Genomic DNA, 115,343 nt, shown 5'->3' with positions numbered 1-115,343 from the left:
TCGGATTAATATATCGTGTTAGCGGAAAAACTTCGTCTCCCAGTTTCAAAGCATAACCCATTACCAAAGCATCTGGATTACAAGGAACAGGAAGTAAATCATCTGAATTAAAAACTGTAGTCTGCTCCAGAATTTTTCTTCTTACTTCTGTTAAAGTCATACGATCGGTTTCTAAATTGAAATTCTCCAATCGGCCCGCAATTTGAGTTGGCTGAAATGTAACGCCTCGAACACATTTTTGCTTTAGTGCAAACTCAATAATTTTACCAATTTCATGATCATTTAATCCTTTTTGAAGCGTGACAACTAAAGTTGTAGACAAATTAACTTCATTTAGATTTTCTAAAGCCTGTTTCCGTATTTCACTTAAATCAGCTCCACGCAACTCTTGCAATACACTATCTTCAAAAGAATCAAACTGAAGATAGATTTCAAAATCTGGAGAATAGCTTTTTAGTCGCTGAACAAATTCTTTGTCTTTTGCAATTTTAATTCCATTTGTATTTAGCATTAAATGCTTTATCGGAATTGATTTTGCATAATCTAAAATTTCAAAAAATTCAGGATGTATGGTTGGTTCTCCTCCACTAATCTGCACTACGTCTGGTTCTTTTTCATTTCTAACAACCGTATCGAGCATAGCTTTTACTTCTTCGAGAGTTCTGTGTCTACCATAATTAGGTGATGAACCTGCATAACAAGTCGGGCAAGTTAGATTACAACGATCTGTAACCTCAACAACAGTCAGGCAGGAATGCTGCTCATGATCTGGACATAAACCACAGTCATACGGACAGCCATAATGCGTTTTTGTATTAAAAGTATATGGCATCTCAGATGGTTTATTGTAGTTTCGAATATTCTTGTAATACTGAATATCGTCAGCAATTAAAACCTTAGAATTTCCATGTTCTGGACATCTTTTAAGCATGTAGACATTCTCGTCTTCAAAAACAATTTTAGCATCAATTCTCTTTAAGCATTCTGGACAAAGGCTTAATGTAAAATCATAATAAGTATATTTTCTAACTGGCATTTTTTACAAATAAATTTAAAATTGTTTTGTTATAATAGAGCAGACAAATTAAACATAAGATCTGAATTGAACTTATGCCAAAAATCAGGAAATGATTTGGTTTTAAAAATTCTACAAAAAAGCGAAACGCAAAATAGGCAATCATAAAATACTGAAATAGCAAGCCGTTTTTTAGATTTTTTGTTTTCAATTCTTTCAAAAGAAAAAACACAATAATCAGAAAAATTAATTCGTATAAAGCAATTGGATGTCTTTTAATAGTATCTCCAAGATTCATCCCCATAAAAAAAGTCGTTTCTTTTCCGTACGTAAACTCATTGGTTCCAGATAAAAAACAGCCAACTCTGCCTATAAAAATTCCTAGAATAATTGGAAAAGTAAATAAATCGCCCGATGATTCTTTTTCACCAATAATCTTCTTAGCAATTTCAACTCCTAGTAATCCGCCAAACAATCCTCCCATAATTGTTTTTGCATTAAATAGTTCCAAAATTGATCTTGCATCTAGATGAAAAACAGGATTTTCTAAAAATCCCATAATTCTAGAACCCAAAAAAGCACCAATTGCTGCACCCAAAATAATCGATAACCTGTTTGTGGAAACAATAGTATCATTCGTTCTTTTTCTCAAAAAAACATAATATCGGTATCCTAAAAAAAATGCCAAATATTCTAGAACTAAATGGATATTAATTTCATAACCAAAAATAACTGGCTCAAAAGGAAGCTTCATTCGATATTTTAAAATTTAATACTATAATTCTGTAAAGATGCAAAAAAAATGTTTAAATTCATTCGCCCTATAAAGTAAAAGCTGTTTCAATTTGGAACAGGTTTTTTAATTCTCTTTAGTTTTTACATTTGTATCTTTGAATCTTTGCATCAGCAAAAAACTTAGAATCTCAGCAACTCAGAACCTTAGAATCTTTAAAAAAATGCTCGACGAAACCCCAAAACGATTTGACCGAATTGTTGCCATTCTTATTCAATTGCAATCTAAAAAGATTGTAAAAGCGCAAGAATTGGCCGATCGTTTTGAGTGCAGTTTGAGAACGATTTATAGAGATATCAGAACTTTGGAAGCGTCTGGAGTTCCTATTTATAGTGAAGCAGGTGTTGGTTATGCTTTAATGGACGGATATAGACTTCCGCCGGTTATGTTTACTCGCGAAGAAGTGAGCAGTTTTATTGCTGCCGAAAAATTAATGCAAAAGTTTACCGATCCTTCTTTGGGAACACATTATGCGTCGGCGATGTACAAACTGAAATCAGTTTTAAGGAGTACTGATAAAGATTACCTTTCGACTATCGAATCAAAAATCGTGATGCAGACCGCAGAACCGATGTTTAATGATAATTCGCCAAACACTTTGGCTGTTCTTTTTGAAGGAATTGCTGAGAAAAAGCAAATTCTTTTAACCTATAAAACTTTTGATAAAGACGAAACAACGCAGCGCAATCTTGAACCAATCGGCGTTTTTCATGATAATAACAATTGGTATTTTCTCGGATATTGCCATCTTCGAAAAGATTACAGACAATTTAGAACCGATAGGATTCAGGGAATTAAAAAAACAGATGTAGATTTTACAATTGAACACGATGCACTGGAAACCTATTTAACTAAAACTGAAACTTGTCCAACAACAAAAGTTCGCATTTTAATTGACCGCAAAATAGCGCGATATTTAGCAACCGAAAGAAAATATCATGGCTTTATTTCTCAAAAAGATGTAGGAGAAAAAATCGAAATGACTTTTATGTCCAGAGATATCAATAATGCTTTTCCGAGATGGTTTTTGATGTTTGGAGATTATGCAGAAATTCTTGAACCTGAAATATTAAAAACCAATGTCTTGGAATTATTGGAAATTAACAGAAAGAGACTTTTATAAAAAAACTCCTGAGAGTAGTATCTCAGGAGTTTTTTCATTTATTTCTGTTTTATAACATTATAGAAATTATAATCGGTGTTTGAAGCATCTGTAATTCCGATATTTCGTCCCATTGTTACAATCTGGCCTCGATGATAAGTTCCGTGATTGATTACTTGAATTAAATATTCAGAAATTGGCAATTCGCATTCAAACCACGGATTTGTAATTTTTACTTCTTTCATCAAATCTTCTTCTGACAATGAATTGATAAGATGTTTCAATCTTGTAGACGAATTTAATAATCCAGCAAATATTTCTTCTTTTGACAATTCGCTTTCTGTCTTTTTTTCTGCCATTTCATTTTCAGAAATTACCGAAAACCAATATTCTTCAGTAGACCAGATATGATCTAGCGTTTTCATGATAGTAGAAAAACTCGATTGAACTTCAGTATAAAGCAATTCATCTGCTTTTGGCGAAAGCCAGTTTACAAATTGCTGGTTTACCCATAAATTATAATCTGCAAAATTGGCCATTATCTTCTTTAAACTCATAGTCTTAATTTTAGATTTCTGATATTAAGTTAGTAAAAAATTATCAATTATCTTTCCCAGAAAAATGGCGGTTCGATATTTAATGCTCTTAAATAAACGTAAGCTTGTCCACGGTGATGCACTTCATTATCAATAAAATATAAGATATTCTGAATTACAGGAAATTCATATTGTCCAAAAAGATTAAAGGTTTCGCTAAAATCCTCAACTGATAATTGTTCCCAATATTTATTGATTTCTGCGGTAGCTTCATCCCATTTTTCAAGATATTGTGCTTTGAAAATTAGTTTTTCAGTTCCTTCTGCAAATGGTGCAGTTTCTTTCGTTACAATTCCTTTTAAACCTGGAACTGCAATAGCCAAAAGCTCATCTACCAATTTTGAGAAAGGTCTCATTCCACCAATTGAAAATTCAAAGAAATCTTTCTCTGGAAAAATCTCAATTAAACGACGTGTAAGTGCTCTATGCCCTTGCCAGTGTTTCAATAAATCTTCTGAAGTAATAACTTGTGCTTCTAATGTTTTCATGGTTTTAAAGTTTAAATATTTTTAATACTTCAAAAGTAAAATGGGCCGGTGACAACAGTTTGTCAGCAGCAAAAAATAAATTTTAAAATATTTTTTTATGCCGTAGAAACGCACTACCATAGAGATACTGTGTTAATTTGTTTTTTTGAATTACCTCCAGCTTTAGCTAGGGGAAGAAGGATTATGAAAAAAGGCTTTAGCCAAAACGTTAATGTTCGGCTAAAGCCTTTTTATGTTTGCATTAAGCTGGCCTCCAGCTAAAGCAGGAGGCAATTGATTTTTTAGACAGCAATGTAAATCTGATACAAAAAAAACTTAGAACCTTAGTATCTCAGAATCTTAGCATCTTTAAAAAAAACCTTTGTACCTTTGCTCCTTAATAACTTTGGAACTTAACAGAAATGATTGAAGATAAAAATCAGCAGAGAACTAGTATAGCTCAATTAGGCGAATTCGGTTTAATTGACCATTTAACCAAAAACTTTGACGTTACTCAGGAATCTACTTTGAAAAGTATTGGCGATGATGCGGCTGTTCTTGATTTTAAGGACAAAAAAGTAGTAGTTTCTACCGATTTACTGATTGAAGGAGTTCATTTTGATTTGGCTTACATGCCTTTAAAACATTTAGGATACAAAGCAGTTGTAGTGAATGTTTCTGATATTTGTGCGATGAATGCAAAACCAACTCAAATTACGGTTTCGGTTGCAGTTTCTAATCGTTTCCCACTTGAAGCTCTAGAAGAATTGTTTGCAGGAATTACGCACGCAGCAAAAGAATATAAAGTTGATGTTATTGGCGGAGACACAACTTCATCTCAAAAAGGATTAATTATCAGTATAACAGCAATTGGAGAAGCTGATGAAAATGAATTGGTTTACAGAAACGGAGCCAAACAAACTGATTTGCTAGTTGTAACCGGAGATTTAGGCGCTGCTTATATGGGACTGCAGGTTTTAGAACGTGAAAAACAAGTTTTCCAGGTTAACCCAAACAATCAGCCAGATTTAGATCCTTATACTTATTTGGTAGAACGCCAATTGAAACCTGAAGCACGAAAAGATGTTCGCACCTTACTTCATGCTTTAGATATAAAACCAACTTCAATGATTGATATTTCAGACGGATTATCTTCTGAGATTATCCATATCTGTAAGCAATCAAAAGTGGGTTGTAATTTATATGAAGACAAATTACCATTAGATCCGCAGTTTATTTCTACTTGCGAAGAATTTAATATCGACAGTACAACAGTTGCCATAAACGGCGGTGAAGATTATGAGCTTTTATTTACAATTGACATTAATGATTTTGACAAAATAAAAGGAAATCCGAATTTCTCTGTTATCGGTCACATGGCAGAAGAAAATGAAGGAATACATCTTGTAACACGTGCCAACACAAAAATTGCTTTAAAAGCCCGCGGATGGGATGCTTTGACTGAATAATTCTAATGAAACTCTAAGCAAAAGCCATGATACAGAACATTATTTTACCATTTGTGAGTTTCCTTATTGGTCTTGTTTACTCAAAATGGTTATATAAAGTAAATAATGGTTTTTTTAGAAAAAATGTTGATTTATTTTCCAATTCAAAAGATTTACAAGCTTGGTTTGCTGCTCTAGTATTAGTTGTTGCAGGAGTTTTATTTCTCTTAAAAGGTATTTTAAGTTATACATGATGATGCTAAAAGAATAAAAAAAATCCAAATTCCAACATGAGTATTGGAATTTGGATTTTTTTTATTTCGTTTTTTTGGAATTTCAACATTGGAATTTTACCTCTAAAAAAGCCCTTTGCTTTTTGCTTCTTTAACCAAATCATGGTCTGAACCGTTTCTTATTTTTAGCAGTTCCATTAAATGTTTTTTTCGTTTCACGATAGCGTTTAATGAAATTGGAATATTTTCCAGCATTTCATGAATTGGAGTTCCTTTATCCAAATGAATTAATATCTGTTTATCGTATTGATCTATCTCGATTGCATTGTGCGTGGATTGATTCAGCATTTTTATAACCGATTGGCTGTAATATTTCTCATTTTTCATGACTTTATCAAAAGCTAGAAGCAATTCGTCAAAAGTAAGGTCATTTTTAATGATTAATCCATTGGGCTGAATCGTTCTGATAATGGTTTTAATTTTCAGCAATTCGGTATACATCGTCAAAAGTATAATCTTGCAAGAAGGCATTTTCTTTAAAAGCAATTTTGCCAAATCTTCGCCAGAAAAAATCTCTTTTTCTTCATACGGAGGCATACTGATATCCAAAAAAGCAATATCAAAATCAGGTGTGTTATTATTTTCTATTATATCATAACCTGATCTACAATCGTGTGCTTGCGAAATTAAAAACCCATATTGCTTTGGATTATAACGAGTTATAGCATTTTTATATCCTTCAATAATAAAAGGATGATCATCTACTATTAGAATATTCTTAGTAACTAATTGTGGAACTGAAGCTGGTAAATCAAATGTCATTATGCAGGTTGTTATTTGGCTCTATTGGGATTTTTATGGTCAGAATTGTTCCTTCTCCTTTGGCAGATTTTATGGTAACTGTTCCCTTACACTCTGTTGCTCTATATTCAATATTATGCAGACCAATTCCGTTCTTAGTCTTATTGGCGTTAAATCCAATTCCGTCATCTTCGATTGTTAAAACCAGATTATTATTTACATTTTTAAACGCTACTCTAATAATATCAGCTTTCGCATATTTATTACAATTCTGGAGCCCTTCTTGAACAATTCTATACAAATTAATTTTGGCCATATTACTTATTAAATCCCATTTAATCTCAGGATCAAAAACAGTAATCAATTTCGAGCTATACGTATTTATCTGATTTTCAAATAGTTTATTTAAAATCGAAACAAAATTATTAATTAATTCCGATTTTTCTCTATTTAAGTCATGCGAAATTTCGCGAATATCCTGTTCAACATTTTTTAGTTCAGCAAGATATTTTTTTCTTTTAGAAATAGCTTCAGATTCGTCTAGTTTATCTAAGCTATCAAGGCTTATTCTAATACCAAACATCCGTCCTAAAACACCATCGTGCAATTCCTGCGCCACCTTTTTCTTTTCTTTTAATCTCGTAAGCTCAATTTCGTTTTGTTGCGAAATCATCAAATTGTAAATATCTTCATTTGCAATCTGCTGCTGCTGCTTAAAAAGAAGTTCACGGTTTTTGGCCTGTTGCGTTTTATAAACATAAAAAAACAACCCGAGCAATGTACAAATACTAAATACATAAACCAAAGTTTTATTTTTTTCCTGAAGACTGGAATTCTGATCTTTAATTTCGTTGGTTTCGTATTCAATACGGGAAAATTTTTCTCCCATTTTGCGCTCCGCTTTAAGCATTTTATCATTCAATTGAATATATTCTTTCGAATAAACAGAAGCGTTTTTTGGATCGACAATTGCGATTTGCTGGAGAGCACCTAAGGTATTAGCTAATTTATCTGTACTTCTAGAAATGTCTAATGCCTCTTTTGAAAATTGTATTGCTCGCAAGGTATCTTTTTTAAAAGCATAGTATTCGGACAGATGTATTTTATTTAATACAACTCCTGATTTGAGTCCCAAACTATCTCTAATCTTTAAAGCATCATAAAACAATTTTGGCATGCTTTCAGATTCTTTTAATTTAAATTTTGAATAAGCCAAATTATCTAAAACAATAGCATATAAAGTCGTATTTTCTTGATACAAATTTTTTTGCTCAATACTTTTTTGAAAATACAATTTTGCCTTATTATAATTATGCATTCTCAAATAAACAAACCCAATATTGTTTAATGACGTTGCCTTCAACTGATAATCTGACGGAATCGATTTGTCAGATAGAATATTCAGTGCTAATTCATGAAAATCAAGAGATTTATCAAATTCTTCTTGCTCATTGTAAAGTATCCCCAATAAATTATAACAATCATAAAGCTGATTATTTACATTTGTTTCTTTCTTTAAAATTCGGAGAGCTTTAAAAACACTAATTTCACTTTCAAAATAATCCCCCTCATTATACTGAAGGTTTCCTTTGCTTACAAAAGTTTTAGCTAAATTTAATTTATCATTAATCTTTAGATAGATCTTTTCTGCTTTAAAATAATTCAAGAAAGCACTGTCAGATATAGATTGACTTTCATAATAATCCCCTAAATAACTGTAGGCTTTTGCCATGTGTACAGAGTCTTTCGAGTTTTGTGCCCTCTCTAAAATTAATTTTGTAGTTTGTTTATAAGACTTCCAATCATTCATATTGTAATATCGATTGGCTATTTTAAAAAGATTGACTTTATTTAATGAGTCATCTTTTTGTCTCATAATTATCGCAAATGCTTTTAGATTATATCTTTGCTTATATTTATATGGGAGACTGATATCATTAGCTAATGATAAATAAGAAGATAGGCTATCTTTTGATAAATGCACATCTTTATCACTTTCGGTTTTCTTGGTACAACCAAAAAAAACAATGAATAAAAAGAATAATATTAGCAGTTTGCTTTTCAATAGCTTTTTGGAGTTTTACCAAAAATACTAAAACTATGGACGAAAAAAAAAGGCTGCCAAAAAATTGACAGCCTTTTCTTTATATTTCTAATTTTCTTATTAGTCTACTTTTACTGTAGTTCTTGTATATTGACGATCTGCATTAAAGTTGTTTGATATGTTTTTAGTTTGAGCAAAGTCATCTCCTTTACGTCTTCCGCTTGTACCATGACCAGTTCCATCTGTATCTGTATCAAAAATATCGATACCTTTTTTTGCTGATGAATTAGAAACTGTTGGGTTTGCAAAAGAAGTTGCAACTATTACTAATGAGAATAATCCGAATGTTAAAGCTGTTTTTTTCATGACCTGAGGTTTTATATGTTTTGTATTATTTTTTTGGAGATGATTCGCTGTCTGCTGCGAATCAGATTGTAAAACTAATACCGGGGTCAAAAAAAATTTATACGAAAAATTGGGTTTATGGTAAATCATACCCAATTGATAGTCAATGGATAGCAAATCCGTGTAAACATCTAGTTTTTAGACTTCTAGATAATTTCCTGCTGCAAAATCGGCAATAATCTGCTCTACATTTGCTCTGTAGGTTTTAGAAAAAGGAATTTTTTTTGTGGAGTTTTTTATGTAACAGATTGAGTTTCCGCTATGAATCCTCGAAATATAGTTTCGATTTATCACATAACTGTTATGAATGCGGATAAAAGGATACGTCAAAACACTTTCAAAATGCTTTAACGTTTTAAAGGCCGTAATCATTTCACCACTATTCAAATAAATATCGGTAGAGTTATTGTCGGCTTGAAAGTAACAGATATCTTCAGCATTTAAATACCGGTAATCTCCATACGATTTTATACAAATGGTCAATGGTCTTTCGATATTTTGAGGAATCGTTACGTTATTTACATTATCAATTACAATAGAAGTCGGCTCTTCTAGAAATTGCGGTGTTTTGCTATCTAAATTGGCTTTTTTAAGCCTTAAAACCGATTTTAGAAGCTCAATATGCGCAACAGGCTTTAAAAGATAATCAAAGACACCATATTGAATTGCATCAAAAGATTTTTCTTTTGTATTTGTAGTAATTATAATTTTGGGAATTTCCTGAAAGAAACGGTGCAATTCGCTTATAAAAGCCAAAGACAAATGACTTGACAGATTTTTGGGTTCGATTTCGAGAAAAATCAAAGCTGGTTTGTTTTCTAAAACCAAGTCTAAACCTTCTTGAAAATTTGAAGCCGAAGCCATAAAAGATAATTCTGAAAAACCTGAAGCGGTTGTTTGGGTTTTCAAAATACTCTCAGCGTCATCATCAATTATAATATACGAATACTTTTTCAATTTTGGGTTTTGTTGGTTTTCTCACGGCGCAATCATACTCAAAAAAAAGCTTTTAATTGCAATGTGGAGAAAAAAAATTGGTTTTTGCGCTAATACAAATTTAAAATTACGCATTTAAGCCTTTTAAACATTTCATTGTTAACACATTAAGTCAAAATGTTGATACATAAGGATGAAATGCAAAAAAAACCGATAAAATACCTGTTTTTTAAAATCAAAAATCCCAAACTCCTTTATGGAATTTGGGACTTCTATAATAAACTGTAAAGATTACATTCTCATTAACCAGTTTTTCATCGAAACTTCGTTTTCGATAATTCCTCTTAATTCAGTAATTTTTACTCGATCTTGTTTCATTGTATCTCTATGACGAATTGTTACTGTTTCGTCTTCAAGTGTCTGGTGATCTACTGTAATACAGAAAGGCGTTCCTAAAGCATCTTGTCTTCTGTAACGACGTCCTACAGCATCTTTTTCATCATAAGCCACATTAAAATCCCATTTCAAATCTTCGATGATTTTTCTTGAAACTTCTGGCAAACCATCTTTTTTAACTAATGGCAATACTGCCGCTTTAGTTGGCGCTAAAACTGCCGGTAATTTTAAAACTGTTCTTGTAGAACCGTCTTCTAATGTTTCTTCTTTTAATGAAGTAGCAAAAACTGCCAAGAACATACGATCTAAACCTACAGAAGTTTCTACTACATAAGGAACATAATTTTCGTTTAATTCTGGATCAAAATATTGCAATTTTCTTCCAGAATATTCTTCATGCGCTTTTAAGTCGAAATCTGTACGAGAGTGAATTCCTTCCAATTCTTTAAATCCGAATGGGAAATTAAATTCGATATCAGCTGCTGCATTTGCGTAGTGCGCTAATTTCTCGTGATCATGAAAACGGTAATTTTCTTTTCCTAATCCTAAAGATAAATGCCATTTTAGACGAGTTTCTTTCCAGTACTCGTATGATTTCATTTCTTCTCCTGGACGTACAAAAAATTGCATTTCCATTTGTTCGAACTCACGCATACGGAAAATAAATTGTCTTGCAACAATCTCATTTCTGAAAGCTTTACCTGTCTGAGCAATTCCAAAAGGAACTTTCATACGGCCTGATTTCTGAACGTTTAAGAAGTTCACAAAAATACCTTGAGCCGTTTCTGGACGCAAATATAAATCCATTGCATTCTCTGCAGATGCACCTAATTTTGTTCCGAACATTAAGTTAAATTGCTTAACCTCTGTCCAGTTTTTAGAACCAGTTTCAGGATCAGCAATTTCAAGCTCTTCAATCAATGCTTTTACATCGGCCAAATCACCTGCTCCCAAAGAACGACCTAAACGCTCTCTGATTTCTTTTTCTTTAGCTAAATATTCAATTACACGAGCATTTGTAGTTACAAATTCTTGTTCGTTGAATGCATCACCAAAACGAGCTTTTGCTTTGTCAATTTCTTTTTGTGCTTTTTGGTGAATTTTTTCAGCAAAATCTTCAACCAAAACGTCAGCTCTATATCTCTTTTTAGAATCTTTATTATCAATTAATGGATCATTGAAAGCGTCAACGTGACCAGAAGCTTTCCAAGTTGTTGGATGCATCAATATTGCAGCATCAAGGCCGACAATATTTTCATTCATTTGAACCATTGATTTCCACCAATATTCACGGATATTCTTTTTTAATTCAACACCGTTTTGTGCGTAATCGTATACAGCACTTAAACCATCGTAAACTTCGCTTGACGGAAAAATAAATCCGTACTCTTTTGCGTGCGAAACCACATTCTTAAATATATCTTCTTGTTTTGCCATAGTGATGCAAAAATATAAAAAGTGTATTAACTTTTTGTATTTAATTAAACTTTTACATCTTTAAATGTTAACTGGTTAGAAATAAAGATATTTATTGAAATTGTATTTTTGAGACATTTCATTTTCTTAAAACTGTATAATCTTAATTAGATATAAGTTAAAATAAACCAATCATTTTTTTATAAGAAAAAAGTATATATTTTTGTAAGAAAAAATAATACTATTCTTATGAAAAAAAGCATTTCCTATTATTCACCTATAAACTCAAGTTTATATAAAGAACTTAACATCTCCGCATGGAACTCTTGCGTAGATAACTATGAAAAAGAAAATCACAAAGAATCATTGGTAGATTTTCTAAATTATCTTGATCCCAATATTTACGAACAATACTCAAATCCAGAGAAAACTATTTTTACCATTCCTCATGGTTCCTCAATTATTATTTTAAAGATAGAAAACAACCATCTTTTTATAGAAGCTCCATTTATAAAATTACCTGAGGCTAAATTTATTCCAATTTTAAGAAAAAGCAGCGAAATAAACTTCTCATACATGACTCTTCCTAATATTAAACTACAGGATAATGAAATGAAGTTTGTGTATGATATGCCTTTAGAGCTATGCAATCCGTGGAAATTATATGACATTTTAAGAAATATAACCTTCAACGCTGACAAATATGACGATGAATTTGTGACAAAATTTAGTGCTGAACGTATTGTAGAACCAATGGTGGGCAACTATGATAATGAAAAATTGGCCGAATACCTAAAAGTATGCAAAGAAATTGCGATTGAAAGAGTTGAAAACATACAGCATTTTGAAACCAAAAGAAATTTAAATAATGCTATCGACAGTGTTTTTATTGGAATAAATCAAATTCGTTTATACTGCAATCCTACTGGTATTCTTTTAAATAAAATGGACGAAACCATTGACATTATATACGATCGAAGCATCAATATGATTGATAAGTTGAAGGCTGGAAGAGTATTTTTCAAATTTGTAGAAGAAATTCTAATTGAAGATTTTAATGATTATTGCAATGTAACTTTCAATTTAATCTCAAATAAAAGAACAACAAACAGAACGCAGCTTGAAAGTTGGGTAGAAGGATATCTTGAAAATTCTGAGGAAGACTATAGTGTTGAAAATTTTACAGAATCTGCTTTTAATAGCTATTATGCCTTGTATTATGCTTTGTCTTACTTTAATATTGAAAGTAAAGATGAAAAAGTAATGCTGTATGGGCTTCAAAAAGCATCTCAAAAAAGCTGGCAAGAAGCTGCTGAAATTTTAATTGAAGTCCTTGATTTCTTTTACCAGAATACAGGCGAAGATTTTATTTTTAAAAATACTCCCGAGCCAAACAATCCATTAGATGATAGCACACAAAACATTCAGGAGTGTGTAAAACAGTATAAAAATATGCTTTCAGGATTTTTGTCAGGATTTGGCAAATAAGAATAATAAAATTACATCAAAGTTTAATAAAAATGAAACAACAATCAATATTTAAAATAAGAACAGCTGCTGGTTCTGGATCGGCATTTTATTTGTCTGACATTAATGCGCTAATTACCAACCATCATGTTGTTGAAGGTCATAAAAAAGTTTGTGTAGAAACATTTGACAAAAATAGCTACGAAGGAACTGTTGTAATGATCAGCCAATCTGAAGACATTGCAATAATAAGAGTAAATGAGGATTTTTCTAATTTACCTGAGTTAATTTTATCAGACATTTCAACATTAAAATCAAGAGATGAAGTCTATGCGCTTGGATATCCTTATGGGTTGCCTTACACAGAAACTAAAGGAATTATTTCTGCACCTGATCAGCTTTTTCAAGGAAAAAAATACATTCAAACAGATGCACCAATAAATCCAGGAAATTCTGGAGGACCTTTAATTAATAGCGCAGGAGAAATTGTAGGAATCAATACTTCTAAATTTACAGATGCTGATAATATTGGTTTTACAGTTCCTGTTGATCGTCTTTTAACGATTTTAGATATCTACAAAAAAGAAAATCCCGAAAGTTTTTCGGTTGTATGCAACAGTTGCAGTTGCTGCATAGAAGAAGAAACGGAATACTGCGATAATTGCGGGGTTGAAATAGACAAAAACCTGTTTAGTGAAAACGAAATTACGGAGTTGGCCCAAAAAATCGAAAGCGGTATGATTACAAAAGGAATTAATCCGATTTTAGCAAGAGACGGATATGAGTACTGGCAATTTTACCAAGGAAGTACATTAATTAGAATCTACATTTACAATACAAATTTTGTTTGCGCAAATTCCCCAATCAATGAACTTCCATCAGGAAATCTTGAGCCAATTATGAGATACATTTTATCTAATGAAAATTTCCCTTATAATCTTGGAACCTGGGAGAAGACCATCTATATAACATATAGAACACATTATACAGATCTTTTTAATAAAAAATATGGGCAACAGGAATTAGACAAATTAATTGGACTTTCTGAAAAAGCTGATTTTATGGATAATTATTTAAATGAAACTTACGGATGTGGATTTGCAAGCACAGCCAAATTAAACAGTTAAAAAAACAAGCTTTTATCTAAAACCTAACAGAAATTTCTGTTAGGTTTTATTAACAATTCTAAGAGTCAGAAATGTTTACTTTTATTATCGATCTCTTTTTTCCGAAAGTTTGCTCCGGATGCCGTTCTCTTTTAGTGACAAATGAAATGGTTTTCTGCACCAGCTGTCGACATGAAATGCCTCTAACCCAATATCATTTAGATCTAAAAAATGAGGCTGCAAAAAAGTTTTATGGCAAGATCGATATTCAATTTGCCTCTGCATTTTTATACTTTAATAAAAAGGGAATGGTACAGGAACTCATTCATAATTTAAAATACAAAGGTCACCAGGAAATAGGAACTGTTTTAGGAAATTGGTATGCCGAAGATTTAAAAGAACTTCAACTCGAAATTCCATTTGATGTCGTGATTCCTGTTCCACTTCATAAAAGAAAATTTAAGGAACGTGGCTACAATCAAGTCACTACTTTTGGGAAAGCAATTGCCCATGGTTTTGAAGTTCCTTTTAATGAAAAACTATTGTTTCGTAAAGTATATTCTAAAACCCAATCGAAAAAAAGCCTTTTAGGCAGGTCCGAAAACATAGAAAACATTTTTGATGTCGAATTCAATGAATCCGATCATCACAAACATTTTTTAATTGTAGACGATGTTTTCACAACAGGCGCAACAATTGAAGCCTGTTCTCGGGCGTTATTAAAAATTCCAGGCGCTAAAATTAGTATGATTTGTATGGCGATGGCGCATTAAGGTTTTAAGCTTTCAAGAATTAATTAATCAGTATTTTTTTTATTTCTTTTCTGTTACCATCAGTAACTGTTACAAAATATAGACCTGAAGGAACACCTGGCAATTGAATATCTTGAATAAAATATCCTGATCCTTGAAAAGTTCTATCGTAAACATATTTTCCATTAATATCATTAACGTAAACTTTAATCTCACTTACCGAATCTCGATCAAATTGTACTGTAAAAGTTCCTTTGTTTGGATTTGGATATGCAACAAAACTAACATTCTCAAAATCATCATTCCCTAATGTATAGGTTTTAGAACAAATATTTACTGATGCAGAATTTATTGTTCCTAAAGCTCCTACAGCATCATCAAGAACTCTAAAAGTCCAATTTCCTTGTGGATTTTCTCCATTAAAAGCGCTTAAAACAGTCGAAGGAATTACAATCTGACTAGTAGTTGTGTTACAGTTTAAAGCAGTTCCGCTATCATCAAATTGCAAAGCTAAGGTTGAATTTGTATTTCCACAGTTTTTATTAAATAAAGTTACAATTGTTCCGCTAGGGCTAATAATCTGCATGGTAAGATCCGAAAATTTCTCATGTTTTACATTTACGGAAACATTTACATCTGAAATAGATCCTGTTGAAGAAGGCACAGAAACTGTTCTATTTACATACACATTGTCACCGGTTGAATATCCTCCACCAAAATTATAAGAAGAACAATCTGTTGAAACCGTATATCCTACAGCAAATGGTTTACTATTTACAGCATAATAAATATTGCCAACTGGCTCTATCAAAAGTCTGCAATTTGTAGAAGCCTCAATTTCTGGAACCAATATCGTTTCTGAGCCATCATTTGGAGTATTAGAAGCCAAAACAATTGGAAATGTTAATCCGCCATCAATTGACAACTTAATATTGACATTTGATGACCCTGGAAGTGTGTTTGTATTATTTACATTCCAAGTAATTGTTTGTGCAGACTCTTTTGCCCAACCCAAATTATCGTCTGCTTGTGAAGTCACTGCAAATGGCCCAGCGGCAGCACTTACCGTTACGATCATCGCGTCTGTATTGGTTTGCCCCTTTCCTTCTGCAGCATTGTCTCTTCCTGTAAGGGTAAAATTCATTGTTTTGGCAATAGAAGAAACAGATTCCCAACTTGTGGTCAGCTGATTATTTAATACAGAACTTAAAGCAGGCATGTATCGAACAGGTGAAGTTGTTGGCGAAAAAGACCTAAACATTGGTCCGTCTGGTTTTGTAGCATACGTCAAACTCTTATTGCCAAAAGTTGTTATAGCACTATCGTATTGCTCCCAAGTGTATGTTATGGAATTTCCCTCTGGATCAGAACCTGTTCCGGTTAAAATAAATGGTGTGCTAATTGGAATCGTATAATCTGAACCTGCATTTATGACTGGCGGATTATTATCAACTATAGATGTAGAAACCGGACAAGTTTTTCCTGCTAAATTACTCTGTATCTGACTAATACTTGCATAAGAAAAATAATCGTCTGAGTGACTTTGAACATCATAATCTGTTACTCCCGCATACCCCATAATAGTTGAACCGCTTCCTGGTTCGTAACAGGTTCCATAACCTTCATTTGCATGCGAAAAAGTATGCGTACCTCCAAGCTGATGCCCCATTTCATGCGCCACAAAGTCAATATCAAAATTATCGCCTTGGGGTCTTCCATCTGCTGGAGATGTAAATGCACTACCTTTTCCAAGAGGTTGGCTAGAAGTAGGGCTCACGCAGACACAACCAATACAGCTTGCATTTCCTCCTCCGCCTGAAGCGCCAAATAAATGGCCAATATCATAATTACCTTCACCAATTACAGTTGTTAATGTTGTCTGCACTTCTTTTGGCCAGGCAGGATTGTCATTGTTAGCACCTGCTGATGCAATAGAATAAGGATCTGTAGAAGCGTCTGTATAAATTATAGCATCATTATTTGCAATTAAAATCAACTGTACTGCAAGATCTCGATTAAAAATACCATTTACTCGAGTCAAAGTAGCATTCATTCCAGCTAAAGCTTTCGCCTTTGTTCCACCAAAATAAGTGGTGTATTCTCCTGTACAGGATAGCGCCAATCGAAGTGTTTTAAATTGTTTAGAGTTTGAAGCTGTTTTTGCAGTAGTAGAAGGTTTATTGTCAGAAAACGAATTTGGCGTTTTACAATCCAAAAGCTTTTTTGACGCTACGTTGTCTGCCGATTTATACAAAACATATTCCGATTTATTATCTGGATTTTGTTCAATATATTCTGTTGGTTTTGATGGTCTAAAAACCATCGTCTGCATTCCGATTGGAGCTACGCTAAAATGTATTTTAGCATTTTTATCATCTATTCCTCGCCCTACATAAGATCTAATTTCGGGATATTTTGCCTGTAATTCTGGATCAAAATTAGAGGATTCCCAAACCGAAAAACGTTCCAAAATTCCATCAGTATTTGGAATCGTAATTTCTGATGTTGTATTTTTCGCTGTTTTATTTGATGCCGGAGCTAGTTTAGAACTAAGAAGATTTTCATTTAATTTATAATATAATTTAGCAGAACTTACATCATCAGCTTTTCGCAAAAGCGATGAAGAAGTTACCTTCTGCCATAGAACATCTTGTGCATTGATATTTGCAGAACAAAAAATTAAAAATATATAAAGTAGTTGTTTTTTCATACTCTTAAGATATAGTATCAAAATTACTTCAATTAATTTGAAATCATATTATCTATACGACAATTATTGCTTTTTAATCGACGAGTCGTCTTATTTTTACAAAAAGATAGGTTACGCATTAAAATTCGATTTAGCATAGCATTAAATTTAAAAGAGAATAGTATAAATTTGCAGCATCTTAAATAATTTGTTTTGAAGCTCTTTCATTCTATAAACGATTTTCAGTCAACCAAGAAAACAATTCTAACTCTTGGTACCTTCGACGGTGTGCATATTGGTCATAAAAAAATTCTCGAACGAATTACGCAGCAAACTGAAAATGGAAGATATGAAAGTCTTGTTCTAACTTTTTTTCCGCATCCAAGAATGGTTCTTCAGGAAAAATCTGAGATAAGATTGTTAAACACTATTGAAGAAAAAATAAAGCTTTTGGAAGCAACTGGTATAGAAAACCTAGTTGTCCACCCTTTTAACGAAAGTTTTTCAAGACTAACTGCCGAAGAATTCGTTCGAACGATTTTAGTAGAAAAATTCCAGATTCAAAAAATTATTATTGGCCATGATCATCGTTTTGGTCGAAATAGAACTGCAAATATTGATGATCTCATTGCTTTTGGATTAGAATATGGATTTGAAGTTGAGCAGATTTCTGCCGAAGAAATTCAAGATGTTTCGGTTAGTTCGACCAAAATCAGAAAAGCTTTAAATGAAGGCAACATGGCTTTGGCCAACGAATATTTAGGCTATAGCTATTTTCTAAACGGAACGATCGTAAAAGGAAAACAACTTGGAAGAACTATTGGTTTCCCTACAGCAAATATTCAGATTGAGGAAGATTACAAACTGATTCCAAAAATTGGTGTTTATGTTGTGAAAGCCATTGTAAACGGTGAAACTGTTTTTGGAATGATGAATATTGGTTTCAACCCTACTGTTAATGGCGAAAAACAAACTATAGAAGTGCACTTGTTTAATTTTGACAAAGATATTTACGATCAAAAAATTGAAGTTTCTTTATTGCATTATATTCGCGAAGAACAAAAATTTGGTTCGATAGATGCTTTAAAAGCACAGCTTAATCAAGATCAAACCGATTCTTTGGCTTTTATAAACTCTACATTAAAAAACCAGACTGCATAGTTTTTATTGTTTTTAAATCATCGTAGTTATTTTTTTAGTAATTTTGATAGAACTCTGTTTTTCAAATATTTACTATTAACTTCTAAAAAATAACCACTATGAAATTACCTAAAGAAATTACCAACGGGTTTTTGATTTTCCTCGGAATTGGCATTTATTTTTTATTGATGAATGTACTAGGTTTAGCAGATTTGTTTTATTTGAGAACACTCAACGTTTTCTTTATATTCTATGGCGTTAATAGGACAATGCAGATGAACCTTCATGAAGGAGAAACTAATTTTGTTTCTAATGCTGTTTCTGCAATGGCAACTTCTGTAGTTGGTGTAGCACTAAGCATATTTGGTCTGTTGGTTTATAGCTACGCTCGAGGCGGAGATGCTTACGTAAGAACTTTATCTGAAACATTTATGTTTGGAGGAAATCCATCGGTGCCAACTTATTGTATCTGTCTATTATTTGAAGGAATCGCTTCTTCTGTAATCGTTACTTTAATGATGATGCTGTATTGGAATAATAAATATGCTGCAGATTGATTTTTTCAAATCGATTAGATTAAAAAAATTAGTCTAAAGAGCTCAATAATTTCAACAAAATTTTTTAAATTGCTTATAGCTCAGACTATAAGCAATTTTTTTATTTAATAAAATGAAGTTAAAACAAATAGAAAGGGTTAAAAAAATCTCCAAAGAAGATTTTGTTTCCCATTATGTAAAAAAACAAATTCCTGTTGTTATTGAACAATTGACCGAAGATTGGCCAGCTTATAACAAATGGAAATTATCTTATATAAAAGAAATCGCAGGAAATTCAATCGTTCCTTTATACGACGACAGACCTGTAAACCACGAAGACGGATTTAACGAGGCGCATACCACCATGAAAATGAGTGAGTACATCGACTTATTAGAAGAAAAACCTACCAATTACCGTATTTTTCTTTATAATCTAATGAAAGAGGTTCCTTCGTTAAAAAACGACTTTTTATGGCCCGATATTGGTTTGAAATTAGTGAAGCAAATGCCAATGCTGTTTTTTGGAGGAGAAAATTCGAGGGTTTTTATGCATTATGATATTGACTACTCGAACATTCTTCATTTCCATTTTCATGGCGAAAAGCAATGCATGATTTTTCCTCCAAATCAGTCCAAATTTATGTATAAAGTTCCTCATGCCTTAATTTCGAGAGAAGATATTGATTTTGACAATCCTGATTATGAAAAATTTCCAGCACTCAAAAATGTCGAAGGTTATATCACTAACTTAAAACATGGTGAAATGCTGTATATGCCTGAGGGATACTGGCATTATATGAAATATCTAACACCAGGTTTTTCAATGAGTCTACGCTCTTTTCCAAAAAACATTGTCAATTTATCTAAAGCAGCGTATAATGTTTTTATAATGCGCCATTTTGATATTATGATGCGAAAAATTCAGGGGCAAAAGTGGATTGACTATAAAAACGAAAAAGCTGTTAAAAATACGCATCAAAATTTGCAGCGAACCCTTTAATAAAAAAGCGGTTGAGATTTTAAAGCCTCAACCGCTTTTCATTTTATCTAAATACTATTTTCTTTGTAACCGTTTTTCCGTTATCTAAAGTCATTTTGACGAATAATACTTGAGGTCCCGATTGAAAGTTTGTTATAAGCCATTCTTTGTTTCCAATTTGTTTTTTAAGGTATAATAATGTACCCCCTGTATCATAAATAGCAGCTTCTTGAAGATTTTCCTGGTCTGAAATAGATTGCAGTTTGATGTTTTTATCTTTAACAGAAACAATTATCTGCTGATTCTGATTATCAAAATCTTCATTACCAAGCGGTTTATCATCCTTATTTGTATATCGTAATACAAAACGATTAAGAAAAGTTCCTGGTGCCGATGTAAAAGTATAACTACCCGTTTTAAGATTATGAATAGTCTTTGTTACATTGTCTTGCAGGTAAATATCCTGAGTACTTAAATTCCCATCGGTATGGTCTATCGTCATTGTAAAATTACCTTCTGGAATTGTCGATTTATATCCTAAAGGTATCGTATCGGAAACAACAAAAGGTACGGCTCTTCCTTGGATAACTAGTTTTTTACCTTCATTTATACTATAAAAATCAAGATACGGATTGGCGTTCATTGTCGTTGCATCGTAACTATTATCCCACGAGTTAGTGGCGCCAGTTATATACCCGATAAGTAATTGCTTAAACGCTCCTTGTGTATTTGTCAAATTCAACCAGACACGATGTTTTTCTACATCAGCATCAGCTTTAGATTTAAAAAACTGACTGTTAAAACTAGCAACACGCATCGAATTTGTATAGACAACGCTCTGACCCGTTAAAGTTTTAGCAAAAAAACCTTGCCCCGAAACAATATATCCTGCTGGCGGAACTTTATTTCCTGGAGACGATGCTCCTGTTCCTTCCATTTGTCCTACATCTACCTGTCCTGATAAATTGTAATAGGCAAAATCCGTGCTAGTGTAAGTAAAGGTATTACTGCCTGGTATCAGAGTAGGAAGGCTATTATGTGTCCAAAAATACAATGTCCCGTACAAACGATCTGCATTGTCATGAATAAATTGATCTGCATAAATCGCTGAAGGATATGGATTTCCTAGAAAAACTAATTTTCCAGCTACAGTGGTTGGTCCCGAAATAGTTCCATTATTTGGTACACCAACGAATTCTCCACCAAAAATTTGAGCATTATTCAAATCATAAGATTGAGGAGCTCTAATACTATAACCATTTCCCTTTACCATTTCTCCTGCTCCATTATCAATTAATATCCATCCAACAGATGAATCATATCTGTGAAATTTGTCCCACAGCGTATTCGGAGACAAATCATGTAATGTAAATGCTGGATCACGGGTTACTGGAGAAGACCAATAGGTAACATCATAACGTCTTACAGGAGTTGTATTTCTTTTATAGGTAATATTTCCAAAATTCGCCACATCTGAAACTTGCACCAAACTTGAATTATTTTCAAAGACAAAAACTCCATTACCTAACACATTCACTTCATTGGTTACCGTAATTGTATTGGTGCTTTCCACAATCAAAGAACCATTATTTTGAATCGTTAATCTGCTAGCAAAAAAACTTCCGTTTGTTCCAGAAATTATCGGATCAATACCTACATCTGGAATATCAATACAATCTGTTGCAACAGGAACTCCTGTAGGAGTCCAGTTAGCGGGGTTTGCCCAATTGGCATCAACACTTCCATTCCATGCTTTAGTCACAAAAGCATTTATTGTGACGGGTGTTGGTTGTGATTCGCATCCTGATGTATTATTTTTTATTTGCACATTATAACCTCCTGAAGATAAACCTGCAAATACTCCTGAAGTATTACTAAAATCTACTCCATCGATACTATAAGTATATCCAGTTCCTGAAGCCGGAGAAGTTACTGTTATTATCCCCGTATTGTTTACACAAGTTGGAAGTTGGGTAACAGAAGCTACGGGTGCAGTTACAACTGGATTTACCGTTAAAGAAACTGCCTGACTTACTGGGCAGCCATTAGAAGTTGTAATTGTCATGACCCCATTATAAGTTCCTGCTACGGTATTTGCTGGAACATTTATATTGACAATTTCTCCTGATCCCGAACTAAAAGGAAATGGTGTTGTGCCTTGATCGGTTAAAACAACCCAGTCAATTGCATAATTCGTTGGAGATCCTGTTGTCGAGTTATAATTTAATGTAGTAGTCTGCGCCAATGAACTCTGACAAACCGGAGTAAAGACTCCTGATGTGCTTATAGTTGGAAGACTGTTAATTGTTAGTGAAATTGCTTGTGTCGTTTGACATCCATTTGATGTGAAAATTGTCATTACTCCACTATAAGTTCCAGCTGCTGCATTGGCAGGAACACTAATATTATTTACATTTCCTCCCGCAGAATCAAAAGAAAAAGAGGTAGTCGTTTGATCATTTAAAATTGCCCAATCTATTGAATAGCTAATAGGTGAACCAGCTGTGGCAGAATATGGCAAAGATGCTGTTTGCGCTAATGCATTTTGGCAAACTGGAGTTAAATTTCCTGAAGTTGTAATTGTTGGAGACGAATTAACGGTTACTGTAAAATTACTTGGTGTCGAAATACATCCATTCGCGTTTTTTACCGTTAAGGTTCCTGTATAAGTTCCCGCTGCTGTTCCCGCTGGAACGGCAATACTTATTGGACTGGCGGTTAAAACGACATCTGTAACTGCCAAAAAATTATTCGTAGGGCTCGTGTTCCAGACAATGCTGTAAGATGCTGGCGAATTGGCGGGAGCGCTATAGCTTAAATTAGAGGTCTGAGCTGCAGCATTAAAACAAACCGCGCCAGCTGTTCCAAGCGTGATTGATGGTAATGAATTTACGTTTACTGTAAAATTACTTGGTGTCGAAGTACATCCATTCGCGTTTTTTACCGTTAAGGTTCCTGTATAAGTTCCCACTGCTGTTCCCGCTGGAACAGCAATACTTATCGGACTGGCAGTTAAAACGGCATCTGTAACTGCCAAAAAATTATTCGTAGGGCTCGTGTTCCAGACAATGCTGTAAGATGCTGGCGAATTGGCGGGAGCGCTATAGCTTAAATTAGAGGTCTGAGCTGCAGCATTAAAACAAACCGAGCTGGCTGTTCCAAGCGTGATTGATGGTAATGAATTTACGTTTACTGTAAAATTACTTGGTGTCGAAGTACATCCATTCGCATTTTTTACCGTTAAGGTTCCTGTATAAGTTCCCGCTGCTGTTCCCGCTGGAACGGCAATACTTATTGAATTTGTTGTTAAATTTGCATTTGTAATTGTCCCAAAGTTATTAGGCGGATTTGCACCCCAAGTAATACTATAGGTTGTTGGTGAATTGGCGGGAGCTGTATAAGGCAATGTTACATTTTGTAGAGCCGCACTTGTACAAACTCCAGCTATACTGCCTAATGTAATTGCTGGTAGCGGATTTACTGTAACATTAAAACTATATACTATTGATGTACAGCCTGCTGCATTTTTCACCGTTAAATTTCCTGTATAAGTACCCTGTGATGTATTGGCAGGTATTGAAATATTGATTGGACTTGCCGGTAAAGCTGCATTTACCACTGGCAAAAAACTATTTGTTGGACTTGCATTCCAAGTTATGCTATAAGTAGAAGGAGAATTGGTAGCGTTACTATACGGCAATGTGGTACTTTGCAAACTTGTACTTGCACATACTGCAGTTGTTGCACTCAATGTCAATGTTGGTTGCGCTCCAACTACAATATCTACATAATTGTTTGAAGAAAATGAAGAAACACAATCTACAGAAGTTAAAGAATTAACTGTTATTCTACTTGACCCTAAAAGATTTAAACCAGCAGCAGTGAAATTTCCTGAACCTCCTGGAGACAGAACTTCCATTGAAGCCGTTAATGTAGCCGATGGACTACTTGTACTGTAGTTTACTGTATATATACCCGCAGGCAAACTTGCTGGTGTGCCAGTAAGTTGTACCTGTGAAGTTGTCCCCGTTGCCGTGCAAACATTTGATGCTGATATTGAGGTAAAACTATACGCTTTACAAGTATAAGTAATGCTAACATAACCTTTTGCACCACTTCCTCCGTTATATAAAGTTGGTGACCCTATTAAAGGCAAAGAACTAGCCGCTCCTGAACCTCCTCCTCCATATTCCTGTCCAGGCTTCCCTGCACCATTTGCTCCTAAAAGACTAGAATAACCAACCCCTCCTTTTCCCCCTTTTTGCAGGCCAAGATTGGCTGCATCTCCACCATTTCCAGATGAAAGAGCTAAATTGAGCAAACTATTATACCCTGTTCCCGAAGCTCCTCCATTTGTCGCTGTAATACTTCCTTTAACACCTGTAGTGGCAGGCGTTGCAACAGGAGGATTATCTCCTGTAGTTGGAAGATTGGCAACACCACCAGCTCCCCCTGGCGCGTAAAAAACTCCAGAAAAACCTGTTATAAAAGATGGTCCACCACTGGCTCCATTACCTGTTCCGCCCGCACCGGGAGTACCAACAACAACATTTAAAGTTGATGTTGTTATTCCTGTAATATTTCCTAAAGCATAAGCCCCGCCGCCGCCGCCAGGAGCACCTCTTCCCCATCCTGAGCCCGCAAAAGCGGCTCCGCCTGCACCTCCACCTCCCCAAGCTTCTACAGTAACAACATCCATACCTGCTGGAAGAGGAAAAGAAGCATTACTAGAAGGAACTGCATGTACTATAGTTTGTGCTTTTGAAGAAGTATAAAAAAATGATAAAACCAAAATCATTATGATTTTAAATTTCCCACTAAATTCTAAGGGTTTTCTAATATAAGTTACTAAAGTTGAAAAGCTGAAGAAACTCAGCACAGTAAGTAAATCTTTTTTCATCTTGTGGCATTTTAGTAATTGAAAAATAAATTCAAACTCAAAAAGATTAATTGCGAAATCTGGGAGACTTAATCGTTTAAAGCATATTTTAGGCTATGATTTTTATAGAGTCACAATTAATTAAAGGCTGATAAAATGACCGTTTTAAAGCTTTCGCTTTTTAAGAAAAAAATACATTAGAAAAGGCTTATAAGGAAACTGCGCTTAATCGAATTAATTTGCATTTAATCGATTAAAACCTTAAACAAGGTACGATTTTATTTACATTAAAATCACCCTTACAATACTAACCCCTTAATTTTAACACGTTTGAGCTAGAAAATTTATAAAATAGGAAAAAACTGTTAATTTTTAATTAAATAACTCATTAACAACGAAATATAAAAAAATCCTTTGCTTTTTACACAGAGGATTTACAATAGATTATTTACTGTTTCTTTTAAAAAACTACTTTTTTAGAAACAGATTTTCCATTTTCAAAAATGACTTTTACTAACAAAACTTGGTGAGAAGAGAATAAATTTTGAATTGATATTTTTTTACTTTCAAGCTGATTCTTTTTGTATAATTCATTTCCTGAAATATCAAAAATTATAACCTCATTGATTTTTTCATCGAACGATTCAATATTTATCACATGATTTTTATTTGATATTAAAATGCTCTTAGAAATGTTTTCAAAAGTTGTAATTCCTAAATTTTTATTGGCATAAATTATTGAAAACCGATTGTTAAAAGTTCCTGCTTCAGAATCAAATTGATATGCACTTTCGGAAAGATTATGACATTTATTTAGCGTTTTATCCACTAAAAAAATACTGATTTCATCAAATAATGGATCTTGGTGGTCAATCTCTAAATTCAAAGCCGTTTTAACAGTCGTTTTATATCCCAAATTAATAAAATCACTTTCTGTCCATGGCATTGCTCTTCCTTGAATTACCAATTTTTTATTCTCTAAAATGCTGTAAAAATCAATTTCTTGACTTGAACTGAAAATTACTGCATCATAATAGTCTAGAGAATTGGAAGCTTCTTTGTCATAACCTAATAAAATTTGTTTTAGGGCATTTTTCCCATTATGGAGATTAAGCCAAAATCGAAATTTCTCATTTTCGACTTGACTTTGAGAACTAGGTCTAAAAAAGCTGCTATTATGAGCTTTGATTCTCATATTATTATTAAACTCAATAACACCTACTGTTTTACTTTGTACAAAAAAGCCTTGCCCAGAAGCTATTGTGCCATCTGGTGTTGTATTATAATTTTCTGAATTTAAAGAAGAACTTATTCCAACACCTCCTAAAAGATTATATACCACGCAGTCATCTGCTGAATATTTGCCATTGGAAGGAGGTGTGCTATGCGTCCAAAAATAAAGAGCACCGTGTATTTTTGAAGAATTGTTTTTTATAAAAAGATCTGCATTTATGGCCGAAGGATATGGGTTTCCTATCAGATAAAGGCTATTTACTACTTTAAACTCAGCATCTATTTTACCATTGTTCGGAATCCCTTTAAAAGTCCCCTCAAATATTTTGCGATCAGTAATTGAATAATTTTGCGGAGCCCTAATACAGTAACCTTGCCCAGGAATCATATCCATAGTTCCATTATAATCGATTATCCAGTTAGAAATTGGGTCATGCCAATAGTATTTATCTCCAAGAGTATCTGGTGAAAAATCTTTCATTGTTTGCTTATCAACAGGCGAAGACCAATAGGTCATATCATAACGGATTACCGGTTTTGTTTTTCTTATTAAATGAATAATTCCTGTATTTACCATATCATCATCTGACTGATATAAACTTGCTGCATCTTCTAAGACTAAAGTTCCAGAACCAGTATATGCAAACTCTACTGCGAGAGTATTTTTTTCTAACAAGGTCACGGTCTTACCTTGATCAATATTGCAACCGCAAATAGCAGTACTGGTTAGTTGCGGGAAATTCTCTTTAAAATATACATCTTTTCCTGCTGATGGCGGGCCGTTTGACCATATCTCGCCATTCCAAACTGTAGTATTTACACAAAGTTTTAAACGAGCGACTCTATGTTTTGATATACCTGCAACTGAATTAAAATTACCTCCAATAAACAATTTATAATCTGCACTAAATTTCATATCAAACAGGGTGTTATTTAAAGGCGCAGTAAAAGAATTATCAAAAACTCCAGAAGGCATCAACCTAATAAGTCTGGAAGATGCCGTATTATTGTATGTTCCCGAAAAAGCTCCTCCAACCAAAATTCGGTCATCTGGCTGTACTAAAATTGAACGGACATCTCCTTTACTAAAACCAGTTCCAGATTCAAATGCATTATCAAGACTTCCATCACTATTTAGCCGAACTATTCTTTTTTCAGGAATGCCATTAAACGTTAAAAATGTTCCTCCAACAATAATTTTTTTATTTGATTGGAGTGCCAATGCATAAACATATTTATCAAAACCATTTTGAATATTAAAGCTAGAATCAATACTGCCATCAGAATTTAGACGAACTAAACCAGAAAAAGACTGTGCATTAAAAGTTTTAAAATGCCCCCCAAGAAGAATCTTTCCATCAGATTGTATCAATATCGCTTCAATAGTTCCATCGGCGCCCAAACCAATATTAAAACTGGTGTCTTTTGAGCCATCTGGAAGAAGTCTTACAATCCTATTCAAACTTGTGCCATTGTATTTTGTGAATGCGCCTGCAACAATTATTTTTTGGTCATTCTGAATTGCCAGGGCGTAGACTTGGGAATTAAACCCGTCTCCGCTATTAAATGAATTATCGATTTCTCCATTAGATAAAATTCTAACAATCCTGTTACTGTTTATATCATTATACTTTGTAAAATTTCCTCCAATAATTGCTTTCCCATCAGTCTGTAAGGCAATTGTTTTTACTAAGTTATTTGCACCAGATTTTCCAGTATTAAAGGATGGATCAAGTGAACCGTCTTCTAACAAACAGGTTATTCTTGAAACTGGTACTCCATTGAATTTACTGAAATTACCCCCAACAATTGTTTTTTGATTTGGAAGTGGTAAAAGACTCAAAACAGAATTATCAAAACCTATTCCTGATGACAAATAACCAATATCGTGTTCGCCTTCGTTATTAATTTTAGCCAATCTGCCTTGATTGAGACCATTAAACACATAAAAAGATCCTCCAACAAACCAAGAACCTTCTTCGTCAAATTCTAGACATAAAACAGATGCAGAAGAAGGCCCAGAGCCAATATCAAAATTTGATTTTACGGTTCCATCCGGATTTAGAAAAACTAGTCTATTAACATCGTTGCTATTGTACAAACCTGTAAAAGATCCTCCTACCATTAAATCTCCGTTTAAATCTATTTTTAAGGTTTGAACTCCTTCTTTACTAAAACCTAATCCTGTTTGAAAACTTTCGTCTTTTGTACCATCTATATTTAATCGAATAAGACGATTGGCTACAGCATTATTGAATGTGGTAAAGTTTCCTCCTAATACGATTTTTCCATCAGATTGCAATGCGATGGCGTTAACATCATCATTAAACCCATCCCCACAATTAAAAGTAAAATCGAAACTGCCATTACTATTTAAGCGTACAATTCTATTTGCCGAAATTCCATTAAACGTGATAAAATTACCTGTAAGAATGACTTTTTCATCATCTGTTATCTTAACATGAGTAATATTTAAAGTTGAACCAGAACCAGTCAAAAATGAAGAATCGAGTGTTCCGTTTGAAGACAAACGAGCCACTCGATTCACTGTTGTATTTGTATATTTTGTAAAACTTCCAACAATTATTATTTTCCCATCTGACTGCATTGTAATGTCATAGACAATTCCTGTTGTCACTCCTACCGTAGTATTAAAAGTTGGGTCATAAGATCCATCAGGATTGAGGCGAATAAGTCTTCCCACATTAATTCCGTTATACATTGTAAAATTTCCTCCTAAGATAATTTTACCGTCTGGCTGTAAATATGATGCGTAAATTTTGCCATTAAGGCCTGTACCTGTATTAAAACTTTCATCAATAGATCCGTTAGGATTTAAACACGTAAGATAAGAGACTGGAAATCCGTTTAAACTAAGATAATCACCTCCAACAATCAAACTACCATTTTTTTGTAAGAGAAGAGTTCGTACAGCTCCGTCAAAACCGTCTCCGTTTTGTCCGTCATCAAATGCGTTAAAAGTATGATCGACTTTACCCTGTTGTGCAAAAAGACTTGAACCAGGAATGAGCAAAAGTGAAATTAAAGAATAAAATAAATTTTTAATCAAAACAGTATAATTAAAGTTAATTTTGTAAGAATTAAGCTAAATTTATAAAGTTAAGGTAATATGCGCAATACCAAGATTTAGGGATATTTTAAGTACAAAAAAAGCCCATCCTTTTACGAATGGGCTTTTAAATATGACGCTATATTATTTTACAGATTAGAAAAAATAACTTTTTTAGTAAAGGTATGTCCGTTTTCTAAGGTTATTTTTACCAATAATACTTGATCACTAGAATGTAAGTTTTTAATTTGCAAGTCTGAAGCATTCACTTTGTTATTGCTATATAACAACTGCGCTCCAACGTTGTAAACATGTACTTCTTTAATCGTTTCTTTAGATGATGTAATATTTACTGCTTTGTCTTTCACTGAAACTAAAACCGTATTCTCAAGATTTTCAAAATCATCTGTCCCTAAGGTTTTATTTGTATAACGAATCGAAAAACGAGTTGAATTGCTTCCTGATAAACTAAAGAAAGTATAATTCTCTTTTCGTAAATCTATTATTTTACCTAGAGCTTTATCTTCTAAGTATACAGCTTGAGTAGCAAAGAATCCGTCTGCATGATCAATAGAAATCGTGAAGTTACGATCACCTTTTTCATCAACACCACTCTTATAACCTAAAGGAACTACGTCTGTATCATCAAAAGGAAGTGCACGACCTTGAATCGTTAATTTTCTAGATTCACTGATACTATAAAAATCAATATAAGTAGTACCTCCTCTTGTCGTGGCGTCATAACTGAAATCAATACCATTAGTCGCTCCTTCAACATATCCGATTAATATCTGTTTAAAAGCGCCTTGTGAGTTTGCAATATTCAGCCAAAGACGGTTACCTTCAGTTTTACTGGCTTCACTTGGTTTATAAAATTGTGTATTCTGTGAGCTTGCTTTACGAAGATCATTACTAAATTTAATTGCCGTTGCACCTGCAGGAGATATTGTAAAAAAAGCTTGTCCTGCCCCAATAAAACCTTTAAATTCTGTAGCAGGATCATCATTTACTCTTGTCGAACCTGTTCCATTAAAAACCACAAAATCTGAACTTAGGTACTGAAAAGTAGTAGTTCCTGGAATAATTTGCGGAGGCGAATTGTGTGACCAAAAATATAATGATCCTAATTGGGTTTTATTTGCCAGCATCAACTCTTTTGCGCTTATTGGAGAAGGGTAAGGGTTACCTATAAAGTTTAATTTATTTTCTAATACAGGAACTGATACGTCTCCATTATTTGGCACTCCAACAAATATACCTTCAAATGTGCTTGGGCTAGTTAAGCTAAAATATTGTGGAGCTCTGATGCTATAACCCACTCCCTCTTCCATAACTCTTTCACCAAAGTTATCAGGGATCCATTGTCCGCTAGCAGCGTCCCAATGATGGTATTTATCCCACAAAGTGTTTGGAGAAAACTTAGCCATCGTCATATTTGCATCCGTTACTGGTGATCCCCAATAAACTACATCGTAACGGGTCAAATCAACTTTTCTTTTATAAGAAATATTACCTGAATTTACAGCATTTGCTCCTTGCAATAAACTTGAACCACTTTCAAAAACCAATTTACCGTTACTTGTTATACCGTTTGTGACGGTTAAAGTCATTTCTGATGGAATAATTACATCTCCATCTGTAGCGGTAATGGTTAAAGAACAAATTGTTAAGTTAGTTGCGGACATAGACTCAAATGGCTTATTTGGCATAACCGAAGTAATCTTAACACTTGTATTTTCATCTGGAGGACCATCTGTCCATCCATTACCATCCCACTCTGTGCTTAAACTAGTATCTATTAAGTGCACAGATGCCATACCTGAAATACATCCCGAAGAAATATCTTGAACAGTAAAATCATATGTTCCTACTGTTAGATTATTAATAGTCAGATCTGTTTCTGCATTTTGACGAGAGTATTGATGTGCTCCTGACTGATCATTTAGATAAACTTTCCAGTCTCCTGTTGGCAATCCTGTTAATTTTATACTTCCTAAACCATTACAAGATACATTGTTCTGTGAAGTTAATGGGGTTGCTGGTATTGGGTTTACAGTCATGGTTAGAGGACTTGATGTGGCTGGACTTCCTGTTACACAGGTAGCATTCGATGTCATTTGAACTGTGATCACATCTGAATTTGCCAATGAATTACTAGTATATGTAGAATTCGTCGCGCCTAATATAGCTATCCCTCCCTTAAACCATTGATAATTAGGAGACGTACCTCCATAAGTAGGCGTGGCAGTAAACGTCACTGATGTTCCTGAACAAATTGCTCCCGATGGATTGGCTGCAATATTCACAGAAGCCACAAGATTTGGATTTACAGTCATGGTAATAGGACTAGATGTAGCTGGGCTTCCAGTTGCACACGTAGCATTCGATGTCATTTGAACTGTTATTACATCTGAATTTGCCAATGCATTACTAGTATATGTTGAATTCGTCGCTCCTAAAATAGCTGTCGTCCCCTTGTACCATTGATACACAGGAGCCGCACCTCCATAAGTAGGCGTTGCCGTAAATGTCACTGGCGTGCCTGAGCATATTGCTCCTGACGGAGAAGCCACAATGCTAACAGAGGCTGGAAGATTCGGATTTACAGTCATGGTAATTGGATTAGACGTAGCTGGACTTCCTGTCAAACATGGAGAAGCATTAGAGATCATGACACATGTTACAACGTCATTATTTGCCAAAGTCGAACTTGAATAAGTTGTACCTGTACCAACATTCGTTCCGTTTTTTTTCCATTGATAGTTTGGTGCTGTTCCACCATAAGTTGGTGTTGCAGTAAATGTTACTGGTGTGCCCGAACAAATTTCTCCAGAAGAAGAAGCTGCAATACTCACAGAAGCCGAAACAATTGGATTAACGACCATTGTTATACCTGCCGATGTGGCTGGACTTCCTGTTACGCAATTTGCATTTGACGTCATAACGCACCTAACAACATCATTATTAGATAAAGCTGAACTTGAATAAGTTGCACCTGTACCAGCATTTGTTCCATTAACTGTCCACTGATAAGTTGGAGCTGTTCCGCCGTTTGTTGGTGTTGCAGTAAATGTTACTGATGTTCCAGAACAGATTGCCCCTAGCGGATTTGCTGCAATACTCACAGAAGCCGCAACAATTGGATTTACAGTTATTGTTTTGGTTGTTATAACATTAGCACATGATGCATTTGAGGCCGTTAAAGTCAATGTGATCGTTCCTGATTCTGATGCTCCTGCTGTATATGTAGCCATCGAAGGATTAGATGCATTATTCCAACTTCCTGCCCCTCCGGTCCATGTCCCGACTGTAGCTCCGCCTCCAACTGATCCGCCCATAGCTGCTGACGTCCCACTTTGGCAGATAGCGGTTAAAGGTGGTCCGGGTGTGGCAGTCGGCACATTATTAATTGTAACGGAAGTTGTAGCTGAACCTGCTGGACAACCACCCGATGCAGGATAAGCATAAGAAACTGTATATGTTCCTGCTGCACTTGTTGAAGGGGTAATTGCTCCTGTCGAAGTATTTATTGACAAACCTGTTGTTGGCGCAACACTATATGGCCCACCATTTACTCCAGTTCTGGTTACTGACTGTGCCGTTGTATTTGATTTACAAAAAGATGCAGCACTATAGCTAATAGTTGGAACCGCAGTTATAGTAACAGTTGTCGAATTATTCAATCCTGTTGTAGTGCATGCCCCAGAAGTTAGCGCAAGTCCAGTAACCCTAACTATAGATGTACCATTCGCAGGCATTCCCGTTGCAGTAAAAGTACCAGATGTACCACTTCCTGCGGCAACAACATTCATATTAGCTGTAAGTCCTGTTTGAGAACTTGTATTATAGGTAACTGTATAATTTCCTACGGGTAATCCAGTAGGAGTAGAAGATACTGTAATTGTAGCACTACCAGCACTACCACAAATAGGACCATTGTTTGACAATGAACTAATGCTAAAATTACGGCAATATGTAATTCTTATTTGGCCAGCACCTCCATTGCCACCATCACCATTATTAAATGTTCCTCCATCGCCGCCGCCGCCGCCGCCGCCAGGTAAAATTCCTGGAGAACCGTCAGACCCTATTTCTACGAAAAAATACCAAGATACACCACCAGCACCGCCGGCACCACCGCCTGCTGGAGCAATTCCTCCTGCTGATACTGTTGTTGGGCTATTACCGTCAGATCCTGTTCCTGCACTAGATCCACCACCGCCACCATTTCCATTAGAAACACTATTTCTTCCGCTTCCCCCTGAATAAGTCCCACCTGTTCCGGGTGCTCCGCCAGTACCACCACCAGAATTACCACGCGTTCCTCCAAATCCTCCAGAAGCTGAAATAGACCCAAAAGTAGTTGTTGCTCCATTTTGTCCATTTCCTGTGCCACCTGAACTTGTTGTCCCACCCGTTCCTCCATTACCAACAGAATAGTTAATAAATGCAGGAAAAACAGTAATAGTGCTTTTGGTATATGCGCCGCCGCCGCCGCCGCCGCCGGCTCCCGACGCCCCTATACCTGCACCACCAGCGCCTCCACCACCCCAACATTCAACTGTGATAGAATTTATTCCAGAAGTATTAAAACTACCATTACCAGTTAGCATCTCAGTAGTTTGAGCAAACCCAAAAGAAACCACAAAAAACATCCCAACACAAAGCAATCTTAAATTTGGAATAAACAATCTTTGGGGCACAGATTTGGTATAAATAAAAAATAAAAACGAGTAAAGTAATTTTCTCATCATATGTTAGTAGGTATTTATTTTAAATTTGTTTTTGGTTTGCTATAAAGCAAAAAATGGCATTATATTTTCAAAAAAATAAATGTTCATTTTGGTATTTTAATGGAAACTAAATGTTAAATTTTTGACTTTTACCAGAATATAAAAACTGTCAAAATTCCGTACAAAAATATTTAAATTAGCCTAATACACAAGGTTATAATTTATTTCTTTTCATAATATATTAACAAATTTTAGAATTTTTTTATAACTAATTGAGCACAAATCAATTTAAACGTTAAAATGCATGAAAAAGCCGACGAAAAGCACTTTTACTCTCAAAGAAGCTTTACAAAAATTAGAACATTTTTGTGCCTATCAAGAGCGTTGTCATGACGAGGTAACAACCAAATTATACAGCCTAAAAATGACTTCTGAAGAGATAGACAGCATTATCGTACAGCTTATAGAAGGGAATTTTTTAAACGAAACCCGTTTTGCCTGTAGCTTTGCGAGAGGCAAACACCGAATCAAACATTGGGGAAAAATTAGAATCACCAACGAACTGAAAGCAAGAAACATTTCATCAACAAATATTACGCTTGCGCTAAAAGAAATTTCTGCAGAAGAATATTTTGAGACCTTCGAAAATCTATCAGAAAGATGCTGGAATAGTATTTCGGAAACCAATCAGCTTAAAAAACGCAAAAAGTTCTGCGACTATATGCTTCGTAGAGGTTACGAAAGTAATCTGGTTTATGAAAAAGCTAAAGAACTAGAAGAAATCTAATTTATTATAACATTTTAAAAAAGCCGCTTTTTCTATTTTTCAAATCCATTTAATTTTTCTTTTAAAACATCTTAAATTACCTACACAATCCGCAATAACTTTTGGTTGTAAATTATTCTCTTTTTGAAGAATTTATACCAAATCTGACGTTTTCTAGTCTAAAATCTCAAAAAACAGTCTTAAAAAACACCAATATTTGCGATTATTCTTATAATTGTTTCTTAGGTTTTATAGGAATACTTATCGAACATTAAAATTTTTAATGCACTTCATCGACTATTTTATCAATTCATCGATTATATCGAGGTTCCAAAAACCCAAGTAAAATCAAGCTCGTAGATGTATCTATATTTGCGCGGACTCACAAGTCCTATGCCCGCATAACAAATTGATAGAAAACATTTAGCATGAAAAAAACTTTACTTTTATTCTTATTGTTACCTTTTTTAACGTTTGCTCAAGGTTTGAGTGGTGATTATATTATTAGCTCAGAAAATTTAAAAACAGAATTTCAATCTCTTTCGAGCGCCCTCAAAAAATTAGAAGAAGAGGGCTTTGCTGGTCCAGTAAAATTCTTACTTGCACAAAATCAAACAATTACTTCTCAATATATAATTAACAAATACAAAAATTCGAGCAAAGAGAACACTTTGACAATTAAGCCCTATACCGATAAAGATATTGAGATTACTATCAAGAATATAAATACCTATACAGCTCTTCCTGCAATTTTTTTATTTAACGGGGCCAGCAATGTTATTATTGATGGAAGCAACTCAACCGCTAATACAAAGAATCTAACTTTAATTAATACTGATAATATAAACAGTGTTCGCAGGTCTATCATCTGGATTGCAAGTAATGGCGGGACGGGATCAAATAACATTACAATTAAGAATACTAAATTAAAATTTTCATCTCGTAATCAACTGCTAACACTTTTAACAGGAGTTTATTCTGGAAGCAATCAATACGGAAGCAACAATTCAATTGGCACACAAACAAATACCTCTCCTAACTCAGACATTTATGTTATAAATAATGAAATGTTTAATGTAAAAGACGGGATCAACATTAATGGAAACAGCAACGGTACTTTATCCCCAACTGGTTGGATAATACAAAGAAATAAAATTGGTAATACCACTAATATTGAATCTGAAAAACCAGTTAGGGGAATCTATATGTCTAATGCCTTAAATTATGAAATTTCCGACAATACAATATCAGGAATTAGAAACACTGAAAACCAAGGAAATGATTGTGCCGGAATTGTTCTTTTAGGAACAAGCTCTGGTACTATTTCTGGCAATAAAATCAATAATATCGAAAACATTTGGTACAGTAACAGCTATTTAACTGCTGGTATATTGGTAAAATCTAGTGGAGTCAACACTATTGCAAACAATATTATAAGTAATGTTTACACCCCTGCTGAAACTTCTGAAAGTGGAAATATTCACTATAGAGGGCATAATATTTTCATAGAATCTGGAAGCACAACAAATTTATATTACAATACAATTATTAGTTCTGGCGGAAAATCAACACGCGCTTCTTGTCTTTACATAACTGGAGGCTCTGGCATTAACGTCAGAAATAATATTTTTGTTAACACGCAGTCTGGAATACAATACGGCATCTTTAAGGCTGGTGGTACTTTAGGAACAGTAAGCCACAACAATTATTATGTGACCAACAGCGCCAATGGTTTCTCAAACAGAATAGGCACTAATGAATATATTGGCACAAATCCAGGCCCCACAGGTTCGGAAGGCTGGAATAGTGCCACTTCAGATACTAATTCTACAATTATTAACCCTTCTTTTACTTCTGATTATCACTTACAAGATGTTGCTACTAACAAAAATTTGCAAGGTAAAGCTATTCTAGAAGTTACAAATGATATTGATAAAGAAGCAAGAGTTAAACCATATATGGGAGCAGATGAATTAGCTCCTTGCGCACCAACCCAAGATCCTGCCATATTTGGAGTTGACAAGTGGAATGGATATGTATATAAATGGGCTTCGACGAATGTAGTTCCTAATATTGGCTACAATGAAATCCCTAATACGTCAGTCGCGACTTATATCGGAACCGTAACCGAGAATGCAATTTTTGACAGAGATGTAAAAAAAGAAGCCATTACTGGTGTTACTGCAAACTTTCCATGCGAAGCTCCACCTATCGATTCTTTCTTGGTACGTTATAGAATGCGCACTTCGGTATCTGAAACTGGTCTTTACAATTTTGCAGTCGGCGGAGATGACGCGATCAGATTGTATATTAATGGTGAAATTGTTTTAGAAAGATGGGGCAGAGGAAATTATTCTATTAACTCTACTTTGTTTAAACTTGAAGCCAACAAAGATTATGAATTTGTTATAGATTATTTCGAAGTAGCAGAAGATGCTAGAACTTCTTTTTCTTTTGGCTTAACGAAAGGTGATCCTACACAATTTGGAGACAAAGTTTGGAATGTCTACGGATACAACGGCAGTGATTTAACATTACAAAAAACGGGATATGCAGGTTATTATGTAGATCCAAATCCGAATGCAAACTCAACAGCATTCTGGCCAACAGCCAAATCTCCATATGCAGCAAACAACTGGCAGGGTGCGCCTATGCCTAATGATTACTTCACAGTAGTTTCTAAACGTAGAGGTTTTGCATGCGGTCAATACCAAATACAAGTTGCAAATTATGATGACGATCTTCAAATTTATGTAGATGGTGAGCAGGTTTTCAATGAAACAGGAAATACAGACGACGCCGTGTTGGTTAAAGAAGGAAGGATTTTTTCTTTAAATAGCAAAACCGAAATAGAAATACGTTTAAAGGAAAATGCAGGTGGTGCAAAATCTTCTGTTATTTTTATAGATGTTCCAAATAATGGAAATGGCAGTTCTTTAATAATAACTGCAAATACAGAATTAAGTTCAGACCTTACAGTTTGTTCTTGCACAATAAATGATAAGGCTACATTAACTGTCAAAAAAGATGTTACATTGACTGTTGATGAAGATATAAATGTTCTTGGCGAAGGAAAACTACTCATTTTAGATGGAGGATCATTGCTTCAAACTTCAACAAGTAAAGATATGTTTACAGGAGGAAGTTCAAAAGCTTTTGAAATACAAAGAACGACTAATGTCGTTCGTTACGATGTAACATACTGGTCGTCGCCTGTAATTGGCCTATCAATGCATGATTTATCTCCAGAAACTTTGTATGACAAATTCCATTACTGGAATCCTTCAAATAACACATGGATACTGGATAATTTTGGAGAAAAGAAAATGGAAGCAGGAAATGGATACAGCATTAGAGCTCCACAAACATACGACCTTACTACTCCAAAAGATTTTACTGCAAAATTTACGGGAACACCAAATAACGGAAATATACCAATTCCGCTTGTAGCAGGAAACTTGAATCTACTAGGAAACCCATATCCATCTTCGATTGATGCTGAACAATTCATTAGAGATAATGGAGATGTAGGACCTTTATACTTCTGGTCACACGATACGCCACCGAAAATAATCGAGGGAACGAACACGTTTACTTATTCTAGTTCAGATTTTGCTGTTTTTTCATTAATGGGAGAAACTCAGCCATCTCCCAAAGGAAAAACTCCTAACGGCTACATTGCTGCAGGGCAAGGTTTTTTTGTTATACCAAAAGTAAACTCTGTTTTGTTTACCAACAAACAAAGAGTTAAGGCTAATAACACCTCTTTCTTTAAAACTAGTGAGAACGTTAGTAAAATAGAAAAGAATCGTTTGTGGCTAAATTTAACCAATTCAGAAGGTGCTTTCAAACAAATGCTTGTTGGATATGCAACTGAAGCAACCAATAGCTTAGATCATAATTATGATGCTACGACAAGAGGAGGCAACTCTTACATTGATTTTTATAGCATCAGTGAATCTAAAAAATTAACGATTCAAGGTCGTGCACTTCCTTTTGACAATAAAGATATTGTTCCCCTTGGATACAAAAGCACGATTGAAACCAACCTTACAATATCAATCGATCACGCAGACGGATTCTTTACTACTCAAGAAGTTTATTTAGAGGATAAAGCTCTAGGAAAAATAATAGATTTACGAAAAGAAAATTATACGTTTAAAACTGCTATCGGGACCAATACAACTCGTTTTGTTTTGCGTTACACAAATAAAACATTAGGCACAGATGATTTTGAAAATCTAACTGATGGAATACTCGTTGCTGTAAAATCAAAAGTAATAAATGTAGCGAGCGGATCTGAGAACATTAAAGAAGTAAAAATCTTTTCAATCGGCGGACAATTGCTTTACAGCAAAAATAAGATTGAGGCAAAAGAATTAGAAATAACAAACTTATATTCAAGCAATCAAATTTTACTGGTAAAAATAATTCTAGAAAATGATCATGTAGTAACAAAGAAAATCATATTCAATTAACAACAAAAACCCATCATGTAGATGGGTTTCTTGTTTTGTACTCTTTTTTTAGCGTTAACCAAAAACGAAATCTCTAACCAATTCCAAGACTTGATTAATCTCTTCCTTAGAATTATAATTATGAATGCAAAAACGAACGCGTTCCTGACCCTCAGCAACAATTGGAGAACGAATAGACTGAACATCGAACCCTTTGTCCTGAAGTTGTTGCACCAGTTTTTTAAGCTTTTCATTTCCTGGAACAATCGCAGAATGTATTGAAGATTTACTATGAACAAACATTGGTTTTAATCCCAATAAATTTTTCTGCTGATTGAAAAATACGATATTCTGACGAAGATTTTCAATAGTCTCTTTTTCTATTTCTAATTGCTGATATGCCGTAAAAATTATTGCTACATCATGAGGAGGCAAAGCAGTTGTATATACAAAACTTCGAGCAAAATTGATTAGATAATCTTTAAGTTCAACACTTCCTAAAACTGCCGATCCTTGGCAACCTAAAGCCTTTCCAAAAGTTACAATTCGCGCAAAAATTTTGTCATGCAATTGTAAATACTGAGCCAGTCCTTCTCCTTTTTCTCCAAAAACACCTAAAGCGTGAGCTTCATCAACAATCAAATAACAATTGTATTTTCCTGACAGCTGTATCAATTCTTCTAAATTAGGACTATCACCGTCCATAGAGAAAACAGTTTCGGTAACGATGTAAATTGTAGAATCTGAAAATTTAAGAATATACTTTTCTAAATCTTCAAAATCGTTATGGATAAAATGATGCGATTTAGCACTAGACATCGCAATTCCATCTTTTATAGAAGCATGGCACAATTCATCATACAAAACAATGTCATTTTCTTGCGGTACAGCGCTAAAAAATCCCAAATTGGCATTGTATCCCGAATTGAAAATTAAGGCCGATTCTGCCTCATGAAATTGCGCTATAAAACTTTCGGCAATTTGATAAAGAGCATGATTCCCTGTAGTCAATCTTGAACCTGTAGCACCGTTTTGAAAAAACTCATTTTCTAATAGATAAGCATGTGCATGCTTGTAAATACTTTCAGATTTAGAAAATCCAATGTAATCACTCGAAGAAAAATCAATCAGATTATTAAACACAGGTAATTTTCTAAACTGATTGTTCTGCTTAAGAGTCTCTATTCTTCGATTAAGTTCTTCAGGAAGCTTCATAAATACAAAGTTAGACAATTCCTATTAGAATAAAATAAACAGCGGATTCTAGAGAACCCGCTGTCTGTATAAATTTAAATAGCGCTAATAAAAGGCGACTGTCTAACATAATGTGATTCCAACATTTCTTTTATAAGAAACTTCGAAATATCCAATGCTGTAATTGTATCTCCTAAACAATCTTCAAGATTTACAGAGATTTCATGACTATCATGAGAAAACACAATTAATGGAACACGAACCTGCGTCCAATCAACCTTACTGTCCATTAAAAGATCAAACGTAAACTGGCGATCTTTCTGGATCTCAGGAAAATTAGTTTTCATCCAGTCGGTTGCCATTAATGTCTTCGGGCCTTTTTTATCGAATGGAGTATCTATATTCAGTCCAGCAAGAAGAACATACCTCCTAATTCCATATGCATCCATAGCATCGAGAACATTCTTTGTTGCCTGACTCGCCACCATTGGTTCCCCTAGTCTCTGACCAATAGTACTAATTACAGCCTGACAATCTTTGAGTAGTAACTTTATAGATTCTTCATTAATTGCATCGCCTTTAATGATTTCTAACTTTGAATTTTGAATGGCAAAATTGTCTGGATTTCTTAATAGAAGTTTTACACTAAACCCGTTTTCTAATAACTGGTTTACAAGATATTTTCCTGTTCTTCCGCCACCGCCAAGAACAGCAACTTTTGATATATTTTTCATATATATTCTTTATAAAATTTGACATAAAAAGTTATGCTCCACCATTAGATGAAACAAAGAGTAAAGGCATCCTAAGCCTTTACAGTTGATCAATATTTTATAAAGAGATTTTGATGGTTCAAAAATAATAAAATAAAAAAAGCCAGACAATACTATCTGGCTTTCAATTTATTATACCTTTTCCTTTTCTATCCATTTAAAATTTCCTTTTTCGGTAGCATCAAGCAAATCAATATTAAGCTTGTTGGAAAGATTAAGAGAAAATTGAAACGCTGATTCTTTATCTTCAAAACTGTACATTTTGTAATGCTTATTTTTAACATACCAAAGATTTGTCCCAAACTCACCATATCTATCTTCAAAAAAAGAAACATATTCAAATTCGGTTACTTTCAATTTCACATCGTATGAAAATGGACCAATAATATATCTTGAAATTAAAGTATTGGTCTGCAAATTTATTAGCATGTTTTTAGTTGCAGAAAATTTAAATCCGTAAACTAAACAGTATGTACCAAACACAAGAAATGTTGCAAACGCTCTGATCGCTATCTTAACCGAAACTTCAATAAATGCAAAATAGACAAACAAAACAATCATATAAATAAAAGCTCCAAAAAACACTGAAGCCAATAACAGCTCATACCAAGCTCTTTTTCCAGTAAAAATAGAAATTTCGTTTTCTCTCATAAATCAAAAATAAAAAAAGCCAGACAATACTGTCTGGCTTTTCAGTTTATTTTTGAAATTGTTTTAGTCAACTAATACAATTATCTTATTGTTTTTCATTTCGATTGTTCCTGACTTAATCTCTAAAGTATAAGTTTGATCATTAACTCTCGTAAACTTATCAGCAGCCTCTTTAGAAAAACTGAAGCTTGGAGCTGCAATTTTAATTGTTCCTTCTTCTAAAATAGAAACAATTGGGGCGTGATGATTTAAAATCTGAAAACTACCATTAACTCCTGGCAAAGTAACAGATGTTACCTCTCCTGAAAATAATTTCGCTTCTGGTGATACTATTTCTAAAATCATATTTTTTTTAGTTAATAGTTGATGGTTGATGGTTGATGGTTGCTTTCTAACAACTGACAACTAACAACTAACAACCAATATTATTACGCTTCAGCTAACATTTTCTCTCCAGCTTCGATTGCATCTTGAATAGAACCTTTCAAGTTGAAAGCAGCCTCTGGAAGGTGATCTAACTCACCATCGATGATCATGTTGAAACCTTTGATAGTATCTTTAATATCAACTAATACACCTGGAATACCTGTAAATTGCTCTGCTACGTGGAATGGCTGAGACAAGAAACGTTGTACACGACGTGCTCTAGATACTGCAAGTTTATCATCTTCTGATAACTCTTCCATACCTAAGATAGCGATGATATCCTGTAATTGTTTGTATTTTTGAAGAATCTCTTTTACTCTTTGTGCACAGTTGTAGTGCTCATCTCCTAAGATGTGTGGAGTTAAGATTCTAGAAGTAGAATCTAACGGATCTACCGCAGGATAGATACCTAACTCAGCAATTTTACGAGACAATACAGTTGTAGCATCTAAGTGCGCGAAAGTTGTAGCTGGCGCAGGGTCAGTTAAGTCATCCGCAGGAACGTAAACCGCTTGTACAGATGTAATAGATCCTTTGTTTGTAGATGTAATACGCTCTTGCATAGCACCCATCTCTGTTGCCAAAGTTGGTTGGTAACCTACTGCAGATGGCATACGACCTAAAAGTGCCGATACCTCAGAACCTGCTTGAGTAAAACGGAAGATATTATCAACGAAGAATAATACATCTTTTCCTTGGTCAGATCCAGCTCCATCACGGAAATACTCAGCGATAGATAATCCTGAAAGTGCCACACGTGCACGAGCTCCAGGTGGCTCATTCATTTGTCCGAAAACGAAAGTAGCTTTAGACTCTCTCATTCCTGGCACATCTACTTTAGATAAATCCCATCCTCCATTTTCCATAGAGTGCATGAAATCATCACCGTATTTAATAATTCCTGACTCTAACATCTCACGAAGTAAGTCATTTCCTTCACGTGTTCTTTCACCTACTCCAGCGAATACAGAAAGTCCACCGTGACCTTTTGCGATATTGTTGATCAACTCCTGAATCAATACTGTTTTACCAACACCAGCACCACCAAACAATCCAATTTTACCTCCTTTTGCGTAAGGCTCGATCAAATCGATTACTTTAATACCTGTGAATAAAACTTCAGATGAAGTTGACAAATCTTCAAATTTTGGTGCAGGTCTGTGAATTGGCAGACCATTTTCTCCAGTTTTTGGCAAATCACCTAAACCGTCAATTGCATCTCCAACAACATTAAATAAACGTCCATATACGTCTGGACCGATTGGCATTTGGATTGGATTTCCAGTTCCAACTACTTCATATCCTCTGCTTAAACCATCTGTTGAATCCATAGAAATGGTACGAACAGTGTTTTCACCAATATGAGATTGTACTTCTAGAACTAAAATAGTTCCATCTTTTTTAGTGACTTCTAGTGAATCATAAATTTTTGGAAGTTCAACATCTTTACCGTTGAAAACTACGTCTACTACTGGTCCAATGATTTGAGCAACTTTTCCTATTACTTTTGACATTACTTATGTATTTATTAAATAGCTATTTAGGTTTATCGAAAATACCTCTTTTTTCAGAGCGCAAAGATAATTTTTTAAAATATAAAATCAATTTTTTTTTCATAAAAAATAGCATCATTTTGTTTGATTCATAAAACTTGCCCAAAAAACAACAAAAACAGCATTTTTTTAATAAAAGAAAAAAGCCGCTTCATTAATATAAATGAGCGGCTTTTTGAAATTGAAAATAGCTATATGATTATAATTTTGAAGGAAACAAAACTGGATAATTACCAATATCTACCCCTTTTAAATTTGAACCATATTTAGCATTTATAGCTTGAATAAATTTATTCGCAATAAAAGCGTATCCTCTTGGCGAAGGGTGGACTCCATCTAAAGAAAACATTCCTCCTGTAACAAATGTCGCTTTCAATGTAAAATTATTCATTGTAATACCACTTGACTTGTTTAAATCGTCCATAATTGCTTTTGCATCAACAATTGCCAAACCATTTGCCTCTGCAGCCGCATTGATCACTGTATTATAAGCATTAGTCGCTACTTCTATTTCTGCCACTTCAGAAGGAAGCAGAACATATCTGTCAGGCAAAGGAAAAGTAACCCCTAATTGAGACAATGAAGGAGAAGGAGAAGCAACTCCGTCAAGTGCAACACTTGGAACCTTTCCGATTCTTGAAGAAGCTCCTAAAACAATTAAGTCTGTCGGAAGCGCTTGTCTAGCTCGTCCAAAAATTTGCCCCATTACTGTAGCAGTAGTAGCATCTAACCCTCCACCCATCAAAACAGCTTTCAAATTTGCCGAAAGATCTGGTAACGTTTCATCTACAATCAACAGAGGATTTTTCCCTGTTGTAGACAAAAGTTTAATTCTGCTTCCCTGCCCCAGAAAAGCAAGAGCATTACTCAAAGGCCCATACAATTGAGCATTTAAAGTATTAACCAGACTAACTCCATTAGAACTTAAATTAGCCTGGGTTAACTGATTATATGCTATCACATGAAAATGAGGAAGAGTTGTAATATTTGGAAGATTCGCAATAACTCCTTTTCTTCCGCCAGCAACCAATTGAGCAACCAAACCTTTGTAAGCCGCCTCAAAAGTTGCAGGAGGCGTTAAAGGATTCACCGTTGGATCTCCTCCAGCAGTTGCATAACCTAGTTCATCATTTCCTCCAATCCATAAAGAAAAGAAAGTCGGATTCTGACTTAAAGCATCTGCCAAAACTGTAGTTGTAGCGCTCGATGCAAAGCGAGCAAAATAAGGATTTGCTGTTCCAGCCGCGACACCTGCCGCACTACCATAACCAGGAGCTAACAAATGAAAACTTTTAGCACCCGGAACTCCTAAATTATTAAAAGTCCCAGATAAATGTGCCGTAACTTCTGTTGTTGGCACTCCCTCAATAGGATCTACTGTCGATTCTGGATGGGTTGGCGTTACAGTCGTATTAAAATACAAACGCTGACCAGCAATAACATTTCCGCCTAACAACAAACCTCCTATATTATCATTTGCAAAAGGCGTTTTAAAATCACCTCCTCCTACTAAAGCAAATTGCTGTGCCAAAATATTAGGATAAGCTCCTTCTTGACCCTTAATAAACAAAGCATTATCACTAAATCCCGCAGCAAAAGAATCTCCTAAAGCAACGTATTTAGAAAAATCAGCACTTCCAGCAGTCAAAGCTTTACCATCAGACGACTCTACAACCGGAGCTACATCGTCATCACTATTACAAGCCATAAAGGTTAACGAAACCAATAAAAGCCACTTGAATTTTTGTACCATAATTTATATTTTTTATAATTACCTGCTTCCAAATTTGACATTCAGAAACATAAATAATGAATTTGACTAAGAGTTAACAATCAATTATGGATTAATAGTCCAAGAAGCAAAATACTGCTGCCCGATTAATCCAGCCCCAATTACTTGATAGTATTCTTTACCGCCAATATTAGCAGCACCTAATTTTACTACCGATTTCAATTTTGGAATTCCATAATTAACCTGAGCATCAATTACAGTCGCAGATTTAATTATACCATCAGCAAAACCAGCTTGCCATAAATATTCACTATTCCATCTTCCGCTAACATTAAATCCAAAATTCTTAAACAACTTATCATTTCCAATTGACATTTTCACTCTATGTTTTGGCGTATTAAAGCCAGGCTCAAAACTTGGATCTTTTGCTTGATCAAAATCAAACTGAGCATAGTTATAATTTACTCCTAGCTCAAAGTCAGAAATAATTTTTCTAGAAAGCCCAACTCCAAATCCTAACGAATTTATTTCTACGTCTGAATTTGTATACAATTGATATGTTCTATATTCACCATTCTGAAGCGCTCTAATTGACTGAACACCTGGATCAGAAGTTCCTGCAGCAATATTAGGATTATCCTGCGCAGTCCCGTAGAAAGGAGAAACTACATTTAAATTACCAATAAAGTCGTTGTAAATATTATAGTATCCATTAATATCAATTGATGTTCCTTCAAAAACAGAACGATACCCCAACTCAAAAGCTTTTACTTGTTCAGGTTTTACATAATTAGCTCTAGATTTTTTTAATAAAGCCGCCGCCGCAACTGGATCACTTCCTGCCATTGCAGAAAATGCAGTTACAGAACTTGCTATGTATGAGTTTCCATAAGCATCATTACCATTCATAACCTTTGTAGGGCTCCCTGTATATGACTGACCTTCTGCACTAAGATTAAAAGTTTCATTAAATCTTGTTAAGTTATCAGGAGCAGAACCAAGTAATACTGCATTTCCAATATTAAATCCTATATATTGATCTTGAGTTGTAGGGTTTCTAAAACCTGTTTGGAAAGATCCTCTGAAATTGTGATTTCTTTTTTCACCAGCCGAATACACAAGAGACAAACGTGGAGAATAATTACCATCGAAATTTTTAGACTTATCGTAACGAAGAGATCCCGTGAACTTCAATCTATCATCTAAAAATTTCTTCATCAATTGTGCATACGCACCATATTCATTATAATTTATCTGACTATCAGCATCCGTATAGATTCTTCCATGAGAATTTAACTCATACGCTCTAAAAGAACCTCCAACCTGAATTTCGGCAAATTTTATTATGTCTCTAAAATTATAATTTGCATCTGAGTGATACATTTTCGAATTATCGACCAATCTTGATCCAGTTAAAACGTCTGGATCACTTATTACTTGACTAAATGCATTTTTAAACTCTGGCGTACCAGGTAAAAAACGACCTGTATCAGCAGTAGATCTTGCAGCTGCGTGAGCCTGCTCTGGTGTCATACCTGCTAAAGTCCCTTGAATAAACGCTCCTGCGTATTGACCAAACCAAGTATTATCATCTTTCCATTTTCTGTTTATATTGATACCTGTAAAAATCATATCGTAAGATTGACCTCCATCTTCTCCAGTCATATATCCTCTGACAAAAAAGTTCTTCCCTTTAAACTCTAACTTATGCTGCTGCATAAAAAAGTTATTTAAGTAATACCTGTTAGCACCTTGATAAACTGCATTTCCTGTACCAAATTTACTCTGCCAGATAATCTCTAATCTTTCATCTCCAAAAGGTCTTCCGTGCAAAGAAAAATCAATCTTTGTATTTGCCGCTTTGTTATCTGTTAAATCAATTTCATTATATCCTGTTCTACTAACCATAGAATTCGGTAAAAGATTAGATGCGCCTACCGGAATCAACCCCATTGCTTCTAATTTCTGACCAACACCTTTAATATTTGTAGCTGCCTCATCTCCATAAACGTTTATACCGTCATAACTTGGATTTGCTCTATCAATACCACTTCTTGTTTTATCATCATAATTTGTAGCATACCAATCTGTAGCCTGCATATAAGTAAAGTTTGCTTTGGCCGCAAAATATTTATTAAATGCATGAGCGAATCGAATACCAAAATCATAAAAACTATTTGTACCCGCCGCTTCTTGTGAAGTCGCACCATATTTAAAGTAAGTCGAAATACCTTGATTCGTAAACGGACTTTTACTAGTCATAAACAAAATTCCATTAAAAGCGTTAGCTCCGTACAATGCAGACGAAGCTCCTGGAAGCAATTCCACACTTTGAACATCGATTTCTGAAACCCCAATCATGTTCCCTAAAACAAAATTCAATAACGGAGAAGCATTATCCATTCCATCTACCAACTGCATAAAACGAGTATTTGCAACCGTAGCAAACCCTCTAGTGTTGATCGACTTGAACGACATACTACTCGTATTCATCTGCACCTCCTTCATGTTTTCCAAACCATCATAAAAAGAAGGAGAAGCCGTTCTTTTAATTTCTTGAACCCCCATTCTTTCAATAGTCACAGGAGACTCTAAAACTCTTTCAGGCGTTCTTGATGCCGAAACTACAATTTCATCTAGCTTTGTTTCTTCACCTTTTAAAATCACATTTATTTTTTGATTTGCCGCTGTTACACTTACCGTTTTAGATTCAAATCCTACCGCAGAAACCTTTACAGAAAAAGGCAGTTTAGCAGTGGTAGTCAATTTAAACGATCCGTCAAAATCAGTAGAAGCACCGGTGTTTTCTCCTACAACAACAACATTGGCACCAGGAACAGATTGCTTGTTACTATCTGTAACCGAACCTGTAATTGTATTCTGCGCAAAAGATATTCCGCTGAATAACAACATAATTAGCAAGTAGACTCTCATTAGGGTTAGTTTTTTTTGTTAGTATATATAGCCAAAATACACAAATATTTTAATATGCATAAAAAAACGTTAAATAAAATTGATATTTATCATGATTTTGCATAATATTTTAACTATTTACTAATTCATTTTATTAAAATAAAAACAAAGAAAACGTAAACAAAAATCAATTTACTATGCATACATATAAATTTTTATCAAAAAACTGAAAAATTCATAAAAATACATAGGCTCAAAAAAATTTTTGACAATAAAAAAAAGCGAGACCTAAATCTCGCTTTTTTAACATATTTATATTTTATTTTATTTTGACTCTACTTTTTCCAACCTTCTATTTAACTCTATAATCTTCTTATTCTGCTCTATTATATATAAGGTCATTTCTTCTATTTTTTGAAGTAGTTTCGCATTCATTTCTCCTAGCTTTATTCCATTCTGTAATACCTCATTTTCATTTGGAATATTTTCTAGATGCCCATTTTCAACAATATGTTTTTCAACTTCTTCAAGAGTTGGTAAATTATACTCTTTTTTAAAAACAAAATCTGACCAATTATCCATGTCTACTTTCACTTCTTGTGAGTGGATAGTGCCGTTGACATCCAGTTTGTTTTGCGGGCTTGTTGTACCAATTCCAACATTTCCATTACTCGATACTGTCAATTTTGGACTTTTATAATCCCCTTTACTAACAATCCAGGAATTAGTATGTAAAGCACCAAAATACCAATTATCAGTTCCATCTTTAAGCTTAGTTTCTATTCCAGAAATAAATCCACCCTCATCTGTATCTCTTTGCAAAATTAACCTCGGAGAATAACTACGAATTGTTACATCTCCATTTGCTGGATATTGATTAGATTGAGAAAAGAGAAAATTTGTGAAAAACACAAAAATACCAAGCTTAATAATTATTCTATTTTTCTTCATTTTTTTCTATTAAATGTTTTAAACTTTGATTCATTTCCATTATGCCACACGAAAGGATTCGTGCAGGAGCGGGCGGTATATTGCAGACATTTTCATTTTTCTATTTTTATTTTTTCTAATTGTCTTACTAACTCCCTAAACTTTTTATTAGAATCCATTTTCCTAAACTCATCTCTATCTATTTCTATTTTTTTAATTACTGAATCATGCCAGCCATAATCATTAAAATTCATATTATTTTAATTATTCATTTAAAAAATATAATTTTTGCTAAAACAAACCTTCTCCTTCTAATTTGATTTTAGTTTCTATTATTTTTTTCTTTAACTCATCTATATCAGAAAAGGCCTTTGAATCCATCATATGGTCTTCCTCGTATTGAGAAAATCTACTTGTAACTTCATTGAGTTCAGAAAAAAATATTTTTTCATTATTTGTAAAGGCATTAACATTAATTTCTAAATCATATGAGTAATAAAATTCATTACAAAAAGTTGACTCATCAATCTCATTCAATAAATATTTATTAATTAACCAATACAATCTCCTTTTGTCATTTTTTTTGTACATATTTAGTTTTATTATTTTTTTGTATAATATTTAAAATGCCATATCGAATTTGTTGCTTCATCGTATAGAACTTCAAGGTTATATACTTTACCATTTCTCCACATTTCTGCAGTATGCATTAATGCTCTTGACCCTCTTGGATCAACTACTCCCTTTGAACTCTTAATAGCTTGTTCTAAAATTTGAACCGGAACAACTCTTGCCGGCTCTGTCATATGTATACCGGCAGCTCTTCCAAAATTAAAAAGTTCATTTCCACTTTTAACAAATCTGATTTCAGACAAAGCACTTTTCGCTTCAGCAGCACCCATTATACTACTATAAACATCAACCAATCCCATTACTGCCTGATCTGTAGAAGTAGCAGAACCATCTAAATTACGCATACTTGAGTCTCCTACACCCCTACCCATAAAATATTGTCCGGTGGTATTTATTCCGTTAGCGATAGTGTAGATAAATCTTTCTCCTGGCTTACCTTGAGACAAATATGTCCAATTAAAACCTAAGCTACTATGTTGAGTAGGCATTTGAATGTTTGCATACCTACTTTTATTAGACGGAGGGCCATGCTGTTTATGACGCCCAAAAATGTTATTTAGACTTATTTTGTCTTTTCTCCATCTATCCCAATTCTTCAAATTGAAATTTTTGTTAAGCCATCTGTCTATTCCATAATCTTTTCCAAATTGTTCAATATCCCAAGAAGTTCCTGTTTGGTCTCCCGGTCCAATACCTATTCCACAGCCTTTACAGTCTCCACCTTGAGATGCATTACCGCTTGGATCAATATATAACAATGGGTTATTATACACATACCCATACTGGTTGTAATTTTGAGTATTGGTTATATCTTGTATATAATTGTCTGTTTGTAAGAATCTGTGCAACATTGGGTCGTACAAACGGGCATTCATATTAATTAATCCTACACTTTGCAGATGTTCATGACCTGTATAACCGCGGTCTAAAACTGTTAATCCCGCAAGCGCAGTTCCTGCTCCATTTTCCACTTTAATAATAGCCCCCCAAGCATCAAACAAACGTTTTTCTACCACATTGGCATTGGCATCTGTAACAGCCAAAATAGTCCCCTGATAATCGCGATGTAAATATAAATAATCTGCAGTAGTAACCCCATTACTTTTTAGCGCTACTGGTGCAGTATAGCCATCGCCTCCTATGTAAGTAATAAATTCGGCAGTACCTGTTTTTATATTCTCTTCGATTTCCATGGTGCCATCTGCGGCATAATGTTTACGTAGAGGTCTTAGCTCTTCCTCTTCCATGCTTCCGTAGTACATGGTACTGCGCTGGTTATTCTCATTATAAGTAAAACTTATTTTATCTATAGTGCTTTCTGTAATTTGGAGCGGGCTTTTAAAAGCGTTGTAGGTAACATCTAATTTCCTCTCTGTACTTTGTGCGCCATCTTTAAAACTGCCTTCTCTATTGGCATAATAAGCATACGCTTCTGGCGTAAGAGCAATAGACGTATTTTGATACGGTTTTGTTGAAGTTCCGTATTCATAAGTTCCTAAAGAGTTGTTTTTTATTTTACCAGAAGACTCATAATTTTGTGTTTCCTGAGTTCCTAATGTATTGGTAAATTCCACAAGTCGGTCCAATTCATCATACTTAAACTTCTCGGTATAATTATTAAATATACTATTGGTACGATTCTCTAAATTATCTGTTTTAAAATCGAATTTTGTATCCAATGTCAAGACATTACCTTGATTGTTTGCCTTATCGTATTTAATTTTTTCTATATAACCATTCGTATCATACTCGTTGGTATTTATTATGCCATTTCCTAAAACACTTTCTTTAATTTGTCCTTTTGCGCTTAATGTATTGGTTTGCCAAAGCAGTTTTTTGGTATTATTGTCAACAATCTGATACAATACTCCATTTTTATATTCTCTCTTTATGACTACTATACTTCTTTTAGAACCTAATTGTGCTTCTTTGGTTTCGGTGCTTATTCTTCCTAACTCGTCATAAGAAAATGCAGTTGTAAACTTTGTAACTCCTGTTTTGTCCTCTTCTATTTTTAGAAGCCTTTTAAAAACATCGTCGTAAGTATAGGTTGTGATAATCTTATTGGTTCCTGTTGGCTGTTTTTTATCTGTAAAAGTAGTTTTAAAAAGCAGTTTGGTCGACGAATTATATTCGTAAACTGTTTCGGTATCTGTTCCAGAACCCGTAACTGTTTTTTTGATTGGCTTGCCATTTTCGTCACGAGTTATCGTGGTCACGACTTCTCCGTTTTTACTGGTTTCTACTTCCAGCTCTCCAAAATCATTGTTTTTATACGTATATACACCCGCTGATGGATCTGTTACTTTTGTTTTGCGTCCCCAGCCGTCTTGTTCAATGTTTATTTTTACTCCGTTATAATCGGTCTGTTTTAGATTTCCGTTTGCATAATAATCATATTTAATTGTTCCGCCAGTTGTTTCTGTAGTCGAGATTAGATTTCCAATAGCATTTTTGGTAAAGCTTTTTGTTTTATTTCCGTCAATAAGTGTTGATGTCAATCCATTGTACAAAGCTGTAATTGTTCTTGAAGTAAATGACTTGCTTTGTTCTGGTCTGCTGTAAATATCAAATTTAGTTTCGTTCCATTGAGACGCATTCGATCCAAAATAAGGCTCGCTTGTTTTATAATTTCTATCGAAAATATCATACATAAAAGATACAGACGAAAAATTGCCATTTAAGTCTTTTTGAGATGTTTTAATTTTTCTACCCAAATCATCAAATGTTTCTTCTACTGCGCTTCCGTCCAATGCGTCTGCAGTAACAGAGATAATTGTATTTTCTGCATTTCTAGTATACTTATAGCTTATTGTTTTATTTAATTTATCATCTTTTGCTGTCAATCTTTTAAACCATGAATCGTAAGTATAAGACGTAGTAAGATTAAACGGGTTGGTTTCAGATTTTAAGGTTCCATTAGGATTGTATTCAAATTGTGTTGAAAGCTTTTCTGAGTCCATAATTTTTGTCAAAAATCTGCCTGAAACATCATAACTATAAGTTGTTTCTCTAGGTGTCACGCCAACAACTGTTATTTTTTTATTTACAATATTTCCGAAACTGTCATAATTGTTATTCTCTGTAATATAATTGGTATTGGTTCCTTTTCTTTTAACTTGGCTAAGAAGTCCGCTGGCATTATAATCATATATTTCTTCTGAGCTCATTGTACTTCCTGTAATTGAGACACTTTCAGATTTATTTGATGGTCGTCCAATTATGTAAGGCGATGATGCTGTATTATTGTAGTAGGCAACATTTGAGACAGTTGTCTGCACTGTTGAAGCGCCTTCCTTTATAATAGCAGTAGATTTTACTGGATTATTGTATGCATCATATTCTGTATTTTCTTCACTATTGGTATTAGTAAGAGTATTAAATTGTTTTGTACTTGTATTAGTCAATTTAAAAACCTTATTGCTCAAAAGACTTTTTTCATAAGCCAAGACTGATTTTGTTATATAATCTGTAGGCGTATTTGGAGAATCATTGGCTACTGGATTTATTTTTGCAGAAAATGTACTTCCTGCTTTTATCACTGTTTTTGGCTTTAATATAATACTTTCTGTAGCAACTAAATTATCAGACGTGGTTACATTGTAATCTTCACTTTGGCCTTTTATAATTATATTAGATGTTTTAGCGCCAATTTTCTCTATCAATGGCTCTCTAAATCCCTGAGCATAATAATTCTCAACATTTGCTCCTCTTAAATCCATATCGTTTTTCACAATATTTGAGAACATTGGGTTATTATCATTATACCAATCTGTTTGTGTTACTGAACGAAACCCCATAAATCCAAGTCCTTCTACATTTGATACAGCGCCATAATAAGTAAATAATTTCTTTTTATAATTATCCTTACTCTGTTGTTCCAGTTTTGAAACCACGTAAAGGTTAGGATCAATAAGAATATCCAAATTGGGGTAAACGGCAATTTCTTTACTAGGCTTATAAATTGGCGTATTTTGATACGTATTTGCAAACTGTGTATTTAATGGAACATAACTAAGTGATTCTTGAACTCCATTACCATCTGTTATATTGGTTATTAAATTTTGTTTTTTATAATCATATCCAGAATTAAAAAAATGTATTCTATTTTGATTGAAAAAAGCGATTTCAAGTGTTGAATTAACTTTATTCCTTATTTGGTTTGACACATTTAACGATTGAGGCAAATATACAGGCAGTGCATAGATATTAATATCTGCTTTTGGCCCAGTACTATTTACGTTTGGCTTATTTACAAAATCACCATTTGTATTTCCAAAACACTGTATAGTAACATATCCTTGTGCATTTTCAGTAAAATTCAATACTTTTACTAAGTCTGTTCTGCCATCATTATTGTAGTCTGTCGCGATGTAATTATAAGTATAAGACGAGTTGTTAGAACTAAAATCTACTGAATATGCTTTTTCTTCCTTTATAAAAGTGCTTCCTGTTGAAGTATATTTCCACCATTGCCCCTTATTATAAATTCTTGGAAATAAAATATCCGATTTTCCATCTCCGTTAAAATCTCCAATTAATATTGGATAATCAGTAGAAAAAGGATTATTCATCGAAGAATACAACACAATAAGTTTATTGTTTGCATCTAGTGAATAAACAGACAAATATCCATTGTTAAATATATATATATCAGACTTTCCATCTCCATTAAAATCACCAATTTCTATTTTAGTTTTACTTGACACAACTATATTGCCTGCAAGTTTCATGAAATCTGCAGCATTATCTCTCTTTAAATCAATAAAGTAAGTCTTTGTCGATGTATAATCTCCATCATGGCAGGGTCTTTCATAATCACATTCTTCTTTTGAAATGTGAGGCATATCAATAACGAGAATATCTGTTAAACCATCTCCATTAAAATCTCCAGAAAGTATTCTTTTCGGAAAAACTGCACCTATTCCATTTAATGTATAACAATTAGAATCACAATAAGTATAATTACCTGATTTTGGAAAACTAACAGTCCTATCGTATTGCTTTTTGACATTAGGGATTCCTAAATATTGAACCATACTATATACTGAAAAAGTATAATCAGTACCATTTTTTTTAGCAACAACCCAACCTTGAGGTAAAACTTTATTTTCTTCACTTAAAAATGTAGCAGGAAAAATATCTTCAAAAGCACCAACCTTATGTTCTAAGCCCATGTTAAATCCTGATTCAATTCCTGCGTATAACCAATACTTTGTTTTAGCTTCTGCTCCCAAAGTTGGATAAACCAAACAATCCATTTTGCCATCAGCATCAAAATCTCCAGAGACTGCTGCAACATTTAAAGATTTTAAATTTCCAATATCAACTTTAGCGTTTATATCTAAATATTTAATTTCCTCAGAAACCATATTATAATCAAAAAGGGTCGGATTATAACTTTTTGTAGCATCACCACTAGTTTCTGTAATTTTATTAATCCGATCAACGTTTAAATAATCTAAGCTATAATTTCTAAAACCTATTCCATTTGTAAAGACTTTGATTGCTTTAAGTCTTTTACTTCTTATTATATTTTTTCCTCCAACATAAATATTATCAGGGACTCCTCTATCCTCATAAACAAATTTTACTTCATTAGGCTGAGAATTATTTCCAAGGGCTCCAAACTTGATTGAATCAATATATAAAGTATTATTTAGCAATATGTAACTATAATTAACACGAACTCCTTGAGCATTTTCAAAATATAAAATAGACCATTCCATAATTGATCTAGAATCTGTCGAATTGCCATAATAAGCTTTTGATCCATCTGGATACTCAACTAAAAAATAGGCTGGACCATAATTTGAACCATAAGGAGAAACTCCATAGGACGTTATTTTTAAGTTTGAAAAATATTCGGTCTCATAAATCGTCCTATCAGCTCCATAAACTCCATTTGTTCCATTTTTCACTATTAACCTTTGCCCATCAAGCGCGAATCTGTCTAATGCATTAAAATCGACAGGATCAATAACTCCATCATGAAATTTAGTTGATGGAATTCGTGTTATAGATGAAATTCCCGACATATCCCAGCCTCTAGCTATATTTCCATTAAGTCCATTTTGACTGTTATAAGTAATACTTACAGAAGGCTCAATACCATTAATTCCTTGTGGAACTTTTATAGGAACTGTATAATTTGCATTACCATTTAACGAAATAAATAATTCACCTTCCAAAATACCAGTTTCAGCAGAACTACCTGTTAGGGAATTCGAAGCAGTAAGCAAATTAGATGATGTTGCTTTAGTAGTAATTGCATTAGTACTTTCTTCTGAGCTACTTACTCTTTTAATTACCGTGGTTTCATTAATAACATTCTCCGAATCAGTTTGTCCAAAACCAAATAACCCAACAAATAAAAACAATAAGCTGATATAAAACTTCTTCATTATGAACTACTTTTTAATGATTTTAATAGATTTTTCTCCTCCATCTCTATAAGAAAGCAAGACCAGATAAACCCCAGTAGGGTATTGCTGAAAAGGAATGCTTAAATTATTAGTATTGGAATTGGGCTGAAAAACTCGCAATACTTGTCCTGCCATCGAATAAACATGTACAGAAGCAACATAATTATCATGTGCCAATTCCCACTGTAAATACAGTTCTTCTCTTACAGGGTTTGGGTAATAGGAAATAAAATCTTCGGGAGAGAATTTTTGTAAATCATTTTCAGTTAAAGCTTCTGGTTCTACAATATCTTTTACAGATTTAGCCGAACAATTGATACATAATGTTCTCGTAATTTGATTTCCTGCTTGATCGTAACTGAAGTTGAGTTTAGTTTGAGCTATTGAAAAAAAGGAGCAATTAAGAAAAATAAGGAGTAGAATTTTTTGCACGGCATATAAAAATTTAAAATATTTCTTACAAACATATAAAATAATTATATTCTTACAAATTTTATCTTAATTTTAACTTTTGGGCACAAAAAAAGCGAGACTTAAGTCTCGCTTTTCTAAGCTATTTTGTATTTAATACAATTTTTATTCTACAGTAACCGACTTCGCTAAGTTACGAGGCTGATCAACATTACAACCTCTCATTACAGCTATGTAGTAAGAAAGCAACTGCAACGGAATTGTGGTAACTAATGGCGATAATGCATCTGAAGTTTCTGGAATTTCGATTACATAATCTGCCAATTCGCGAACCTGAATATCTCCTTTTGTAACTACAGCAATAATTTTACCGCTTCTAGATTTAATTTCCTGAATGTTACTTACAATTTTATCATAATGTCCTTGTTTTGGAGCAATCACAATAACTGGCATAAACTCATCAATTAAAGCGATTGGACCGTGCTTCATTTCGGCAGCAGGATAACCTTCTGCATGGATATACGAAATCTCTTTTAATTTCAATGCCCCTTCTAAAGCAACTGGAAAATTGTATCCTCTACCTAAATAAAGACAGTTTGGCGAATCTTTAAATGCAGCCGCAATTTCTTTTGCTTTATCATTAGTCTCTAATGCTTCAGCAACCTTCTCAGGAATAATTTCTAACTCTTGAAGATAAGTATGGAAATCTGTATTTGACAATGTTCCTTTTGCTTTTCCTAAACGTAAAGCAATCATCGTTAAAACTGTAATTTGAGTAGTAAATGCTTTTGTAGAAGCTACTCCAATTTCAGGTCCGGCATGTGTATAAGCACCCGCATGACTTTCTCTAGAAATAGAAGACCCCACTACGTTACAAACTCCAAATACAAATGCCCCGTTTTCTTTAGCCAATTTAATAGCCGCCATAGTATCTGCCGTTTCACCAGATTGTGAAATAGCAATTACTACGTCATCTTTATTGATAATTGGATTTCTATATCTAAATTCAGAAGCATATTCTACCTCTACAGGAATACGTGTAAATTCTTCAAAGATATATTCTGCCACTAAACCTGCATGCCATGAAGTTCCGCAAGCTACGATCAGAATACGTTTTGCATTTAAGAATTTCTCCAAGTTGTCTTCAACACCAGCCATCTGAACAATTCCTTCATTTGCATGAAGCCTTCCTCTATAAGTATCTTTAATAACACTTGGCTGCTCGTAGATTTCTTTAAGCATGAAGTGATCATACCCTCCTTTTTCAATCTGCTCCAAATTCATTTGAAGTTCTTGAATATAAGGATCCACTAAAGAGTCATCTTGGATTTTTCTAATTTTAATAGGCTTATGCAATCTGATATTTGCCATTTCGCCATCTTCTAAATAAACTGCATTAGAAGTATATTCAATAAATGGAGAAGCATCAGAAGCAACAAAATACTCTCCTTCTCCAACTCCAATTGCCAACGGACTTCCTAATCTAGCCGCAACAAGTTCGTTTGGATTTTTTTTATCAAAAACAGCAATTGCATACGCACCAACAACTTGGTTTAATGCAACTTGAACAGCTTTACCTAATTTAAGATTTTCGTTCTTTTGAACTTCTTCGATTAAATTAACTAAAACCTCAGTATCTGTATCCGATTTAAAAGTATAGCCTCTTTTGATAAGCTCCTCTTTCAAAGGCGCATAATTCTCTATAATTCCGTTATGAATGATCGCTAAATCTCCAGAATTAGAAAGATGAGGATGCGAATTCACATCATTAGGAACCCCATGAGTTGCCCAGCGTGTGTGTCCAATTCCAATATTTCCGTTTGTTGTAAAACCTTCATTGGCTTTAGCTTCAAGATCAGAAACTTTACCTTTTGTTTTGCAAACTTTAATGCCCGCCTCTTCGTCATACAACATAACGCCGGCACTATCATATCCTCTGTACTCAAGACGCTTTAATCCTTTTATTACAATAGGATAGGCATCTCGATGACCGATATATCCAACAATTCCACACATATATATTTATTAATTTGGTTTCGTGTAGTATACTTCGAGTTTCAATCTTTTATCTTCTGGAACAGAAGTTTTTCCGCCATATAAGATTGTACCCAAAGGATTCATAACTGAAGTTCTCGGCGCTGCAGAAAAATATTCAATTGGATTATCTTTAATCTGAATCTTGTTCTTTAACGCATTAAACGTAAGTGTAGTAGCACTCTGAGAAACAACCAGTCCTAAATCAACATTTTTAGCCGTTGCATCCTTAATCAGATTACGGATATGGCCTGTGATTCTAATTTTATAACTCTTCCCTCTTTTATCAGACCCTACAGTAATCAACCCTCCATAAGTCGAAGAAGCATCTGTCGAATAATCTAATAAAATGGTATTATTTGTCAAATCGTATAAAAATATTCTATTTGGCTCTTCTGTTCCTGCCATTTTATCAGCATCAATAGTAAATACCAGATTAGCTTCATTAACCTTCCAATTCTTAACTACAGCATTGCTTCTTATTTCATCTAACTGATCCGGAACGCCATTTGCTCCGGTTACTGGCTCCCCTTTAGAATTATAACTCAACACATCAGTCGGATTAAAAAGTCTTAAAACCGCTACTGAACCCTGACCTCCTTTTAAATAAAGTTTTTCGTCTCCATCCGTTTTATTAACGTTTGTTGTAATAGCGCTTGTATAATCTGGATTTCGAACATCTTCAAGAAAACTGGCAGTATTTGATGTTGTTGTGCTAGCACCCTTCAAATTCAAAACAATTGTTTTATTCTCCGTAGCATCACCATCTGTTGTAGATTCTGTTTTAGCCTTGTAATAAACGGTAATTTTACCTTCATTAAAATTTATCAAAGCCATATTGCTTGGATTAGCTCCAGACTTTTCTACATTAAAATACAAACCTCTAAAATATTCTTGAAAAAGATCCTCTGCCGAAAGTTTTGAAGCAGTGGCATTCAATATCTTATCTTGAAAAAACTGCTTATTAAGATCCAATGTCATTTGAGGTTTTTTCCTATCCGTTGTAACCGCCTTAGTAGTAGGATCAGTGGTTTTGATTACAATTTCTTTAGCATCAAAAAAGAACTCATCATTTTGCAAAGTATTCTCTTTATCATTTAACCTTGTCCCAATTTTTTTATTAAAAAATTCAGTGTTTTGATCTGTATAATAAAATTGAGGCAACTGATTACCGCTATTAAAATAGCTATATCTCATCTGAATTCCAGACTCATATATACTTAATTTAAATTTCCCATTTTTATCACCGTAAATAGAATCTAACTCATAAGTGTTATTCCCTTCTTTATCGGTACTGAGAACATGGCTAAAGTAAGGAATCTCTATTTTAACACTATCAATAACTGGCGATTCACCAATTGTTGGAGAATATGACGCAAGCCCGATCTGAGTTACAAAATTTGCTGTTGTAGTTCCAAAAAGCGGATTATCAAAAATACCTAAAGCATTTGTCACCATATTATTTGACTGAATAGGCGTAACTTCTTGATTAAAAGCTAAAACATCATATTTTTCAGATTCAAGTCCAAAGTGGTCATCTCCAATCAAACCTTCACCAATAGCATTAAAATCTTTGTCACAAGAATATAGAAAAATAGCCATTACAGCCAAAAGAGATTTCTTAAAAAAAGAAGTTTTATACATGTCTAATAATAAAATTAAAATTTAAAGTCCAAATGTTCTGTAGAAATTTGTATAAGCATCAGCAAATCCATCTTTCCCGGCGAAAGGTAAAAAAGGTTTTCCTGAAGATTCTATAAATTTTGTTAAACTTGGAGAAACATTTTCCGACGCAATAATCACCCCATCAGAATGTAAAATACTGGCTTTTAAAACATTCTCATAATTTGGAGTTTCTAAATCTGACACAGCTTCATGAGGAACACCGTCAAATTTAACTTTATTGATCATCTCTAAATCTAAATTTTCATCAAACGACTGTCCGTAAACAGATGTAATAATTTTAGTTTCAGAAAACAGCGCTTCATGTTTATAGTAATGCTTCATATAAATTGGAAGCATTGCTGCAAGCCAACCATGAACATGTATAATATCTGGAACCCAGTTTAATTTTTTTACAGTCTCAACAACACCTTTTGCAAAGAAAATGGCCCTTTCGTCATTATCAGGATACAAAGCACCTTCTTCATCCGTAAAAGTTGCTTTACGTTTGAAGTATTCATCGTTATCGATAAAATAAACCTGGATTCTTTCTTTCGGAATAGAAGCTACTTTAATAATCAACGGCATGTCTAAGTCATTCACTACCAAATTCATTCCTGAAAGTCTAATCACTTCATGCAATTGGTGTCTTCTCTCATTGATATTCCCATATCTTGGCATGAAAATTCTTATCTGACCACCTTGATCGTTAATCATTTTCGGTACGTCATAAGACATTAAAGAAACCTCATTTTCAGCCAAATAAGGCACGACTTCAGATGATACGTATAATATCCTCTTATCTTTCATAATAGTATTTTACTTAATTTTGGTAATAAAAACGTCGCAAAATTACAAAAATTTATGCAGTTTATAACTAATATATTATGTTTGCACTAAATTTTAATAATACCTCAATGCATATTTTCTACAGTAAAGCAGCGTTGATAGCCTATCTTAAAACTATCAAAACCGCAAATTCAACTATCGGATTTGTACCGACAATGGGCGCTTTACACCAAGGACATTTGGCTTTAATGCAACGTTCGCTTAAAGAAAACAACGATACAGTTGTAAGCATTTTTGTCAATCCAACACAGTTTAACAACCCGGAAGATTTAGCAAAATATCCTAGGACACTAGAAGAAGATGTTAAGAAAATGCGTACATTAAGCGATAAAATTATTTTATACGCACCTTCTGTTGAAGATATTTATGAAGGCAATACCGTTTCGCAGCCTTTTGATTTTGACGGATTAGAAAACCAGATGGAAGGAAAATTCAGACCTGGGCATTTTAATGGTGTTGGAACAATTGTTAAAAGGCTATTCGAAATCGTGACTCCAACAAATGCTTACTTTGGAGAAAAAGATTTTCAGCAGCTTCAAATTGTCAAAAAATTAGTTGAAAAAACAGAATTGCCAGTAAATATTGTTGGATGTCCAATTTTTAGAGAAGAGAATCAGCTTGCAATGAGTTCTCGTAATGAACGTTTGACAGCAGAGGAAAGAAAAGATGCATCAATCATTTATAAAACTTTAACCGAGGCAAAAGAGATTTTTCAAAATCATAGTCCGCAGGAAACAATCGAATTTGTAGAAAATTCTTTCAAAGATAATAGAGAGTTCGAACTAGAGTATTTTGTTATTGCTGATGAATCAACACTTTTATCTATCGATAAGAAAGAGAATGACAAAAAATATCGAGCATTTATAGCGGTATTTGTTAATTCTATAAGACTGATTGACACCATTTCATTAAATTAATCTAACTTTGCATCATGCAAATTCAAGTTATAAAATCAAAAATTCATCGCGTTAAAGTAACGGGTGCCGATTTAAATTATATTGGCAGCATTACTATTGATGAAACTTTACTAGAGGCTTCAAATATTATTGAAGGCGAAAAAGTATCTATTGTTAACATTAATAATGGCGAACGTTTTGAAACTTACGCTATTAAAGGTGAGAAAAATTCAGGCGAAATCACTTTAAACGGTCCTGCTGCAAGAAAAGTTCAAAAAGATGATATCATCATTATCATTTCTTATGCAACCCTAGATTTTGAAGAAGCAAAAACCTTCAAACCTTGGATTATTTTCCCTAATGAAAATGACAATTCTTTAACCTAAGATTTTCTTTTTCTTACCGAATTTCCCTACTTTGTCAAAAGTCAATTTTGAACAAAAAAACTCTTCTTTGGCCTTAATCTAAAATGATTTTGACCATAAAATACTCTGCTTCAATTTTTAATCTACTTAACAAAGAAGCAAATAAAATAGTATATTGCTACACTATTTTCAATACGTTTTAATCTACTGAAATGCCACAAATCATGAAAAAAGTTTACCTACTAACACTTTTGATTTCGTTCTCGTCGTTTGCCCAAAAAACGTTCGACAACATTAAATCAGAAAAACTGGGAGAAGAACGCAGAATTACGATCGGACTTCCTGCTTCTTATGAAGCAAACAAAGACAAAAAATATCCTGTTCTTTATTTATTGGATGGAGATTACTTATTTGATCCATTTTCTGGAGCTGTAAGTTATGGAACTTATTGGGATGATATTCCAGAAATGATCATTATCGGGATTCATCAAAACAAAGACGAAGAACGCTATGATGACACCACAATTGACCAAAACGAGGGTTTGCCTTTTGAAAAAGGCGCAAAATTTTTCGAATTTATTGGAGCAGAATTAGTTCCATATATTGAAAAAAAATATCGCACCTCGCCTTTCAGGCTTATCGCAGGTCATGATGTAACAGCTAGTTTTGCTAATTTTTATTTGTACAAAGAAATACCGCTTTTTAATGCCTACATCTGTTTAAGTCCAGAACTTGCCCCAAAAATGGAAGTGCGCATTGCGGAGAAGTTTGCAAAAGTAAAAAGTCCTATTTTCTATTATCTTTCTGCTGGAGAAGGTGATATTAAGAAAATTAAAGAACCAATAGATAAATTAAACAGCAATATTAAAATCGCTAATAATCCGTTAGTGAATTATAAATATGATGTATTTAAAGGCGCAACACATTATACAGAAGTATTGCATTCTATACCAAGTGCATTATACCAGATTTTTGAAGTATACAGACCTATAAATTCTGCCGAATACAACGACAAAATTGCGGTTCTTCAAACTGGTTATGCAGAATATTTAGAAAAAAAATACGCGACAATGTCTGAAGTTCTAGGAGTTCAAATTCCTGTTAGAATGAGCGATTTTAAAGTAATGGAAAATCTTATTTTAAAGAGAAACGCTTACGATGAATTGGGAAAGATGGCCGAAATTGGAAATGTGAATTACCCAAAAGCTATGTTGGGAGAATATGAATTAGGTTTGATGTACGAAAAAATGGGCGATCCTAAACATGCTTCAAAAAAATACCAAAACGCTTCACAAATGGAGCCAATTGGTGATTTGAACAAAGACTTGATGTATGAGAAAATTGACGAAATGAATACACTTGCTAAAAAAAGTAAATAATGTCAAAAGTTAAAACTTCCTTTTTCTGCCAAAACTGCGGAACCCAATATGCCAAATGGCAAGGGCAATGCAACGCGTGCAAAGAATGGAATACGATTGCCGAAGAAATTATTCAGAAACAGGATAAAGTGGCTTGGAAAAGTGAGCCTACTCCAACCAGCAAAGCGCCAAAGCCTTTAAAAATTAATGAAATTGATTCGACGCAGGAAGTTCGAATGGACACAACCGACGGCGAATTGAATCGTGTTTTGGGTGGCGGACTTGTTCCTGGATCTTTAACCCTTTTGGGCGGAGAACCCGGCATCGGAAAAAGTACACTTTTGCTTCAAGTATCATTAAAGTTACCTTATAAAACATTATACGTTTCTGGAGAAGAAAGTCAGAAGCAGATAAAAATGCGTGCAGAAAGAATTACACCAAACAGTGACAACTGTTATATTCTTACTGAAACAAAAACTCAGAACATCTTTAAACAAATCGAAACTATTCAGCCTGAAGTAGTCATTATTGACTCCATTCAGACTTTGCATACCGATTATATCGAATCGACTGCAGGAAGTATTTCTCAAATTCGTGAAACCACTGCCGAATTAATCAAATTTGCTAAAGAAAGCAATATTCCCGTAATATTAATTGGGCACATTACCAAAGACGGAAATATCGCAGGACCAAAAATCCTAGAGCACATGGTCGATACCGTTTTGCAGTTTGAAGGGGACAGAAATCATATTTATAGAATTTTGCGTTCGCTAAAAAATCGTTTTGGTTCGACTTCAGAACTTGGTATTTACGAAATGCTCGGAAGCGGTTTACGAGAAGTTAGCAATCCTTCAGAAATTCTAATTTCACATAAAGATGAAGAATTATCTGGAACGGCAATTGCCACAACTCTTGAAGGCATGCGTCCGCTGATGATCGAAATTCAATCTTTGGTTAGTACCGCAGTTTACGGAACTCCGCAAAGAAGCACAACTGGTTATAATGCGAAAAGACTAAACATGATTTTGGCTGTTTTAGAAAAAAGGGCTGGATTTCGTTTAGGCGCGAAAGACGTTTTCCTGAATGTAACGGGAGGAATTTCTGTTGACGATCCTGCCATTGACTTGGCTGTTGTTGCTGCAATTTTATCTTCTAATGAAGATATTCCTGTTGGAAAAGGTTTCTGTTTTGCTGGCGAAGTCGGACTTTCTGGCGAAATTCGCCCTGTAAACCGTGTGGATCAGCGCATTCAAGAAGCTGAAAAATTAGGCTTCGATACTATCTTTGTTTCTAAATACAACAAAATTGCGTTAAAGAATACAGGAATTAAAATTGAACTTGTGGCAAAAATTGAAGATGTTGCAAGTATACTTTTTGGTTAATTTTTTCTTTTTGCCACGAATTACACAAATTAAACACGAATTTTATTTTAAATTTAAAATCTGAATTTATACATTTTACATTATCTAAAATTAATTCGCGTAATCGTGACAGACAAACAATACTACGTTTCAAAAATTTCTAAATTCTTTTGAAAACCAACTTTATGAATTTTCCAAAACAAAAAATATACAAAGCATTAAAAATACTGGGAATACTCATTTTAGTGCTTTGCATCGGACTATACTATTTTCGTAATTCACTTTTAAAACAGGCCATTGCAAAAGTCACCCATAAAATGGCTGTTCAGTACAACAGTAATTTTTCTGTTGAATCGGCCTCATTTGATGGTTTATCTACAATAAAATTGACAGATGTTGTTTTGGCGCCAATTAATGCTGATACGCTTGTCAAAATAAAAAATGTGGAAACCAGCATCAGTTTAAGCAATTTACTTATTGGAGATGTTCAAGTTGGGACTTTAAAAGTAGACAATGGATATATTCAGCTAGTAAAAAAAGGCAAAAAACGAAATTTTGATGCTTTTCTAAAAAGAGATCGTGAAGAAACAGAATCTAACGAAAAACGCAAGTATGCTGCTTTTGCTTACAGAATCATTTCGAAAGTACTAAATCTAGTTCCAACTGATATGGATTTGAAAAACTTCAAATTCAAAATTGACGACAATGGAAAACAAACCAATATTGATGTAGACAAACTCGTTTTAAGTAACAAACAGCTTGAAACCAATCTCCATGTTCAAGCAAAAGATTTTGACCAGCGCTGGAACATAAAAGGATTTGCAGATCCACGAAACAAAAAGGCCGATATTCGTTTTTTCAATTTAGATACTGGCGCGATTCGCGTTCCATATTTGGATCAGCGTTATAACTTAAAAGCAAGTTTCGATTCTATTCGATTGAATGTTCAGAATATTGACAAAAGCGGAAGCGAACTACACATTGATGGTTATACTTCAATTGCCAATCTTAAAATCAATCACCCAAAAATTGCCAGTAAAGATGTGGTTATAAAAAATGCCCGTTTTGATTACCGCTTTTTATTGGGAGACAGTTTCATCTCAATCGACAGCACTTCAACAATGCAGTTGAACAAAATCAAAGTTCGTCCTTATATCTCTTATGACACCGAAAAAGACACGGTTTATACTTTGAAAGTGGATATTCCGAAAATGAAGGCGCAGGATTTTATCGTTTCACTTCCCGATGGATTGTTTACACATTTTCAGGGAATGCAGGCAACTGGAAATTTTGATTATAAACTGGATTTCAAATTCAATAAAAACAAACCAAACACACTTGTTTTTGACAGTAAACTCAACAAAGAAGATCTACGAATCACCAAATATGGAGAAGCCGATTTAAATAAGCTAAATGGCGAATTTGTTTATCGTGCCATTATTCAAAATGTATTGCAAAGACCTATTTTGGTTGGAAATGCAAATCCGAATTATACGCCTTTAGATCAGATTTCCCCTTATTTAAGAAAATGTGTTTTAACGACAGAAGATCCATCTTTCTTCTCTCATCGCGGATTCATTAATGAGGCTTTCAAACAATCTATTCTAAAAAACATTAGAACCAAGAAATTCTCTCGTGGTGCTAGCACAATTAGCATGCAGTTAATTAAGAATGTCTTTTTAACTCGTGAAAAAACACTTTCGCGAAAGCTTGAAGAAATCCTATTGGTTTACATTTTAGAAAATAATAGAATTGTAAGCAAGGAAAGAATGCTGGAAGTGTATTTCAACATTATTGAATGGGGACCAAATGTTTATGGAATTGGAGAAGCAAGCCATTTTTACTTCCAAAAAAGCCCTTCAGCTTTAAATGTAGACGAATGTCTGTACTTGGCAACGATAATTCCGAAACCAAGAAAATTCATGTATCAATTTAATGATGAAGGTAACTTGAAAGATTATGCTATTAAAAATCAGAAATTCTTAAAGAATTTAATGTTCCGAAGAGGGCTTTTAGTTCCGGAAGATACAACTGGAATACTACCTGTTTACATTTCAGGAAATGCACGTTCTTTAATCAAAATTAAAATTCCAGATTCTACAGCAGTCAAAACAGATTCTTTAGCTGTTGATGATGAATTTGATTTATAGTTGTTTTCTGCCACGAAGGCACTAAGACACAAAGTTTTTTTCTTTTTAATCTCGCAATCCCGATAGCTATCGGGAGCAAAGTTTAATCCATTAAATTCAATAGCGTCCAGCTTTAGCTGGATGAAAATATAAATGCAAATCAAAGGGCTTTAGCCAAACTTTACTAGTTTGGCTAAAGCCCTTTTCTATTTCGATCATAACCCCCTAGCTTAAGCTAGGGGCTATTAAAAAAAACTTTGCTCCCGATAGCTATCGGGATTGCGAGATTAAAAAAACTTCGTGTCTTAGTGCCTTCGTGGCAAAAAAACTTAAGGCGCTGGATCAGGAATTATAGCCTGAACCGCATCAATTTCTGCTAAGATTTGTTTAGAAAGAACTACATCAATAGTGTCGATGTTTTCTTTCAATTGTTTCATAGTTGTTGCTCCAATAATAGAACTTGTCAAAAATGGCTGTTGCAATACAAACCCCATTGCCAATTGCGTTAACGTTAAACCATGTTTTTTAGCAATTTCCAGATACAATTTGGTCGCTTCGGTACATTGGTCGCTATTGTAACGTTTGTATTGCGGAAAAAGATTAACTCTCGCTTTTGGGTGACTTTCTCCAGTTAAGAATTTTCCAGTCAAAATACCGAATGCTAAAGGCGAATATCCCAATAAACCAACATTTTCGTATTTTGAAACTTCTGCAGAATTTACTTCAAATAAACGGTTCAATAAAGAATACGGATTCTGAACAGTTTTGATTCTTGGCAGATTATTGTATTTGCTTTCTTCCAAAAGGCGCATCATTCCCCAAGCGTTTTCATTTGAAACTCCAATATGTTTGATTTTACCTTCTTTAATTAATCCGTCAAAAGTTTCTAAGATTTCTCTGAAATTATCTTCCCAAACATCATCGTGCCCGTGAAAAGCGCGCTGACCAAAATTATTCGTTTTTCTTTCTGGCCAATGCATTTGATACAAGTCAATATAGTCTGTTTGAAGTCTTTTTAAACTATTTTCAACTGCGTATTTAATACTTGCTGGAGAAAAATCCAATTTCTCACGCATATAACCAAAATTCGGATTTGGACCAGCAATTTTAGAAGCCAAAACCACTTTATCTCTATTTCCTGATTTCTTAAACCAAGTTCCAATAATTTTTTCTGTGCTTCCGTAAGTCGCTTCACTCGCCGGAACCGAGTACATTTCGGCAGTATCAAAAAAATTAACGCCTCTTTCAAGAGCGTAATCCATTTGTTCGTGCCCTTCTGCTTCTGTATTTTGTTGCCCGAACGTCATCGTTCCAAGGCATATTTTACTAACTTTTATATCGGTGTTGGGTAATGTAGTGTATTTCATTCTTTTTTGAGTTGCTAAGGTTCTAAGCCGCTAAGATTCTAAGTTTTCTAATTTTGAGTTATAAAGCTTCAAAGTTACGAACGGATTTCTCAAATCTAAAAATGAGAAAGGTTAAAAAAAGTACAAGATTTATTTTGAGAGGCTAAGTTTCTGAGATACTAAGATACTAAGATGCTAAGTTTAGATTCCAATTAATAAAAAAAGGGTTGAAGTTTTACTTCAACCCTTTTTTAAAATCTTAGAAACTTAGTATCTCAGAACCTTAGCACCTTTAATTTATACTATTCAACATCTCCGCAATCTCATCTAATCTTGGAGTCAAGATAATTTCGATTCTACGGTTTTTTGCTTTTCCTTCTGGAGTTGCGTTACTTGCTAGCGGAGAAAATTCGCTTCTTCCAGCAGCAGTTAATTTTTGTTTATTGATTTTTGGGTTTTCGCTTAAAATAGCTACAATTGCTGTTGCTCTTTTAGTTGATAAATCCCAATTGTTTGCAATTGGTCCAGAACCAGCATACGGATCGTCGTCTGTATGTCCTTCGATTAAAACAGAAAGATCTGGATTATCGCCTAAAACTTTTCCAAGTTCTACAACGGCTTTTCGTCCTTCAACACCAACTGCCCAGCTTCCTGAATTGAAAAGCAATTTGTTTTCCATAGAAACATATACTTTTCCATTTTTCTGTTCCACCGTTAAACCTTTACCTTCAAAACCGTTTAAGGCTTTAGATAATGTTTCTTTCAGTTTGCGCATTGATTCTTCTTTTGCCGCAATCATATCTTCTAATTCTTTCAAACGATTAGCCGTTTTATCCAAACGAGCTTGTTCGTCTGCAAGAGCTTTTCCTTTTGCCTCTAATTGTGCTAAAAGCTCACGGTTTTTAGCCATGTTTTTCTCTAATGCATCATTGCTATTTTTCTCCAATGCATTGTAAGAGTCCTGAAGCACTTTATATTTCTTTTGTTCTGCAGCAAGATCGGCTTTTTGTTTTGCCAAATCATCATTAGCAGTTGCTAAATCTTTAGTCAATTTATCACGATCGGTTTCTAACTGATTCTTCGCTTTCTTTAAACTTTCGTTTTCATCAGTGATAGAGCGGTTTTCCTTTTTTAAATCTGAATATTTTGTTTCCAGATCATTATAAATTTTCTTAGAAACGCATGACGTTGTGGATAAGGCTAATGCCAATAATCCGATGGAGGCTTTTTTAATCATCTTACTTTAATTGGTTTTTATTTTAGGCGTTTAAAATCTCACAATTTCAAAATTCAAAATCAATTCTTGAATTTAAACCACCTTTCTCTCAACAAGAACAATACCAAAAATTAGTCAATTTCGACTAAAATAGGGCAATGATCTGAATGCATAGCGTCTGGAAGTATAACGGCTCTTTTTAATCTATTTTCTAACACATTGCTTACCAAATTATAATCGATACGCCAACCTTTGTTATTTCCTCTTGCCCCTGCACGGTAACTCCACCAAGAATAATGGTGCGGATCTTTATTAAAATGACGGAAACTATCAATAAAACCAGATTTCATAAATGCATCCAGCCAAGCACGTTCTGCCGGAAGAAATCCTGAAACCGTTTTATTACGAACTGGGTCGTGAATGTCAATCGCTTCATGACAGATATTATAATCTCCGCATATTATCAGATTTGGAACCGTAAGTTTTAATTCATTAATATAATTTTGAAAATCATCCATGAACATGAATTTGTGATCCAATCTTTCAATATTTGTTCCAGACGGAAGGTATAAACTCATTACAGAAACATCATCAAAATCTGCACGAAGGTTTCTTCCTTCAAAATCCATGTGGTGAATTCCTGTTCCGTAAACAATATTGTTTGGCTTTGTTTTAGAAAGAATCGCCACTCCGCTGTACCCTTTTTTTGTTGCAGGATAGTAATATTGAAACGGATAGCCTGCTGCCGTAATATCATCAACTGGAATCTGATCTTGTGTCGCTTTTATTTCCTGAAGGCATATTACATCAGGATTTGCTTGTTGCAGCCACTCGATAAACCCTTTGTTTATTGCCGCTCTAATTCCATTTACATTATAAGAAATAATTTTCATCAGTGATTTTTTTAGGATTTCAAATGTAATAAAAAAGTGCAAAGTTTGTCTTGGAAACAGCGAAAAGTAGACTTTTTTGTTATCTTTGTTCGCTGTTCTAATAATTTAAAAGTAGTAGATGGGTTTAGTTACCGCGAAAGAAGTTGCAAAGGCAATAAATGTTGAAAAGTACGGAGTTTTCGGTACCTTTTCTGGCTGGATTCTTATGAAGGTTCTTAAGATCTCGACCCTTAATAAAATTTACGATCGTAATAAACATTTGGAAGACCTTGACTTTTTGAATGGAATTTTGGATGAAATGGAAATTAAATTCGAAATCCCAGAAGAAGATTTAAAACGTCTGCCAAAAGATGGTGCGTATATAACCATTTCAAATCATCCGCTTGGAGGAATTGATGGAATTTTATTATTGAAATTAATGCTCGAAAGAGAGCCAAATTTCAAAATCATCGCCAATTTCTTGTTACACAGAATTGTTCCGATGAAAAAATATATCATGCCGGTTAATCCTTTTGAGAATCATAAGGACGCAAAATCGAGCGTAATTGGAATTAAAGAAACATTGCGTCATCTAAGTGACGGAAAACCGTTGGGTATTTTCCCTGCCGGTGAGGTTTCGACTTATAAAGATGGTAAATTAGTAGTAGACAAACCTTGGGAAGAAGGCGCGCTGAAATTAATCAGAAAAGCTAAAGTTCCTGTTGTTCCGATTTATTTTCATGCTAAAAACAGTAAATTATTCTACTGGCTTTCTAAGATTGACGATACTTTGAGAACTGCAAAATTGCCTTCTGAATTGCTTACTCAAAAAGATCGTGTAATTAAAGTTCGTATTGGAAAACCAATTTCCGTAAGTGAACAAAATGAAATTGAATCTTTTGAAGAATATTCAGAATTCTTAAGAAAGAAAACTTATATGCTGGCTAATCCGTTTGAGAAAGACACCAAACTGATTGACACGGCAAGTCTTAAAATACCAAAAGCACCTAAAAAAATCGTAACCGCTGCAAGTGAATCAAAATTGATTGATGAAGTGCAAGCATTACGCGATAGTGACAGCAGGTTTTTACAAAGCAAAAACTACGAGGTTTTCTTTGCAAGCGCAAAAGAAATTCCGAACATTTTACACGAAATTGGACGTTTACGTGAAATCACTTTCCGCGAAGTTGGAGAAGGAACAAATGAATCTATCGACATAGACGAATACGACCAGTATTATCACCATATGTTTTTATGGGATGATGAAACCAAAAAAATCGCAGGAGCTTACCGTATGGGATTAGGTTCTGAGATTTACCCTAAATATGGAATTGAAGGTTTTTACCTGACTGACCTTTTCAGATTCGAGCCAGAATTACACGATATGATGCACAAATCAATCGAAATGGGTCGTGCTTTTATTGTGAAAGAATATCAGCAAAAACCAATGCCTTTGTTCTTATTATGGAAAGGTATTATTCACACCACTTTACGTCATCCGGAACACAAATATTTAGTTGGCGGTGTAAGTATCAGTAATCAGTTTTCAGATTTCTCTAAATCATTGATGATTGAGTTTATGAAATCAAACTACTACGATCCGTATATTGCGCAATATATTCATCCGAAAAAAGCGTACAAAGTAAAACTGAAAGACGCAGACAAAGATTTTATCTTCGATGAAGCAGAATCTGATTTGAATAAGTTTGACAAAATTATTGACGAACTAGAACCAGGAAACTTACGTTTGCCTGTTTTAATTAAGAAATACATCAAACAAAATGCTCGTGTAGTAGCTTTCAATGTTGATCCCTTATTCAACAATGCAATTGATGGTTTAATGTACATTCGAATTGCAGATATTCCAGAAAGCACTATGAAACCTGTTATCGAAGAGTTTCAGATTGAATTGGAAAAGAAATTGTCTGAGAAAGAAGATTAATATAAATGAAAAAGCCGCTTCAAAATTTTGAAACGGCTTTTTTTGTATCATTAAAACTAGAAAACTTACTCTTTTCCAATTTCATTAATATCCTCCAATTGATTTTTAGGATCAGCACCGTATTGATTTGGTCCTTTTTCACCTTCTATACAACATAAATACAAGTTGTAAAATGGAAAAAGGATATACCACCCGCTTTTTCCAACATCATGCATTCTTCTAACAGCAACAGCAATTCCAGGCACTAAAACTGCCAAACTATAAATATTTGCAATCCTTGCCAAGCTTGGCGAAATTAATCCTGCAACAAAACCAAGAACAAAACTAATGATTAAGTTTGCTAAAAAGAACATCCAATATTCTTGTCTTCTTGCTCTTCCACTAAAATTTGCATAGTTCTCAAAAACTACCTTTTTGTACATTTCAATCATAATAAAATCTTTTAAATTCTCTCTTACTCTTAAGGATTTTCAGTTACTCCATCACTCTTTAACAAAGCGCAAGATTAACTACTATCGATTTAATTTGCAGGAACTAAAAGTCATAATTGTATTACAAAAAGACATTTTTACACAAAAAAATCCCATTCATTTCTGAATGGGATCTTAAGTAAATATTTGTTTTTCTCTTAAAACCAGCCTTTTTTACCAACTTGATATGTTTGGTAAAAATCTTCATCTGATTTTGTTAAGTAGATGATTCCTTCAATAAATCCAATTATACTACCAACACCGCAAGTTACGATTGTAATTACAATTTGGATGATTCCTTCTTGAGTGTATCCTAAGATGAATTTATGAATACCTAAGTATCCAAAAATAATTCCCATAATTCCTGCTAATACCTTTTTATTCTCTTGTCTAGGTTGAGATGGTGTATTCCAGCTTTCTGGTTTTGTAGTTTCCATTTTTATATTATTTAGTTAATTATTAATTCCGATTTCATCAATTTCTTCAATGGTACTTTTAGGATCTGGACCATAATAATTTTCCCCGTGTTCTCCTTCTGTTGCTAACAAAACAAGAAACCAGATAGGACCAACCAACGGAATGAAAGAAATTAGAACATTCCATCCACTTTTACCCAAATCGTGCATTCTTCTAACCGTTACAGCCAAAGATGGGATTAAAGCAATAAGAGAATACAAAGCGATTAACCCAATTGCAACTGGAAAACCTAAAAATCCTCCGCCAATTATTGATACTATTATCGCTAAAGCAATAAACACAAAAAAGATTACAGCGGTTGCCAAACGAAAATACCAATATTCACTTCTTCTAGCTCTTCCGCTAAAATTCGAATAGTTCTCGAACATTGCAATTTTATACCATTCAATCATAATTTTTAAATCGGTTATTTTTGGCCTACTCTTGGGATTTTCGGTTTTCTCCTTAGTTTAAAAAAGAACCTATTTAGACTCATTCTTTTAAAATTCGGAAACAATATTATTAAAAAATAACAAATAAAACTAATCTCACTAAATAAAATTTACAAGAAAAAACTCGTTATTAAATTCTAAAGGCTGTAGGCTAGTTTTTATGGTAAACCGCTTTAATTTTATCTACAATTACCTGAGCCAGACGTTCATGACTTTCAAATGTCCAACCTGCAATATGAGGCGTCAGTAACACATTTTTTGCTTCCATAAGATATTGAAGTGCTTCTGGCGTATTGTTTTCTTGAAATAGGGTTTCAAACGAAAGTTTTTCATATTCTAAAACATCCAAACCTGCTCCTAGAACTTTTTTCTCTTTCATTGCCTCAACCAAATCGGCTGTGACGATGTTTTTGCCACGCGATGTATTAATTATCCAAAATGGCTTTTTAAATGCATTTATAAAGCCCTTGTTGACCATTTTATCTGTTTCTGGTGTCCAAGGAAGGTGAAGGCTTAAAACATCCGCTTTTTCGCGTAATTCTTCCAAAGAAACTTGTTTAGAATTTTCGTCGCCAACATTATCCAAAATATCATAGCATAAAACTTCTGTTTCAAAACCTCTCAGTTTTTTTGCAAAAGCCTTTCCCATATTTCCATAACCAATAATTCCGACTGTTTTTAAATCCAATTCATGACCACGGTTGCTTTCGCGATTCCATTGTCCTGCTTTTACTTCAGCATCAGCTTGGTTTAGATTATTAAATAAAGATAAAATCACGCCTAAAGAATGTTCTGCAACAGCATTGCGATTTCCTTCGGGCGCAGCGATTAGATGAATTCCTTTTGAAGAAGCATACTCACAATCAATGCTTTCTAAACCAGCACCAACTCTCGCAATAAAATGCAACTTTGTTGCTTTATCCAAAAAAGCCTTGTCAATCTTGAATCGGCTACGAATTACGATTCCGTTATATTCATGAATTTTTGCTTCAATTTCTTCTTTTGAAGATTTGAAATCAGCGTGATTTTCAAAACCCGCTTCTTCCAATTGGTTCCATAGAATTGGATTATTACTGTCGATATGAAGAATTTTTATACTCATTTTTTCTAAATTTTATAAAAAAACAAAAATACGGTTAATTTAATCTCGCAAAACCACAAAGCCACAAAGTTTTTCCCATTGCAATGCACTTTGAACTCCTGGAATCTTTGCAGCTTTGCCTCTAAACTTTTTATTGGTCAGATTTTTTTTTAACTTTGAAAGAATAAGGATTTCGCAATCCATCATATAAATCTTCAGAAAATCTTCCCATAATGAAACTAACCAAGACTTTTAAAGCCTTTTTTGAAAACGAAAAATCGGGAGGAATTATCTTGCTCTGTGTGACGATTTTATCTCTCTATCTAGCCAACTCTTCAGTTCAAATTCCGTATGTTGCTTTTTGGGAAAAAGAAATTTCAGGGCATTCTATTACACATTGGATCAATGACGGATTGATGACAATTTTCTTCCTTTTGATCGGATTGGAGCTGGAACGCGAAATTTATCACGGTGAATTATCCAATATTAAGAACGCTTCTTTGCCTATAATGGCCGCTTTTGGCGGAATGCTGGTTCCTGCAGCAATCTTTTTAGCTTTAAATTACGGAACAACGACACAAAACGGAGCTGGAATCCCAATGGCGACCGATATTGCCTTTGCAATCGGAATTTTATCGCTTCTAGGAAAAAGAGTTCCTACATCTTTGAAAGTTTTCTTGACTGCTTTAGCCGTTATTGATGATTTAGGCGCTATTATCGTTATTGCAGTTTTTTACACCACATCAATCTCTTTTTTAAATCTTGGAATTGCACTAGGAATTTGGGGCTTATTATTCATCTTAAATCGAATGAAAATCCATAATCTAATTCCATATCTTGTTGGTGGAGCTATTATGTGGTATTTTATGCTTAATTCTGGCGTTCATGCAACCATTACAGGAGTTATTTTAGCATTTGTAATTCCGTTTGGAGATGGCGGAGAAAAAACTTCTTCGTATAGACTACAACATTTTTTGCATCAGCCCGTTGCCTTTCTAATATTGCCTCTCTTTGCAATTGCAAATACAGCTATAACCATTACAGAAAACTGGCACGAAGGTCTTAATCATGTTAATACATACGGAATCATTCTTGGTCTTGTGGTCGGTAAACCACTTGGAATTTTGCTTTTCTCTTCTGTCGGCGTGACGTCTGGTTTGTGCATGTTACCTAAAAACTTAAAATGGACACATATTTTAGGTGCAGGAATGCTGGGCGGAATTGGTTTTACCATGTCAATATTCATTACGGTTCTTGCTTTCAAAAATCCCGAAGTTATTGTTTTTTCTAAAATAGCGATTCTTATAGCCTCTTTCATGGCTGGACTTATGGGATTTGTTTATTTGAAATACATACTAAACAGATCGAAATAAAATCCCAATAAAAAAATCCCAAACTCCAGTTTGAAAATTGGAATTTGGGATTTTTAATATTTGAAATTTCTTTAAAACCTAACCTTTGATTTGTTTTAAAGAAGTTTTGATTCCTTTAATTAATGATGAACTAAATCCATTGTGTTCCATTTCATTTAAACCGACAATTGTACAGCCTTGAGGCGTCGTTACACGGTCGATTAATTGTTCTGGATGCACTCGTTCTTCTAAAAGCATTTTTGCTGCCCCCTTTACCGTTTGTGCCGCAATTGCAAGAGCAGTATTAGAATCAAATCCAATTTCGATTCCTGCTTGCATAGAAGCGCGAATATAACGTAATGCATATGCAGTTCCGCACGCACCTAAAACTGTTGCTGCATCCATTAGTTTTTCGTCAATTACAGGAGCAGTTCCTAAATCTTGAAACAAATCAACAACTGGCGAAGCATTTGCTGCGTATTTTTCTGGGAAAGAAATACAAGTTGCCGATTCTCCAAACTGTGCAGCAATATTTGGCATAATACGAACAACTGGATATTCAAAATTTGTTTTGGTTTGAAGCATATCCAAAGACAATCCGCTAACCGCCGAAGCAATTGTTTTATTTTGGATAACTGGCAGAATTTCGGCCAAAACAGTATCTACTTGATAGGGTTTTATAGTCAAAATTACAACATCAGCTTCCTCAATGTTGTGTTTATTATCGTTAGAAACAGTAATTCCGTACTCAGATAAATATTGAATACTTGCTGTGTTTCTTCTTGTGACAGTAACTTGGTTGTTTTTCGAGAATTTAGCAATTCCTAAGGCAATAGAAACCCCAAGGTTTCCTCCTCCAATAATGTGTACTTTCATTTTGGTTTGGCTTTAATTTATTTCTGGCTGGTAAACAGCATTTTCCGTCTGCAAATTACGCAGATTTTAGAGATTTTAAATCACTGCAAACGGCTAATTTGTGGCAAAAATCTAGAATCCAAGAATCAGATTTGCTACTCCGAAGTATAACATGATTCCGAATACATCGTTGGTTGTTGTGATAAACGGACCAGTCGCAATTGCGGGATCAATTTTGTTTTTGTTCAAGAAAAGCGGCACTAAAGTTCCTAAAGTAGCAGCAAATAAAATCACGACAATCATCGAAATTGAAATGGCAAACCCAACTAAATACTGCTGATACATGATAGAATGATAACACAATAAAAGAAATGAAATAATACTTCCCGAAATCATCGAAACGGTAATTTCTTTAGTAAAATAAGCACGGCTGAAATCTTTCAATGTTCCATTTGCTAAACCTTGCACTACGATTGCCGAAGCCTGAACTCCAATATTTCCAGCAGTTGCAGAAAGCAAAGGCACAAAAATGATTAATGTTGAATATTTTTGAAAAGTTGCTTCATTGCCTTTTAAAACAAAAGACGCAACAATTTCGATCACCATTCCTATCAAAAGCCAAGGCAGACGCGCTTTGGTCAATTCATAAACACTGTCATTCGATTCAACGTCTTGTGTAATACCGGCAGCTAACTGGTAATCTTTATCGGCTTCTTCTTTGATTACGTCTACGATATCATCGATGGTAATTCTTCCTACCAAGCGACCTAATTCGTCAACAACTGGAATTGCCTCCAAATCATATTTCTGCATGATACGAGCGACTTCAACATCTTCTGTATCAACATTTACAAAATTTAATTTTCGGATATAAACTTCACCAATCTGAGTTTTGGTAGAAGAAGTCAACAAATCTTTAAGAGAAAGTCTTCCTTTTAGTCTGTTTTCATCATCTACTACGTAAATAGAATGTACTCTGGATACATTTTCTGCCTGAATTCTCATTTCTTTAACGCAGGTCAAAACGTTCCAATTTTCATTCACTTTTACAAGCTCTTTACCCATTAGACCTCCCGCCGTATTTTCGTCGTAACGCAAAAGATCAACAATGTCTTTGGCGTGTTCAACATCCAATATTTCAGAGATTACTTCCGCTTTGATTTCCTGCGAAAGTTCTGCGATAATATCGGCGGCGTCATTGGTTTCAAGCTCGTCAAGCTCTTCTGCGATTTCCTTTGGTGAAAGTCGGCTTAAGATATTTTCACGCAGATCCTCTTCCAATTCAAGAAGAATTTCGGCCGTTTTATCACTATCTAAAACCTTAAAGATGTAGGTTGCCTCATCGAAATCTAATTCGTCTAAAATTTCGGCAATATCAGCGTGGTGCAGATCATTAAGTAAAACTTCTAATTCACTGTCGTTTTTCTTATTGATCAGTTCCTCTAACTGGTGTATAAATTCTTTACTAACTTTGAACTCCATCGGTTTCTATTTTTAGAGTTAGTTCAATAAATTCATCGACGCTAAGCTGCTCCGGACGTTTATCAAAGATAGTGTCTTCTCGCAATTTGTCTGATAAATTTAATGTTTTCAAACTGTTACGTAATGTTTTTCGTCTCTGCTGAAAAGCGGTTTTTACAACTGTAAAAAACAACTTTTCGCTACAAGGAAGACTGTAATCTTCCTTTCGGGTCATTCTCATCACACCCGATTTCACCTTGGGCGGAGGAATAAAAACGTTTTCATCAACCGTAAACAGATACTCTGTAGTATAGAAAGCCTGGGCTAAAACGGATAGTATTCCGTAGGTTTTCGAGCCTTTCTTTTCGCAGATGCGCTCGGCTACTTCTTTCTGGAACATTCCCGAAAATTCAGGAATCTGATGTTTAAGATCTAATGTCCTAAAAACAATCTGAGAAGAAATATTGTACGGAAAGTTTCCAATTATGGCAAACTGTTTGTCTTGGTAAACTTCATTTATATTATACTTCAGGAAATCCTGAGAAATAATCTTGTCTTTTAATTTTGGATAATGTGCATCCAAATATGCTACCGATTCGGTATCGATCTCAATAACGTGTGTGGTAATTGGCTTTTCAAGTAAATATTTAGTAAGCACACCCATTCCTGGCCCTATTTCTAGAACCTCCTCATATCCTTTAAGACTTAAAGTATCAGCAATAGCCTTTGCGACACTTTCGTCTTTAAGAAAGTGTTGTCCTAAATGTTTTTTTGCTTTTACTTTTTCCATATTCCTTATTTACTTCCTGCTTTTAATGAGCAGATCCCATAAACGTATTCATAACCATATATTGAAAATGAATAACGTCAAATTGAATTCTTTCTAAACCCGTCAGCAGTCCAATATTAGCTTTGTAACCGAATCTATAGTTTAAAAAATCAACATTCTTATTTTCTTTACTTTTGAAAGTCTTATTTGTATTAAACTTCTCATTATCCTCTTTCAATGAGGCACAAGGACGTGAAGAAGATATGATTGTTTTATTTTGTTTGTAAAAATTGTCAATTTTACTTTTTAACACAGCATATTTTTGATTTACGAATGTATCATAGAATGCCGTATCATTTGTGTCAAAATAATCTTCTTCAGGAATTTCTGCTTTAATTTCATCGATGTACTCAACAATTTCATTCCCCTTATCATAAACCTTTGCTGCAATTCCTGTTGCTTCTCCAAATGTTTCAGGAGATTCCTCATTTTTTATCTTTAAAACTTCATACTTAGAAATGATATAACCCTTTAAAATTTCCTTTGAAGTATATTCAATATCTCTAAATTCATTAAGTTGTAAAATAATAGATTTTGCAGTTTCTTGCTCATTTACCACCTCTTTATTGCTCTGACAAGAAACATTAAGACTTAGCAATAAAAATAAAACAAGCTTTATTGGTAGGTGTTTCATAAACAAGATGACTGGAGAGACACAATTTTTAGTTAGAAATTAATTTTTTTTGCAAATATACCTTTTTTAGGTATTAAGCAGATAGACCTGTTACTTTTAATCTTTAATATTGTTAAATCCTGCAAAATTACTTTTTAAGACAAATTTCACTCGTTCCCAACTAGAAAACACAATTTAAAACTAGTGCTCTGAAATAACTTCCAATTCTGTTCTGAAAGAAAGCATTTTATCAGCAAATAAGCCTAATGCTTCTCTGTGAAATTCTGGTTCATCTTCGATATAAAACTTCTCCAGAGTTTCTTTGCTGTCTGTTATATATTGTACAGAATACGTAATTCCGCCCATTTCTTCTTCAACGAGAACTTTTACAATTCGTGCTGAAGAAAATTTATTAGTAGCCAGAATTTCTGGTATATGTTTTTCCTGCATCCACTTTAACCATTGGTCATGAACGCTTTCGTGTATGTTTGTGGTAACGTTGTAAATAATCATTTTTTTCTAAGGTTCTGAGATGCTATCCCGATAGCTATCGGGACTAAGGTTCTGAGATTTCTCTCAAAACTCAAAACAATCTCATTATTAATTCTTTTCTCTTTGGAATTTGGAATTTAAAAATTGGAGTTTTACAAATTCTTATCCCCTCTTAACTCTCGGTATTTTTTTCTGGCATCAACAAAGTAAATACTGTCTTGATGATTAAAAATTACCTTTTCATATAAAGGCTTTGCCTTTTCTGGATCTTTTAGTTCGTCGTTGTAAATTTCTGCTGAGAAAAACAATGCTTCATCAACATAAATTCCGTCGCTGTGATTGTCAATGATTTGCTGATATTGGCTTAAAGCCGAAGCAAAATCCTTCTGACTTTCGTACACTTTTCCTAAACGAAGCAAAGTTACGGCTTCTATTTCTTGACCTTTAAAGGTTTTTAAAATATTCTGAAACTGCATTATCGCTTCTTGTTTTTTATTCTGATAAATTAAGAAATCCCCCTTTGCAAATGCTTTTAAAGCAACTTGAGTTGAATCGGCAGCGGTATTATCATTAATTAAAAGAAAATATTCTAGAGCGTCATTGGCGATTAACTGCGTATTGGCCGCTTTTAATTCTTTGAATTGTTTATTTGCCCATTCAAAATCACCTTTGTAATAACTTGTTTTAGCTGCTTTCAAACTGGCTTCGTGTGCCATTACATCATTTTTCAAGTCCAATTGAATTTGCGAATAATAAATCAGCGCCTGATTGTACTTTTCTTCTAAAAGCAAAATATCGGCCAGTTCCATTTTAGCGTCAGCTTTTTGATATTCGTTTAGATTTAATTCTAAAGCCTTTTTGATTACTGCCTTTCCTTCTTCTGTCTTTTTCAAATTAAAGGCCAAAAAATGCGCTTGAATGATTTGCAAAGATAAGGTAAAAGGACTGATTTCGTAAGTCGCCAGCAATTGGTTCAATTCCTGATCGATTAACGAATAGTCTTTTTCCTGTGCATTATCGATCTTTATTTGCATTAAATAAGCATTCGACTGAATCAGCAAACCTAAATCTTTGGTATTTTGAAGAATGAAATTCAGGATTTCAACAGCTGTTTCGTCATCGTTTTCATTCATCGCAAACTGACTCAAATTAACAATGCTCATTAACGATTCTGGTTCGCGTTTGTAAATGGCTTTTTCTTGAATAAAGGCTTTTCCAAATTCTTTCTGCTGCACATAAAACCAGCTTAAATAATGATTCCAGAAAACATCCTGATCTTTTTGAGTTCTTAAGATTAATGCTTTTCGCATTGCATCTTTAAAAGCTGTATTATCGGTTTCGCCATTCATGAATCTTGACAATTGCGTCTGAATCAAATTGGTGTTTTGCGGATTTGCAAAAGATTCTGTCAACAACAAATCAATCATTAAATCGGTTTTACCTAACTGTCCGTACAGCATTCCGATTTGAAAATTAAAATTGAAATTGGGCTGAATCTGCATTGCAGTCTGATACGCTTTTAAAGCATATTCTAGCAATACTTTTTTCTCAAACGAACTAGCAATTCCGTAAACATCATTCGGATTTACCTTTATTTTTTCAATTGCCTGTTCGTAGTAATTTTTGGCTTTCGCGTCATTTTTCTGTAACTGGAAATTGTATCCTAACTCCACCAAAAAAACACCTTGTTTATAGCGATTGTATCGATCTTGAATAGCTTTTTCGGCATTCGCGAATTGCTGTAACTGCTGATAACATTCGACAGTTCTTAAAAAATACTGCGTATTAGAGGGCGCATTTTTCAAAAGCTCTTCATAACTGATTTTAGCTTTATCAAAATCACCTTTATCGTAATAATATTGTGCCAGCTGCTCGTTTTGTGCAAACGCAAAACCAGAACATAACAAAACGATACCAATCAATATGTTTCTCATATTTTTTAAGTTTTCAGTCGCAATCCCAGTTTTCAGTCAATACCTAAAATTATAAACTGGAAAAATTTAAGCTTCCAGTTACTGTAAACTATCACTGTAAACTGAGACTTTTCTAGTTTTCCAAAAAATCAGAGCTAAACCAATTAAAATAAATGGAACACTTAAGATCTGTCCCATATTAATCAGCATATTGTTTTCAAAAGCTTCTTGATTTTCTTTAAAAAATTCAATTATGAAACGAGCTGTAAATAATAAAGTTAAGAAAGTTCCAAAGATTAATCCTTGTGCATTTCTAATTTTTTCTGATTTATACATGTAAAATAGAATTCCGAAAATCAGTAAATACGCAAAAGCTTCATACAATTGTGTTGGATGTCTCGGAATCAAATCATCTCTTTCAAAAACCACTCCCCAATTTCCATTAGTTGGTTTTCCATAGATTTCAGAATTCATAAAATTTCCCAATCTAATAAATGTACCCGTTACAGGAACTGCAACAGCCATTTTATCTAAAAGTCCTAAAAATTGCACTTTGTATTTTCTGCAGTATAAAATCATTGCCGTAAGTACTCCAATAGAACCTCCGTGACTTGCCAAACCTTGATAACCCACAAATTGATAAACTCCTTTTATTTTCTGAATCGGCAAAAGGATTTCTATCGGATGTTTTAAGAAATACTCTGGTTCGTAAAAGAAACAATGCCCAAGTCTGGCTCCTAAAACCGTTCCAACAATTACATAAATCAATAATGTATCGAGATTATCTAGCGAAAGATTTTCTTTTTTATAAATATTTCTAACAATGTAAAAGCCTAAAAGAAGTCCGCAAGCAAAAAGAGCTCCGTAATATTTTAAAGGAAAACTATCTGTAATCCAGAAAATAACAGGATCTACGTTCCAGTTTAAAATTCCATTCATCATGCTCCGTTTTTTAATTTCTATAAATTAAGAAAACCTAACAGGTTTTAAAGTCTGTTAGGTTTGTATCTTAAAAACTATCTTTTTTAGTTTATAATATCAAATCCACAGTAAGGACGTAAAACTTCTGGGATTACGATTCCTTCTGGAGTTTGGTAATTTTCAATAATTCCAGCTAAAACTCTCGGAAGCGCTAATGAACTTCCGTTAAGTGTATGTGCCAGCTGATTTTTTCCGTCTTTGTCTTTGAAACGTAATTTCAAACGGTTTGCCTGGAACGTTTCAAAGTTAGAAACAGAACTGATTTCTAACCAGCGATCTTGAGCAGTAGAAAATACTTCAAAATCGTAAGTCAAAGCAGATGTGAATCCCATATCGCCACCGCAAAGACGTAACACTCTGTAAGGCAATTTTAATTCTTTTAAAATGCCTTTCACATGTTCTACCATTCCGTCTAAAGCTGCATAAGAATTATCAGGATGTTCGATACGAACAATTTCTACTTTATCAAATTGGTGTAAACGGTTTAATCCGCGAACGTGTGCCCCATAAGAACCTGCTTCACGACGGAAACATGGCGTATAGGCTGTCTGTAAAACAGGCAATTCGCTTTCGTTTAAAATCACATCGCGGAATAAATTGGTTACTGGAACCTCAGCCGTTGGAATTAGATATAAATCGTCAATTCCAGCGTGGTACATCTGCCCTTCTTTATCTGGCAATTGACCTGTTCCGTAACCAGAAGCTTCGTTTACCAAATGTGGCACCTGAACTTCATTGTATCCTGCAGCGGTGTTTTTGTCTAAAAAGTAGTTGATCAAAGCACGCTGTAACTTTGCACCTTTTCCTTTATAAACAGGGAATCCCGCGCCCGTGATTTTTACACCCAATTCGAAATCGATGATATCGTATTTCTTAACCAATTCCCAGTGAGGCTGTGCGCCTTCGTGCAAAGCTGGAATATCTCCTTCTTGGAAAACATTCAAATTGTCATCTGGAGTTTTTCCTTCAGGAACAATATCGGCTGGAAGGTTTGGTAATGTGTATAATTTATTGGTCAACTCAACAGCCAAAGCTTCTGCTTTTTCGCTCAGTTCTTTACTTTTTTCTTTTAGTGAAACTGTTTTTTCTTTTAAGATTGCTGCTTTAGCTTTCTCGCCAGCTTTCATCAATTCACCAATATCTTTGGACAATTTATTAGATTCTGATAAAGTATTGTCTAATTCCACCTGTGCAGCACGACGATTTTCGTCTAATTGAACCACCTCTTCAACAACGCTTTTAGCATCGATATTTCGTTTTGCTAAAGCTTTGATTACTTTCTCTTGATTTTCTCTAATAAATGCAATTTGTAACATAGCTTGATTTTTATAACTATTGTATTTTTTATAACGGAAGCAAATTTAAGGAAATGTTTGTTAACAATAGGTCAAAGTTTTGCAGTAAAACAGAAATCCCCTATAAACAGCAAAAGCACCGTAAAAGTGCTCTTGATGTTATTTGAATTTTTTTTGAATTTTATTCTAAAAAACGGAGTCTATCATCTCTATGAAAAGCATATTCTCGTCCGTTATACTTTATTTTTTCTAATTCCTTTTTAATTTTCAAGTCACTTTTTTCTTCAATTCCATTTTCTAAATCACTCTCTATTGCTTCTTCATAAGAAAAGTTTTTAGATATGATCAAATCAAAATAACCATTGGTTTTATGATCAGAAAAGCTCATTCCGGTTTCTAAAGTTTCTATCTGAAAAGTTCCATTTCCGTTAGAATCGCCATTGCTTAATCGAATTGGATATTCGTATAAAACCTTTTTTATCTCTTTATCGGCCAAAGTTACTAGTGTAAATTTCTTTTCTGAATATAGAACAATTCGACTGCTCGCATTGGCTTCGGTATAAAAAGCAATTGCTGGAGTAGTTTCATTTAGAAAAACCAGATCTTTCAAAATATGTGATTTCGAAAACTGAATAGCTTCATTATCATAATAACCTAAATTATCATCAAACTCTTCGGCAATTACGCTTCCGTCTTCACGGTTTACAAATAAGTATTTACGCTGAAAATAATTCCCCAGCTCATTGTCGTTATCATTAGTTCTGAATGCTTTTTTATCGTGCGAAACAGTTGTCAGGACAAAAAAAGCAGTTTGGTCGTCGTAATTGATAGAACTTGTTTCTTTAATTTTAATATCTGAATATTTGATTTTGAGATTGGATGCCACTTTAGAAAGCAACTCCAGATTCATTTCTTTTGAATCTTCAATCTCGTCCAGATTTTTAAAAATGAGTTTTTTTATCTGTCTTTTACTAAAACCAAGTTCCGTTTGCGAAAGAAGTTCTTGATCTTGAACTTGAGCATTGTCTTGAACCTTTTCATGTTTCCCACAGGAAAATAAAAACATCAAAACGCCGCTTAAAAGAATCGTTTTTTTCATAGGCTTTGATTTGTTAGAAATTTAGGGTATTTCAAATATATAATTTTCTTACAAACCTCAGCAGGAAAATTAAAATTTAATCTCTCTTAATTTCGTGTCCTACAAACTCTTCCAGTGTTTTAAACATTTCGTCGACCGAAAGCACTTCTGTATCCGGATGCGATTTTAAAAATGCAGCATTCAATTCCGTCAGATTTTCGTCCAATTCAAAATAAACATTGTTATTTAGCAAGTCTTTAAAAGCGTTCGGAGCCTCATATTTATCTTTTAGAAATTTTCCTAATTTAATGTTACTCTGCAAACGCAATTTGCGGCTTTGTTCTTTAAACAATTCCAAATGCTTTTGGGCACCAATTAAAGCTAAGCCTTCTTCGATTAATTCGTTCAGTTCTTTATTCCAGCCCGAATCATGAACAAACTTCGAAAAATTTCCTTCAGCATATTTCGAAGCATAAAAATCTAAATAATAACTCATTAACGCATCTTCGTGAATTAAATCGTCGTCTATTTTTTCTTCGCGCATTAAATTGATTACCGAAATATTCGAATTTACAACGTCTTGAGGGTTTTCGCTGTTTGCCGCCGTTTCTGAAATAATGATTTTACCGAATTCCATTTGAATGTTTATTTAAAAAATTGTTTTGCAAAGTTGAGGGAAATAATTGAATGTTGCTTTTCAAACTTATTTATTTTGCGTTATTTTTTATGCCGTTTAACGTAAAAAACAGTCTTTTTGACAAGAAATACAATTTTTCTGCTTTTTCTTCGTTTGTCCTTACAATCTTTAACATAAATTCCCGTTATCAATATAAATTAAAAAGTTTGTCAAAAATTGATTACCTTTAAGCAACCATTTATAAAAAACCACATCTGTTTAATAAACAAGACTTTACACCAAAGTTTTCCTAGCTAAAACCAAAAACGTGAAACAGATTTTATTAATATTTAGCATCCTGGTTTTGCTGGTTGGCTGTGACAATGATGATTTGCCACAGTCCGACGTTCCTTTTGCGCTAGTAGGTAAAGGAGATTCTTTTGCAAACGACCAAAGCCTCGCTCAAAGACATTTGGTTATTAAAGATGCTAAAACGTGGAATAATTTTTTGAAAGAAATGAATATTTCAAGTGCTAAAATAAAAGGTTTTAAAGAAACTAATATTGATTTTAGCCAATATCAGGTTATTGCCGTTATTGATAAAACACAACCCAATGACGGGCATTCGATTGATATTGTAGAAATGACCGAAAACCGCAATACTATAATCGTAAAGGTAGAGAAATTAAAAAACGGAAATCTCACCAAGAAATCTTCTAGACCTTATGACATTGTAAAAACAGCAAAAACAGATAAAAAAGTGGTTTTTGAGCAGTAATAAATCTTCTCAAAGTTTTAAACTGATAAAAAACTTACTGTTAATTTCCTGTATTTTCTGTTAGTAAGACTTTCAATTCATTGGTTTTCACATACGCTGCAAAACGTCCAGACAACAGCAACATCTCTTTTTCTTCGGGAGTTATTTTTAACTTGGTTTCGATATGTGACGTATACTCGTAAAGCATTAAAAGTTCTTTTGCATCAAAATCTTTAAACTTTTCTTTGTCCAAACTAGAAAGCTGTAGCTGACTGTATTTGTCCTTTTGAAAACTATCTTCTCCAAACTTTTCAATCAATTCTGCTTTAAAATTATCATGAATTTTTAGCCAGCTTGCGGCTTCGTCATCAGTATTTTTCAGTTCTGTTACCAAATCTTCATAAGCCTTGTTTTTATTTAACTTTTGAAGATATTCTTTTAAAGTTGTAAAACCAATAATCTGATAATTGGAAATCGGTATCTTGTATCGTTCCAAAACATTTTCGACATCTTTTTCAAAAGTCATATATCTGGTTTGAACCGTGTACAAAGAAGCAGTTTCTAACAACGAGATAAGTCTGATTTTTTCATCATTTATAAAAGGAGCTTTTTTCCCCTGTCCTAAACAATCAATAAAAAGTGCTTTTTTGTTTTTGTCTTTTACTTTTGTATCGTTATGAAGAAGTTCAATCAACGTTTCATAACCCATATTATCAGACGCCCCACCATCAATTACACATAAAATTTTATCCTGATTTTTAATCCCGAATTTGGTTTTAGGAAGAACTCCAGGAAAAGCAGAACTTGCTGTAATAGCATACGTCAGCGGAAAATCATAACCATTGTTAATCTCATTTTCGTCAAGCGAAAGCTGTGCTTTATTTGGAGCAAGAGACGAATTGATTTTCAAAGCCCGAATAATATGTGGCATAAACGGAAATCGTTCACCGTTGTTATAAGCCGTTCCATTGGCAACCATTATGGGTAATTGCGGATTTTGCTTGCTGTCCTTCGGAATAAAAAAATCAGACAAAAGCATTTGTGTTCTAAATTTATTCTGATTCTCTGGATTTGTGCTGTCGTATTGCAAAACCTCCAAATCTAATCGCTGCGCCATCGAGATTTTTTCTCCTTTTTCGTTTCGGCTGTTGTTCAAAAGAGAAAAAAGCGAAGCCGATTTACTAACATCCGCTTTAAATGCATCGGCTTTAGAAAAATAAAATTCGTTGAACGAACAATTATCGTATTGCAATTTGTTTTTAAAAATGGTCAAATAATATCCCGCAGCATAACAGCCTCCAGAAACAGTAGAGAAATAATCAATTTCATTCAAGAAATTACGATTCGTGTTTTCTTCCTTAATTTCTTCTAAACCCAAAAGAACGCCCATACCAAAAAACTGTGCTCTTGATCCACCACCCGAAATTCCCACTCCTAAAGCAATATTTGGATTCTGAAGTCGGCTATCACGATCCTGAACCGACTTATATTCGCTTAAATCAACCGCAGGAATTGAGTTATAATTGATTTCTGAAAAGAGATTTATTTTGTTTTGGGCGATTCCTTCGTTTATTATAAAAAGGAAAAAGAATCCTAGAGAAAGACCTTTAATTTTCATTCTAATTCCATTTAATTACTATCTATTCAACATTAAATAATCGCAATATATACGAGAGTTCGTAAACAATAAAAAGCACAGCTAAAATAGCGTGAAACTTTTTATTATTTATTTTTATTGCAAATAAACACAACACAATATGGCTTATAACCCGAACAAAATATTCGCTTTGATTATATAAAAAATAATCGCCACCTTTGATTGCCGTATCGACTATATCGGCTCCAAAACTTAGTGCCAAAACCGAAAAAAACCATTTTTTTCTGGAATAAAAATAATCTTCATATCCTGAATAATCTACTAAATCGTCGGGGTAAAGAATGGCGCATAGCAAATAATAAATCAAGATATAGCAGATAATAAAGAAATAATCTGCAAAATACCATTCATGGATTAATTTTAGATTAAACTCCCACCACCAAAAGTGAATAAGCATCAAGAATACATAAAATACCCATAAAGCATGCACAAAATAAAATTTCTTGCGTCCGGGATGCTGGATAAAAATTACGGAACCTTTTATAAGATGCGTTAAACTCAAACCTAAAATGATTCCGATAATTGATTTAACATGCGTAAGTTCTTCCATAAAACATTATTTACAACGAAATAAAATTAATTGAATTAATCCAAAATGAAATGTTTACTAATTGATTTTTAACTTTTTCTGATTCTATTTTTTGATTTATAAAGCAAATTTTTAATGGAAAAGTAATATTAAAATAACCACGAAAAGCAAAACCGATTCCTGAAATACAAGAATAAACAGTAAATTTATTGCATTCAAACTCCGTTTAGCAGTAAAAACAGAAAAGTATGGGTCAAAGAAAAGTATTAGAATATTACGTTTTAGACGTATTCTCAAACGAGAGCTATAAAGGGAATCCGCTTTCTGTGGTTTTTACAGATGGAAATCTAAAACTAGAAACTTATCAGGATATTTCTAGAGAATTTCGCTATTCTGAAACCTCCTTTGTTTATTATTCTACAAAAGAAAAATCGCTTGTAGTACGTTCGTTTACTCCAACAGGAATCGAAATTGATGGTGCAGGACATAATTTATTGGGCGCAGTCTGCGGTGCTTTGCTAAAAGGACTTCCTATTTTTGATGAGCAAAATGAAAGTGAGCCTTTTGTAATTATGAAACATTCGGCAATTCCAGTAACGGTTAGTTTTGATCTGGATAATTTTTCTCCCGTTGTTCAAATGCATCAGAAATCGGCTGTTATCAAGCAAGAAATTCCAACCTACAAAATTGCAGTAGCGCTGGGCTTAAAGATTGAAGATTTGGATGTAAATGCTTTTGTGCCAACAATAGTTAAAACAGAAGTTGCACATACCATGGTTCCTATAAAAAACAGTCAGATCCTTAACAGTTTTGTTCCCGACAGTCAGCTTTTAATCGAAATTTCGAAAGAATATAATTTTGAAGGATTTTATTGTTTCACCCCAGCTGAAGAAGGTTTAGATCATATAGTCGAGACAAGGTTTTTTAATCCGATAATCGGTATAAACGAAGATCCTGCAACAGGAACCGCAGCAGGACCTTTAATTGGTTTTTTAACGCAAAAGAAATTCACTAAATCTGATAAAGAATATAAAATTCTTCAAGGCGTAAAATTAAAACAGCCCTCAATGATTGAAGTTATGAATCGGGAAGAAGATATTTTAGTAGGTGGTTCTTCGATTATTACGATGAAGGGTGAACTTTATATATAAAAAAAAGCTGCATCTCGAAAATGCAGCTTTTTTTATATTCAAAACCAAATACAAGATTTAGTTTGTTTTCATTGGCGGTAAATCGAACGCTTTTGAATCGTGTTCGAAATTATTACGGTGCGCTCCATCGCAAAATGGTTTGTTTGCAGAATGTCCGCAACGGCAAAGTCCTAATGCTTGTCTTCCTTGCAAACCGTAAAGTGTTCCTTCTGGATCCATGATTTCAAAATCGCCTTCAATTTTTATTGATCCATTTTTATTGATGATTAATTTTGTCTTGCTCATAAACTTGTTTTTTTCGGATGCAAAGATTGCGAAATATATTCTCATTTATAAGCGGTAATCGTAGTTTAAACTGGTTCTATTTTATTGAAGGTTTTGCCACGAAGACGCGGAGGCGCAAAGTTTTTTTTTAAAGAATCGAAGTTTCCTAAATAAACATCTGCCAAAATCTGCGTGAAACAATAAATCTTAGCGTCTTTGTGCCTTAGTGGCAAAAACCTACAGCGTCTTGTAAACAAAATTCTTAAATTTCACACTTCCCTTTCCAATCGAACAAAGGCCAATTCTTAATCCCAAAAACCCGCTTAAGACATTATGATTATATCCTGAAACTTCTACCGAGTTTTCGATTTTTTTCCAGTCTTTTCCGTCTAAACTATAAAACATATCTACGGTATTTTTAATGTTTTTAAGTTTTAAAAAGACTTTTCTATTATGTGTGTTTTTTTCTGTTGGAAACTGCCATCCTCTCAAATTTGCCAAAATATTGTTTTGATCGGCTAATATTCCTGAGTAATATTTATTGTCATAAAAAAGAACTAAACCGCCTGTTGCGTCACCTTCTATTTCCATTTCAACTTCGGCAGAATAAGAATGGCCGCCAGGAACAACTACAAGAGGAGAACTGTTTCCAACTCCGTCGCCTTTTCCTTCAATAGTCAAGGTGCTATTCGCAACTTTAAATCTTGAACTCTCCACTCCGTTGTAAAACTTCCATTGCGGTTTTAAAGCCGATCCTGAGAAATTATCGCTTAAAGAAAACTCAGTAAGCGTTTTTCCTTCAGGTTTCGCAATAGGTTTATCGGTTTCGATATGATCTGGAACTTTATACCAACCGTCTTTTGTCCATTCTACAGGCTGAAGTAAAGTTTGACGTCCTAAATTGTAGTAATCCTTTTCGTAACCGTGAAAAATCATCCACCATTTTCCGTTTACATCTTCAAAAACGGTGCTATGCCCTTTTGACCACCAAGTTTCAGAACTGCTATTGGTTCGTACAATTGGGTTATAAGGCGAGTTTTCCCAAGGACCAAGTGGCGATTTTGATCGAGCCGAAATCACCATATGACTTGTCGCTGGGCCAGCTGTTCCGCCTTCAGCAACGGTCAAATAATAATATTCTCCTCGCTTGAATAATTTCGGCCCTTCCATACAGAAACATTCAATGCTCCATTCGCGCGGAATTTTCCAACCATCGTAAACGTGTTTTAATTCGCTTGTTACCGAAAGTCCGTCTTTTGATAAAGCAACATAACCTCCGTTACTAAAATATAAGAATCTATTTCCTTTATCATCTGTAATATGTCCAGGATCAATATTTCCGATTTTCAAATCTACAGGTTCGCTCCAAGGTCCATTGATAGAATCTGCTGTAACGACAAAATTGGTATTATTGGCAGGAAAATAGATGTAGTATTTGTTGTTGTACTTAATTAAATCTGGCGCCCAAACGGCTCCAACATATTTATGAAGCGCATTGGTTACAGGCTCCCAATTCATCAAATCGGTCGAATGCCAAATTAAAAGTCCAGGGTAATAATCGAACGAAGAATGAACGACATAATAATCTTTTCCGTCTCTCAATAAACTCGGATCAGGATAATCTCCCGCAAAAATTGGGTTTGAATATTGTCCTTGCTTTAAATTCTTTTCTGATTGTGATTGAGAATAACCGTAATATGTAAACAATACTAAAATGGCTAAATATATTTTATTCATGTTTCTGATATTTTTTTTTCAAATATAGTCAAAAAGACCATAAGATATAATTGGCCACAGATTAAAAGGATTAGAAATGATTTGTGAATTGCCTCCAGCTTTAGCTGGATATAATAATTAGATTGCTACAAAATGGCTTTAGCCAAAAATGAGACTATTTGGCTAAAGCCCTATCTCTTTTTATTACAGAACCTCCAGCTAAAGCTGGAGGCAATTCACATTTCAAACTAAAATCTTTTTAATCCTTTTATCCCGATAGCTATCGGGAGCGGCTAAATAAAAACTTAGCCAATCTTTGTCGAGCTGCTTGCGAAGGATTTCTCCTTACGTCGAAATGACAATATTGAGGAAAAACTCAGTGAATCTTTGTGGAATCCTCTGCGAATCTCTGTGAAAATAAAAGTGAATCTCTGCGTAATATTAAAATCTCAATTCTATTGCTTATTTTTGCACTCAATAAAATTGAGTTATGACACAGAATCCAAAGAGATATACGATCACGGCGGCATTACCTTACACCAACGGACCTATTCATATTGGTCACTTGGCTGGGGTTTACGTGCCTGCAGATATATATTCGAGATATTTAAGATTGCAAGGAAAAGATGTAGCATTTATCTGCGGAAGCGATGAACACGGAGTTGCAATTTCGATGAAAGCCAAAAAAGAAGGAGTTACGCCACAAGAAGTTATTGATAAATATGATGGAATTATTCGTAAATCGTTTGCTGATTTCGGAATTTCATTCAACAATTATTCTAGAACTTCTGCTAAAATTCATCACGATACCGCTTCAGAATTCTTTAGGACTTTGTACGATAAAGGCGATTTTATTGAAGAAGTTACCGAGCAATTGTACGATGCAAAAGCAAATCAATTTTTAGCAGACCGTTTTGTGGTTGGAACTTGTCCAAAATGTGATAATCCAGAAGCTTACGGAGATCAGTGCGAAAAATGCGGATCTACTTTGAATGCGACAGATTTGATCAATCCGAAATCGACAATTACGGGAGAAACTCCTATTCTTAAAGAAACAAAACACTGGTTTTTACCTTTAGATAGATATTCTGATTTCTTAACAGAATGGATTTTAGTCGGACATAAAAACGACTGGAAACCTAACGTTTACGGACAAGTAAAATCTTGGATCGACGGCGGATTGGAGCCTCGTGCTGTAACGCGTGACCTTGATTGGGGAATTGATGTTCCTGTTGAAGGTGCTGAAGGAAAAAAACTTTACGTTTGGTTTGATGCGCCTATCGGTTACATTTCTTCTACAAAAGAATGGGCAGCGCGCGAAGGAAAAGATTGGGAACCGTATTGGAAAGATGAAGAAACTAAATTGGTTCACTTTATCGGAAAAGACAATATTGTTTTCCACTGTATCATTTTCCCAGCGATGCTTAAAGCTGAAGGAAGCTATATTTTACCAGACAACGTCCCAGCAAATGAGTTTTTGAACTTGGAAGGAAACAAACTTTCGACTTCTAAAAACTGGGCGGTTTGGTTACACGAATATTTAGAAGAGTTTCCAGATAAACAAGATGTTTTGCGTTATGCGTTAACATCAAATGCGCCTGAAACAAAAGATAACGATTTTACTTGGAAAGATTTCCAAGCTAGAAATAACAACGAATTGGTTGCTATTTTTGGAAACTTCGTAAACCGTGTTGTGGTTTTAACCAACAAATATTATGACGGAATTATTCCAACGCCGAACGAATTTACAGAAGTTGACGAACAAACTTTAGCAGAATTAAAAGCGTATCCAGCCGTGATTTCAAGTTCGGTGGAACGTTACAGATTCCGTGAAGCTTTGGGCGAATTGATGAATGTTGCTCGTTTAGGAAACAAGTACCTAGCAGACGAAGAGCCTTGGAAAGTAATGAAAGACAATCCAGAACGCGTAAAAACTCAAATGTATGTGGCGTTGCAAATTGCTGCTGCGTTGAGCGTTTTGGCAGAACCATTTTTACCTTTTACAGCTGCTAAATTGTCAAGAATATTAAATTTAGGCGATTTGAAAGAACACTTTAAAGGATTTAGCAAATTCTTAAAAGAAAACCATCCTGGAGCTACAGATATTATTTTGGACAAAACATTAGGTTGGAATGACATTTCTGAAAACTCAGATTTAATACCGGCGGGACACAAAATTGGCGAAGCAGAATTGCTTTTCGCTAAAATTGAAGACGAAGAAATACAAAAACAAATAGACAAATTGGAAGCGACAAAAACTGCAAATATTGCTGAAAACCAAAAAGCAGAACCACAAAAAGATTTAATTCAATTTGAGGATTTTGCGAAAATGGATATTCGTATCGGAACTATTTTGGAGGCTGAAAAAATGCCAAAAGCAAACAAACTTTTGGTTCTAAAAGTAGATACAGGAATCGATGTTCGTACGATTGTTTCAGGAATTGCTGAAAGTTTTTCACCAGAAGAAATCATCGGAAAACGTGTTTCTGTATTAGCAAACCTTGCTCCAAGAGCTTTACGCGGTGTTGAAAGTCAAGGAATGATCTTGATGACAACAAACGCTGAAGGAAAACTGGTTTTTGTAAATCCAGATGCTGATGCGCCGAATGGAGCGACAGTAAATTAAGTTATATAATATCATATAAGAAAAGCATGAATTGTTAATTTTTAACCAATTCATGCTTTTTACTTTTAAAAGCAGTAAATCTTTCAAATTATTGCAAAAAGTAAGATATTCGTAAAAATATTTTTTATGAAAAAAACTTTACTTTTACTACTTCTTTTTCTTTTTACAAAATCGTACTCAACCCCACGAAATAAGATTGATTCTGTTATAGCCAAATTAGATTCTATTAATGTTAGAACCCAAGATCAAATTTTAAAAATAAAAAAGGAAAATGACTCCTTAATTAAGCGAATAGATCAAATTGAAAAAAAAGATTATAAATCAATTGAGGTTATTGAAAAAGTTAATGATTTTTACGATAAATCTTGGAATAAATTAATCGCTTTCCTAAGCATTGCTGGATCACTAATATTAGTTGTCGTTCCATATTTACAAAATAAGAATTATGAAGAGAAAATTACTCTTAAAACAAAAGAATTAGAAGATTTAACAAATAGAAAAGTAACTGAGTTAGAATTAAAAATAATCGGCTTTCATAAAAAACAATTTGAACAACTTAAAAAAGAGATTACTTTATCACAGGAAGAATTAAATAAAAATATTAGAAATGAAATTCAATACTTGCAAGGATTAATTTTTGCTTTAAGAGGCATGTTCTCTCTAAGAGACAAAAACTATGACATGTATTTTCGACAGTATATAGCAGCTCTAAATCTATTTATCGGACTAAACAAGAATTCCGATATCGAAGCTGTACTTAAAGCAATCAATATGAATATTAATAAATGTATTAAAGAAGAAATCAAAATAAATCAACATACAAAATCTCAAATTGATAAGCTTATAATAAATTTAGAAAAGGATTACTATGAAATTTTTCCTCAAATGATTGATAAATTAAAAACCGAAAGTTTAAAATTGATCATCAGCTAAAAAAACATTTATATTCCGATATACTTTAAATTTTATTTTGTAAGTTTGAACTGACAAAATATTTAAAAGACTTTCGATAATAAATTTATTTAAAGTAACAATAAGCGAAACCCTCGTCATGGTGCTGGAGCGGGAAACTGCCCTTGATCTATTCTTTTGAATATTTTGTCACACCTAAAATGAGGGTTTCGTGCGTTTAAAATTTTCGATCATGACAGAGGAAAATCAAAAACCGACACACCACGATGTAATTCCATCAATGGCAAAATTTCTTTCAGACTTATGGTTTGAAGGAGATTTTAGAGAACAGCACCATTATTTGTCTGAAATTTTCAAGCGAATTCTTGAAACAGATTTGGGAGATGACAAAGAGCTAAGATCAAAAATGATGGAATGCATCAAAACCAGTGAAATGCTTGCCGAAACACTCGAACCCTTTTCGGATAAACAAATTCAGAAAGCCTGCAGTAAAATTTTAGCTGCTTAAAACAACAAAAAAGCGTGACCCGATTACTATTTTTAATCGATTCGCGCTTTTTCCTTTCAAAATAGTCGCTTTCTAAGTTATCTTTGAAAAATAATACACGATTAAAATTCATTCAATGAAACTCACCAAACCAAGATTAGCCTTAATCTGCGGTATACTCTGCATATCTATTTTCCCGATATTGGTAAAATTACGTTTAACACCAGGATTAATTTCGGCTTTTTACCGAATGTTTTTTGCTGTGGTGCTGCTTTTGCCTTATGTTATTTTCAGCGGAAACTTTAAACTTCCAAAGCTAAAATTTGCTCTTTTGGCAATACTTTGCGGTGTTTTATTCTCGTCTGATGTTGCAGTTTGGAATATCGCCATTCAGGCATCAAGCGCGACTCAGGCTTCGTTGCTGACCAATTTATCTCCAGTTTGGGTTGGAGTTGGTTCTTTCTTTTTTCTAAAAGCAAAACCTGCCACAAACTTCTGGATTGGAACATTGGTCGCTTTATTCGGAATGGTAACTTTAGTCGGTTTTGAGTTTTTTATCGATTTAAACTTCGATAAAGCATTTCTATTTGCCGTTTTATCGGGCATTCTGTATTCCATTTATCTTTTGGTCAGCAAAAATGTACTTTCAGAAGTCGATGTTCTTTCTTTTATGACGATTAGTTTATTTGCTTCAAGCATCTATTTAGGAATTTTATGTTACGCATTAGGCGAATCTTTCACCGGATTTTCAAATACTGGCTGGTTTGTTCTCGTACTTCAAGCGGTTATTTGTCAATTATGCGCTTGGCTTTCGATTAGTTATGCGACTCAGCACATGCGTGCAACGAGGGTTTCACTAAGTTTATTAAGTCAAGCTGTAATTACCTCAATTTTAGCTTGGTTGTTTTTGGAAGAACAAATAACTTTACAGATGGTTTTTGGCGGAATCATTCTGCTTTTCGGAATCCGAATTACATTTTACGATAAAACGATTTCTTTGAAAGGGCTTTTTTCTAAGTAAAGAACAGCTCACAGATTTCCACAGATTTCCACAGATTTAAAGGATTAACACAGATTATTAATTAATTTTTAAAAAAAATCTTTTTAATCCCAATAATCTGTGGCAAAAAAATCTCTCGCAGATTCTGCAGCTCAAACTGATTTATTTTCTATCTTAACAGAAGGCATTAGAAAAAAAATTAGTGATAATTCGTGAAATTCGTGGCAAAAAAACCTGAAACAAAGAAAACCTTAAACTTGAAACAAAAACACCATGTTACATAAAACTAAAATACCAAACTTAAAAGTAATCGCATTTGATGCCGATGATACTTTGTTTGTCAACGAACCTTATTTTCAAGAAACCGAACATAAATTTTGCGCTTTGATGGAAGATTACCTTTCGCATCAAGGCATTTCGCAGGAATTATTTAAAATAGAAATTGCCAATCTGCCTTTGTACGGTTACGGAATTAAAGGTTATATCCTTTCAATGATTGAAGCAGCAATGAATATCTCGAATAATACCATTCCGATGGAAGTCATTCAAAAGATCATTCAATACGGAAAAGAGTTATTAGAAAAACCTATTGAGCTTTTGGACGGAATTGAAGAAACGCTTGCTGCTTTAAAAGGCAAATACAAATTGGTTGTTGCAACAAAAGGCGATTTAAAAGATCAACACAGCAAATTGCATCGTTCTGGTTTAGGGCATTATTTCCATCATATCGAAGTAATGTCAGACAAACAAGAAATCGATTATCAGAAACTTTTAGGCCGATTAGATATTGAGCCACATGAATTTTTGATGATCGGAAATTCATTAAAATCAGATGTTCTGCCTGTTTTAGGAATTGGCGGTTATGCCGTTCATATTCCGTTTCACACTACTTGGGAACACGAAAAAATTAATCACACTATAGAACACGAACACTTTAGTTCATTTGAAACTATTGCAGAAGTGGTTCCGAATTTATTATAATGAAAACACTTTTAGACCTAGAAAATTGGAATAGAAAAGAGCATTTTGCCCATTTCAAACAAATGGAAGAGCCTTTTTTTTTTGGTGCTACTGTAGAAATCGACTGCACTAAAGCGTATCAAACCGCAAAAAGCATCGGTGCTTCTTTTTTCATTTTCTATTTGCATAAAACTTTGGCTGCGGTAAACGCCATTGAAAATTTTAAATACCGAATTTCAGAAGACAAAATATACATTAACAACCAAATAGATGCGTCGGCAACTATTGGTCGTGAAGATGGCACTTTTGGGTTTTCTTTAATTGAATATCACCCAGATTTTAAAACATTTGAGCAAATTGCCTTAACTGAAATCGAACGCATTCAAAACACAACTGGGCTTTTTACGAGATCTTTTGATGATGATAATCTGATTCATTTTTCGGCAATTCCGTGGCTGAATTTTAGTTCGATAACCCATGCACGCAGTTTTACGTATCCAGACAGCTGTCCGAAAATTTCGTTTGGCAAAATGATGGTTTCCGAAACTGGAAAAAGAACCATGTCGATGGCCGTTTATGTGCATCACGGTTTGATGGACGGAATACATGTTGGCCAGTTTGTAGATCTTTTTCAAGAGCTTATGAATCAATAATAAGCGGAATGATTTTTGCGCCCAAAAACTTATGAAACGAATTGTCCTTTTTCTGTTTTTAATTTCTAGTACTGTTGTGTTAAGTCAAACAGTGTTGACTTCTTATTCCATTGATTTAAAAAACAAATTAGGCCAGTCCGAAATCATGACGGGAGAAAATACCACAACTCACGATGTATTTGTTTTTGCCGCAAGCGCAGACAGTCTTTCGATATTAAAATACAATAGCGCTTTATTCTTAAGAGATAAATTTGTTACTTCTCGCCAATACACCGAAAACAGATCCTTGATGGGATACAGTTTCAGCGAAGATGGGAATCCTACTTTATATTGGTTTTCTCAAGAAGAAAAAACAATCATTCTGATTAAATATTACTTGGAAAACAAAACTTCGAGGGCATTAAAATTTCAAATTCCGCTTGAAGACAACTATCTCTTAACGCAATATCAAAAAGATAACAATTTCTATTTATTGCTCCAAAGCAAAACAAAACAGGCATTGACTGCTTTTGTTTTTAAAAACGGAATGGCAGAGGAAAGGTTTCTCGATTTCAGTTCTTTCAAATTCATAGATAGAAAAACACAGCCCAAAACATTCAATCAGATTTTGAACGAAAATCCGATTGAGAAGATGGATGCTGGCGAGTATAACCCCCTGTATAAAGTTAGTGCTAAAAGCAAACTTTACACGCTTCCAAACCGTTTGATTCTAACTTTGGACCAAGGTTTCAGAAAGACACAATTGTTTGATATTAATTTAGACAATCAGGAAATAAAAGAGAAAACATTTGTGAAACCAGTTGGAGCGAAAAATCCAAAAACGTCAAACTCTTTTTACCATGAAAATAAATTATATCAAATCAATGTAAATGCTGACGAACTTTTGTTTGATATTAAAGATTATGAATCTGGCGAATCTATAAAATCATTTGCAGTCTCAAAACAAGATACTATTCGTTTTAGTAATTCGCCTTTATTGATGCAAATTGAAGATCGAGCGCCCAAACAATTAAAGAATACAGCAAAGTTTTTAAAAATATTATCTTCTCTTGATGCTGGAATTTCGGTTTATAAAAACCAAAAAAATCTCTTTATCACTTTAGGAGGATCGGGAAGCGATTTAAAATCGTTTTCAATGAACGGTTTTAATTTTAATGATCCTTTTGGAGATTTTCCATCAAACAGTTATTATAATGTTGAGACCAATTATTCTGCTTTTTTCGAAAGCATTTGGACAAAAAAATTGGAGTTAACCAAAGAAACACATGAACCTTTTGCTGCCGATCAAGTCTACTATTTTTTAGATTCTCATAAAGAAGCCGCACTTTTTAGTACTCTTAAGCTAAACAACTACACCATTTTAAGTTATTATGACATGGTTGCTAAACAAATTGTTTTGCGCAAATTTGCCGACGGTTTTAATTAAACAAATTCGTTATCAACAACTTACTTCAAAAACCCTGCATTCACGGGGCATTCCTTATTCTCTAATTTTTTGCCAATAGTCTTATTTTATTACTTTTTTGACTTTTAAAGAAAGTTTTTACCTACAATTTAATGTTGTTTTGGGCAAAAATTAAAAATTTAAAACAATGAAAAAAATTGTAATGACTCTTGCATTAGCTTTAGCGTTAACAGGAGTACGTGCACAAACAGAAAACAATAAAGGGTATAATAAATGGTCTGTAGATTTAGGAGCAGGTTTAAATAAGCCTCAACGGCCATTTAGCGATGGATATTCTACAAATACTGTGAGTCCATGGACTGGAGATCTAGGAGTTCGTTATATGTTTAACAACAAATTTGGTTTGAAAGCAGATTTTGGATACAACAGTTTTACAGCAAAAGGAAACACTATTGATTTTGACTCAAAATACTATAGAGTAGATTTACAAGCTGTTGCCAACTTAGGCCGCATCATGAATTTTGAAACATGGACCAACACTATTGGTTTATTAGGTCACGCTGGTTTTGGATACGCTCAATTAAGAAGCGATAATTTTAAAGGTGCAGATGAAATGGGTAACTTTATTGCTGGTGTAACTGGACAAATTAGATTATCAAACAGAGTTGCTTTAACGGGTGATTTTTCAACTATTCTAAACGCATCTCAAGATCGTACTTTTGAGGGAGCATATGCTGCTGGCAACAGAGGTTTTTCTGGATTGGTTTTTAACGGAACTGTTGGTTTAAACATTTACTTAGGCAAAAACACAAAACATGCAGACTGGACAGTAATTTCTAATGAAGATAGTGATATTTCTGCTTTAGAAAGCAAAGTAGCAGATCTTGAATCACAAATCAAAAACAGACCTGCTCAAAAGGAAGTAGTTGTTGAAAAACAAGTAAGTGCGCCACAACAAAATGATAATGAATTAATCAGAAAAATGATTAATGACAAGTATTTCAGTGTTTATTTCGATTTTAATAAAACAACTCCAATTGAGAACTCAACAGCTGCAATTGATATTGTTTTAAACTACTTAAGAAAAAACCCATCTGCTACTCTTGACCTTATAGGTTATGCTGATCAAGTTGGAAAAGCTGAATACAACGAAAAACTATCTAACATTAGAGCAACAAACGTAAAAACAATTTTCGAAAAAGCTGGAATTGCTTCTTCTCGTTTAAATATTGTTGCAAATGGTGCAGATACCTCAATTCAAAAAGACTCTGAGGAAGCGAGAAGATTAGCTAGAAGAGTTACTTTTATTGTAAAATAACTTCTTTTTAAGACTTGATTAAAAGTCCTTAAGATTTTTTCTTAAGGGCTTTTTTATTTTTCAAAAATTTAAAATGATGTAAATACGGCATAAAATTTGAACAAATTGCTACTGAATATATTTTAAGAAGCACATTTATGAAAAAACGACTACTTTTTTTTCTTTTGTTTTCTAAAACAGTTTTGTTTAGCCAAACAGTATTAAATTCTTTACCATTAAATATAAACTTCTTATCAAAAACTCAGATTTTAAATATTGAAGACAAGAAAAACAAAGAAATCTATGCCTTTGCCTGGGACAAACAGAGCATAAATATTTTAAAATACAATCAATCTTTATTTCTAACGAGTCAGTTTACAGATTTAATTAAAAAAGAAGCAAATCGAAATCTAATTGGCAGCACTATTAGTGCCGAACAAAGGCCAACCTTGTACTGGATTTCAGGAAACAATAAAAACATTTTAATTACCACTTACAATCTTGACCGCAAAACATCAGAATCTATAAATTTTGATTTTCCACGAAATCATGAATATATAATAAATTCGTTTCAAGATAATAATGCCTTTTATATTCTTGCCAAAGAGATAGATTTTGAGCATCTTCTTTTGTATAGATTTGAAAATCAAAAGTGTGAAATTAAAATGCTTGATTTTTCTACTTTCACTTTCAAAAATAAAGAGAAAGTGAACATTTCTTTCAATGCGCTCATCAAACACTTTCCGATTAAAAAGATGGAATTGGATATTCTTAACCCTATTGATTTTACATCACAAATAAGTAAAATGTATGTGGTCAATGATTATCTTATTTTAACATTCGATAATCGTTTAGAACGAACACAGGTTTTTGAGGTTAATTTAAATACTGGCGCTATGAAAGAAAGAACTTTTGATCAGCCTGTTTCCAAAAACCCATTGCAAACATCAAATTCATTTTACAATGATGGAAAACTATTTCAAGTCGCGGCCAATAAAGAGGAATTACTGTTTCAAATAAAAGATTTTGATTCTAAAAATATCATTAAAAAATTTTCGTTTTCAAAAAATGATAGCATTCCATTTAAAAACTCACCTTTCTTTGTTCAAATTAATGACAAGAAACCGCAGCAATTAAAAACTACTGCAAAATTCCTTAAAGATTTAGACGGACTTACTGCTGGTATTTCCGTAGTTAAAAATCAAAAAAACAGTTTTGTCACCTTTAGTGGTTTTGGAGAATCTATAGATTATTATTTTAAATCTGATTCTCCTGATACTTTTGGAGTGCGTGAATATTATTCATTAAACAAAGTAGTCTATTTTGATGCTACCTTAAATGAAAATTTAGATTTCATAAGTAACAAACATTCAGAGCCATTAGCAATTGAAAACTTATTTTACTTTTTAAACAACAACAAAGGCATTCAATTATACGATACGCTAAGATTAAAAAATTATTACATCTTAAGCTATTACGACAAAGCTTCTCAACAATTTGTCATGCGAAAATTTACGGATGGCTTCATGATGGAAGAAAATAGAAACCCAATCATAAACAAATCTATATTTTCAAATCCTGCTGCATTTGAGAAAATTAATTTTAAGAAGAATTAATCTTAAAGTCTAATGTTTTCGAGGTTTCTAAAAAGTGTAATGGATAATTTTTCTTAATTTTACAAAAAAGACACTTATTATGTTAGCAAAAAATATCGAATCGGCTTTAAACAAGCAAATCCGCATAGAAGCAGAATCTTCGCAAACTTATCTTTCTATGGCTTGTTGGGCTGAAGTACAAGGATTAGAGGGAATCTCTCAATTTATGTACACCCAGTCAGACGAAGAGCGCGCACATATGCTTAAACTAGTTAAGTATGTAAACGAACGCGGAGGACACGCTCAAGTTACAGATCTTAAAGCACCAAAAACAACTTATACTACTTTCAAAGAAATGTTTGAGGAGCTTTACAATCACGAACTTTTTGTTTCGAAATCTATCAACGAATTGGTTCATATTACTTTTGAAGAAAGAGATTACGCGACACACAATTTCTTGCAATGGTACGTTTCTGAACAAATTGAAGAAGAAGCTACAGCTAAGTCTATCTTAGATAAAATCAACTTAATTGGTGATGATAAAGGCGGACTTTATTTGTTTGATCGTGATATTCAGCAATTAACAGTTACGAGTTCAATTGCTATCAATCCTAAATAAAAAAGTTAAAGTTTATTTAGAATATTTAAAAATAACTTTTTTGGTTTATATTTGTCTCTGTTTTTAAAATTCAGAGGAAAAAGTGAGCAAGAAAGAAAAAGACAAGGACAAAAAAAAGGATAAAAAGAAAAAGAAAAACGCTGCTATCCTTGATAAAATTAAGAAGATTGAAAACTGTAAATCTTCTTGCTGTGAGAAATATAAAAAGAGCGAAAAGAAACGCTGCTCACGCTGTCCTATGTTTGATTTATTCAAAAAAACTGCTTAACGCGATATAGAAAAACCCATCAGATTTCTCTGGTGGGTTTTTTAGTTTTAAATTGCAGTCACTTTCGACTTTTAAATTCTATTATGGAAAACGCTATTACAATTCCCAAATCTAGTCTCGATTTTTTGGTTGAGCTAAAACAAAACAACAACAAACCCTGGTTTGAAGAACATAAACCGCAATATTTAATAGAACTTAATCATATTGAAAATTTTGCAGGCGCACTGCTTAAGGAACTTTCTAAAACCGATGTTTTAGAAAACGCTTCGGGTAAAAAAAGTGTGTATAGAATCTATCGTGATATTCGTTTTTCTAAAGATAAAACACCTTTTAAACATTATTGGGGCGGAAGTTATACTCGAGCAACCGCAGCACGACGCGGCGGTTATTACTTTCATCTGGAAAAAGGAAATAGCTTTTTTGCAGGCGGTTTCTGGGGACCAAATGCCTCAGATTTAAAACGAATAAGAACCGAATTTGCTCAAGATCCTGAAACCTTTCAGAAAATATTGAATTCAGAATCTTTTAAAAGCAATTTTGGCACTTTGCAAGGCGAACAGCTTAAAACAAAACCAAAAGGTTTTGATGTTGATCATCCAGCTATTGATTTGCTTCGTTTCAAACAATTTTTGGTCATAAAACGTTTTACTGATGAGGAAGTATTAAGTCCGCAATTTTTAGAACTGGCTTTGGACGCTTTCAAAAACATGAGACCTTTTTTTGATTATATGAGCGAAGTTCTTACTACTGATGCTAATGGTGTATCAATTTTATAAAAACAATTTTCCGTAAAGTATAAAACCCGACAGGTTTTAAAAACCTGTCGGGTTTAACCAACGATATTCGTTAAAACGTTATTTACTCAATAGTAAAATTTCATTTACGACCACTTCCGTTATATAACGTTTCTCTCCATTTTTATCATCGTAGCTTCTGTGCGTTAGTTTCCCTTCAACAGCGATTTCTTTCCCTTTTACAACATACTTTTCGATAATTTCTGCTGTTTTCCCCCAAGCAGTTATGCGATGCCACTCGGTTTGCTCTACTTTTTCGCCTTTATCATTTCTATAAATCTCATTTGTTGCGATTGTAAGATGAGCAAGTTTTCTACCGCTTTCTAATGTTTTAATTTCTGGATCATTACCAACATTCCCGATTAATTGTACTTTGTTTCTAATTGCACTCATGGCGTATACTGTTTTAATGTTATTATTAAATTGAATCGTTTATCGAATTCAACACTGCAAAGATGCCAAACCACAACATTGACAGTCGGTTATTAACTATTTACTATCGACTGTAACTATTTGTAAGCGTTTGTAAATGGAATTTGTTTTTTGTATATTTGAGATAAATCTTACGATATGCAAGCAAAAATTAAAAAAGTAGAGTTAAGAAATCTTGAAATAGAAGACTATAAACAATTAAAGAAATCAATGATCGAATCGTATCCAGAAATGGCAGATTCTTATTGGAGATCTGAGGATATAGAAAGACTTCTTGCAATTTTTCCAGAAGGACAGCTGGTGATTTTGGTTGACGGAAAAGTTGTTGGCTCTGCCCTATCTCTTATCGTTGACGAAAAATTAGTAGAAAAAAGACATAACTATCAGCAGATTAGTGGCGATTATACCTTTTCGACACACAATCCAAATGCTGAAATTTTATACGGAATAGATGTTTTTATTCACCCCAATTATAGAGGCTTGCGTTTAGGGCGCCGTTTGTATGATGCAAGAAAGGAACTTTGCGAACAATTGAACCTCAAGGCGATTGTCTTTGCAGGGAGAATTCCGAACTATAGAGAACATGCCAAAAAGATGTCTCCAAAAACGTATATCGAAAAAGTGCGTACCAAAGAATTGTACGATCCGGTTCTTTCTTTTCAGTTAAGCAATGATTTTCACGTTTTGAGAATCATCAAAAATTATCTGGAAGGTGACGAAGAATCGAAAGAATTTGCGGTTCTATTGGAATGGAATAATATTTACTATGATGATAGTCCGAAACTGATTAATTTAAAGAAAAACATTATTCGTTTAGGATTAATTCAGTGGCAGATGCGTCCGCTGAATAATGTTGAAGCCCTTTTTGAACAAGCAGAATTTTTTATTGATGCCGTTTCGGGTTATGGGTCTGATTTTGCTTTGTTTCCAGAATTGTTTATTGCGCCATTAATGGCCGATTATAATCATCTGTCTGAAGCAGAAGCTATTCGCGAACTTGCTCGTCACTCTGACCCTATTAGAAAAAAGTTTCAGGAATTTGCCATTTCATATAACATCAACATTATTACAGGAAGTATGCCTTATTTAGAAGGCGGAAATCTTTACAATGTTGGTTTCTTATGCAAAAGAGACGGAACTTCAGAAATGTATACCAAAATTCATATCACGCCAAACGAAGTTATACATTGGGGAATGAAAGGCGGATCGGAATTTAAAACCTTTGATACCGATTGTGGTAAAATTGGAATTTTAATTTGCTACGATGTCGAATTCCCAGAAATTTCCAGACTTCTGGCTGATGAAGGAATGAACATTTTGTTTGTACCATTTTTAACCGATACGCAAAACGGATATACTCGCGTAAAACATTGTTCGCAAGCTCGCGCCATCGAAAATGAATGTTATGTAGCCATAGCAGGTTGCGTTGGAAATCTTCCAAAAGTGAACAATATGGATATCCAATATGCGCAGTCTTCTGTATTCACGCCATCCGATTTTGCTTTTCCAAGTAACGGAATCAAAGCAGAAGCTACTCCAAACACAGAAATGACGCTTATTGTTGATGTTGATTTAAATTTATTGAAAGAGCTTCACGAACATGGAAGCGTAAAAACATTAAAAGACAGAAGAACAGATCTTTACGAAATTAAAAAATTGAATTCATAAAGACCTTTTTAAATTAACAATCAATGAGTGTCATTCGAAAAAATCCGCTATTTGAAATTTATATTAAAAATGATCACCTCGTAATTAACAATACCGATTTCAGAAAGGATAATGCCATATTTGAAATTGACAGCATTTTAAGCTTAGAATTAATAAGACATTTATCTTTCATTAATAAAATCATTGAAATAACATTTGGACTAAATGTCCCTACAAAATCTTGCGAACTAAGGATCAATTTAGAAAATGATTTTAAGGATATTGTTTTAACCGACTGTGACATTAAAAAAGTGGAGGTTTTAATCTACGAAATTAATCAGGTAATTATTAAAAGTGTAAATGAAAAACCTAGTTTATCAACAAAATAAAAATGTTAAATGAAAACATGCCTCGAATGCTCAGCCAAAATTTTCGGACGAGAAGACAAGAAATTCTGTTCCGATAGCTGTCGAAATGCCTACAATAACAAAATAAATAAAGATAGCACGAATTTCATGCGAAATATAAACAACAAGTTACGCAAAAATTACCGTATTTTGGCAGAGTTAAATGTAGACGGAAAATCCAAAGCTTCTAGAGACAAATTACTCACAAAAGGCTTTGATTTTGAGTTCTTTACAAACATTTTACAAACCAAAACAGGAAACACATATTATTTCTTGTATGATCAAGGATACCGTTCCTTGGACAATGATTATTTTATGCTTGTTAAAAAAGAAATATAGTTAGTATTATTTACCATGAGAAAAAACCAAACCTCAATTCTAGCCATAGTCTGCATTTTAGCGTTACTTGGCATTATATATGCCACGATGATGCCACAAGGAATCTCTAGGGATGATGAAGCGCTTGCTGAGTTTTCGACCGAAAGAGCTTTTAACCAGGTTGAGATTATAGCACAAAAACCGCACTATGTCGGATCGACCAATCACGAACTGGTTGCTAATTATCTTAAACTAGAATTAAACAGAATTGGGTTAGAAACGAGTGTTCAAGAAGGTTTTACTCTGAATGATAAAGGTCTTTTGGTAAAGTCAAAAAATATTTTGGCTCGAATTAAAGGAACAAACAATACAAAAGCACTTTTACTTCTTTCTCATTATGATAGCGCACCGCATTCTTTCTCAAAAGGAGCAAGCGATGATGCTTCTGGAGTTGCAACAATTTTAGAGGGTGTACGTGCCTTTTTATATTCTAAACATCCTCAAAAAAACGATATTATTATATTATTCTCTGATGCCGAAGAATTAGGATTAAACGGAGCTGCTTTATTTGTAAACCAGCATCCTTGGGCAAAAGATGTTGGTTTGGTTTTAAACTTTGAAGCAAGAGGAACTTCTGGTCCAAGCTATATGTTAATGGAAACCAATAAAGGGAATCAGGCATTGGTTGAAGAATTTACTAAAGCAAAACCTTCACATCCTGTTTCTAATTCTTTGATGTACAGCATTTACAAAATGCTACCAAATGATACCGATTTAACTGTTTTTAGAGAACAAGGAAATATTCAAGGATTTAATTTTGCTTTTATCGATGGTCATTTCAACTATCATACGCAGCAGGATGATATTCAACATTTAAACAAAACTACTCTAGCGCATCAAGGCACATATATTATGCCTTTGCTAAAATATTTTACAAACATTGATTTGAATCAAACAGAGTCTACCGAAGACAATGTTTATTTTAGCGCTCCATTTTCATTTATTAGTTATCCGTTTACTTGGGTAATGCCGATGACCATAATTGCTTTCGGATTATTGTTTTTGTTCATTTTTGTTGGAAGAGTAAAAAGAATCATCACTTTCACAGAAATTTTCAAAGGTTTTGTGCCGCTATTAGGATCTCTTATAATTGCAGGATTAGTAACCTTTTTAGGATGGAAACTTATTCTCGAAATTTATCCTCAATACTCTGATCTTCTAAACGGATTTACTTATAATGGACATGCTTATATTGGCGCTTTTGTTACGTTGAGCATCGCAATTTGTTTTGCTTTCTATCATCATTTCTCTGAAGCTAAAACTACCATGAACCATTTTGTAGCTCCTTTATTGGTTTGGATTATCATTAACGCATTTTTAGCCAATAGCCTAACGGGAGCTGGTTTCTTAATAATTCCTGTTTATTTCGGAATATTATTATTCGGAATATTTGTGTTTACACAGCATTACAGTTTAGGAATGAATCTAATATTCTCTATTCCTGCCTTGGCAATTGTTGCGCCTTTTATCATAATGTTTCCAATTGGTCTCGGCCTTAAAATCTTATACGGAAGCGCTATTCTAACCGTTTTATTATTCGGATTATTACTTCCAATTTTCGGTGCATTTGCCAAAAAAGGTGCTTGGATCGTGGTTTTCTTTATTGCTTCTATTTCATTTTTCGTTTACGCAGGATATCATTCAGGTTACGAATATGGCAAAGCCAAATCAAACAGTTTATTATACGTTTACAATGCCGACAACAATTCTGCTGTATGGACCACTTATGACAAAAATTTAGACGAATGGACTAAATCGTATTTAGGCGAGAAAAATCAAAAGGCTGTTGGTTTAAATTCATTGCCTCTTTCAAGCAAATACAACACCTCTTTTACGTACAGCGCTATCGCACCAGTTGTCGATGTTCCGAAACCTACAATTCAATTTTTAAGAGATAGCGTTATAGGAAATAATAGATATTTGAAAATCAGGATTACTCCAAATAGAAAAGTAAACCGTTATGATATTTATGCAAATCCAAAAATGACATTTTATAACTTTAAAGCAAATGGAGTGTCAACTTCTGGCGAAAAAGGAAATCGTCTTGAAAGAGAAGACAGCAAAATTTTATGCTATTATGTAGTAGGCAACGAACCGCTGGAAATGGATTTCTACATAAACAAATCTTCTGTTTTTGATATGGATTTAATTGAAAGTTCATTCGATTTGATGACCAATCCGCTTTTAAAAGTTAAGCCTAGAGATAATTGGATGATGCCAACGCCATTTGTATTGAATGATGCCGTATTGATTCAGCAGAAAATCAAAAGATATACACCGCCAATAAAACCACTTGAACCTGTTATGGTGCCAAGTGATAGTTTGGCTGTTCCAAAAGACAGCTTAAAACCTGCCGTTAGCAAACCAGAATAGTAATAAATTACAATAACCCTTAATCTTTTAAAATGAAGAAAAACTTCTTGTTATTTTTGACTTTTAGCAACTTTTTAGCATTGAATGCACAAACTGTAGAAGAAAAAATCGCTGCAAAAGCATGCGAGTGTTTAGAGAAAAGTTCAAAAATTACAGAAGATGTTTTCAGAGAATGTTTAACAAGCCCAATGGGTGAGTTAATTTTAACAGACAAAGATCCAAAAGTCAGAGAATCTATAAATACCGTTGATGGAATTCAAAATATGGTTCTGAAAGTTCAAGCTGTAATTTCAAAGAAATGTCCAAACTTGATGCCTGAATTAATTGAAAACAAAGACAATGTTTTTTATAGCGAATCAAAAAACAAAAATGCACAGAATTCTTATGTCATCGCAAAAGATTTTATGCGACAGAACAACTACAAAATGGCTATTGAAAGCTTTCAACTTGCTTTAAAAGAAGATCCAAACTTTGTTCTTGCACTTGATGACATAGCAGTTTCTTACAGGCAATTGAACGATTACGATAATGCAATTAAATATTATAAGAAATCGCTTGAAGTTTATCCCGAAGGAAATTTTGCATTAATGAACATTGGTGTTGTGTATACTTTTAAATCTGATTATAAAACGGCCATAAGTTATTATGAAAAACTTATTCAATACCATCCCAACAATGCTGAAGGCTATTTTGGTGCTGGAAAAAACTATTTCATGATGAAAGATGATGAAAAAGCATTGGATAATCTTTTTTTGGCCCATATAATCTACACCAATGAAAATTCAGAATATGCAAAAGATTCTGAACAGCTTATTGGTGCTCTTTACCAGAAAATGAAATCAGAAAATAAGGAAGCTTTATTCAAAAAAATTGCTGAGAAAAACAACATTAAAATAGAATAAATATGGCAACAAATATTTCTAAAATCGTTTTGGATGCCCCAGTTGAAAAAGTATGGAACGCACTAACACAGCCAGAATTAGTCAAGCAATGGCAGTATGGAAGTGATTTAATTACAGATTGGAAAATCGGCAATGAAATACGCTTTAGAAATGAATGGGAAGGCCAAGTTTTTGAGCAATGGGGAACTGTTTTAGATGTTCTTCCAAATCAAAAAATAAAATATTCTTTGTTTTTCCCAAGACCTGGATTGGAAGATAAACCCGAGAATTATTTCATAATGAATTATGTTTTATCTGAAGAAAATCAGAAAACAAAACTCGAAATAATTCAGGAAGATAATCGCCCTGGAGCGGTTCAGGAGAAACCGCAAGGGGAAGAAAATCCAATTCTACAGGCATTAAAAGCCGTAATAGAATCTTAAATAATAGAGCAGATTTGTTAGTCTGCTCTTTTTATTTGATTCATAGTTAAAAAAACTTTCTGACTCTGTAACTTTGTTCCTTTGAATCTCAAAAAATGACAAAAATAAGCATACTTGGCTGCGGCTGGCTGGGATTTCCCTTAGCAAAAGCATTACTTAAAAAAGGAATTTCAATAAACGGATCAACAACTTCAGAAAACAAACTTCCAATTTTAAAAGACGCAGGAATAAATCCGTTTTTAGTGAGTGTTGAAAGTGAAGGAATTTCCGAAAACATCAATACTTTCTTAGCAGAAAGCGAAATCTTAATTATAGATATTCCGCCAAAACTAAGAGCTATCGATCCAAGTTCTAAGAAGAAAGCATTTGTAGAAAAAATCAAGAATTTAATTCCTTTTATAGAAAAATCAACGGTTAAGAAGGTTCTTTTTGTAAGTTCAACTTCTGTTTATGGTGATGATAATGGTCTTGTAACAGAAGAAACTATTCCGAATCCAGAAACTGAAAGCGGTAAACAATTGCTTTTAGCCGAAAATCTCCTTCTTGAAAATCAAAACTTCGAAACCACAATTTTACGTTTTGGCGGATTAATTGGTGAAGATCGTCATCCTATTAAGTTTTTAGCTGGAAAAGAAAACATTGAAAATCCAGATGCTCCCGTTAATCTTATTCATCAGAAAGATTGTATTGGCATTATTGAAGAAATCATAAACAAATCTAAATGGAATGAGGTTTTTAATGCTGTTGCGCCTTATCATCCAACTAGAGAGGAATATTATACTCAAAAATCAATTGAGATGAATTTATCAGAACCGAAATTCAGTTCTCAGCAATCTAATATCAAAAAAATAATTTCGAGTGAGAAAATAGAATGCACTTTAAACTATAAATTTAACTTAGACGAATATTAAAATTTTCGAACCACAGATTTAAATAAAAAACACTATTTTTCCTTCATAAAAAATAACTGTTTTTCCAAATGAAAAAATTCAGGTTTCTGTTTTCAATCAGTATTTTACTGTTTACTTTTTTCCAAAGTTACTCCCAAAACGATTCTATTCCCGAGAAATCAGAAAAAATAAAACAATTTCACGCTGATATCGTTGTTAAGAAAAATGGGAACCTTATCGTTACAGAAAACATTACTGTTTATGCTGCTGAACTATTCATAAATCACGGAATTTATAGAGAGCTTCCGATGGAAACCAATTCACCGAAAGTTTCTAAAACCAATTTCTATAAAGTTCTAAGCGTATACAGAGGTAATTCGAAAGAACCATATCACTTAAATATAGACTCCGAAAAATTTGGAATCTACATTGGGGATGAAGAAATATATCTGCCAGAAGGGACTTATACTTATAAATTGACGTATGAAATTGAAGCGCAAATACATTCTTATAGCGATTTTGATGAAGTTTACTGGAATATTACAGGAAATTATTGGGAGTTTGATATTGAAAATGTCACTGCAAAAATAACTTTACCGAAATCTGCAAAAGCATTTCAGACCGCTTGCTACACAGGTCTTTTAGGTTCAAAAGCACACGATTGCAATTCAAAAGTTATAGACAATTCGATTTATTTTACTTCTAAAAATCTAAAAAAAGGAGAAGGTTTTACCGTCGCGGCTGGTTTTCCTAAAGGATTTGTTCATCAGCCTTTTTTTCGTCCGCATTATAAAATGGATGAATTTTTATCTCCAAACAAAGTATTACTTGCTCTAGCTTTCGTCGCTTTTTGTTTTGCTTTTTACTATTTTTCTTGGAAAAGTCATGGAGAAGATCCTTTATTGGATAAAACCAAGAAAATAGATTTAAAAAGCCTTTATTCTGCAACAGCTCTACAATACATAAAAGACAAAGGCGTTGATTCGAAAACGCTACTAATCACAATAATCAATCTTTCTATAAAAGGTGCTCTCGAAATTTTTGACAATGGGAAAAAAGTTTGGGCCGATGATTTTAAATATTCACTTAAAAAAGGAAAAGAAACGTTTGATTTATCTCAGGAAGAAACCGCAGCTTTAGAAGCCTTATTTAGAGAAAACGATTCATTTGAGCTTGACAAAGAAACGTATTTGATTTTCGATAAAGCAAAAGAAGCGCTTGAAAAAAAATTAGAAAAGCAATATAACTTAGCCGATTATTTTTTAAGTAACTCCAAACAAATTCTTATAGGTTTTATTATTACAATCACAGCTTTATTAAGCTATTGTTACATTGATAAAGGAACTATATTTTGGGCTGCTATCTTTGGTTTTATCCTTCTAATAATTACGGCATTGCTTTTTAAAGTAATCATTCAATCTTTCACAAAAGATTTCGGAATGGCTTTGCTTTGTATTTTTTTCTCCATTTTTACGGGTGGTTTTTGCTATGGATTATTCGCTGCAGTCAACTTAGACAAAAGCTACTCCGTCTTAAATTTGATTGTACTGTTCTTAATAATTTCAGGATTTAGCTTTTATTTAAGCATAATCGGCAAGTATACTAAATTAGGCGCCGAGATCAATTTTGAAATCGAAAGATGGAAAAAAGAACTGCTTGATTATAAACCAGAAGAAAGCTCTGCAATAAGTGTTTATGAAGAAAACCTGCCTTATGTATTTGCCTTGGGAATTGAAGAAGAGTGGAATTCAAAATTTGCAACTATTTTAGAAAAACTGAATTATAAAAATAATTGGATCAAAACAACTGGCAACAGCTCTTCACAATTTACTTTAAGATCAGTTACCCATTTTAGCTCTTCTTACGATTCATTTTCTAGCAGTTCCAGCAGCGGAAGTTCTGGAGGCGGAAGCTCTGGAGGCGGAGGCGGAGGCGGAGGCGGCGGTGGCTGGTAAAATCCTCTAAGATTTAACTTATATAATTTATTGATTTAAAAAAACTTTGCGAACTTCGCGATAAACTTTTGCCTTTGCGGTTAAAAATTATGGAAACAGCCTATATCAATTCGCCTTTAGGAATCACCAAAATAATTGGAGATGAAAATGGTATTGCCGTAATTTCTGTTTCT

The 115,343-nt window shown here is 33.8% G+C and carries 91 protein-coding genes (2 of these 91 running past the window's edge); 41 read left to right on the top strand and 50 right to left on the bottom strand.

Translation table 11 applies throughout. The annotated features are described in order from the left end of the window. Window positions 1–1,036, bottom strand: the 5' portion of a protein-coding gene (locus AAYQ05_RS02700; protein ID WP_343540977.1) for a radical SAM protein. Its footprint begins 356 nt before the window's first position; the window shows 1,036 of its 1,392 coding nt (coding positions 1–1,036); it begins with the start codon at window positions 1,034–1,036; its stop codon lies beyond the left edge, outside the window. After that, window positions 1,026–1,769 (bottom strand): prolipoprotein diacylglyceryl transferase, encoded by a 744-nt coding sequence (locus AAYQ05_RS02695; RefSeq protein ID WP_343540975.1) that lies wholly within the window; start codon window positions 1,767–1,769, stop codon window positions 1,026–1,028. The genes AAYQ05_RS02700 and AAYQ05_RS02695 overlap by 11 nt, the downstream gene beginning before the upstream one ends. A gap of 202 nt (window positions 1,770–1,971) precedes the next feature. On the opposite strand from AAYQ05_RS02695, the gene AAYQ05_RS02690 reads away from it, so the two are divergent. Next, complete coding sequence (locus tag AAYQ05_RS02690; protein ID WP_281634202.1) at window positions 1,972–2,931, top strand: helix-turn-helix transcriptional regulator; 960 nt, start codon at window positions 1,972–1,974, stop codon at window positions 2,929–2,931. A 38-nt stretch (window positions 2,932–2,969) separates the two neighbouring features. On the opposite strand, the gene AAYQ05_RS02685 is transcribed toward AAYQ05_RS02690, so the two are convergent. Next, the gene (locus AAYQ05_RS02685; RefSeq protein ID WP_343540973.1) at window positions 2,970–3,467 is read right to left on the bottom strand and encodes a DinB family protein; all 498 of its coding nucleotides are present in this window, start codon (window positions 3,465–3,467) and stop codon (window positions 2,970–2,972) included. Between the two features lie 47 nt (window positions 3,468–3,514). Beyond that, window positions 3,515–3,994, bottom strand: coding sequence for a DinB family protein (locus tag AAYQ05_RS02680; RefSeq protein WP_177211700.1), 480 nt, complete (start codon window positions 3,992–3,994; stop codon window positions 3,515–3,517). Between the two features lie 401 nt (window positions 3,995–4,395). Here AAYQ05_RS02680 and thiL point away from each other — a divergent pair, with 401 nt between their 5' ends. Then, window positions 4,396–5,442, top strand: a complete 1,047-nt coding sequence (gene thiL, locus AAYQ05_RS02675; protein WP_343540971.1) for a thiamine-phosphate kinase — start codon at window positions 4,396–4,398, stop codon at window positions 5,440–5,442. 26 nt (window positions 5,443–5,468) lie between these two features. Beyond that, on the top strand, window positions 5,469–5,675 hold the full coding sequence (locus tag AAYQ05_RS02670; protein ID WP_343540970.1) for a hypothetical protein: 207 nt from the start codon (window positions 5,469–5,471) through the stop codon (window positions 5,673–5,675). A gap of 102 nt (window positions 5,676–5,777) precedes the next feature. Here the strand turns inward: AAYQ05_RS02670 and AAYQ05_RS02665 are convergent, their stop codons facing one another. The 5 genes from AAYQ05_RS02665 to AAYQ05_RS02645 form a co-directional block, all read right to left on the bottom strand. Next, entirely contained in the window at window positions 5,778–6,476 is a 699-nt protein-coding gene (locus AAYQ05_RS02665; RefSeq protein ID WP_281634205.1) for a response regulator, read from the bottom strand. Beyond that, window positions 6,466–8,331: a tetratricopeptide repeat-containing sensor histidine kinase gene (locus AAYQ05_RS02660; RefSeq protein WP_343540968.1), complete on the bottom strand. Its 1,866-nt coding sequence runs from the start codon at window positions 8,329–8,331 to the stop codon at window positions 6,466–6,468. The genes AAYQ05_RS02665 and AAYQ05_RS02660 overlap by 11 nt, the downstream gene beginning before the upstream one ends. A 288-nt stretch (window positions 8,332–8,619) precedes the next feature. Further along, on the bottom strand, window positions 8,620–8,865 hold the full coding sequence (locus AAYQ05_RS02655; protein WP_343540966.1) for a hypothetical protein: 246 nt from the start codon (window positions 8,863–8,865) through the stop codon (window positions 8,620–8,622). Between the two features lie 177 nt (window positions 8,866–9,042). Continuing rightward, window positions 9,043–9,861 (bottom strand): LytR/AlgR family response regulator transcription factor, encoded by an 819-nt coding sequence (locus AAYQ05_RS02650; protein WP_343540965.1) that lies wholly within the window; start codon window positions 9,859–9,861, stop codon window positions 9,043–9,045. Window positions 9,862–10,131: 270 nt separating this feature from the next. After that, window positions 10,132–11,673 (bottom strand): glycine--tRNA ligase, encoded by a 1,542-nt coding sequence (locus AAYQ05_RS02645; protein WP_343540963.1) that lies wholly within the window; start codon window positions 11,671–11,673, stop codon window positions 10,132–10,134. 228 nt (window positions 11,674–11,901) lie between these two features. Between AAYQ05_RS02645 and AAYQ05_RS02640 the strand changes: the two genes are divergently transcribed. The 3 genes from AAYQ05_RS02640 (at window position 11,902) to AAYQ05_RS02630 (ending at window position 14,998) form a co-directional block, all read left to right on the top strand. Then, the gene (locus AAYQ05_RS02640) at window positions 11,902–13,140 is read left to right on the top strand and encodes a type III secretion system chaperone family protein (protein WP_343540961.1); all 1,239 of its coding nucleotides are present in this window, start codon (window positions 11,902–11,904) and stop codon (window positions 13,138–13,140) included. A gap of 32 nt (window positions 13,141–13,172) precedes the next feature. Continuing rightward, the gene (locus tag AAYQ05_RS02635; protein WP_343540960.1) at window positions 13,173–14,246 is read left to right on the top strand and encodes a trypsin-like peptidase domain-containing protein; all 1,074 of its coding nucleotides are present in this window, start codon (window positions 13,173–13,175) and stop codon (window positions 14,244–14,246) included. A 71-nt stretch (window positions 14,247–14,317) separates the two neighbouring features. Further along, window positions 14,318–14,998, top strand: coding sequence for a ComF family protein (locus tag AAYQ05_RS02630; protein ID WP_343540958.1), 681 nt, complete (start codon window positions 14,318–14,320; stop codon window positions 14,996–14,998). Window positions 14,999–15,017: 19 nt separating this feature from the next. On the opposite strand, the gene AAYQ05_RS02625 is transcribed toward AAYQ05_RS02630, so the two are convergent. Beyond that, a complete protein-coding gene (locus AAYQ05_RS02625) occupies window positions 15,018–17,687 on the bottom strand; it encodes a zinc-dependent metalloprotease (protein ID WP_343540956.1) in 2,670 nt (889 codons plus the stop codon). Window positions 17,688–17,879: 192 nt separating this feature from the next. Between AAYQ05_RS02625 and AAYQ05_RS02620 the strand changes: the two genes are divergently transcribed. The 3 genes from AAYQ05_RS02620 to AAYQ05_RS02610 all read left to right on the top strand — a co-directional run bounded on the left by AAYQ05_RS02620 (window position 17,880) and on the right by AAYQ05_RS02610 (window position 20,342). Further along, window positions 17,880–18,827 carry a bifunctional riboflavin kinase/FAD synthetase gene (locus tag AAYQ05_RS02620; protein ID WP_343540954.1) on the top strand — a complete coding sequence of 316 codons (948 nt, stop codon included), beginning with the start codon at window positions 17,880–17,882 and terminating at the stop codon, window positions 18,825–18,827. Window positions 18,828–18,925: 98 nt separating this feature from the next. Beyond that, window positions 18,926–19,363 (top strand): hypothetical protein, encoded by a 438-nt coding sequence (locus AAYQ05_RS02615; RefSeq protein WP_008465451.1) that lies wholly within the window; start codon window positions 18,926–18,928, stop codon window positions 19,361–19,363. A gap of 112 nt (window positions 19,364–19,475) precedes the next feature. Then, entirely contained in the window at window positions 19,476–20,342 is an 867-nt protein-coding gene (locus tag AAYQ05_RS02610) for a cupin-like domain-containing protein (protein WP_343540950.1), read from the top strand. A 43-nt stretch (window positions 20,343–20,385) separates the two neighbouring features. Here the strand turns inward: AAYQ05_RS02610 and AAYQ05_RS02605 are convergent, their stop codons facing one another. The 3 genes from AAYQ05_RS02605 to AAYQ05_RS02595 all read right to left on the bottom strand — a co-directional run bounded on the left by AAYQ05_RS02605 (window position 20,386) and on the right by AAYQ05_RS02595 (window position 34,257). Then, complete coding sequence (locus AAYQ05_RS02605) at window positions 20,386–25,221, bottom strand: RemA C-terminal-like gliding motility protein (protein ID WP_343540949.1); 4,836 nt, start codon at window positions 25,219–25,221, stop codon at window positions 20,386–20,388. A 439-nt stretch (window positions 25,222–25,660) separates the two neighbouring features. Continuing rightward, complete coding sequence (locus tag AAYQ05_RS02600) at window positions 25,661–29,503, bottom strand: RemA C-terminal-like gliding motility protein (protein WP_343540947.1); 3,843 nt, start codon at window positions 29,501–29,503, stop codon at window positions 25,661–25,663. 149 nt (window positions 29,504–29,652) lie between these two features. After that, on the bottom strand, window positions 29,653–34,257 hold the full coding sequence (locus AAYQ05_RS02595) for a RemA C-terminal-like gliding motility protein (RefSeq protein ID WP_343540945.1): 4,605 nt from the start codon (window positions 34,255–34,257) through the stop codon (window positions 29,653–29,655). Between the two features lie 283 nt (window positions 34,258–34,540). Here AAYQ05_RS02595 and AAYQ05_RS02590 point away from each other — a divergent pair, with 283 nt between their 5' ends. Further along, on the top strand, window positions 34,541–35,023 hold the full coding sequence (locus AAYQ05_RS02590; RefSeq protein ID WP_343540943.1) for a regulatory protein RecX: 483 nt from the start codon (window positions 34,541–34,543) through the stop codon (window positions 35,021–35,023). 407 nt (window positions 35,024–35,430) lie between these two features. Next, the gene (locus tag AAYQ05_RS02585; RefSeq protein ID WP_343540941.1) at window positions 35,431–39,480 is read left to right on the top strand and encodes a RemA C-terminal-like gliding motility protein; all 4,050 of its coding nucleotides are present in this window, start codon (window positions 35,431–35,433) and stop codon (window positions 39,478–39,480) included. Between the two features lie 54 nt (window positions 39,481–39,534). Here the strand turns inward: AAYQ05_RS02585 and AAYQ05_RS02580 are convergent, their stop codons facing one another. The 15 genes from AAYQ05_RS02580 to AAYQ05_RS02510 all read right to left on the bottom strand — a co-directional run bounded on the left by AAYQ05_RS02580 (window position 39,535) and on the right by AAYQ05_RS02510 (window position 61,606). Next, window positions 39,535–40,674, bottom strand: a complete 1,140-nt coding sequence (locus AAYQ05_RS02580) for an aminotransferase class I/II-fold pyridoxal phosphate-dependent enzyme (protein ID WP_343540940.1) — start codon at window positions 40,672–40,674, stop codon at window positions 39,535–39,537. Between the two features lie 74 nt (window positions 40,675–40,748). Next, a complete protein-coding gene (locus AAYQ05_RS02575; protein ID WP_343540938.1) occupies window positions 40,749–41,387 on the bottom strand; it encodes an NAD(P)-dependent oxidoreductase in 639 nt (212 codons plus the stop codon). Window positions 41,388–41,558: 171 nt separating this feature from the next. Then, window positions 41,559–42,077: a hypothetical protein gene (locus AAYQ05_RS02570; protein ID WP_343540936.1), complete on the bottom strand. Its 519-nt coding sequence runs from the start codon at window positions 42,075–42,077 to the stop codon at window positions 41,559–41,561. Window positions 42,078–42,140: 63 nt separating this feature from the next. Beyond that, window positions 42,141–42,422, bottom strand: coding sequence for a FoF1 ATP synthase subunit delta/epsilon (locus AAYQ05_RS02565; protein ID WP_177211684.1), 282 nt, complete (start codon window positions 42,420–42,422; stop codon window positions 42,141–42,143). An 83-nt stretch (window positions 42,423–42,505) separates the two neighbouring features. After that, complete coding sequence (gene atpD / locus AAYQ05_RS02560; RefSeq protein WP_343540934.1) at window positions 42,506–44,017, bottom strand: F0F1 ATP synthase subunit beta; 1,512 nt, start codon at window positions 44,015–44,017, stop codon at window positions 42,506–42,508. A gap of 238 nt (window positions 44,018–44,255) precedes the next feature. Continuing rightward, a complete protein-coding gene (locus AAYQ05_RS02555) occupies window positions 44,256–45,809 on the bottom strand; it encodes an SGNH/GDSL hydrolase family protein (RefSeq protein WP_343540933.1) in 1,554 nt (517 codons plus the stop codon). Between the two features lie 84 nt (window positions 45,810–45,893). Next, entirely contained in the window at window positions 45,894–48,722 is a 2,829-nt protein-coding gene (locus tag AAYQ05_RS02550) for a TonB-dependent receptor domain-containing protein (RefSeq protein WP_343540931.1), read from the bottom strand. Between the two features lie 303 nt (window positions 48,723–49,025). Further along, window positions 49,026–49,652 carry a hypothetical protein gene (locus AAYQ05_RS02545; protein ID WP_343540929.1) on the bottom strand — a complete coding sequence of 209 codons (627 nt, stop codon included), beginning with the start codon at window positions 49,650–49,652 and terminating at the stop codon, window positions 49,026–49,028. 92 nt (window positions 49,653–49,744) lie between these two features. Next, window positions 49,745–49,885: a hypothetical protein gene (locus AAYQ05_RS02540; RefSeq protein ID WP_343540927.1), complete on the bottom strand. Its 141-nt coding sequence runs from the start codon at window positions 49,883–49,885 to the stop codon at window positions 49,745–49,747. A 37-nt stretch (window positions 49,886–49,922) separates the two neighbouring features. Further along, the gene (locus tag AAYQ05_RS02535) at window positions 49,923–50,222 is read right to left on the bottom strand and encodes a hypothetical protein (RefSeq protein ID WP_343540926.1); all 300 of its coding nucleotides are present in this window, start codon (window positions 50,220–50,222) and stop codon (window positions 49,923–49,925) included. An 11-nt stretch (window positions 50,223–50,233) separates the two neighbouring features. Continuing rightward, entirely contained in the window at window positions 50,234–56,668 is a 6,435-nt protein-coding gene (locus tag AAYQ05_RS02530; protein WP_343540925.1) for an RHS repeat-associated core domain-containing protein, read from the bottom strand. Between the two features lie 6 nt (window positions 56,669–56,674). Continuing rightward, window positions 56,675–57,121, bottom strand: coding sequence for a T9SS type A sorting domain-containing protein (locus tag AAYQ05_RS02525; RefSeq protein ID WP_343540924.1), 447 nt, complete (start codon window positions 57,119–57,121; stop codon window positions 56,675–56,677). 144 nt (window positions 57,122–57,265) lie between these two features. Beyond that, window positions 57,266–59,116 carry a glutamine--fructose-6-phosphate transaminase (isomerizing) gene (gene glmS / locus AAYQ05_RS02520; RefSeq protein WP_343540922.1) on the bottom strand — a complete coding sequence of 617 codons (1,851 nt, stop codon included), beginning with the start codon at window positions 59,114–59,116 and terminating at the stop codon, window positions 57,266–57,268. Window positions 59,117–59,125: 9 nt separating this feature from the next. Next, complete coding sequence (gene bamH, locus AAYQ05_RS02515) at window positions 59,126–60,778, bottom strand: BamH family beta-barrel-assembly machinery protein (protein WP_343540921.1); 1,653 nt, start codon at window positions 60,776–60,778, stop codon at window positions 59,126–59,128. A 21-nt stretch (window positions 60,779–60,799) separates the two neighbouring features. Further along, a complete protein-coding gene (locus AAYQ05_RS02510) occupies window positions 60,800–61,606 on the bottom strand; it encodes a glycogen/starch synthase (RefSeq protein ID WP_008465476.1) in 807 nt (268 codons plus the stop codon). 77 nt (window positions 61,607–61,683) lie between these two features. Between AAYQ05_RS02510 and panC the strand changes: the two genes are divergently transcribed. The 5 genes from panC (at window position 61,684) to AAYQ05_RS02485 (ending at window position 67,775) form a co-directional block, all read left to right on the top strand. After that, window positions 61,684–62,562, top strand: a complete 879-nt coding sequence (panC, locus tag AAYQ05_RS02505) for a pantoate--beta-alanine ligase (protein WP_343540919.1) — start codon at window positions 61,684–61,686, stop codon at window positions 62,560–62,562. 14 nt (window positions 62,563–62,576) lie between these two features. Beyond that, window positions 62,577–62,927, top strand: coding sequence for an aspartate 1-decarboxylase (gene panD / locus AAYQ05_RS02500; protein WP_008465481.1), 351 nt, complete (start codon window positions 62,577–62,579; stop codon window positions 62,925–62,927). A 203-nt stretch (window positions 62,928–63,130) separates the two neighbouring features. Next, complete coding sequence (locus tag AAYQ05_RS02495; RefSeq protein ID WP_343540918.1) at window positions 63,131–64,285, top strand: alpha/beta hydrolase; 1,155 nt, start codon at window positions 63,131–63,133, stop codon at window positions 64,283–64,285. Further along, the gene (gene radA, locus AAYQ05_RS02490; protein WP_111377621.1) at window positions 64,285–65,646 is read left to right on the top strand and encodes a DNA repair protein RadA; all 1,362 of its coding nucleotides are present in this window, start codon (window positions 64,285–64,287) and stop codon (window positions 65,644–65,646) included. Before AAYQ05_RS02495 ends, radA begins: the two co-directional genes overlap by 1 nt. Before the next feature lie 164 nt (window positions 65,647–65,810). Next, window positions 65,811–67,775, top strand: coding sequence for a transglycosylase domain-containing protein (locus AAYQ05_RS02485; RefSeq protein ID WP_343540916.1), 1,965 nt, complete (start codon window positions 65,811–65,813; stop codon window positions 67,773–67,775). A gap of 308 nt (window positions 67,776–68,083) precedes the next feature. Here AAYQ05_RS02485 and AAYQ05_RS02480 read toward each other — a convergent pair whose 3' ends face one another. The 3 genes from AAYQ05_RS02480 to AAYQ05_RS02470 all read right to left on the bottom strand — a co-directional run bounded on the left by AAYQ05_RS02480 (window position 68,084) and on the right by AAYQ05_RS02470 (window position 71,209). Then, on the bottom strand, window positions 68,084–69,121 hold the full coding sequence (locus AAYQ05_RS02480; RefSeq protein ID WP_343540915.1) for an aldo/keto reductase: 1,038 nt from the start codon (window positions 69,119–69,121) through the stop codon (window positions 68,084–68,086). 271 nt (window positions 69,122–69,392) lie between these two features. Next, complete coding sequence (locus AAYQ05_RS02475) at window positions 69,393–70,337, bottom strand: OmpA/MotB family protein (RefSeq protein ID WP_343540914.1); 945 nt, start codon at window positions 70,335–70,337, stop codon at window positions 69,393–69,395. 110 nt (window positions 70,338–70,447) lie between these two features. Further along, a complete protein-coding gene (locus tag AAYQ05_RS02470) occupies window positions 70,448–71,209 on the bottom strand; it encodes an exodeoxyribonuclease III (protein WP_343540913.1) in 762 nt (253 codons plus the stop codon). 118 nt (window positions 71,210–71,327) lie between these two features. Between AAYQ05_RS02470 and AAYQ05_RS02465 the strand changes: the two genes are divergently transcribed. Further along, entirely contained in the window at window positions 71,328–73,130 is a 1,803-nt protein-coding gene (locus AAYQ05_RS02465; protein ID WP_177211660.1) for a lysophospholipid acyltransferase family protein, read from the top strand. A 65-nt stretch (window positions 73,131–73,195) separates the two neighbouring features. On the opposite strand, the gene AAYQ05_RS02460 is transcribed toward AAYQ05_RS02465, so the two are convergent. The 4 genes from AAYQ05_RS02460 to AAYQ05_RS02445 form a co-directional block, all read right to left on the bottom strand. After that, complete coding sequence (locus AAYQ05_RS02460) at window positions 73,196–73,561, bottom strand: DUF805 domain-containing protein (protein ID WP_343540910.1); 366 nt, start codon at window positions 73,559–73,561, stop codon at window positions 73,196–73,198. A gap of 197 nt (window positions 73,562–73,758) precedes the next feature. Further along, window positions 73,759–74,037: a TM2 domain-containing protein gene (locus AAYQ05_RS02455; RefSeq protein ID WP_095930301.1), complete on the bottom strand. Its 279-nt coding sequence runs from the start codon at window positions 74,035–74,037 to the stop codon at window positions 73,759–73,761. 15 nt (window positions 74,038–74,052) lie between these two features. Beyond that, on the bottom strand, window positions 74,053–74,469 hold the full coding sequence (locus AAYQ05_RS02450; RefSeq protein WP_281634233.1) for a DUF805 domain-containing protein: 417 nt from the start codon (window positions 74,467–74,469) through the stop codon (window positions 74,053–74,055). 190 nt (window positions 74,470–74,659) lie between these two features. Beyond that, on the bottom strand, window positions 74,660–75,610 hold the full coding sequence (locus AAYQ05_RS02445; RefSeq protein ID WP_343540909.1) for a 2-hydroxyacid dehydrogenase: 951 nt from the start codon (window positions 75,608–75,610) through the stop codon (window positions 74,660–74,662). Between the two features lie 212 nt (window positions 75,611–75,822). Between AAYQ05_RS02445 and nhaA the strand changes: the two genes are divergently transcribed. Then, entirely contained in the window at window positions 75,823–76,962 is a 1,140-nt protein-coding gene (gene nhaA / locus AAYQ05_RS02440) for a Na+/H+ antiporter NhaA (protein WP_343540907.1), read from the top strand. 78 nt (window positions 76,963–77,040) lie between these two features. Here the strand turns inward: nhaA and proC are convergent, their stop codons facing one another. The 10 genes from proC to AAYQ05_RS02390 form a co-directional block, all read right to left on the bottom strand. Beyond that, entirely contained in the window at window positions 77,041–77,817 is a 777-nt protein-coding gene (proC, locus tag AAYQ05_RS02435) for a pyrroline-5-carboxylate reductase (protein ID WP_111425314.1), read from the bottom strand. 111 nt (window positions 77,818–77,928) lie between these two features. Beyond that, on the bottom strand, window positions 77,929–79,278 hold the full coding sequence (gene mgtE / locus AAYQ05_RS02430) for a magnesium transporter (protein WP_095930296.1): 1,350 nt from the start codon (window positions 79,276–79,278) through the stop codon (window positions 77,929–77,931). Further along, window positions 79,262–80,047, bottom strand: coding sequence for a 16S rRNA (adenine(1518)-N(6)/adenine(1519)-N(6))-dimethyltransferase RsmA (gene rsmA, locus AAYQ05_RS02425; RefSeq protein WP_177211655.1), 786 nt, complete (start codon window positions 80,045–80,047; stop codon window positions 79,262–79,264). Before rsmA ends, mgtE begins: the two co-directional genes overlap by 17 nt. Window positions 80,048–80,069: 22 nt before the next feature. Then, complete coding sequence (locus AAYQ05_RS02420) at window positions 80,070–80,720, bottom strand: hypothetical protein (RefSeq protein ID WP_343540906.1); 651 nt, start codon at window positions 80,718–80,720, stop codon at window positions 80,070–80,072. A 180-nt stretch (window positions 80,721–80,900) separates the two neighbouring features. Beyond that, window positions 80,901–81,212 (bottom strand): DUF4286 family protein, encoded by a 312-nt coding sequence (locus AAYQ05_RS02415; RefSeq protein WP_008465514.1) that lies wholly within the window; start codon window positions 81,210–81,212, stop codon window positions 80,901–80,903. A 131-nt stretch (window positions 81,213–81,343) separates the two neighbouring features. Beyond that, window positions 81,344–83,125, bottom strand: a complete 1,782-nt coding sequence (locus AAYQ05_RS02410) for a tetratricopeptide repeat protein (RefSeq protein ID WP_343540905.1) — start codon at window positions 83,123–83,125, stop codon at window positions 81,344–81,346. A 78-nt stretch (window positions 83,126–83,203) separates the two neighbouring features. Then, a complete protein-coding gene (gene lgt, locus AAYQ05_RS02405; protein ID WP_343540903.1) occupies window positions 83,204–84,046 on the bottom strand; it encodes a prolipoprotein diacylglyceryl transferase in 843 nt (280 codons plus the stop codon). A gap of 83 nt (window positions 84,047–84,129) precedes the next feature. Further along, window positions 84,130–85,401, bottom strand: coding sequence for a serine--tRNA ligase (gene serS / locus AAYQ05_RS02400; protein ID WP_008465517.1), 1,272 nt, complete (start codon window positions 85,399–85,401; stop codon window positions 84,130–84,132). 160 nt (window positions 85,402–85,561) lie between these two features. Further along, window positions 85,562–86,479, bottom strand: a complete 918-nt coding sequence (locus AAYQ05_RS02395) for a hypothetical protein (protein ID WP_343540901.1) — start codon at window positions 86,477–86,479, stop codon at window positions 85,562–85,564. Between the two features lie 76 nt (window positions 86,480–86,555). Beyond that, window positions 86,556–87,095: a DMP19 family protein gene (locus AAYQ05_RS02390; RefSeq protein WP_343540899.1), complete on the bottom strand. Its 540-nt coding sequence runs from the start codon at window positions 87,093–87,095 to the stop codon at window positions 86,556–86,558. Window positions 87,096–87,402: 307 nt separating this feature from the next. Here AAYQ05_RS02390 and AAYQ05_RS02385 point away from each other — a divergent pair, with 307 nt between their 5' ends. After that, on the top strand, window positions 87,403–87,852 hold the full coding sequence (locus AAYQ05_RS02385; protein ID WP_343540897.1) for a protease complex subunit PrcB family protein: 450 nt from the start codon (window positions 87,403–87,405) through the stop codon (window positions 87,850–87,852). A 40-nt stretch (window positions 87,853–87,892) separates the two neighbouring features. On the opposite strand, the gene AAYQ05_RS02380 is transcribed toward AAYQ05_RS02385, so the two are convergent. Beyond that, window positions 87,893–89,449 (bottom strand): patatin-like phospholipase family protein, encoded by a 1,557-nt coding sequence (locus AAYQ05_RS02380; RefSeq protein WP_343540896.1) that lies wholly within the window; start codon window positions 89,447–89,449, stop codon window positions 87,893–87,895. Between the two features lie 22 nt (window positions 89,450–89,471). Further along, window positions 89,472–90,038, bottom strand: a complete 567-nt coding sequence (locus tag AAYQ05_RS02375) for a hypothetical protein (RefSeq protein WP_343540895.1) — start codon at window positions 90,036–90,038, stop codon at window positions 89,472–89,474. Between the two features lie 227 nt (window positions 90,039–90,265). Between AAYQ05_RS02375 and AAYQ05_RS02370 the strand changes: the two genes are divergently transcribed. After that, window positions 90,266–91,168, top strand: a complete 903-nt coding sequence (locus AAYQ05_RS02370) for a PhzF family protein (protein ID WP_343540894.1) — start codon at window positions 90,266–90,268, stop codon at window positions 91,166–91,168. A 57-nt stretch (window positions 91,169–91,225) separates the two neighbouring features. On the opposite strand, the gene AAYQ05_RS02365 is transcribed toward AAYQ05_RS02370, so the two are convergent. Further along, window positions 91,226–91,453: a CDGSH iron-sulfur domain-containing protein gene (locus AAYQ05_RS02365; protein WP_111377641.1), complete on the bottom strand. Its 228-nt coding sequence runs from the start codon at window positions 91,451–91,453 to the stop codon at window positions 91,226–91,228. A 216-nt stretch (window positions 91,454–91,669) separates the two neighbouring features. Next, the gene (locus tag AAYQ05_RS02360; RefSeq protein ID WP_343540893.1) at window positions 91,670–93,169 is read right to left on the bottom strand and encodes a family 43 glycosylhydrolase; all 1,500 of its coding nucleotides are present in this window, start codon (window positions 93,167–93,169) and stop codon (window positions 91,670–91,672) included. A gap of 469 nt (window positions 93,170–93,638) precedes the next feature. On the opposite strand from AAYQ05_RS02360, the gene metG reads away from it, so the two are divergent. The 12 genes from metG to AAYQ05_RS02300 all read left to right on the top strand — a co-directional run bounded on the left by metG (window position 93,639) and on the right by AAYQ05_RS02300 (window position 105,746). Then, entirely contained in the window at window positions 93,639–95,774 is a 2,136-nt protein-coding gene (gene metG / locus AAYQ05_RS02355) for a methionine--tRNA ligase (protein WP_343540892.1), read from the top strand. Window positions 95,775–95,900: 126 nt separating this feature from the next. Next, window positions 95,901–96,707, top strand: coding sequence for a hypothetical protein (locus tag AAYQ05_RS02350; RefSeq protein WP_343540891.1), 807 nt, complete (start codon window positions 95,901–95,903; stop codon window positions 96,705–96,707). 211 nt (window positions 96,708–96,918) lie between these two features. Beyond that, window positions 96,919–97,194 (top strand): hypothetical protein, encoded by a 276-nt coding sequence (locus AAYQ05_RS02345; RefSeq protein ID WP_343540889.1) that lies wholly within the window; start codon window positions 96,919–96,921, stop codon window positions 97,192–97,194. Window positions 97,195–97,309: 115 nt separating this feature from the next. Beyond that, window positions 97,310–98,194: a DMT family transporter gene (locus AAYQ05_RS02340; protein ID WP_343540888.1), complete on the top strand. Its 885-nt coding sequence runs from the start codon at window positions 97,310–97,312 to the stop codon at window positions 98,192–98,194. A gap of 252 nt (window positions 98,195–98,446) precedes the next feature. Then, window positions 98,447–99,154 (top strand): HAD family hydrolase, encoded by a 708-nt coding sequence (locus tag AAYQ05_RS02335; protein ID WP_281634253.1) that lies wholly within the window; start codon window positions 98,447–98,449, stop codon window positions 99,152–99,154. After that, window positions 99,154–99,786, top strand: a complete 633-nt coding sequence (locus AAYQ05_RS02330; protein ID WP_343540887.1) for a CatA-like O-acetyltransferase — start codon at window positions 99,154–99,156, stop codon at window positions 99,784–99,786. Before AAYQ05_RS02335 ends, AAYQ05_RS02330 begins: the two co-directional genes overlap by 1 nt. Before the next feature lie 31 nt (window positions 99,787–99,817). Beyond that, window positions 99,818–101,212 carry a hypothetical protein gene (locus AAYQ05_RS02325; RefSeq protein ID WP_343540886.1) on the top strand — a complete coding sequence of 465 codons (1,395 nt, stop codon included), beginning with the start codon at window positions 99,818–99,820 and terminating at the stop codon, window positions 101,210–101,212. Between the two features lie 166 nt (window positions 101,213–101,378). Then, window positions 101,379–102,509, top strand: a complete 1,131-nt coding sequence (locus tag AAYQ05_RS02320) for an OmpA family protein (RefSeq protein WP_343540885.1) — start codon at window positions 101,379–101,381, stop codon at window positions 102,507–102,509. A 137-nt stretch (window positions 102,510–102,646) separates the two neighbouring features. Beyond that, complete coding sequence (locus tag AAYQ05_RS02315) at window positions 102,647–104,104, top strand: hypothetical protein (RefSeq protein ID WP_343540884.1); 1,458 nt, start codon at window positions 102,647–102,649, stop codon at window positions 104,102–104,104. 79 nt (window positions 104,105–104,183) lie between these two features. Further along, on the top strand, window positions 104,184–104,702 hold the full coding sequence (locus AAYQ05_RS02310) for a ferritin (RefSeq protein WP_008465537.1): 519 nt from the start codon (window positions 104,184–104,186) through the stop codon (window positions 104,700–104,702). An 82-nt stretch (window positions 104,703–104,784) separates the two neighbouring features. Next, on the top strand, window positions 104,785–104,970 hold the full coding sequence (locus AAYQ05_RS02305) for a hypothetical protein (RefSeq protein ID WP_177211633.1): 186 nt from the start codon (window positions 104,785–104,787) through the stop codon (window positions 104,968–104,970). 83 nt (window positions 104,971–105,053) lie between these two features. Beyond that, on the top strand, window positions 105,054–105,746 hold the full coding sequence (locus AAYQ05_RS02300; RefSeq protein WP_343540882.1) for a DUF2461 domain-containing protein: 693 nt from the start codon (window positions 105,054–105,056) through the stop codon (window positions 105,744–105,746). A gap of 78 nt (window positions 105,747–105,824) precedes the next feature. Here the strand turns inward: AAYQ05_RS02300 and AAYQ05_RS02295 are convergent, their stop codons facing one another. Beyond that, window positions 105,825–106,157 carry a single-stranded DNA-binding protein gene (locus AAYQ05_RS02295; protein ID WP_177211631.1) on the bottom strand — a complete coding sequence of 111 codons (333 nt, stop codon included), beginning with the start codon at window positions 106,155–106,157 and terminating at the stop codon, window positions 105,825–105,827. A 177-nt stretch (window positions 106,158–106,334) separates the two neighbouring features. On the opposite strand from AAYQ05_RS02295, the gene AAYQ05_RS02290 reads away from it, so the two are divergent. The 9 genes from AAYQ05_RS02290 to AAYQ05_RS02250 form a co-directional block, all read left to right on the top strand. Then, entirely contained in the window at window positions 106,335–107,864 is a 1,530-nt protein-coding gene (locus AAYQ05_RS02290; protein WP_343540880.1) for a GNAT family N-acetyltransferase, read from the top strand. A gap of 23 nt (window positions 107,865–107,887) precedes the next feature. Further along, window positions 107,888–108,232, top strand: coding sequence for a hypothetical protein (locus AAYQ05_RS02285; RefSeq protein WP_343540879.1), 345 nt, complete (start codon window positions 107,888–107,890; stop codon window positions 108,230–108,232). A gap of 9 nt (window positions 108,233–108,241) precedes the next feature. Further along, window positions 108,242–108,589 (top strand): hypothetical protein, encoded by a 348-nt coding sequence (locus AAYQ05_RS02280; protein ID WP_008465546.1) that lies wholly within the window; start codon window positions 108,242–108,244, stop codon window positions 108,587–108,589. 15 nt (window positions 108,590–108,604) lie between these two features. Continuing rightward, entirely contained in the window at window positions 108,605–111,001 is a 2,397-nt protein-coding gene (locus tag AAYQ05_RS02275; RefSeq protein ID WP_343540878.1) for a M28 family peptidase, read from the top strand. Window positions 111,002–111,033: 32 nt separating this feature from the next. Beyond that, a complete protein-coding gene (locus AAYQ05_RS02270; protein ID WP_343540877.1) occupies window positions 111,034–111,903 on the top strand; it encodes a tetratricopeptide repeat protein in 870 nt (289 codons plus the stop codon). Between the two features lie 2 nt (window positions 111,904–111,905). Beyond that, window positions 111,906–112,325, top strand: a complete 420-nt coding sequence (locus tag AAYQ05_RS02265) for an SRPBCC family protein (RefSeq protein WP_343540876.1) — start codon at window positions 111,906–111,908, stop codon at window positions 112,323–112,325. Between the two features lie 95 nt (window positions 112,326–112,420). Beyond that, window positions 112,421–113,236, top strand: coding sequence for an NAD-dependent epimerase/dehydratase family protein (locus tag AAYQ05_RS02260; protein ID WP_343540875.1), 816 nt, complete (start codon window positions 112,421–112,423; stop codon window positions 113,234–113,236). A 68-nt stretch (window positions 113,237–113,304) separates the two neighbouring features. Further along, window positions 113,305–115,170, top strand: coding sequence for a DUF2207 domain-containing protein (locus AAYQ05_RS02255; RefSeq protein WP_343540873.1), 1,866 nt, complete (start codon window positions 113,305–113,307; stop codon window positions 115,168–115,170). An 89-nt stretch (window positions 115,171–115,259) separates the two neighbouring features. Continuing rightward, a protein-coding gene (locus tag AAYQ05_RS02250; protein ID WP_343540872.1) for a methylated-DNA--[protein]-cysteine S-methyltransferase crosses the window boundary here: on the top strand, window positions 115,260–115,343 show its start. 393 nt of this gene lie beyond the right edge of the window; only the first 84 of its 477 coding nucleotides appear in the window; its start codon is at window positions 115,260–115,262; its stop codon lies off the right edge, out of view.

Source organism: Flavobacterium movens, from assembly GCF_039581425.1.
Taxonomy (GTDB): Bacteria; Bacteroidota; Bacteroidia; order Flavobacteriales; family Flavobacteriaceae; genus Flavobacterium; species Flavobacterium luteolum.
The sequence above is the reverse complement of the archived record's forward strand: the minus strand, read 5'-3'. Positions and strand labels throughout refer to the sequence as shown.

Bases quoted from the DNA above. Each gene is read 5' to 3' on its own strand.
- AAYQ05_RS02695 (WP_343540975.1), bottom strand. From the start codon at position 1,769: ATGAAGCTTCCTTTTGAGCCAGTTATTTTTGGTTATGAAATTAATATC.
- AAYQ05_RS02690 (WP_281634202.1), top strand. From the start codon at position 1,972: ATGCTCGACGAAACCCCAAAACGATTTGACCGAATTGTTGCCATTCTT.
- AAYQ05_RS02685 (WP_343540973.1), bottom strand. From the start codon at position 3,467: ATGAGTTTAAAGAAGATAATGGCCAATTTTGCAGATTATAATTTATGG.
- AAYQ05_RS02680 (WP_177211700.1), bottom strand. From the start codon at position 3,994: ATGAAAACATTAGAAGCACAAGTTATTACTTCAGAAGATTTATTGAAA.
- thiL (WP_343540971.1), top strand. From the start codon at position 4,396: ATGATTGAAGATAAAAATCAGCAGAGAACTAGTATAGCTCAATTAGGC.
- AAYQ05_RS02670 (WP_343540970.1), top strand. From the start codon at position 5,469: ATGATACAGAACATTATTTTACCATTTGTGAGTTTCCTTATTGGTCTT.
- AAYQ05_RS02665 (WP_281634205.1), bottom strand. From the start codon at position 6,476: ATGACATTTGATTTACCAGCTTCAGTTCCACAATTAGTTACTAAGAAT.
- AAYQ05_RS02660 (WP_343540968.1), bottom strand. From the start codon at position 8,331: ATGAGACAAAAAGATGACTCATTAAATAAAGTCAATCTTTTTAAAATA.
- AAYQ05_RS02655 (WP_343540966.1), bottom strand. From the start codon at position 8,865: ATGAAAAAAACAGCTTTAACATTCGGATTATTCTCATTAGTAATAGTT.
- AAYQ05_RS02645 (WP_343540963.1), bottom strand. From the start codon at position 11,673: ATGGCAAAACAAGAAGATATATTTAAGAATGTGGTTTCGCACGCAAAA.
- AAYQ05_RS02640 (WP_343540961.1), top strand. From the start codon at position 11,902: ATGAAAAAAAGCATTTCCTATTATTCACCTATAAACTCAAGTTTATAT.
- AAYQ05_RS02635 (WP_343540960.1), top strand. From the start codon at position 13,173: ATGAAACAACAATCAATATTTAAAATAAGAACAGCTGCTGGTTCTGGA.
- AAYQ05_RS02630 (WP_343540958.1), top strand. From the start codon at position 14,318: ATGTTTACTTTTATTATCGATCTCTTTTTTCCGAAAGTTTGCTCCGGA.
- AAYQ05_RS02625 (WP_343540956.1), bottom strand. From the start codon at position 17,687: ATGAAAAAACAACTACTTTATATATTTTTAATTTTTTGTTCTGCAAAT.
- AAYQ05_RS02615 (WP_008465451.1), top strand. From the start codon at position 18,926: ATGAAATTACCTAAAGAAATTACCAACGGGTTTTTGATTTTCCTCGGA.
- AAYQ05_RS02610 (WP_343540950.1), top strand. From the start codon at position 19,476: ATGAAGTTAAAACAAATAGAAAGGGTTAAAAAAATCTCCAAAGAAGAT.
- AAYQ05_RS02605 (WP_343540949.1), bottom strand. From the start codon at position 25,221: ATGAAAAAAGATTTACTTACTGTGCTGAGTTTCTTCAGCTTTTCAACT.
- AAYQ05_RS02595 (WP_343540945.1), bottom strand. From the start codon at position 34,257: ATGATGAGAAAATTACTTTACTCGTTTTTATTTTTTATTTATACCAAA.
- AAYQ05_RS02590 (WP_343540943.1), top strand. From the start codon at position 34,541: ATGAAAAAGCCGACGAAAAGCACTTTTACTCTCAAAGAAGCTTTACAA.
- AAYQ05_RS02585 (WP_343540941.1), top strand. From the start codon at position 35,431: ATGAAAAAAACTTTACTTTTATTCTTATTGTTACCTTTTTTAACGTTT.
- AAYQ05_RS02580 (WP_343540940.1), bottom strand. From the start codon at position 40,674: ATGAAGCTTCCTGAAGAACTTAATCGAAGAATAGAGACTCTTAAGCAG.
- AAYQ05_RS02575 (WP_343540938.1), bottom strand. From the start codon at position 41,387: ATGAAAAATATATCAAAAGTTGCTGTTCTTGGCGGTGGCGGAAGAACA.
- AAYQ05_RS02570 (WP_343540936.1), bottom strand. From the start codon at position 42,077: ATGAGAGAAAACGAAATTTCTATTTTTACTGGAAAAAGAGCTTGGTAT.
- AAYQ05_RS02565 (WP_177211684.1), bottom strand. From the start codon at position 42,422: ATGATTTTAGAAATAGTATCACCAGAAGCGAAATTATTTTCAGGAGAG.
- atpD (WP_343540934.1), bottom strand. From the start codon at position 44,017: ATGTCAAAAGTAATAGGAAAAGTTGCTCAAATCATTGGACCAGTAGTA.
- AAYQ05_RS02555 (WP_343540933.1), bottom strand. From the start codon at position 45,809: ATGGTACAAAAATTCAAGTGGCTTTTATTGGTTTCGTTAACCTTTATG.
- AAYQ05_RS02550 (WP_343540931.1), bottom strand. From the start codon at position 48,722: ATGAGAGTCTACTTGCTAATTATGTTGTTATTCAGCGGAATATCTTTT.
- AAYQ05_RS02545 (WP_343540929.1), bottom strand. From the start codon at position 49,652: ATGAAGAAAAATAGAATAATTATTAAGCTTGGTATTTTTGTGTTTTTC.
- AAYQ05_RS02540 (WP_343540927.1), bottom strand. From the start codon at position 49,885: ATGAATTTTAATGATTATGGCTGGCATGATTCAGTAATTAAAAAAATA.
- AAYQ05_RS02535 (WP_343540926.1), bottom strand. From the start codon at position 50,222: ATGTACAAAAAAAATGACAAAAGGAGATTGTATTGGTTAATTAATAAA.
- AAYQ05_RS02530 (WP_343540925.1), bottom strand. From the start codon at position 56,668: ATGAAGAAGTTTTATATCAGCTTATTGTTTTTATTTGTTGGGTTATTT.
- glmS (WP_343540922.1), bottom strand. From the start codon at position 59,116: ATGTGTGGAATTGTTGGATATATCGGTCATCGAGATGCCTATCCTATT.
- bamH (WP_343540921.1), bottom strand. From the start codon at position 60,778: ATGTATAAAACTTCTTTTTTTAAGAAATCTCTTTTGGCTGTAATGGCT.
- AAYQ05_RS02510 (WP_008465476.1), bottom strand. From the start codon at position 61,606: ATGAAAGATAAGAGGATATTATACGTATCATCTGAAGTCGTGCCTTAT.
- panC (WP_343540919.1), top strand. From the start codon at position 61,684: ATGTTTGCACTAAATTTTAATAATACCTCAATGCATATTTTCTACAGT.
- panD (WP_008465481.1), top strand. From the start codon at position 62,577: ATGCAAATTCAAGTTATAAAATCAAAAATTCATCGCGTTAAAGTAACG.
- AAYQ05_RS02495 (WP_343540918.1), top strand. From the start codon at position 63,131: ATGAAAAAAGTTTACCTACTAACACTTTTGATTTCGTTCTCGTCGTTT.
- radA (WP_111377621.1), top strand. From the start codon at position 64,285: ATGTCAAAAGTTAAAACTTCCTTTTTCTGCCAAAACTGCGGAACCCAA.
- AAYQ05_RS02485 (WP_343540916.1), top strand. From the start codon at position 65,811: ATGAATTTTCCAAAACAAAAAATATACAAAGCATTAAAAATACTGGGA.
- AAYQ05_RS02480 (WP_343540915.1), bottom strand. From the start codon at position 69,121: ATGAAATACACTACATTACCCAACACCGATATAAAAGTTAGTAAAATA.
- AAYQ05_RS02475 (WP_343540914.1), bottom strand. From the start codon at position 70,337: ATGATTAAAAAAGCCTCCATCGGATTATTGGCATTAGCCTTATCCACA.
- AAYQ05_RS02470 (WP_343540913.1), bottom strand. From the start codon at position 71,209: ATGAAAATTATTTCTTATAATGTAAATGGAATTAGAGCGGCAATAAAC.
- AAYQ05_RS02465 (WP_177211660.1), top strand. From the start codon at position 71,328: ATGGGTTTAGTTACCGCGAAAGAAGTTGCAAAGGCAATAAATGTTGAA.
- AAYQ05_RS02460 (WP_343540910.1), bottom strand. From the start codon at position 73,561: ATGATTGAAATGTACAAAAAGGTAGTTTTTGAGAACTATGCAAATTTT.
- AAYQ05_RS02455 (WP_095930301.1), bottom strand. From the start codon at position 74,037: ATGGAAACTACAAAACCAGAAAGCTGGAATACACCATCTCAACCTAGA.
- AAYQ05_RS02450 (WP_281634233.1), bottom strand. From the start codon at position 74,469: ATGATTGAATGGTATAAAATTGCAATGTTCGAGAACTATTCGAATTTT.
- AAYQ05_RS02445 (WP_343540909.1), bottom strand. From the start codon at position 75,610: ATGAGTATAAAAATTCTTCATATCGACAGTAATAATCCAATTCTATGG.
- nhaA (WP_343540907.1), top strand. From the start codon at position 75,823: ATGAAACTAACCAAGACTTTTAAAGCCTTTTTTGAAAACGAAAAATCG.
- proC (WP_111425314.1), bottom strand. From the start codon at position 77,817: ATGAAAGTACACATTATTGGAGGAGGAAACCTTGGGGTTTCTATTGCC.
- mgtE (WP_095930296.1), bottom strand. From the start codon at position 79,278: ATGGAGTTCAAAGTTAGTAAAGAATTTATACACCAGTTAGAGGAACTG.
- rsmA (WP_177211655.1), bottom strand. From the start codon at position 80,047: ATGGAAAAAGTAAAAGCAAAAAAACATTTAGGACAACACTTTCTTAAA.
- AAYQ05_RS02420 (WP_343540906.1), bottom strand. From the start codon at position 80,720: ATGAAACACCTACCAATAAAGCTTGTTTTATTTTTATTGCTAAGTCTT.
- AAYQ05_RS02415 (WP_008465514.1), bottom strand. From the start codon at position 81,212: ATGATTATTTACAACGTTACCACAAACATACACGAAAGCGTTCATGAC.
- AAYQ05_RS02410 (WP_343540905.1), bottom strand. From the start codon at position 83,125: ATGAGAAACATATTGATTGGTATCGTTTTGTTATGTTCTGGTTTTGCG.
- lgt (WP_343540903.1), bottom strand. From the start codon at position 84,046: ATGATGAATGGAATTTTAAACTGGAACGTAGATCCTGTTATTTTCTGG.
- serS (WP_008465517.1), bottom strand. From the start codon at position 85,401: ATGTTACAAATTGCATTTATTAGAGAAAATCAAGAGAAAGTAATCAAA.
- AAYQ05_RS02395 (WP_343540901.1), bottom strand. From the start codon at position 86,479: ATGAAAAAAACGATTCTTTTAAGCGGCGTTTTGATGTTTTTATTTTCC.
- AAYQ05_RS02390 (WP_343540899.1), bottom strand. From the start codon at position 87,095: ATGGAATTCGGTAAAATCATTATTTCAGAAACGGCGGCAAACAGCGAA.
- AAYQ05_RS02380 (WP_343540896.1), bottom strand. From the start codon at position 89,449: ATGAAAATTAAAGGTCTTTCTCTAGGATTCTTTTTCCTTTTTATAATA.
- AAYQ05_RS02375 (WP_343540895.1), bottom strand. From the start codon at position 90,038: ATGGAAGAACTTACGCATGTTAAATCAATTATCGGAATCATTTTAGGT.
- AAYQ05_RS02370 (WP_343540894.1), top strand. From the start codon at position 90,266: ATGGGTCAAAGAAAAGTATTAGAATATTACGTTTTAGACGTATTCTCA.
- AAYQ05_RS02365 (WP_111377641.1), bottom strand. From the start codon at position 91,453: ATGAGCAAGACAAAATTAATCATCAATAAAAATGGATCAATAAAAATT.
- AAYQ05_RS02360 (WP_343540893.1), bottom strand. From the start codon at position 93,169: ATGAATAAAATATATTTAGCCATTTTAGTATTGTTTACATATTACGGT.
- metG (WP_343540892.1), top strand. From the start codon at position 93,639: ATGACACAGAATCCAAAGAGATATACGATCACGGCGGCATTACCTTAC.
- AAYQ05_RS02350 (WP_343540891.1), top strand. From the start codon at position 95,901: ATGAAAAAAACTTTACTTTTACTACTTCTTTTTCTTTTTACAAAATCG.
- AAYQ05_RS02345 (WP_343540889.1), top strand. From the start codon at position 96,919: ATGACAGAGGAAAATCAAAAACCGACACACCACGATGTAATTCCATCA.
- AAYQ05_RS02340 (WP_343540888.1), top strand. From the start codon at position 97,310: ATGAAACTCACCAAACCAAGATTAGCCTTAATCTGCGGTATACTCTGC.
- AAYQ05_RS02335 (WP_281634253.1), top strand. From the start codon at position 98,447: ATGTTACATAAAACTAAAATACCAAACTTAAAAGTAATCGCATTTGAT.
- AAYQ05_RS02330 (WP_343540887.1), top strand. From the start codon at position 99,154: ATGAAAACACTTTTAGACCTAGAAAATTGGAATAGAAAAGAGCATTTT.
- AAYQ05_RS02325 (WP_343540886.1), top strand. From the start codon at position 99,818: ATGAAACGAATTGTCCTTTTTCTGTTTTTAATTTCTAGTACTGTTGTG.
- AAYQ05_RS02320 (WP_343540885.1), top strand. From the start codon at position 101,379: ATGAAAAAAATTGTAATGACTCTTGCATTAGCTTTAGCGTTAACAGGA.
- AAYQ05_RS02315 (WP_343540884.1), top strand. From the start codon at position 102,647: ATGAAAAAACGACTACTTTTTTTTCTTTTGTTTTCTAAAACAGTTTTG.
- AAYQ05_RS02310 (WP_008465537.1), top strand. From the start codon at position 104,184: ATGTTAGCAAAAAATATCGAATCGGCTTTAAACAAGCAAATCCGCATA.
- AAYQ05_RS02300 (WP_343540882.1), top strand. From the start codon at position 105,054: ATGGAAAACGCTATTACAATTCCCAAATCTAGTCTCGATTTTTTGGTT.
- AAYQ05_RS02295 (WP_177211631.1), bottom strand. From the start codon at position 106,157: ATGAGTGCAATTAGAAACAAAGTACAATTAATCGGGAATGTTGGTAAT.
- AAYQ05_RS02290 (WP_343540880.1), top strand. From the start codon at position 106,335: ATGCAAGCAAAAATTAAAAAAGTAGAGTTAAGAAATCTTGAAATAGAA.
- AAYQ05_RS02285 (WP_343540879.1), top strand. From the start codon at position 107,888: ATGAGTGTCATTCGAAAAAATCCGCTATTTGAAATTTATATTAAAAAT.
- AAYQ05_RS02280 (WP_008465546.1), top strand. From the start codon at position 108,242: ATGAAAACATGCCTCGAATGCTCAGCCAAAATTTTCGGACGAGAAGAC.
- AAYQ05_RS02275 (WP_343540878.1), top strand. From the start codon at position 108,605: ATGAGAAAAAACCAAACCTCAATTCTAGCCATAGTCTGCATTTTAGCG.
- AAYQ05_RS02270 (WP_343540877.1), top strand. From the start codon at position 111,034: ATGAAGAAAAACTTCTTGTTATTTTTGACTTTTAGCAACTTTTTAGCA.
- AAYQ05_RS02265 (WP_343540876.1), top strand. From the start codon at position 111,906: ATGGCAACAAATATTTCTAAAATCGTTTTGGATGCCCCAGTTGAAAAA.
- AAYQ05_RS02260 (WP_343540875.1), top strand. From the start codon at position 112,421: ATGACAAAAATAAGCATACTTGGCTGCGGCTGGCTGGGATTTCCCTTA.
- AAYQ05_RS02255 (WP_343540873.1), top strand. From the start codon at position 113,305: ATGAAAAAATTCAGGTTTCTGTTTTCAATCAGTATTTTACTGTTTACT.